104 protein-coding genes and 2 riboswitches (1 of these 106 running past the window's edge) are annotated in these 113,629 nt (G+C 68.9%); of the genes, 57 read left to right on the forward strand and 47 right to left on the reverse strand.

The features are described 5' to 3' along the window. Positions 1–385 precede the first annotated feature (385 nt). Positions 386–1,063, reverse strand: a complete 678-nt coding sequence (gene coq7, locus CAL24_RS19475) for a 2-polyprenyl-3-methyl-6-methoxy-1,4-benzoquinone monooxygenase (RefSeq protein WP_094807649.1) — start codon at positions 1,061–1,063, stop codon at positions 386–388. A 115-nt stretch (positions 1,064–1,178) separates the two neighbouring features. Here coq7 and CAL24_RS19480 point away from each other — a divergent pair, with 115 nt between their 5' ends. From CAL24_RS19480 to CAL24_RS19490, 3 genes are read left to right on the forward strand one after another with little or no spacing between them, the layout of a single operon-like run. After that, a complete protein-coding gene (locus tag CAL24_RS19480; protein ID WP_028352666.1) occupies positions 1,179–1,619 on the forward strand; it encodes an OsmC family protein in 441 nt (146 codons plus the stop codon). Between the two features lie 36 nt (positions 1,620–1,655). After that, positions 1,656–2,627: a thymidylate synthase gene (locus CAL24_RS19485; RefSeq protein ID WP_094807650.1), complete on the forward strand. Its 972-nt coding sequence runs from the start codon at positions 1,656–1,658 to the stop codon at positions 2,625–2,627. 10 nt (positions 2,628–2,637) lie between these two features. Beyond that, a complete protein-coding gene (locus CAL24_RS19490) occupies positions 2,638–3,126 on the forward strand; it encodes a dihydrofolate reductase (RefSeq protein WP_094807651.1) in 489 nt (162 codons plus the stop codon). On the opposite strand, the gene CAL24_RS19495 is transcribed toward CAL24_RS19490, so the two are convergent. Continuing rightward, complete coding sequence (locus CAL24_RS19495; RefSeq protein ID WP_094807855.1) at positions 3,108–4,544, reverse strand: PLP-dependent aminotransferase family protein; 1,437 nt, start codon at positions 4,542–4,544, stop codon at positions 3,108–3,110. The two genes, CAL24_RS19490 and CAL24_RS19495, sit on opposite strands and share 19 nt — an antisense overlap. Before the next feature lie 190 nt (positions 4,545–4,734). Between CAL24_RS19495 and CAL24_RS19500 the strand changes: the two genes are divergently transcribed. The 13 genes from CAL24_RS19500 (at position 4,735) to CAL24_RS24450 (ending at position 21,603) form a co-directional block, all read left to right on the forward strand. Next, on the forward strand, positions 4,735–6,060 hold the full coding sequence (locus CAL24_RS19500; protein WP_170947131.1) for an aspartate aminotransferase family protein: 1,326 nt from the start codon (positions 4,735–4,737) through the stop codon (positions 6,058–6,060). A gap of 4 nt (positions 6,061–6,064) precedes the next feature. Then, complete coding sequence (locus CAL24_RS19505; protein WP_094807652.1) at positions 6,065–7,552, forward strand: CoA-acylating methylmalonate-semialdehyde dehydrogenase; 1,488 nt, start codon at positions 6,065–6,067, stop codon at positions 7,550–7,552. Positions 7,553–7,813: 261 nt separating this feature from the next. Continuing rightward, positions 7,814–9,325: a M81 family metallopeptidase gene (locus CAL24_RS19510; RefSeq protein ID WP_094807653.1), complete on the forward strand. Its 1,512-nt coding sequence runs from the start codon at positions 7,814–7,816 to the stop codon at positions 9,323–9,325. Between the two features lie 76 nt (positions 9,326–9,401). Beyond that, the gene (locus tag CAL24_RS19515; RefSeq protein ID WP_094807654.1) at positions 9,402–10,967 is read left to right on the forward strand and encodes an ABC transporter substrate-binding protein; all 1,566 of its coding nucleotides are present in this window, start codon (positions 9,402–9,404) and stop codon (positions 10,965–10,967) included. Between the two features lie 18 nt (positions 10,968–10,985). Beyond that, complete coding sequence (locus CAL24_RS19520; protein ID WP_028352674.1) at positions 10,986–11,927, forward strand: ABC transporter permease; 942 nt, start codon at positions 10,986–10,988, stop codon at positions 11,925–11,927. 2 nt (positions 11,928–11,929) lie between these two features. Then, on the forward strand, positions 11,930–12,829 hold the full coding sequence (locus CAL24_RS19525) for an ABC transporter permease (protein ID WP_028352675.1): 900 nt from the start codon (positions 11,930–11,932) through the stop codon (positions 12,827–12,829). A gap of 3 nt (positions 12,830–12,832) precedes the next feature. Next, complete coding sequence (locus tag CAL24_RS19530) at positions 12,833–14,491, forward strand: ABC transporter ATP-binding protein (protein ID WP_028352676.1); 1,659 nt, start codon at positions 12,833–12,835, stop codon at positions 14,489–14,491. 79 nt (positions 14,492–14,570) lie between these two features. After that, the gene (locus tag CAL24_RS19535) at positions 14,571–16,046 is read left to right on the forward strand and encodes a M81 family metallopeptidase (RefSeq protein ID WP_094807655.1); all 1,476 of its coding nucleotides are present in this window, start codon (positions 14,571–14,573) and stop codon (positions 16,044–16,046) included. Between the two features lie 156 nt (positions 16,047–16,202). Then, complete coding sequence (locus CAL24_RS19540) at positions 16,203–18,122, forward strand: DUF945 family protein (RefSeq protein WP_094807656.1); 1,920 nt, start codon at positions 16,203–16,205, stop codon at positions 18,120–18,122. 139 nt (positions 18,123–18,261) lie between these two features. Then, positions 18,262–19,554: a glycosyltransferase family 4 protein gene (locus CAL24_RS19545; protein WP_081760318.1), complete on the forward strand. Its 1,293-nt coding sequence runs from the start codon at positions 18,262–18,264 to the stop codon at positions 19,552–19,554. A gap of 129 nt (positions 19,555–19,683) precedes the next feature. Continuing rightward, positions 19,684–20,676, forward strand: coding sequence for an NAD(P)-dependent oxidoreductase (locus CAL24_RS19550; protein ID WP_094807657.1), 993 nt, complete (start codon positions 19,684–19,686; stop codon positions 20,674–20,676). A 40-nt stretch (positions 20,677–20,716) separates the two neighbouring features. Beyond that, positions 20,717–21,397: a Crp/Fnr family transcriptional regulator gene (locus tag CAL24_RS19555; RefSeq protein ID WP_094807658.1), complete on the forward strand. Its 681-nt coding sequence runs from the start codon at positions 20,717–20,719 to the stop codon at positions 21,395–21,397. A gap of 80 nt (positions 21,398–21,477) precedes the next feature. Continuing rightward, complete coding sequence (locus CAL24_RS24450; RefSeq protein WP_283162978.1) at positions 21,478–21,603, forward strand: hypothetical protein; 126 nt, start codon at positions 21,478–21,480, stop codon at positions 21,601–21,603. Between the two features lie 9 nt (positions 21,604–21,612). Here CAL24_RS24450 and CAL24_RS19565 read toward each other — a convergent pair whose 3' ends face one another. The 6 genes from CAL24_RS19565 to CAL24_RS19590 form a co-directional block, all read right to left on the reverse strand. Continuing rightward, the gene (locus tag CAL24_RS19565; RefSeq protein ID WP_094807660.1) at positions 21,613–23,445 is read right to left on the reverse strand and encodes a VWA domain-containing protein; all 1,833 of its coding nucleotides are present in this window, start codon (positions 23,443–23,445) and stop codon (positions 21,613–21,615) included. 103 nt (positions 23,446–23,548) lie between these two features. Further along, entirely contained in the window at positions 23,549–24,970 is a 1,422-nt protein-coding gene (locus CAL24_RS19570; RefSeq protein WP_051439229.1) for a cbb3-type cytochrome c oxidase subunit I, read from the reverse strand. A 3-nt stretch (positions 24,971–24,973) separates the two neighbouring features. Beyond that, the gene (locus tag CAL24_RS19575; RefSeq protein WP_028352682.1) at positions 24,974–25,414 is read right to left on the reverse strand and encodes a c-type cytochrome; all 441 of its coding nucleotides are present in this window, start codon (positions 25,412–25,414) and stop codon (positions 24,974–24,976) included. Between the two features lie 111 nt (positions 25,415–25,525). Next, positions 25,526–25,786: a cytochrome C oxidase subunit IV family protein gene (locus CAL24_RS19580; RefSeq protein WP_028352683.1), complete on the reverse strand. Its 261-nt coding sequence runs from the start codon at positions 25,784–25,786 to the stop codon at positions 25,526–25,528. A gap of 3 nt (positions 25,787–25,789) precedes the next feature. Then, on the reverse strand, positions 25,790–26,374 hold the full coding sequence (locus CAL24_RS19585) for a cytochrome c oxidase subunit 3 (RefSeq protein ID WP_094807661.1): 585 nt from the start codon (positions 26,372–26,374) through the stop codon (positions 25,790–25,792). Next, the gene (locus CAL24_RS19590) at positions 26,358–27,173 is read right to left on the reverse strand and encodes a CbbQ/NirQ/NorQ/GpvN family protein (RefSeq protein ID WP_028352685.1); all 816 of its coding nucleotides are present in this window, start codon (positions 27,171–27,173) and stop codon (positions 26,358–26,360) included. The genes CAL24_RS19585 and CAL24_RS19590 overlap by 17 nt, the downstream gene beginning before the upstream one ends. A gap of 236 nt (positions 27,174–27,409) precedes the next feature. On the opposite strand from CAL24_RS19590, the gene CAL24_RS19595 reads away from it, so the two are divergent. The 21 genes from CAL24_RS19595 to ccmI all read left to right on the forward strand — a co-directional run bounded on the left by CAL24_RS19595 (position 27,410) and on the right by ccmI (position 44,419). Then, on the forward strand, positions 27,410–29,095 hold the full coding sequence (locus CAL24_RS19595; protein WP_028352686.1) for a cytochrome D1 domain-containing protein: 1,686 nt from the start codon (positions 27,410–27,412) through the stop codon (positions 29,093–29,095). 63 nt (positions 29,096–29,158) lie between these two features. Then, the gene (locus CAL24_RS19600; RefSeq protein WP_094807662.1) at positions 29,159–29,752 is read left to right on the forward strand and encodes a NapC/NirT family cytochrome c; all 594 of its coding nucleotides are present in this window, start codon (positions 29,159–29,161) and stop codon (positions 29,750–29,752) included. Positions 29,753–29,794: 42 nt separating this feature from the next. Continuing rightward, positions 29,795–30,670, forward strand: coding sequence for an ethylbenzene dehydrogenase-related protein (locus CAL24_RS19605; protein WP_094807663.1), 876 nt, complete (start codon positions 29,795–29,797; stop codon positions 30,668–30,670). A gap of 29 nt (positions 30,671–30,699) precedes the next feature. Next, positions 30,700–31,038, forward strand: a complete 339-nt coding sequence (locus CAL24_RS19610; protein ID WP_170947132.1) for a c-type cytochrome — start codon at positions 30,700–30,702, stop codon at positions 31,036–31,038. Further along, a complete protein-coding gene (locus CAL24_RS19615; RefSeq protein ID WP_249278607.1) occupies positions 31,038–32,210 on the forward strand; it encodes a cytochrome D1 domain-containing protein in 1,173 nt (390 codons plus the stop codon). The genes CAL24_RS19610 and CAL24_RS19615 overlap by 1 nt, the downstream gene beginning before the upstream one ends. Further along, positions 32,194–32,670 carry an Lrp/AsnC family transcriptional regulator gene (locus tag CAL24_RS19620; protein WP_051439230.1) on the forward strand — a complete coding sequence of 159 codons (477 nt, stop codon included), beginning with the start codon at positions 32,194–32,196 and terminating at the stop codon, positions 32,668–32,670. The genes CAL24_RS19615 and CAL24_RS19620 overlap by 17 nt, the downstream gene beginning before the upstream one ends. Then, positions 32,667–33,176, forward strand: a complete 510-nt coding sequence (gene ahbB, locus CAL24_RS19625) for a siroheme decarboxylase subunit beta (RefSeq protein ID WP_028352692.1) — start codon at positions 32,667–32,669, stop codon at positions 33,174–33,176. Before CAL24_RS19620 ends, ahbB (CAL24_RS19625) begins: the two co-directional genes overlap by 4 nt. Next, positions 33,169–33,612, forward strand: coding sequence for an Lrp/AsnC family transcriptional regulator (locus CAL24_RS19630; protein ID WP_094807857.1), 444 nt, complete (start codon positions 33,169–33,171; stop codon positions 33,610–33,612). Before ahbB (CAL24_RS19625) ends, CAL24_RS19630 begins: the two co-directional genes overlap by 8 nt. Continuing rightward, a complete protein-coding gene (gene ahbB / locus CAL24_RS19635) occupies positions 33,587–34,087 on the forward strand; it encodes a siroheme decarboxylase subunit beta (RefSeq protein ID WP_028352694.1) in 501 nt (166 codons plus the stop codon). The genes CAL24_RS19630 and ahbB (CAL24_RS19635) overlap by 26 nt, the downstream gene beginning before the upstream one ends. Before the next feature lie 120 nt (positions 34,088–34,207). Further along, positions 34,208–35,380, forward strand: coding sequence for a heme d1 biosynthesis radical SAM protein NirJ (nirJ, locus tag CAL24_RS19640; protein ID WP_094807665.1), 1,173 nt, complete (start codon positions 34,208–34,210; stop codon positions 35,378–35,380). Between the two features lie 18 nt (positions 35,381–35,398). Next, entirely contained in the window at positions 35,399–36,289 is an 891-nt protein-coding gene (gene cobA / locus CAL24_RS19645) for a uroporphyrinogen-III C-methyltransferase (RefSeq protein ID WP_249278590.1), read from the forward strand. Next, positions 36,280–37,767 carry a nitrite reductase gene (locus CAL24_RS19650; RefSeq protein WP_094807666.1) on the forward strand — a complete coding sequence of 496 codons (1,488 nt, stop codon included), beginning with the start codon at positions 36,280–36,282 and terminating at the stop codon, positions 37,765–37,767. Before cobA ends, CAL24_RS19650 begins: the two co-directional genes overlap by 10 nt. A 10-nt stretch (positions 37,768–37,777) precedes the next feature. Beyond that, on the forward strand, positions 37,778–38,443 hold the full coding sequence (gene ccmA, locus CAL24_RS19655) for a cytochrome c biogenesis heme-transporting ATPase CcmA (RefSeq protein ID WP_028352698.1): 666 nt from the start codon (positions 37,778–37,780) through the stop codon (positions 38,441–38,443). Further along, complete coding sequence (ccmB, locus tag CAL24_RS19660) at positions 38,440–39,111, forward strand: heme exporter protein CcmB (RefSeq protein ID WP_094807667.1); 672 nt, start codon at positions 38,440–38,442, stop codon at positions 39,109–39,111. Before ccmA ends, ccmB begins: the two co-directional genes overlap by 4 nt. A 67-nt stretch (positions 39,112–39,178) precedes the next feature. Next, positions 39,179–39,934 carry a heme ABC transporter permease gene (locus CAL24_RS19665; RefSeq protein ID WP_094807668.1) on the forward strand — a complete coding sequence of 252 codons (756 nt, stop codon included), beginning with the start codon at positions 39,179–39,181 and terminating at the stop codon, positions 39,932–39,934. Then, complete coding sequence (gene ccmD, locus CAL24_RS19670; RefSeq protein ID WP_094807669.1) at positions 39,931–40,110, forward strand: heme exporter protein CcmD; 180 nt, start codon at positions 39,931–39,933, stop codon at positions 40,108–40,110. Before CAL24_RS19665 ends, ccmD begins: the two co-directional genes overlap by 4 nt. After that, positions 40,107–40,574, forward strand: coding sequence for a cytochrome c maturation protein CcmE (gene ccmE, locus CAL24_RS19675; RefSeq protein WP_094807670.1), 468 nt, complete (start codon positions 40,107–40,109; stop codon positions 40,572–40,574). Before ccmD ends, ccmE begins: the two co-directional genes overlap by 4 nt. Next, entirely contained in the window at positions 40,571–42,544 is a 1,974-nt protein-coding gene (locus tag CAL24_RS19680) for a heme lyase CcmF/NrfE family subunit (RefSeq protein WP_094807671.1), read from the forward strand. Before ccmE ends, CAL24_RS19680 begins: the two co-directional genes overlap by 4 nt. After that, positions 42,541–43,080: a DsbE family thiol:disulfide interchange protein gene (locus tag CAL24_RS19685; protein WP_094807672.1), complete on the forward strand. Its 540-nt coding sequence runs from the start codon at positions 42,541–42,543 to the stop codon at positions 43,078–43,080. Before CAL24_RS19680 ends, CAL24_RS19685 begins: the two co-directional genes overlap by 4 nt. Further along, positions 43,077–43,565 carry a cytochrome c-type biogenesis protein gene (locus CAL24_RS19690; protein WP_094807673.1) on the forward strand — a complete coding sequence of 163 codons (489 nt, stop codon included), beginning with the start codon at positions 43,077–43,079 and terminating at the stop codon, positions 43,563–43,565. The genes CAL24_RS19685 and CAL24_RS19690 overlap by 4 nt, the downstream gene beginning before the upstream one ends. Next, entirely contained in the window at positions 43,562–44,419 is an 858-nt protein-coding gene (gene ccmI / locus CAL24_RS19695) for a c-type cytochrome biogenesis protein CcmI (RefSeq protein ID WP_094807674.1), read from the forward strand. The genes CAL24_RS19690 and ccmI overlap by 4 nt, the downstream gene beginning before the upstream one ends. Before the next feature lie 66 nt (positions 44,420–44,485). Here ccmI and gcvP read toward each other — a convergent pair whose 3' ends face one another. The 3 genes from gcvP to gcvT form a co-directional block, all read right to left on the reverse strand. Then, positions 44,486–47,359, reverse strand: coding sequence for an aminomethyl-transferring glycine dehydrogenase (gene gcvP / locus CAL24_RS19700; protein ID WP_028352706.1), 2,874 nt, complete (start codon positions 47,357–47,359; stop codon positions 44,486–44,488). 65 nt (positions 47,360–47,424) lie between these two features. Further along, positions 47,425–47,802 (reverse strand): glycine cleavage system protein GcvH, encoded by a 378-nt coding sequence (gcvH, locus tag CAL24_RS19705; protein ID WP_028352707.1) that lies wholly within the window; start codon positions 47,800–47,802, stop codon positions 47,425–47,427. A gap of 68 nt (positions 47,803–47,870) precedes the next feature. Next, complete coding sequence (gene gcvT, locus CAL24_RS19710) at positions 47,871–48,971, reverse strand: glycine cleavage system aminomethyltransferase GcvT (RefSeq protein WP_028352708.1); 1,101 nt, start codon at positions 48,969–48,971, stop codon at positions 47,871–47,873. Between the two features lie 81 nt (positions 48,972–49,052). Then, positions 49,053–49,170: riboswitch (glycine riboswitch) on the reverse strand. Positions 49,171–49,206: 36 nt separating this feature from the next. After that, positions 49,207–49,304, reverse strand: a riboswitch (glycine riboswitch). Positions 49,305–49,481: 177 nt separating this feature from the next. Here gcvT and CAL24_RS19715 point away from each other — a divergent pair. The 7 genes from CAL24_RS19715 to CAL24_RS19745 are packed head-to-tail and all read left to right on the forward strand — an operon-like array spanning position 49,482 to position 55,619. Beyond that, the gene (locus CAL24_RS19715) at positions 49,482–49,955 is read left to right on the forward strand and encodes a ferredoxin-type protein NapF (RefSeq protein ID WP_094807675.1); all 474 of its coding nucleotides are present in this window, start codon (positions 49,482–49,484) and stop codon (positions 49,953–49,955) included. Next, positions 49,952–50,254: a chaperone NapD gene (locus CAL24_RS19720; protein WP_028352710.1), complete on the forward strand. Its 303-nt coding sequence runs from the start codon at positions 49,952–49,954 to the stop codon at positions 50,252–50,254. Before CAL24_RS19715 ends, CAL24_RS19720 begins: the two co-directional genes overlap by 4 nt. After that, complete coding sequence (gene napA, locus CAL24_RS19725; RefSeq protein ID WP_094807676.1) at positions 50,245–52,788, forward strand: nitrate reductase catalytic subunit NapA; 2,544 nt, start codon at positions 50,245–50,247, stop codon at positions 52,786–52,788. Before CAL24_RS19720 ends, napA begins: the two co-directional genes overlap by 10 nt. Positions 52,789–52,825: 37 nt before the next feature. Continuing rightward, positions 52,826–53,608 (forward strand): ferredoxin-type protein NapG, encoded by a 783-nt coding sequence (napG, locus tag CAL24_RS19730; RefSeq protein WP_094807677.1) that lies wholly within the window; start codon positions 52,826–52,828, stop codon positions 53,606–53,608. Then, complete coding sequence (gene napH / locus CAL24_RS19735; RefSeq protein ID WP_094807678.1) at positions 53,605–54,537, forward strand: quinol dehydrogenase ferredoxin subunit NapH; 933 nt, start codon at positions 53,605–53,607, stop codon at positions 54,535–54,537. The genes napG and napH overlap by 4 nt, the downstream gene beginning before the upstream one ends. Beyond that, on the forward strand, positions 54,534–54,989 hold the full coding sequence (locus tag CAL24_RS19740; protein WP_094807679.1) for a nitrate reductase cytochrome c-type subunit: 456 nt from the start codon (positions 54,534–54,536) through the stop codon (positions 54,987–54,989). Before napH ends, CAL24_RS19740 begins: the two co-directional genes overlap by 4 nt. A gap of 12 nt (positions 54,990–55,001) precedes the next feature. Continuing rightward, entirely contained in the window at positions 55,002–55,619 is a 618-nt protein-coding gene (locus tag CAL24_RS19745; RefSeq protein ID WP_028352715.1) for a NapC/NirT family cytochrome c, read from the forward strand. Between the two features lie 12 nt (positions 55,620–55,631). Here CAL24_RS19745 and CAL24_RS19750 read toward each other — a convergent pair whose 3' ends face one another. From CAL24_RS19750 to fabG, 12 genes are all read right to left on the reverse strand, one after another. Further along, positions 55,632–56,525, reverse strand: coding sequence for a ZIP family metal transporter (locus CAL24_RS19750; protein ID WP_094807680.1), 894 nt, complete (start codon positions 56,523–56,525; stop codon positions 55,632–55,634). Positions 56,526–56,559: 34 nt separating this feature from the next. After that, positions 56,560–57,174 (reverse strand): superoxide dismutase, encoded by a 615-nt coding sequence (locus CAL24_RS19755; RefSeq protein ID WP_028352717.1) that lies wholly within the window; start codon positions 57,172–57,174, stop codon positions 56,560–56,562. 62 nt (positions 57,175–57,236) lie between these two features. Then, positions 57,237–57,716: a hypothetical protein gene (locus CAL24_RS19760; RefSeq protein ID WP_094807681.1), complete on the reverse strand. Its 480-nt coding sequence runs from the start codon at positions 57,714–57,716 to the stop codon at positions 57,237–57,239. 163 nt (positions 57,717–57,879) lie between these two features. After that, a complete protein-coding gene (locus tag CAL24_RS19765; RefSeq protein WP_094807682.1) occupies positions 57,880–59,085 on the reverse strand; it encodes an NAD(P)/FAD-dependent oxidoreductase in 1,206 nt (401 codons plus the stop codon). A 196-nt stretch (positions 59,086–59,281) separates the two neighbouring features. Continuing rightward, positions 59,282–60,097 (reverse strand): enoyl-CoA hydratase/isomerase family protein, encoded by an 816-nt coding sequence (locus CAL24_RS19770; RefSeq protein ID WP_094807683.1) that lies wholly within the window; start codon positions 60,095–60,097, stop codon positions 59,282–59,284. Positions 60,098–60,133: 36 nt separating this feature from the next. After that, positions 60,134–61,264, reverse strand: a complete 1,131-nt coding sequence (locus tag CAL24_RS19775; RefSeq protein ID WP_094807684.1) for a CaiB/BaiF CoA transferase family protein — start codon at positions 61,262–61,264, stop codon at positions 60,134–60,136. Positions 61,265–61,281: 17 nt separating this feature from the next. Further along, on the reverse strand, positions 61,282–62,019 hold the full coding sequence (locus tag CAL24_RS19780; protein ID WP_028352721.1) for an IclR family transcriptional regulator: 738 nt from the start codon (positions 62,017–62,019) through the stop codon (positions 61,282–61,284). Between the two features lie 63 nt (positions 62,020–62,082). After that, positions 62,083–63,258, reverse strand: coding sequence for an acyl-CoA dehydrogenase family protein (locus CAL24_RS19785; RefSeq protein ID WP_249278591.1), 1,176 nt, complete (start codon positions 63,256–63,258; stop codon positions 62,083–62,085). After that, entirely contained in the window at positions 63,255–64,022 is a 768-nt protein-coding gene (locus tag CAL24_RS19790) for a citryl-CoA lyase (protein WP_094807685.1), read from the reverse strand. Before CAL24_RS19790 ends, CAL24_RS19785 begins: the two co-directional genes overlap by 4 nt. Next, on the reverse strand, positions 64,019–66,169 hold the full coding sequence (locus tag CAL24_RS19795) for an acetate--CoA ligase family protein (RefSeq protein ID WP_094807686.1): 2,151 nt from the start codon (positions 66,167–66,169) through the stop codon (positions 64,019–64,021). The genes CAL24_RS19790 and CAL24_RS19795 overlap by 4 nt, the downstream gene beginning before the upstream one ends. After that, a complete protein-coding gene (locus tag CAL24_RS19800; RefSeq protein ID WP_094807687.1) occupies positions 66,166–66,645 on the reverse strand; it encodes a MaoC/PaaZ C-terminal domain-containing protein in 480 nt (159 codons plus the stop codon). The genes CAL24_RS19795 and CAL24_RS19800 overlap by 4 nt, the downstream gene beginning before the upstream one ends. Before the next feature lie 33 nt (positions 66,646–66,678). Further along, positions 66,679–67,431 carry a 3-oxoacyl-ACP reductase FabG gene (gene fabG, locus CAL24_RS19805; RefSeq protein ID WP_028352725.1) on the reverse strand — a complete coding sequence of 251 codons (753 nt, stop codon included), beginning with the start codon at positions 67,429–67,431 and terminating at the stop codon, positions 66,679–66,681. A gap of 191 nt (positions 67,432–67,622) precedes the next feature. On the opposite strand from fabG, the gene CAL24_RS19810 reads away from it, so the two are divergent. The 7 genes from CAL24_RS19810 to CAL24_RS19840 all read left to right on the forward strand — a co-directional run bounded on the left by CAL24_RS19810 (position 67,623) and on the right by CAL24_RS19840 (position 75,614). Continuing rightward, entirely contained in the window at positions 67,623–68,588 is a 966-nt protein-coding gene (locus tag CAL24_RS19810) for a Bug family tripartite tricarboxylate transporter substrate binding protein (RefSeq protein WP_094807688.1), read from the forward strand. A 25-nt stretch (positions 68,589–68,613) separates the two neighbouring features. Further along, positions 68,614–69,591, forward strand: coding sequence for a Bug family tripartite tricarboxylate transporter substrate binding protein (locus tag CAL24_RS19815; RefSeq protein ID WP_028352727.1), 978 nt, complete (start codon positions 68,614–68,616; stop codon positions 69,589–69,591). A 55-nt stretch (positions 69,592–69,646) separates the two neighbouring features. After that, complete coding sequence (locus tag CAL24_RS19820; RefSeq protein WP_028352728.1) at positions 69,647–70,504, forward strand: MaoC family dehydratase; 858 nt, start codon at positions 69,647–69,649, stop codon at positions 70,502–70,504. A 19-nt stretch (positions 70,505–70,523) separates the two neighbouring features. After that, positions 70,524–72,065, forward strand: a complete 1,542-nt coding sequence (locus CAL24_RS19825; protein ID WP_094807689.1) for an acyl-CoA synthetase — start codon at positions 70,524–70,526, stop codon at positions 72,063–72,065. Positions 72,066–72,850: 785 nt separating this feature from the next. Then, positions 72,851–74,008, forward strand: a complete 1,158-nt coding sequence (locus CAL24_RS19830; protein ID WP_094807690.1) for an acyl-CoA dehydrogenase family protein — start codon at positions 72,851–72,853, stop codon at positions 74,006–74,008. Positions 74,009–74,043: 35 nt separating this feature from the next. After that, positions 74,044–75,201: an acetyl-CoA acetyltransferase gene (locus CAL24_RS19835; RefSeq protein ID WP_094807691.1), complete on the forward strand. Its 1,158-nt coding sequence runs from the start codon at positions 74,044–74,046 to the stop codon at positions 75,199–75,201. Positions 75,202–75,203: 2 nt separating this feature from the next. Then, positions 75,204–75,614 carry a Zn-ribbon domain-containing OB-fold protein gene (locus tag CAL24_RS19840; protein ID WP_094807692.1) on the forward strand — a complete coding sequence of 137 codons (411 nt, stop codon included), beginning with the start codon at positions 75,204–75,206 and terminating at the stop codon, positions 75,612–75,614. 49 nt (positions 75,615–75,663) lie between these two features. Here CAL24_RS19840 and CAL24_RS19845 read toward each other — a convergent pair whose 3' ends face one another. Both CAL24_RS19845 and CAL24_RS19850 read right to left on the reverse strand, forming a co-directional pair. Further along, positions 75,664–77,925: an arginine/lysine/ornithine decarboxylase gene (locus tag CAL24_RS19845; protein WP_028352733.1), complete on the reverse strand. Its 2,262-nt coding sequence runs from the start codon at positions 77,923–77,925 to the stop codon at positions 75,664–75,666. Positions 77,926–78,161: 236 nt separating this feature from the next. Then, on the reverse strand, positions 78,162–78,608 hold the full coding sequence (locus CAL24_RS19850; RefSeq protein ID WP_038852938.1) for a hypothetical protein: 447 nt from the start codon (positions 78,606–78,608) through the stop codon (positions 78,162–78,164). Positions 78,609–78,868: 260 nt separating this feature from the next. On the opposite strand from CAL24_RS19850, the gene CAL24_RS19855 reads away from it, so the two are divergent. Together CAL24_RS19855 and CAL24_RS19860 are read left to right on the forward strand one after the other, a co-directional pair. Next, entirely contained in the window at positions 78,869–79,291 is a 423-nt protein-coding gene (locus tag CAL24_RS19855) for a VOC family protein (protein WP_028352735.1), read from the forward strand. Further along, on the forward strand, positions 79,288–79,740 hold the full coding sequence (locus CAL24_RS19860) for a GNAT family N-acetyltransferase (protein WP_249278592.1): 453 nt from the start codon (positions 79,288–79,290) through the stop codon (positions 79,738–79,740). Before CAL24_RS19855 ends, CAL24_RS19860 begins: the two co-directional genes overlap by 4 nt. Here the strand turns inward: CAL24_RS19860 and dcd are convergent, their stop codons facing one another. The 4 genes from dcd to apbC all read right to left on the reverse strand — a co-directional run bounded on the left by dcd (position 79,741) and on the right by apbC (position 87,028). Next, a complete protein-coding gene (dcd, locus tag CAL24_RS19865) occupies positions 79,741–80,304 on the reverse strand; it encodes a dCTP deaminase (RefSeq protein WP_028352737.1) in 564 nt (187 codons plus the stop codon). It abuts the gene before it with no gap. Positions 80,305–80,395: 91 nt separating this feature from the next. Next, entirely contained in the window at positions 80,396–84,043 is a 3,648-nt protein-coding gene (locus CAL24_RS19870; protein WP_094807693.1) for a translocation/assembly module TamB domain-containing protein, read from the reverse strand. After that, complete coding sequence (locus CAL24_RS19875; RefSeq protein ID WP_028352739.1) at positions 84,040–85,938, reverse strand: autotransporter assembly complex protein TamA; 1,899 nt, start codon at positions 85,936–85,938, stop codon at positions 84,040–84,042. The genes CAL24_RS19870 and CAL24_RS19875 overlap by 4 nt, the downstream gene beginning before the upstream one ends. Before the next feature lies 1 nt (position 85,939). Continuing rightward, positions 85,940–87,028, reverse strand: a complete 1,089-nt coding sequence (gene apbC, locus CAL24_RS19880) for an iron-sulfur cluster carrier protein ApbC (protein ID WP_094807694.1) — start codon at positions 87,026–87,028, stop codon at positions 85,940–85,942. 98 nt (positions 87,029–87,126) lie between these two features. On the opposite strand from apbC, the gene CAL24_RS19885 reads away from it, so the two are divergent. Both CAL24_RS19885 and metG read left to right on the forward strand, forming a co-directional pair. Further along, positions 87,127–87,399, forward strand: a complete 273-nt coding sequence (locus CAL24_RS19885) for a hypothetical protein (protein WP_094807861.1) — start codon at positions 87,127–87,129, stop codon at positions 87,397–87,399. A gap of 137 nt (positions 87,400–87,536) precedes the next feature. Further along, positions 87,537–89,612, forward strand: a complete 2,076-nt coding sequence (metG, locus tag CAL24_RS19890) for a methionine--tRNA ligase (RefSeq protein ID WP_094807695.1) — start codon at positions 87,537–87,539, stop codon at positions 89,610–89,612. A 55-nt stretch (positions 89,613–89,667) separates the two neighbouring features. Here the strand turns inward: metG and CAL24_RS19895 are convergent, their stop codons facing one another. The 3 genes from CAL24_RS19895 to CAL24_RS19905 form a co-directional block, all read right to left on the reverse strand. After that, positions 89,668–91,239, reverse strand: a complete 1,572-nt coding sequence (locus tag CAL24_RS19895; protein ID WP_283162979.1) for a phospholipase D family protein — start codon at positions 91,237–91,239, stop codon at positions 89,668–89,670. After that, entirely contained in the window at positions 91,230–91,982 is a 753-nt protein-coding gene (locus tag CAL24_RS19900) for a sulfurtransferase (protein WP_094807863.1), read from the reverse strand. Before CAL24_RS19900 ends, CAL24_RS19895 begins: the two co-directional genes overlap by 10 nt. Positions 91,983–92,064: 82 nt before the next feature. Further along, positions 92,065–92,592 (reverse strand): META domain-containing protein, encoded by a 528-nt coding sequence (locus CAL24_RS19905; RefSeq protein WP_094807696.1) that lies wholly within the window; start codon positions 92,590–92,592, stop codon positions 92,065–92,067. Between the two features lie 363 nt (positions 92,593–92,955). Between CAL24_RS19905 and CAL24_RS19910 the strand changes: the two genes are divergently transcribed. After that, the gene (locus CAL24_RS19910; protein WP_028352746.1) at positions 92,956–93,747 is read left to right on the forward strand and encodes a response regulator transcription factor; all 792 of its coding nucleotides are present in this window, start codon (positions 92,956–92,958) and stop codon (positions 93,745–93,747) included. Between the two features lie 23 nt (positions 93,748–93,770). Here CAL24_RS19910 and CAL24_RS19915 read toward each other — a convergent pair whose 3' ends face one another. From CAL24_RS19915 to tssJ, 6 genes are all read right to left on the reverse strand, one after another. Further along, on the reverse strand, positions 93,771–95,240 hold the full coding sequence (locus CAL24_RS19915) for a serine/threonine protein kinase (RefSeq protein ID WP_141218101.1): 1,470 nt from the start codon (positions 95,238–95,240) through the stop codon (positions 93,771–93,773). A 29-nt stretch (positions 95,241–95,269) separates the two neighbouring features. After that, entirely contained in the window at positions 95,270–95,980 is a 711-nt protein-coding gene (gene tagF / locus CAL24_RS19920) for a type VI secretion system-associated protein TagF (protein ID WP_028352748.1), read from the reverse strand. 11 nt (positions 95,981–95,991) lie between these two features. Beyond that, complete coding sequence (tssM, locus tag CAL24_RS19925) at positions 95,992–99,603, reverse strand: type VI secretion system membrane subunit TssM (protein WP_028352749.1); 3,612 nt, start codon at positions 99,601–99,603, stop codon at positions 95,992–95,994. After that, positions 99,600–100,883, reverse strand: a complete 1,284-nt coding sequence (locus CAL24_RS19930; RefSeq protein ID WP_028352750.1) for a DotU family type VI secretion system protein — start codon at positions 100,881–100,883, stop codon at positions 99,600–99,602. The genes tssM and CAL24_RS19930 overlap by 4 nt, the downstream gene beginning before the upstream one ends. Before the next feature lie 36 nt (positions 100,884–100,919). Further along, complete coding sequence (gene tssK / locus CAL24_RS19935) at positions 100,920–102,254, reverse strand: type VI secretion system baseplate subunit TssK (RefSeq protein ID WP_094807698.1); 1,335 nt, start codon at positions 102,252–102,254, stop codon at positions 100,920–100,922. A gap of 88 nt (positions 102,255–102,342) precedes the next feature. After that, positions 102,343–102,888, reverse strand: coding sequence for a type VI secretion system lipoprotein TssJ (tssJ, locus tag CAL24_RS19940; RefSeq protein ID WP_028352752.1), 546 nt, complete (start codon positions 102,886–102,888; stop codon positions 102,343–102,345). Between the two features lie 229 nt (positions 102,889–103,117). On the opposite strand from tssJ, the gene CAL24_RS24385 reads away from it, so the two are divergent. Beyond that, positions 103,118–104,437 (forward strand): FHA domain-containing protein, encoded by a 1,320-nt coding sequence (locus CAL24_RS24385; protein ID WP_249278593.1) that lies wholly within the window; start codon positions 103,118–103,120, stop codon positions 104,435–104,437. An 18-nt stretch (positions 104,438–104,455) separates the two neighbouring features. On the opposite strand, the gene tssH is transcribed toward CAL24_RS24385, so the two are convergent. From tssH to CAL24_RS19990, 9 genes are all read right to left on the reverse strand, one after another. Next, entirely contained in the window at positions 104,456–107,134 is a 2,679-nt protein-coding gene (gene tssH / locus CAL24_RS19950) for a type VI secretion system ATPase TssH (protein WP_094807699.1), read from the reverse strand. A gap of 33 nt (positions 107,135–107,167) precedes the next feature. Further along, positions 107,168–107,554, reverse strand: coding sequence for a DUF2195 family protein (locus CAL24_RS19955; protein WP_249278594.1), 387 nt, complete (start codon positions 107,552–107,554; stop codon positions 107,168–107,170). After that, a complete protein-coding gene (locus CAL24_RS19960) occupies positions 107,544–108,065 on the reverse strand; it encodes a DUF2778 domain-containing protein (protein ID WP_028352755.1) in 522 nt (173 codons plus the stop codon). The genes CAL24_RS19955 and CAL24_RS19960 overlap by 11 nt, the downstream gene beginning before the upstream one ends. Then, the gene (gene tssG / locus CAL24_RS19965) at positions 108,062–109,195 is read right to left on the reverse strand and encodes a type VI secretion system baseplate subunit TssG (RefSeq protein WP_028352756.1); all 1,134 of its coding nucleotides are present in this window, start codon (positions 109,193–109,195) and stop codon (positions 108,062–108,064) included. Before tssG ends, CAL24_RS19960 begins: the two co-directional genes overlap by 4 nt. 2 nt (positions 109,196–109,197) lie before the next feature. Beyond that, positions 109,198–109,857: a DUF3540 domain-containing protein gene (locus tag CAL24_RS19970; RefSeq protein ID WP_028352757.1), complete on the reverse strand. Its 660-nt coding sequence runs from the start codon at positions 109,855–109,857 to the stop codon at positions 109,198–109,200. Positions 109,858–109,890: 33 nt separating this feature from the next. After that, a complete protein-coding gene (gene tssF, locus CAL24_RS19975; protein ID WP_028352758.1) occupies positions 109,891–111,795 on the reverse strand; it encodes a type VI secretion system baseplate subunit TssF in 1,905 nt (634 codons plus the stop codon). Continuing rightward, positions 111,795–112,352, reverse strand: coding sequence for a type VI secretion system baseplate subunit TssE (gene tssE / locus CAL24_RS19980; protein WP_028352759.1), 558 nt, complete (start codon positions 112,350–112,352; stop codon positions 111,795–111,797). The genes tssF and tssE overlap by 1 nt, the downstream gene beginning before the upstream one ends. Next, a complete protein-coding gene (locus CAL24_RS19985; RefSeq protein ID WP_028352760.1) occupies positions 112,352–113,167 on the reverse strand; it encodes a type VI secretion system accessory protein TagJ in 816 nt (271 codons plus the stop codon). The genes tssE and CAL24_RS19985 overlap by 1 nt, the downstream gene beginning before the upstream one ends. An 86-nt stretch (positions 113,168–113,253) precedes the next feature. Then, positions 113,254–113,629, reverse strand: the 3' portion of a protein-coding gene (locus CAL24_RS19990) for an Hcp family type VI secretion system effector (protein ID WP_028352761.1). Its footprint extends 110 nt past the window's final position; the window shows 376 of its 486 coding nt (coding positions 111–486); the start codon falls outside the window, past its right edge — the gene reads right to left on this strand; it ends in the stop codon at positions 113,254–113,256.

Consider the following 113,629-nt stretch of genomic DNA (forward strand, 5'->3'; position numbering starts at 1 on the left):
TGGAGGAGACAACCGGGGCATGTTGGGGTGAACACTGCGATATCGCTACCGGGTTCTACCGCTACGCAACCGGGGTTAGGCACCGCGCCGACTGCGTTTCAACATCCATGAACGAATCATAGCCCATCCATTTGTGCGATGCAAGATTTTTTTTGCGGCGAAGCCAGGCGGCCGACGGGTGTTGCGGTTTTGCAGCATCACCCCCACGAAAGCGGCGCGAATACTGGCCTGGGCGCGGCAGAGGGTTTTCTCCGAAAGGGTAAACCCTTGCGGGCTTACCCTATATTTTTCAACCACTTAGCACGCCAGAACCGGGACACCGCGGGCGCTGCGCGGGCCAATATGGTGCAATGCACCATCTTCTGCACCATCCTGGCGCGACGGCTCAGATCCAGTAAGCCGTCGAGGTCATCACCCGCGACATGGCCCGCATCGCGCCGCGCACCGGCGCCGGCAGCGGCACGCCGCCCGCCTCTTCGGCGCTGGTGCGGTGCTGGGCTTCGTCCTCTTTCATCTGGCGCACGATCTGGCGCGAGCGCTCGTCTGTCTCGGGCAGGCTGCGCAGATGGCCGTCCAGGTGCGCCTCGACCTGGCGTTCGGTTTCCGCCATGAAGCCCAGATTGCGCGGCGTACCGGCGCGGCTGGCCAGCACGCCCAGCGCGAACGAACCGGCATACCACAATGGGTTGAGCAAACTCGGGCGGCTGCCCAGTTCCTCCAGGCGCTGTGCGCACCAGGCCAGGTGGTCGACCTCCTCGGCCGCGGCGCGGCGCAGCAGGTCGCGCGCCGGCGCTTCGCGGCAGGCCGCCGCCTGGCCGCGATACAGGGCCTGCGCGCACACTTCGCCCACATGGTTGACGCGCATCAGCCCGGCGGCATGGCGCTTCTGCTGGTCGGTCAAGGGCGGGGCTGGGTCGGCGGCCTGCGCCGGATAAGGCCGCGACGAGGCGGCCGCGCCCGACAACACGCGCAACGCGCGGTCCACTTCGGCGAACAGCGGATCGAGCGGGCCGCGCCGGCGCGCAAACGGCGCCGGGCCGGCAGGTGAGGAAGCGACGGACATGACGGGACTCCTGTAACGGCCCCCACCCTGTCGGCAGGCGGGGCACTCATTCGGGAATTGTACGCAACGGGTATCATCGGTTTTTGTTCGCGCTTTACGTACAAGGAACCCTCTCATGGACTGCACGATCAACTGGGGCGGGCCCGACGGCATGCTCTTCGTGGCCACCACCGGCAGCGGCCACGTCGCCACGATGGACGGCGCGGTGGACGGCGGCGGCCACAACCTGGCGCCGCGTCCCATGGAGCTGCTGCTGGCCGGCACGGGCGGCTGCACCGCCTACGATGTCGTGCTCATCCTCAAGCGCGGCCGCCACGCGGTCAGCGGCTGCAGCGTGAAGCTCTCGGCCGAGCGCGCCGACACCGATCCCAAGGTCTTCACGCGCATCCATTTCGCTTTCACCGTCACCGGCCAGAACCTGCCGCGCGCCGCGGTCGAACGCGCCGTGCAGCTGTCGCACGAGAAATACTGCTCGGCCTCGGCCATGCTCGAAAAAACCGCGCAGCTGAGCTTCTCGGTCGATATCGTCGACACGCAGGCCACGCCGGCCGCCTGATGCCGCCGCGCCGCCGGCCGGCCCGCCCGAACTGACATGAAACAATACCTCTCGCTGATCCAATCCATTCTCGACCACGGCTCGTGGCAGGAGAACCGCACCGGCATACGCACGCTGTCGCTGCCCGGCGCGTCCCTGCGCTTCGACCTGCAGCAGGGCTTCCCGGCGGTCACGACCAAGAAACTGGCCTTCAAGTCCGCCGTCGGCGAGCTGGTGGGCTTCTTGCGCGGCGCGCGCAGCGCGGCCGAGTTCCGCGCGCTGGGCTGCAAGGTATGGGATCAGAACGCCAACGAGAACGCCGCCTGGCTGGCCAACCCGTACCGCGAAGGGCCGGACGACCTCGGCCCGGTGTACGGCGTGCAGTGGCGCCGCTGGCCCGCCTACAAGGTGGTGCCGAGCGCCAACACGGCCCAGGTCCAGGACGCCCTGGGCCGCGGCTACGCCCAGGTGGCCGAGCTCGACGAGGACGGCGTGCCGCACGTGCTGCTCTACAAGGCGGTGGACCAGCTGCGGCAATGCCTGGACGCCATCCACCACACGCCGCAGGACCGCCGCATCCTCTTCCATGGCTGGAACTGGGCGCAGATCGAGGAAATGGCCCTGCCGCCCTGCCACCTGCTGTACCAGTTCCTGCCCAATGCCACGACGCGCGAAATCTCGCTGTGCCTGTACATCCGCTCCAACGACGTGGGGCTGGGCACACCGTTCAACCTGACCGAGGGCGCGGCGCTGCTGCACCTGGTCGGCCGCCTGACCGGCTACACGCCGCGCTGGTTCTCGTACTTCATCGGCGACGCGCACATCTACGAGAACCACCTGCCGATGCTGCGCGAGCAGCTCACCCGCGATCCTTATCCCGCACCGCGCCTGGTGCTGTCGGACCGCATCCCGGACTACGCCGCGACCGGCCGCTACCAGCCGGAATGGCTGGAACAGGTCGAGCCATCGGATTTCACCCTGCAGGACTACCAGCACCACCCGGCGCTGACCGCGCCCATGGCCGTGTAAGGAAGACCCCATGCCGCCTCGCCTGGCCCTCGTGGTCGCCTATTCCGACAACCGCGTCATCGGGCGCGACAACGCATTGCCCTGGAAACTGCCCGGCGACCTGGCGCACTTCAAGCGCACCACGCTGGGCAGCCCGATCATCATGGGACGCAAGACCTGGGAATCGCTGGGCCGCCCGCTGCCGGGCCGCGCCAACATCGTGATCAGCCGCAACCTGCAGTACAGCGCGCCCGGCGCCCAGGTCGTGCCCACGCTGCAGGCCGCCGTGGCCGCCTGCGGGGCAGTCGACGACGCCTACGTGATCGGCGGCGCGCAGATCTACGCGCAGGCGCTGCCGCTGGCCCAGCGCATCATCGCTACCGAAGTGCACGCGCAGGTCGAGGGCGACGCCTTCTTTCCCCTGCTGCCTTCGTTCGCCTGGCGCGAGGCGTCCCGCCAGCCGCAGCCGCCGGAAAACGGCTACGCCTACGACTTCGTCGTCTACGAACGCGCCGCCTGACGCGCCAGCCCGCCGGCGCCAGCCAGGAATCGCCACAATTCGGGCGCCTGCGAATAGGCGACATTGAAGCGTATCCACGGAATGTCCGCCTCGCCCGGGTCGAAGTACGAACCCGGCGCCAGCCAGATGCCGTCCTTCAAGGCCTGCTCGGCCAGGCCGTTGGCGCCCTGCGCATCGGCGCCGGGCAGGCGTGCCCACAGGAACAGGCCGGCCTGCGGCCGCGCCCACACCTGCATGCCCAGCTCGTCCATGCGTTGCCCGGCCATGCCATGGGCCTGGGCCAGGCGCTCGCGGGTGCGCACGATGTGGGCGCGGTAGCGCCCTTCGCGGATGACCTGGTGCACGACCCGCTCCATGATTTCCGGCGAGGTCAGCCCCACCGCCATCTTGGTGCGCGCGATATCGCGCATCAGGTCGCGGTGCGCCACCACGTAGCCCACCCGCACCGACGGACTGATCACTTTCGAATAGCCGCCCAGGTACACCACGCGCTGCGCGCCGTCCAGGGCCGCCAGCAGCGGCGCGATGCCGGGCATGAGTTCGCGCGAGATGTCGTCTTCGATGACCCAGAAATCGTGCTGCTGGGCGGCCTGCAACACGCGGAACGCGTTGGCCATGCTCATCACGGCGCCGGACGGATTCTGCAGCACGGTGTTGACGAACAGCGCGCGCGGCCGGTGCTCGGCCGCCACGCGCCCCAGCACATCGCGATCCAGGCCGTCCGGCGTGCGCGGCACCGTGACCGCGCGCATCCCGGCCAGGCGCAGCAGCGGCAACAGGTTGGCATAGCAGGGCTGCTCGACCGCGACCGTGTCGCCGGGGCGCAGCAGGGTGCGGATCACCAGGTCCAGGCCGTGGGTCACGCCCTGGGTCAGCACCACCTGGTCGGGCGCGACGTCCAGTCCATGGGCCGCCAGGCCGGCCGCCACGCTTTCGCGCAGGGGCGCATACCCGTAGGGATGCCCATAGCCGGCGATGCGCAACGCCGGCACGCGGCCCAGGTGGCGCAGCGCCTGGTGCAGCCCTTCTTCGTTCAGCCATTCGCCGGGCAGCCAGCCGCAGCCCGACTTGATGGGGATGGAATGATCGGCGTAGATATCGGACAGCAGCCAACCCGCGTTCAGGCGCGGCGGCTGCCACGGCGCCATGGCCGGCCCGGCGGCCGGGCGGGCGCGGGCCGCCACGCGGTACCCGGCGCCCGGCCGGGCAACCAGCCACCCTTGCGCCACCAGGCGGCTGTAGGCGCCGGCCACGGTGAAGGTGCTGATCTCGTGACTGCGCGCGAATTCGCGCACGGACGGCACCGCCATGCCCGGCCGCAGCGCTTGCGCCTCGATGGCGCGCACGAAGGCGTCGACCACCTGGTCGACCAGCGAGGGCGCTTGCCTGCGCGAACGGATCGGCTGGAAATCAAGCATGGCGCGGGTGGCGATGGATACCAATACGGTTGTCTCGCGCTCAACTATACAGTTAGCGCCGTTTACGCCAATTGTATATTTTCATCCGCGGCGGGCGCGCTCAGAATGGGCTCCAATCCTGCATTCATGCGCCGCCCCCCCGCCGTACAGGCCGCGGCCCGCCCAGCAGGCTCTTCCTGGAGACCGCACCATGAACGCCCCCACCGGCTTGCCCGACCTGTCCCATCTGTGGATGCCGTTCACCGCCAACCGGCAATTCAAATCCCAGCCGCGCATGCTGGCTGGCGCCAAAGGCATGTATTACACCTCGACGGACGGCCGTCAGATCCTCGACGGCACGTCGGGCCTGTGGTGCGTCAATGCCGGCCACTGCCGCGAAGAAATCGCCCAGGCCATCGCGCGGCAGGCCGCCACGCTCGACTACGCCCCGGGGTTCCAGCTGGGCCATCCGCTCGCCTTCGAGGCGGCGTCCGCCGTGGCCGGCCTGATGCCGCAGGGCATGGACCGGGTGTTCTTCACCAACTCCGGCTCGGAATCGGTCGACACCGCGCTCAAGATCGCGCTGGCCTACCACCGGGCCCGCGGCGAAGCGCAACGCACCCGCCTGATCGGCCGCGAACGCGGCTATCACGGCGTTGGCTTCGGCGGCATCTCGGTGGGCGGCATCTCGCCCAACCGCAAGACCTTCTCCGGCGCCCTGCTGCCCGCGGTGGATCACCTGCCGCACACGCACAGCCTGGAGCACAATGCGTTCTCGAAAGGCCAGCCGGCCTGGGGCGCCCACCTGGCCGACGACCTCGAGCGCATCGTCGCCCTGCACGACCCGTCCACCATCGCGGCCGTCATCGTCGAACCCATGGCCGGCTCGACCGGCGTACTGGTCCCGCCGCAGGGCTACCTCGAACGGCTGCGCGAGATCACCGCGAAATACGGCATCCTGCTGATCTTCGACGAAGTCATCACCGGCTACGGCCGGCTCGGCACCGCCACGGCCAGCGACTACTTCGGCGTGACCCCCGACCTCATCACCATGGCCAAGGGCATCAGCAATGCGGCCGTGCCGGCGGGCGCCGTGGCGGTCAAGCGCGAGGTGCATGACGCCATCGTCAATGGCGCCCAGGGCGGCATCGAGTTCTTCCATGGCTATACGTATTCGGCCCACCCGCTGGCCGCCGCTGCGATCCTCGCCACGCTCGACCTGTACCGGCGCGACGACCTGTTCGCCCGCGCGCGCAAGCTGGCGCCGGCGTTCGAGGCCGCCGCGCACGGGCTCAAGGGCGCGCCCAACGTGATCGACGTCCGCAACATCGGCCTGGTAGCCGGCATCGAGCTGGCGCCGCGCGACGGCGCCCCCGGCGCCCGCGCCGCCGAAGCCTTCCAGAAATGCTTCGACAGCGGCCTGATGGTCCGCTACACCGGCGACACGCTGGCCGTCTCGCCCCCGCTCATCATCGAAGAGGCGCAAATCGCCGAAATGTTTGACTCGATCGGAAAGATCCTGAAGGAAGTTGCCTGACTCCATGAAAACTCTCACCCATTACATCGACGGCCGTCCGCAAGAGGGCCGCAGCGGCCGCTACGCCGAGGGCTTCAATCCGGCCACCGGCGAAGTCGCCACCTCGATCCCGCTGGCGTCGCCGGACGAGGTCGACGCCGCGGTCGCCGCCGCGCGCGCGGCCTTTCCCGCCTGGTCCGAAACGCCCGCGCTCAAGCGCGCGCGCATCCTGTTCAATTTCAAGGCCCTGCTCGACCGCCACCAGGACGAGCTGGCCGAGCTCATCACGCACGAGCACGGCAAGGTGTTCTCCGACGCCAAGGGCGAAGTCGCGCGCGGCATCGAGGTCGTGGAGTTCGCCTGCGGCGCGCCCCAGCTGCTGAAAGGGCAGTACACCGACCAGATCGGCGGCGGCATCGACAACTGGAGCATGCGGCAGCCATTGGGCGTCGTGGCCGGCATCACGCCGTTCAACTTCCCCATGATGGTGCCGTGCTGGATGTTCCCGGTCGCGCTGGCCTGCGGCAACACCTTCGTGCTCAAGCCCTCCGAACGGGACCCGTCGGTTTCGCTGCGCCTGGCCGAGCTGCTCAAGGAAGCCGGCTTGCCCGATGGCGTTTTCAACGTGGTGCACGGCGACAAACAGGCCGTGGACGCGCTGATCGCCCATCCCGACGTCGAGGCCCTGTCGTTCGTCGGCTCCACGCCCATCGCCGAATACATCTACGCCGAAGGCACGCGCCGCGGCAAGCGCGTGCAGGCCCTGGGCGGCGCCAAGAACCACATGGTGGTCATGCCCGACGCCAACCTGGAGCAGGCCACCGACGCCCTGATCGGCGCGGCCTACGGATCGGCCGGCGAACGCTGCATGGCGATCTCCGTGGCGGTCGCGGTCGGCGACGTGGCCGACCAGCTGATCGAACGCCTGGAGCCGCGCGTGCGGGCGCTGGTCATCAAGAACGGCATGGAAGCGGACGCCGAGATGGGCCCGCTGGTCACAGCCCAGCACCGCGCCAAGGTGATCGGCTACATCGAGGACGGCATCGCGGCGGGTGCCCGGGTCGTGGTCGACGGCCGCGAACAGAAAGTGGCCGGCCAGGGTTTCTTCCTGGGCGGCACGCTGTTCGACCAGGTCACGCCGCAGATGAACATCTACCGCGAGGAGATCTTCGGACCGGTGCTGTGCGTGGTGCGCGTGCCCGACTTCGCCGCGGCGGTCGAGCTCATCAATGCCCACGAATTCGGCAACGGCGTGGCCTGCTTCACGTCCGACGGCGGCGTGGCGCGCGCCTTCGCGCGCCAGATCAAGGTCGGCATGGCGGGCATCAACGTGCCCATCCCCGTGCCCATGGCGTGGCATTCATTCGGCGGCTGGAAGCGCTCGCTGTTCGGCGACCACCATGCCTACGGCGAAGAAGGCGTGCGCTTCTACACGCGCTACAAGAGCGTCATGCAGCGCTGGCCCGACAGCATCGCCAAGGGCGCCGAGTTCACCATGCCGGTGGCCAAGTAAAACGGCGTTCGACGCCTTGGGTGCCGGGCCCCGCGTGGCGAGGCCCGGCACCCGCTCCGAAGTAAACCGCGCGGGGCCCGTTGGCATGCCAGGCTCCGCGCAGCGCCTGGCACCTCGTCCGCCGGCCGCTTGGCCCCCCCTGCTTTTCGCGGCCGCCTCACCCACGGGCATCGCCGTATTGCCCAACGCGCATTTCTTCAGCAGAATCTTCCTATCCGGGTTTCTTCAAGTGAACGCACGGCCCTTGGGAGGATCACTCCGATGCGCATCGGAATAGGCGGGTTCCAGCACGAAACCAACACTTTCGCGCCGTCGCGCGCCACCTGGGAAGAATTCGCCGACAAGGGCGGCGGCTGGCCCAGGCTGGTGTCGGGGCCGCCCATGTTCCAGGCGGTGGCCGGCGCCAATATCCCGGTGGCGGGCTTCATCGAAGCCATGCCCGGGCACACCCTCCTGCCCGCCACCTGGGCCGCCGCCAGCCCGTCGGGGCACGTCACGCGCGATGCCTACGAGCGCATCGCCGGCATGATCCTCGACGGCCTGCGCCAGGCGCTGCCGCTCGATGCCGTCTACCTGGACCTGCATGGCGCCATGGTGGCCGAGCACCTCGACGACGGCGAAGGCGAGCTGCTGCGCCGGGTGCGCGCCCTGGTCGGCCCCGCCGTGCCCATCGTGGCCAGCCTCGACCTGCACGCCAACGTCACCCGCGCGATGGTGGCGCACGCCGACAGCCTGGTCTGTTATCGCACTTACCCCCACATCGACATGGCCGACACCGGCCGGCGCGCGGCGCAGCTGCTGGACCGACGCCTGCACGGCATGCCGCGCCCCTACGTGGCGCTGCGCAGCATTCCCTACCTGATCTCGCTGTGCTGGCAATCCACCGATATCGAACCGTCGCGCAGCCTGTACAAGCTGCTCGAGGACCTCGAATCGCGCGACCCGACCATCAGCCTGTCGTTCGCCACCGGGTTCCCGGCGGCCGACTTCCCGGAATGCGCGCCCACGGTATGGGCCTACGGCGACACCCAGGACGACGCCGACGCCGCGGCCGACGCAATGGCGCGCGCGGTGCTCAATGCCGAAGCGGACTTCGGCGGCAAGATCCACACCCCGGACGAGGCCGTGCAGGCCGCCATGGCCATGGCGCGCGACGCCGCCAAGCCGGTCATCATCGCCGACGTGCAGGACAACCCCGGCGCCGGCGGCAGCTCCGACACCACCGGCATCCTGCGCGCGCTGCTGCGCCACCGGGCCGCCAACGCGGCCATCGGCCTGATCGTCGACCCGCGTGCCGCGCTGGCCGCGCACCAGGCTGGTGCGGGCAACACCGTGAAAATCGCGCTGGGCGGACATTCGGGTATTCCCGATGACGCCCCCCTCGAAGCCGAATACCTGGTCGAGACGCTCTCGGACGGGCGCTTCGATACCCACGGGGCGTTCTACCGCGGCTTCCACATGGACCTCGGCCCCAGCGCCTGCCTGCGCCTGGATGGCGTGCGCATCGTGGTGGCGTCCAACAAGGTCCAGATGGCCGACCAGGAAATGTTCCGTTTCGCCGGCATCGAGCCCACCCGCCAGGCCATCCTGGTGGTCAAGAGCTCGGCGCACTTCCGCGCCGACTTCACCGACATCGCGCACTCCATCCTGGTCTGCGCGGCGCCGGGCTCAATGCTCATGGACGCCAGCCGCCAGCCATGGACACGGCTGCGCCACGGCATCAGAATGGCACCTTGCGGACCGGCCTTTTCGGCCAGCGCCGCAAGCGCCTGACCGGCGCGCCACGCCAGACGGCACGCGGCCATCGTGACGGCTCCCGCCGCCCACAATCGACTCTAAGGGGATCTCCATGCTGAAGTTCGTCCGTACGGCCGTCCTGGCCGGCGCAACACTCCTTGCGGGGAGCGGCGCGCACGCAGAATCCGTCATCCGGGCCGTCATGCATTCGCCGCTGCGGCTCACCGACCCGCATGCCACCACGGCATACATCACCACGTGGCATGGCTACATGATCTACGACACGCTGCTGGCCACCGACGCCGACAACAAGGTGCAGCCGCAGATGCTCGAAAAATGGGAAGTCTCGCCCGACGGCAAGACCTACACCATGACCCTGCGCCCCGGCCTCAAGTGGCATGACGGCCAGCCGGTCAAGGCCGAGGACTGCGTCGCCTCCATCAAGCGCTGGGCGGCGGGCGACGGCATGGGCCGCACACTGCTGAAATTCACCTCCAGCATCGACGTGGTCGACGACCAGACCTTCCGCATCGTCATGACCGAGCCCACCGACCTGGCGCTGCGCGCCCTGTCCAAGCCGACCGGCACGGCCGCCTTCATGATGCCCAAGCGCATCGCCGAGATCCCCATCGGCACGCCCATCACCGACATGACCGGCTCGGGGCCCTTCAAAGTCACCGAATTCAAGCCCGGCGTCACCACGGTGTACGTCAAGAACACCGACTACGTGCCGCGCAAGGAGCCCGCCAGCGGCCTGGCCGGCGGCAAGGTGGTCAACGTCGACAAGGTCGTCTGGAACGTCATGCCCGACGCCCTCACCACCGCCAACGCGCTGATGGGCGGCGAGATCGACTACGTCGAGCAGTTCCCGTACGACCTGCTGCCCATGCTGGACGGCAACGCCGACTTCAAGGTCGAATCGCTCAGCCCGGTCGGCTACTTCACGATGTACCGCTTCAACTTCAAGTACCCGCCCTTCGACAACAAGAAGATCCGCCAGGCCGCCATGTACGCCATCGGCCAGGAAGACGTCATGAAGGCGCTGGTGGGCAATCCCAAGTACTACCAGACCTGCGCCTCGCTGTGGGGCTGCGGCACGCCCTTCGAGAGCGACATCGGCAAGGATATCGTGGTGCCGTCCAACATCGAGAAGGCCCGCGAGCTGCTGAAGGAAGCCGGCTACGACAACACGCCCATCCTGGTCATGCACGCCACCGATGTCGGCACGCTCAGCCCGCAGCCGGTCGTCATGGCGCAGGCCCTGCGCAAGGCCGGCTTCAACGTCAACCTGGCCGCCATGGACTGGCAGAGCGTGGTGGCGCGCCGCGCCTCCAAGGCCGCTCCCGACGCCGGCGGCTGGAACATCCACAACACCAACTGGTACGCCACCGACATCATGGACCCGGTCCGCTCCGCGCCCGCCTCGGCCAACGGCGACAAGGCCTGGTTCGGCTGGCCCGACTTCCCGCAGATCGAAGCGCTGCGCACCAAGCTGGCCCTGACCTCCGACCCGGCCGAGCAGAAGAAAATCGCCGACGAAGTGCAGCGCATCGGCATCGACGAGGGCCTGTACGTGCCGCTCGGCCAGATGTCGGTGCCGACGGCCTACTCGATCAAGCTCAGCGGCCTGGTGCACGCCCCCATCATGGCGTTCTGGAACGTCAAGAAAGCGCCCTGATCCTGGCGAGAGGTCCCGATGCTGGCATTCATCCTGCGGCGGCTGCTGGCCACCATCCCCGTGCTGGTGCTGGTGGCCGTGGTCGTCTTCGCGATCCTCCGGCTCAGCCCTGGCGACCCCGCCGTCATCATGGCCGGCGACGGCGCCACGCCGGAGCGCATCGCCCAGATCCGCCAGGTCATGGGCCTGGACCAGCCGCTGGTGAAGCAGTTCTTCCTGTGGGCCGGCCGGCTGCTGCAAGGCGACATCGGCACCTCGCTCATGTCCGGGGTGCCGGTCCGCCAGCTGATCGGCCAGCGTCTCGAACCCTCGCTCAGCCTGGCGGCGCTGACGCTGCTGCTCACGCTGGTCGTCGCCATTCCGCTCGGCATCCTGGCCGCGTGGCGCCAGGGCCGCCTGCTCGACCGCCTGGTGATGGGCTTCTCGGTGCTGGGCTTCTCGGTGCCGGTCTTCGTCACCGCCTACGTGCTCATCTGGGCCTTCGCCATCGAGCTGGACTGGTTCAAGGTGCAGGGCTACGCGCCGCTGTCGGGCGGCTTCTGGCCGTTCCTGCACCGCCTGATCCTGCCGGCCCTGGCGCTGTCTACCATCTATGTGGCGCTGATCGCCCGCATCACGCGCACCAGCGTCATCGAGGTCATGGGCGAGGACTTCATCCGCACCGCGCGCGCCAAGGGGCTCGGCGAAACCGGCGTCCTGCTGGGGCACGCGCTGCGCAACGCCGCCGTGCCGATCGCCACCGTGGTGGGCGTGGGCATCGCGCTGCTGATCAGCGGCGTGGTGGTCACCGAATCGGTGTTCAATATCCCCGGGCTGGGACGGCTGGTGGTCGAAGCCGTGCTGGCGCGCGACTACCCCGTCATACAGGGCCTGACGCTGTTCTTCGCCTTCGTATACGTCTTCATCAATCTGGTCGTCGATTGCGCCTATACGCTGTTCGACCCGCGCATCAGGTATTGACCATGGCCACGCAATCCGACGCCCTGCCCCGCGCCGCCGGCCTGCCCGGCGCCGATCCGCGCGCCTCCGCCTGGCGGCGGGTGCGCCATACCCTGAAGACCTGGCCGGTGCTGCTGGCGCTGGTGGTGCTGTCGCTGGTCGTCCTGGCGGCGCTGCTGGCGCCGTGGCTGGGCACCGTCAGCCCCACCGCCATCGACCCCGGCAACCGGCTCAAGCCGCCATTCGGCGGCTACCTGCTCGGCACCGACGCGTTCGGCCGCGACATCTGGTCGCGCGTCGTCTACGGGGCCCGCGTCTCGCTGATCGCCGGCCTGGGCGCCGCCGTGATCAGCGTCGCCGCCGGCCTGGCGATCGGCCTGGTGGCAGGGTGGTTCCGGTCGCTCGACGGCTTCATCATGCGCGTCATGGACGCGGTCATGGCCATTCCCGGCATTCTGCTGGCCATTGCCCTGGTGTCGGTCACGGGCGCCAGCCTGACCACCGTCCTGGTGGCCATCACCATTCCCGAGATCCCGCGCGTGGTGCGCCTGGTGCGCGGCCAGATACTCAGCGTGCGCGGCGAGCCCTATGTCGAGGCGGCCCTGGCGCTGGGCACGCCGCTGCATTTGCTGCTGTGGCGCCATCTGGTCCCCAGCACGGTGGCGCCGCTGACGGTGCAGGGCACGTACGTGTTCGCCTCCGCCATGCTCACCGAAGCCATCCTCAGCTTCCTGGGCGCCGGCATCCCGCCCGAAATCGCCTCGTGGGGCAACATCATGTCCGAGGGCCGCATGTATTTCCGCATGCTGCCGGGCCTCATCCTGTTCCCCGGCCTGTTCCTGTCGCTGACCGTGCTCAGCGTGAATATCCTGGGCGATGCGCTGCGCGACGCGCTCGACCCCAAGATGGTGCGCAGGATCTGAACCATGTCCTATTCCCCCAATCCGCCCGCCGGCGACACCACTTCCGCGGTACTGGCCATCCGCAACCTGTCGGTCGCGGTGGCGGGCGCCGGCAACCGGGTGGTGCGCAACCTCAGCCTGGACGTGCATGCCGGCGAGACCGTCTGCGTGGTCGGCGAATCCGGTTCCGGCAAATCGGTCAGCTCGCTGGCGGTCATGGGGCTGCTGCCCCCCGGCGTGCTCGAGCCCACCGGCGCCATCCGGGTCGAAGGCGAGGACATCCTCAGCGCCACGCCGCGCCGCCTGCGCGAATTGCGCGCCACGCGCATGGCCATGGTGTTCCAGGAACCCATGACCGCGCTGAACCCGGTGCATACCGTCGGCCGCCAGGTCGACGAAGTGCTGCGCCTGCACCGCCGCATGACGCGCGCCCAGCGGCGCGCCAAGGTGCTCGACATGTTCCGCTCGGTGCATCTGCCCGATCCGGAGCGCATCTATGAGTCCTACCCCCACCAATTGTCGGGCGGCCAGCGCCAGCGCATCGTCATCGCCATGGCGCTCATCCTCGAGCCGCGCCTGCTGATCGCCGACGAGCCCACCACGGCGCTGGACGTCACCACTCAGAAGCAGATCCTCGCCCTCATCAAGGAATTGCAGGTCAAGCACCGCACCGCCGTGCTGTTCATCACGCACGACTTCGGCGTGGTGGCCGAGATCGCCGATCGCATCGTGGTCATGAACCAGGGCGACCTGGTCGAAACCGGCACGCGCGACGATATCCTGGCGCGGCCGCAACAGAGTTACACCCGCCGCCTGGTGTCGTCCGTGCCCAGCCTGGTGCCGCTGCGCCGCGACGCGCCGGACGGCGCCACGGTGCTGAGCGTGCACGGGCTGGGCCGCGTCTACACCGACAAGCGGCCCTTCTGGAGCGGCGGCAAGCGCGCCGTGCTGGCCGCCGACGACGTCAACCTGACGCTGCGCAAGGGCGAGATCCTCGGCATCGTCGGCGAATCAGGCTCAGGCAAGTCCACGGTGGCGCGCTGCATCCTGCGGCTGATCGAGCCCACGGCAGGCAGCATGCGCATCGGCGGCGACGACATCTCGGCGCTCGCCGGCGCGGCGCTGCGGCCGATGCGCCGGCGCATCCAGATCGTCTTCCAGGATCCTTACCGCTCGCTCAACCCGCGTCGCAAGGTGGGCGAGTCCATCATCGAGGGGCTGTTGAATTTCGGCGAACCGCGCCAGCAGGCGCTCGAGCGCGCCGCGGCCACCCTGAAGGTGGTCGGGCTGGACGGCAATGCCATGGAACGCTACCCGCACCAGTTTTCGGGCGGCCAGCGGCAGCGCATCTGCATTGCCCGGGCCCTGGTGATGGAACCGGAAGTCCTGGTGGCGGACGAAGCCGTCTCGGCGCTCGACGTATCCGTCCAGGCCCAGGTACTGGAACTGCTCGAGCAGATCCGCAGCCGCACCGGCGTGGGCGTGCTCTTCATCACGCACGACCTGCGCGTGGCCGCGCAGATCTGCGACACCATCATGGTCATGCAGCACGGCCGCGTGGTCGAGACCGGCGCCGCCGAACTCGTGCTGACCCGGCCGTCGCACGACTACACCCGCGCGCTGATCGACGCCGCGCCCGGGCGCGGCTGGGACTTCCGCAACTTCCGGCCGCTGGCGGCATAAAGTGACATCGATCCCCGAGCGCCACGCGCCCTCCCCCGCGGCCCGGCCACACTCGTAAACCCACTTGGAGCACGACACCATGCGCTGGTTGCTGGCAATGATCAAGCACGAGACCAACACTTTTTCCCCGGTGCCGACGCCGCTCGAACGCTTCTTTCGCGGCAGTCCCGAGATACTCGCCGGCGAACGCGCCATCCGTGCCTACGAACACACCGACAGCGGCCTGGGCGGCTATATCGAAGTCGCGCGCCGCGAAGGCGCGGAGATCGTCGTGCCGGTGGCGGCCGAGTCCTGGCCCAGCGCGCCCGCCGACGCGGACACCTACGAACGCCTGTGCGGGCTGGTGCTCGAGGAAGTGCGGCGCGGCGGCTACGACGCCATCTTGCTCGACCTGCACGGCGCCATGGTCGCCGAGGGAATCGAAGACGCCGAAGGCCACCTGCTGCGCCGCCTGCGCGAAATCGACCCCGACACGCCGGTGGGCGTGACGCTCGACATGCACGCCAATATCTACGACGACATCGTGCGCCACGCCACGGTGGTGTCGGGCTTTCACACCTATCCCCACGTCGACATCCGCGCGGCCGGCGTGCGCGCCGCCGACGTCATCGCCCGCACCCTCAAGGGCGAGATCCGGCCGGTCATGGCCTGGGCCAACAAGCCCATGCTGCCGCACATCATGTGCCAGGGCACCCACGCCGATCCCAACAAATCGCTGCAAGAACGCTGCCGCGCGCTGGAGTCCCAGGGGGTGCTGGCCGCCTCGGTGTTCGTCGGGTTCCCGCACGCCGATATCCGCGAAGCCGGCTTGAGCGCGGTGATCTGCACCGACGGCGACCTGCCCGCCGCGCAGCGTTGGCGCGACGAACTGCTGGAGGCCGCCTGGAACGGCCGCGAACAATGGGTTTTCCACTGCGAACCGCTGGCGCCCGCCATCGCGCGCGCCAAGACCATCGAGCAGGGCCCCGTCATCCTGCTCGACCACTTCGACAACACCGGCTCCGGCGGCACCATGGACACGACCGCCGTGCTGGCCGAGATCCTGCGCCAGGGCCTGGAGAACGTCGCCTTCTACGCCTTGTGCGATCCGCAGGCGGCGCAGCAGGCCGCCGCGGCGGGCGTGGGCGCCGAACTCACCCTGCCGCTGGGCGGCAAGGTGGCCATGCCGGCGCTCAAGCAGCAAAGCGAACCGCTGCCCGTCACCGGCCGGGTCAAGCTGGTGTTCGACGGCGTATACCTGAACCGCGGGCCCATGTACCGCGGCGTACGCAACGACACCGGGCTGACCGTGGTGTTCGATACCGGCAAGGTGCAGATCGTCATCGTCTCGCGCCACCAGGAACCCTTCGATATCAACTGCCTGCTGTCGGCCGGCATCGATCCGCTGCAAAAACGCTACGTGGCGCTCAAGAGCCGCGTGCACTGGCGCGCCGGCTTCGCCGACATGGCCACCGAGATCATTCCCTGCACGGGCGTGGGCGTCACCACCTCGGACTACAGCCAGGTCGAATTCAAGCACGTGCGTCGTCCGATCTATCCGCTGGATCCCCTCTGACCAATCGCTATTTCGTCGCAACCTGATACGCACGGTAACTTCTATGAGAGGCGCCGCACGGTCGCGTCGTTATACTCGCCGCGGGCGATCAGCGCCCTCCGGACGCCGCCCGGCGGCGGTCCGGATCATATCCATTATCGAGTTGGACGAATAACAATGAAGAAGGCTGTAGGGATCACCGCGGGCGTGGTCGTAGTTCTGGCGGCAGGCTGGCTGGGCGCCACCTGGTACACCGGCAAGCGCATCGAAAGCGAGGCGCCGGCCCAATTGGCGGCCGTCAACAAGGAAATGGCCGATGCCCTGGCCGGCATGGGCTTCACCCTGACCATCCAGCAGCTGGACCACGCGCGCGGCTTCTTCACCAGCCGGGCGCGCTACAGCATCGCACTGGCCAAGGCGCCCGGCGGTCCCGAGGACCTGCCCGAGGGCACGGTCGAAGTCGTCTCCGACATCGAGCACGGCCCGTTCCCCAGGCGCGCCATCGCCGGCGGCCACCTGCTGCCCAAGCTGGCGTTCGTGCACTCCGAGCTGGCCGAGACCGAGAACCTGAAGCCGTTGTTCGAGCTGACCAAGGGCGCCACGCCGCTCTGGGGCGATACCGTGGTGTCATACAACGGCGACAGCGTCGGCACCGCCGGCATTGCGCCGATCGAAATCAGCCGCGAAGACGGCAGCCTGAAGTTCAGCGGCGCGCACGCCGAAGGCCGCTTCGTGCGGGCCTCCAAGAATTCCGTCGGCCATATCGCCATCGGCCAGGTGATCCTCGATGCCAGCAAGGCCGAATCGCCGCTCAAGCTGGACATGGCGGGCCTGAACTTCGACTTCGACACCCGCATGGGCCAGTTCGGATTCGGCATCGGCAGCTCCAACGCCAAGATCGACCGCTTCGGCTTCGAAGACATCGAGACCGGCGCCAAGATCGCCTTGCAGGGGCTGGGCTACACCGTCGCGCTGACCGAGAACGACACGAACATCAATCTCGAGGCGGGCTACCAGGTCGGCCAGATCACCGTCAACGGCAACGATTTCGGCAAAGGCCAGGCCACCCTGAAGATGGAGCGGCTCGACGGCAAGGCCGCCGCCGAGCTGTCCAGGCTGTACCGCGAATTGGTCACCAGCATGAGCGACGACGGCGACGACGTCTCGTTGACCGAGGAACAGCGCCAGCAGGCGCTGCAACAGGTCAAGCAGCTGCTGGCCGGCAACCCGTCGTTGCGCCTGGATCCGCTCGTCTGGCAGACCGGCAAGGGCGAAAGCCGCGTGACGCTGGCGGTCGACCTGGCCAAGCCGGCCGAGGCCGACGCCGCGGCGTCGGCCGCCACCCTGCCCGACACCGTGCGCGAAGCGGTCAAGGCCATCGACCTCAAAGTCACGCTGTCCAAGCCCATGCTGCAGGACCTCATCGCGCAGTACATGCAGGGGCAGGGCCTGGAAGCCCAGGAAGCGGCCAGCGAAGCCAGCGACCAGGTCGGTTCCCTGGCCGGCATGGCGGAAATGCTGAACATCGGCAAGAATGACGGCGACAACATCGTCGGCACCTTCCACTACGCCGACGGCACGGCCAACCTGAATGGCCAGGCCATCCCGGCCGACGAACTGTTCGACAACCTGCTGGGCGGACTGGTTGCCGACGACGCCAGCGAGGCGGACGAGCCCGCCGGCCAGATGCTGGGCGCCGTCGACCCAACGATCATCGGCGGCATCCTGGACGAGACCGGCATCAGCTACGAAACCGATGTGTCGGAAACCGGCATGCCCTTCATCAGGATCGATGCGGCGCACACCGGCGCCAGCAGCGTGCGGGTGGACTTCAACGATTGCGACGAAGCTTCCAGCTGCTCCGACCTGATGCTGCGCGCCGTCGTCGCGTCCGCCCGCCCCATCCCGCTGACCCGGATCAACGACTGGAATACGCGCAACCGCTGGACGCGCGCCTACCTGGAAGACAGCAAGAACGCCGTGCTGGAAATGGACGTGAACGCCTACGGCGGAATCGGCGGCAACGGCGCCAGCTACCTGATCAGCACGTTCCTGACCACCCTGCCGGCGTTCGCCGAAGTCATGACCGCCAAGTGACGCCATGCCATCCCACTTGCTGATGGGATGACTTTTCTCAAAACGCCCGCATGCCCAGCGGGCGTTTTTTTGGGCCTCCTATTACACTGCGCAACGCTCGCAGCCGACCATGCCGGTCAGCTGCATTTCCGTACAGCGCATGGCTCTCCTCAACCTCGTCTCGTCCCTGTTTTCCAGGCAGCAGGTCGCGCCCGCCGGCGCGGGCCGGCAAGGCCCGCCCGGCCAAGCCGGGCAGCCGCGGGCGCCGGCCCTCTCCGAATCCCGCGCCGGTGCCCCCCGCCTGCTGTTCGTGGTCAACAACCCGGCCTACTTCCTGTCTCACCGCCTGCCGCTGGCCCTGGCCGCGCGCCATGCCGGCTACGAGGTACACGTCGCCACCATGGCCGGCGACAGCGTCGCCCACATAGAGGCGCTTGGCCTGGCGCACCATGTGCTGCCCATGACCCGCAGCGGCCGGCACCCCGTGCGCGAACTGCACACGCTGTGGTCGCTGTGGCGCCTGTTCCGTCGCCTGCGGCCCGCCGTGGTCCACCTGGTGACGATCAAGCCGGTGCTCTACGGCGGCATCGCGGCCCGGCTGGCCCGGGTGCCGGGGGCGGTATTCGCCATTTCGGGCCTGGGGTTCACTTTCATCGAGCGCGGCGTCAAGGCCGCCCTGCTGCGGCAAGTCGTGGCGCGCCTGTATCGGCGGGCGCTGAAACACCGCAACAGCCGGGTGGTATTCCAGAACGCCAATGATCGCGACCTGCTGCGCCGCCTGGGCGCGCTGCGCGACGGCCAGGCCGTGATGACTCGCGGCTCGGGCGTGGACTTGTCCGCCTATGCCGCGGTGGCCGAACCGGCCGGCCCTCCAGTCATCGTCCTGATGGCCGCCCGTTTGCTGCGGCACAAGGGTGTGCTGGAATTCGTCGAGGCGGCACGCCTGCTGCGCAGCCGCCAAGTCCCGGTGCGCATGGTGCTGGCCGGCGGCATTGACCCGGACAACCCGGCTTCGGTCGCCCAGTCCGACGTCGATGCCTGGCGGCAAGAGGGGTGCGTCGAGGCGCTGGGTGAACGCAACGACGTAGCCATGCTGTACGCGACCTCGCATATCGCGGTGCTGCCGTCCTATCGCGAGGGCCTGCCGCGCTCGCTGATCGAGGCGGCGGCCTGCGGCCGCGCGGTGGTGACCACCGACGTGCCGGGCTGCCGCGACGCGATCGACCCCGGCCGCACCGGCCTGCTGGTGCCGCCGCGCGACGCCCGGGCGCTGGCGGCGGCAATCGAGCAACTGGCCAGCGACAGCGTGCTTCGGCAGCGGCTGGGAATGGCCGGACGCGAGCTGGCCGAACGCGAGTTCAGCATCGTCGACGCATGCCGCCAGCATCTGGATATCTACCAGGCCCTGACGGCCCCGCAACAGCGCCAGACGCTGCTCCAGCCACAAGAATGATTTGCCGCAAGGCGTCCGTGCGGCCGCCTGGCGCGTAGGCCGCAACCCGGCCTTACACTGCCTGGCATTATCTGTCGCGGTCGATTGCACCGGCCCGGTGCATCCGTACGGCGATGCAGGGCCGTCACCATGGATTTCCTCCCCCTGTTCCACCATCTCGAGGGCCGAACCGTCCTGCTCGTCGGCGGCGGGGATATCGCGCTGCGCAAGGCTCGCCTGCTGCATGCCGCGGGCGCGCGCATCCGCGCCGTCGCGCCGTGCGTACACCCGGAACTGCGCACGCTGGCCGCCGAGCTGCACGAGCGCGGCTACGCCGAGCACGACCTGCTCCACGCAGTCCTGGCGGTCGCCGCCACCGACGACGCCACGCTCAACGCGATGGTATCGGCGCAGGCCCAGGCGCGCGCCGTGCCGGTCAACGTGGTCGACGCGCCCGCCCTGTGCACCGTGCTGTTTCCCGCCATCGTCGACCGCTCTCCCCTGGTCGTGGCCGTCGGCAGCGGCGGCCACGCGCCTATCCTCGCGCGCCTGGTCCGCGCCAAGATCGAAACCTGGCTGCCGGCCCGCTACGGCCAGCTCGCCCAGTTCGCCAGGCACTTCCGCAGCCAGGTCAAGGCGCGCTTGCCCAGCGTGCAGCAGCGGCGCATTTTCTGGGAAGAGGCCTTCCAGGGCCCGGCCGCGGAAGCCGTCTTCGCCGGCCGTCCCGACCAGGCCGGCCGCCTGCTCGAAGCCCGGCTGGCCGGCGCCACCGCGCAGGCACCGGGCGAAGTGTATTGGGTCGATGCCGGTCCGGGCGACCCGGACTTGCTGACTTTCCGCGCGCTGCGCCTGATGCAGCAGGCCGACCTGGTCATGCACGACCGCACGGTGCCGGCGGCCATCGTCGATCTGTGCCGCCGCGACGCGGACCGCATCGCCATCGATCCGCAAGCCGATCCGGCAACCGTCGGCCGGCTCGCCGAGCTGGCCCGGCAAGGCAAGCGGGCCTTGCGCCTGGCCGCCGGCAATACCCCGGCCGCCCGCCGCCACGCAGCGCGCGATGCACTGGCCTCCCTGGGCGTGCCCTGCCAGATGGTGCCCGGCATCGAAGCCGCGCCGCCGCCCCGCCCGGCGCCAGCCTAACCTCGCGCCCATCCGGCGTCCGAATCCGCAGCATTCCACCATGCAACTCCACCGCGTACATCACCAGATCCTTCGCAGCCACCACCTGTTCGAGCCGCTCAGCGAGGCGCAGCTCGATACCCTCCTGCAAACCGCGCGGCTGGTCAACGTCGACAAGGGCGCCAAGCTGTTCCACCAGGGCGAGCCCGCCCACGCGTTCTATTTCGTGATCTCCGGCACGGTCAAGATCTACCGCCTGACGCCGGACGGCCAGGAAAAGGTGTTCGAGGTCATAGGCAGCCGCCAGACATTCGCCGAAGCCATGATGCTCATGGACACCCCGGACTACGTCGCCTCCGCGCAGGCCATCGCGCCGTCGCAGCTCTACCGGTTCTCGAACAGCACCTACATGGAACTGCTGCAGAACAACAGCAAGCTCACGTTCGCGCTGCTGGCCAAGCTGTGCATCCGCCTGCACCAGCGCATCAACGAGATCGAAACACTGTCGCTCAAGAACGCCACGCACCGCGTGGTGCGGTATCTGCTGACGCAACTGGCGCGCCGCCCCGGCTCCACCAGCTTCGAACTGCCCATGGCCAAGCGGCTGGTGGCCGGGCATTTGTCCATCCAGCCCGAGACCTTCTCGCGCATCATCCGCCACCTGATCGACGAAGGCATCATCGCCCAGCAAGGCAATCACATCTCGGTCCTCAACAGCCAGCGCCTGGAACAGTTCGAATAGGCCGCCCTCCGCCCATGCCACACTGCCTGTACTGCCAACAGCAAGCGCCCGCCGACGCAACGGCATGCGATCACTGCGGCATGCCGCTGCCCACCCAGGCCGAGCGCGCCCGCCAGCGGCGCCTGCGGCGCTTTCAGGGGTTCTGCGTGGGCCTCACCCTGTTCTGCGTGCTGATGATCTACTGGCTGCCGCGCACGCTTCAATAGCGCGCGGCCTCAGGAACGGGTCAACAGGCGATAGAGCTGCGGCAGGCGAAACGGCAGTTGGCCGGGCTGGCGTATCAGGGTGAAGCCGTTCGCACCGAACATGTAAGGCAGATAATCGCCGGCTTCCCGGTCGATCGTGATGCAGAACGGCAGCAGCCCTTCGCGACGCGCCTCGATGACCGCCTGGCGGGTATCCTCCACCCCGTATCGTCCTTCGTAGCGGTCCAGGTCATTGGGCTTGCCGTCCGTCACCAGCAACAACAGTCGGCGCCGGCGCTTGCTGGCGGCGAGCAGGCGCGTGGCCTGGCGGATCGCCGCGCCCATGCGCGTGTAATAGCCGGGCCGCAGCGACTGGATGCGTCCGCGCGTGGCGTCGTCATAACGCTGCTGGAACGTCTTCAGCTCCAGCATGCGCACCTGCTCGCGGCGCAACGACGAAAACCCATACAGCGCGAACTGGTCGCCCACGGCCGACAGCGCCTCGCCAAACAACAGCAGGCTGTCGCCGATGACATCGATGACCCGATGCGCGTCGTCCAGGTGCGCGTCGGTGGACATGGACAGATCGGCCAGCAGCAGGCAGGCCAGGTCTCGTCGCGCCTGGCGGCGTTCCATATACCAGCCCCGCTCGACGCAGCGCCCGTGCTGGCGCTCGACCTGGAAATCGAGCCAGGCCTGCATATCGAGTTCGGTGCCGGACTGCTGCGCGCGCAGCCAATGGCGGTCGCTGCGCAAGTGTTCGAACTGGCGCCGCAGGCGGCGCGCCAGCGGCCCCAAGTGCTGCGGCAACGGCTGCGGCTCGCAGCGGCGCGGCCGCAGCATGTGCAACTGCACGAAGTTCGGCTGCAGGCGCTGGCGGCGATAATCCCATTCCGGCAGGGCGGCCGCCGCGCCCAGCGGCACGTCGTCGGATTCGGCCGGCGGCAGGTCCAGATCGAGCTTGAGCCCGCCCCCGCGCCGCATCCGCGTGCGCGACAAGGCGAGCTCATCCAGGTCTTGCGCCACCCGGCCCGCGTCCGGGTTGTCGGCGTCGTCGCCGCAGCGGTCCAGGTCGACGTGCTCGGACCAGCTGAACAGGCTCTCGAGCCGGAACAGCAACAGCCCTCCCTTGCCAGTACGATCCTCGACGCGGCCGGCCCGCTTGCGCGCGACCTTGGCGTCCGGGGCGCCGGATTGCGCCGTCTCTTCTTCGTCGGCGAACTGGGCCTTCTGCGGCGCCCCGAGGAATTCCGGCGGGTACAGCCACAGGGGCAGCGGCCATGGCGCCCGCTCGCTGCGCGGGAAGTGCTCGACGCTGCCGGGCATGGCCAATGCCTGGCGCAAGGCCCGCTCCAGCGCCGCTTCGTCGCGCCCCAGGCGGGCCGGATCGGGTCGTTGCCGCAGATGCGCCTCGACCAGGCGCTGGTAGCGCGGCCGCAAGGCCGGATAATGCTGCAACAATGCCACCGTCCAGCGCTGGTTGTCCCGCCCCCAGTGACGCATGCCACGCGATTGGGCGGCAAGCAGCGCCAGCCAGCGGTACAACTCCGCGTTCAGGCCCGCTTCGGGGTACACCGCCAACTGCGGCGGCAGGCGCAGGCTGTCGGCATCGCACCAGGCCACCGACATGCCATGGCCGGCCCCCGCCACCCGTTCCAGCACGCTGCGACGCAGCGGCAGGTTGCGCGTGCCCGCGGCCTCCACGCCAATCCCCCCGCTGCCCCCCATGGCGCGGAACAACACGGCCAGGGAGCGCCGCAGGTCGTCGAGCGCGACCCGCGCATCGGGAAAATCATGGCTGGCCTGGCGGGTAATGAACCGATGCCAGATGCCGCCCACCCATTCTTCTGGTTCGAAAGCCAAGACAGCCTCGTCGTACGCATTGGAAAACGCCCGCGCGGCGGCGCCCGCAAAGCAAGACGGCCCGCTTCGATGCAGCGGGCCGTCCGGGTGCGGGCAGGCCGCGTCAGGCCTGGGCCGTCAGGGCTGGCTGCCCTGCCCCGCCCCGCTGGCGGAAGCTGAGCAGGTAGCAGACCAGGCCGATCAGGAAGAACACGCCGGACCCGAGCCGCAGCCAGAAGAACAGGGACAACTGCTCCATGGTGTTCATGAAGGACATCGCGGTCGCGTCATCAGGCAGACGCTGCAGCCACACCTGCACGATCCCGGCCGCGGTCAACAGCAGGGTGATCGCGAACATCGACAAGGTCATCAGCCAGAACCCCCAGATCTCCACCCGCTGCGCGGCGGGGCTGGGCGCCTCTCCCAGGCCGCGCAGGCGCGGCATGGCGTACGAGATCATGGTCATGACGATCATGGCGTAGGCGCCGTAGAAGGCCAGGTGGCCGTGCGCCGCGGTGAGCTGGGTGCCGTGGGTGTAGTAGTTCACCGGCGCCAGGGTATGGATGAAGCCCCACACGCCGGCCCCAAGGAAGGCGGTGACCGTGGTGCCGACCGCCCAGTACGAGGCCGCCCGGTTCGGATGCTGGCGCCGGCGCCGGTTCACCATGTTCCAGGCGAACAGCACCATGGCAAGGAACGGCAGCGGCTCCAGCGCCGAGAACACCGAACCCAGCCACAGCCAGATGCCGGGCGTGCCGATCCAGAAGTAGTGGTGGCCGGTGCCGAGGATGCCGGTGATCAGCGCCATGCCGATGATGACGTAGAGCCATTTCTCGACCACCTCGCGGTCCACCCCGGTGATCTTGATGAGCACGAAGGCCAGCATGGAACCCATGATGAGTTCCCACACGCCCTCGACCCACAGGTGCACCACCCACCACCAGTAGAACTTGTCGCGCGACAGGTTCTCCGGGTTGTAGAACGAGAACAGGAACAGCACCGCGAGGCCGATCAAGCCGGTCATCATGACCATGCTGATGGCGGTCTTGCGGCCCTTCAGCAGGGTCATGCCGATGTTGTACAGGAAGCCGAGCGCCACCACCACGATACCCGCCTTGGTGATGGTGGGCTGCTCGAGGAACTCGCGCCCCATGGTGGGAAGCAGGTCGTTGCCGGTCATCCGGGCCAGCCCGGCGTAGGGCACCAGCAGGTAGCCGAGGATGGTCAGCACCCCGGCGATGGCGAAGATCCAGAACAGCGCCAGCGCCAGCCTGGGGCTGTGCAGTTCGCGGTCCGCCTCCTCGGGAATCAGGTAGTAGGCCGCGCCCATGAAGCCGAACAGCAGCCAGACGATGAGCAGGTTGGTGTGCACCATGCGGGCGACGTTGAACGGGATCAGCGGAAACAGGAAATCGCCCACCAGGTACTGCACGCCCATGATCAGGCCGAACAGGACCTGGCCCACGAACAGGATCAGGGCGAATATGAAATAGGGTTTCGCCACGGCCTGCGAGGCGAATTTGAGATGCGGATTCACGGTGGTCATGGCTCAGCCCTCACGGTTCGGAGGCCAGTTGAAGTTGTTGATCTTCGAAGTCCATTCGAGGAATTCGGCCACGTCGTCCACTTCCTGCTTGGTGAGGTTGAACTGCGGCATGGCGCGGCGGCCGGGAATGCCCAGCGGCTGCGCGCCCATCCAGGCGTGCAGGAATGAGTTGAAATCCGCCTCGCCGCCGCGGCGCTCGAACACGTTGCCCAGTTCCGGCGCGAAGTACGCGCCTTCGCCGAGCAGCGTGTGACAGCCAACGCAGTTGTTCTGCTCCCAGACCAGCTTGCCGCGCACGACAGCCTCGGTCATCTGGGACTCGTTGGTGAGCTGGGGTATTTGTTTTTCGGTATGGAAGGCCAGGGCCAGGAATATCAGGATGAAGAACACGCTTCCCCCGAAATAGATGTTCCTGGCCATGCCTTTGGTGAAGGTTTCCGGCATGATCGCCCCTCTTGGCTTAAGGTGGGCATCATTCTAGAAAGCCGGCCTACGCGGCCCGCTTGACTGCAATCAAGAAAGAAAAGTTGTCGGCTGCGCCCCCTTGCCGGGGCATCAGCGACCAGCTACGACATTGATCAGCAGCAGGCCGGCGGCCATGGCAACGGGCCAGGCCAGCATCAGCAGCCGCCACGCGCGCGGCGCGTGGCGCAGTTCCATGAAGCCATCGATGATCAGCCAGGCCTTGGCGACGGCCAGCGCGACGACCACGGCGCCGGCGCCCGCGGCCCAGCCCAGCCCTGCCGCCCGCACGGTAGCCACGGACAGTACCGCGAGGCCCAGCCAGAAGCACAGGAGCGCTTTGATTTCGGACATGCTTCAGCCCAGCAGATAGACCACGGGAAACAACAGCACCCAGACCAGGTCGACCATGTGCCAATAGAGCACCCCCGATTCCAGGCCCGCGCACCGGCCTGGCCCGTAGCGGCGCGCCCGGCAGCGCACGGCCATCCAGGCCAGGATCACCATGCCCAGCAGCACGTGCAGGAAGTGAAACCCGGTCAGCACCCAATACAGCGTGAAGAAGGTATCATGCTCCAGGCCCAGGCCCAGCGCCCCCAGGTGGCGATACTCGGCCAGCTTCAGGCCCACATACACGCACGCCGACACCAGGGCGGCCGCCAGCAGGCGCGTCCCGCCGCGCCGGTCTTCTCGCACCCGCGCCAGCGCCATGGCGGCGAACAGCCCGCCGGTCAGCAGGCTGAGCGTCAGCGCCAGCCCCGTGGAAGCGTCCAGCACCGCGCGCCCGGCCTGGAACAGCGCCGGCTGCAAGGCCTGGGCCACGGCGAAGGCGAGGATCAGGATGCCGAACACGGTCAGCTCGGCCAGGATGAAGAACCACATCGCCAGGTCGCCGGCCAGGCGCCGGCCGGCCGCCGCCGGCCCTTCAGCCGAAATGGACATCCACCACTTCCATCAAGGCGGCGACCGTCTGCGGATCGTCGGTCAGCGGTTCGGCCAGGCAGGCCAGGCAGGCGTCGCGCGGCGCCATGCCGCTGCGGATCATGCGCGCGGTGAAGATCAGCAGCCGCGTCGAGGCGACCTCTTCGAGGTCATGGTTCTCGAGCCGGCGCAACGCCTGCCCCAGCCCGACCACGCGAGCCGCCAGCTCGGCATCGACCTGCGCCTCGGCGGCGACGATGCGGCGTTCCTCGGCGGGCGGCGGATAGCCGAACCGCAAGGCCACGAAGCGCTGCCGCGTGCTCGGCTTCATGCCCTTGAGCAGGTTCTGGTAGCCAGGGTTGTAGGACACCACCAGCATGAATCCGGGCGGCGCGCGTAGGGTTTCCCCGGTGCGCTCGATATACAGTTCGCGGCGGTCGTCGGCCAGCGGATGCAGCACCACGGCGGTGTCCTGCCGGGCTTCGACGACCTCGTCCAGATAGCAGACGCCGCCTTCCCGCACGGCGCGTGTCAGCGGCCCGTCCTGCCACCAGGTGCCGGCGGCGCCGATCAGGTGCCGACCCACCAGGTCGGTAGCGCTCAGGTCGTCATGGCAGGCCACGGTGTAGAGCGGCAGCCTGAGGACATGAGCCATGTACTGGACGAAGCGGGTCTTGCCGCAACCCGTCGGCCCCTTTATCAGTACCGGCATGCCGTGCCGCCATGCCTGCTCGAACAGCGCGGCCTCGTTGCCCAGCGGTTGATAGAAGGGTGCGTCGGATGCACCCGGCGCACCCAGGTGGGCCGCAGGCGAATTCATGCCTAGTCCTTGTTCAAACAGATGGTCAGCGGACATTACCTGCAACGATGTAGCGCGCTCAAGCTGCCCATCGAAGCCCATTGACTGCAGTCAACACCACGCCATGCCGCTTGATTGTCGTCAATCACAACGGGAAGGGCCTTTCAGTACGATCCGGCCAGAGATGCGCAACCCAAGACCATCCACAGAGCCGTGACCCGGGGCGGCCAGAAACCGCTCCTTTAGGAGAAGTACCGATGAGAAATCCTCGCAAAACCTTGCTGGCCGGAGCCATCGCCAGTCTCTCGCTGCTAGGCATCGCGGGTGCCTATGCCAACAACGCCCCCGCCATGACGGACGACGAAAAGGAGGTCGCGAAGCAGATCTACTTCGAACGCTGTGCGGGCTGTCATGGCGTCCTGCGCAAGGGCGCCACCGGCAAGAATCTCGAACCCCACTGGACCCAGACCCAGGCCGACGGCTCCAAGCTCGAGGGCGGCACCCTGCAGCTCGGCACCAAGCGGCTGGAAAACATCATCGCCTATGGCACCGAAGGCGGGATGGTCAACTACGACGACATCCTGACCGAACAGGAAGTCAACCTGATGGCGCGCTACATCCAGCAGACGCCCGACGTGCCGCCCGAGTTCTCCCTGCAGGACATGAAAGAAAGCTGGAAGCTGCTCGTTCCGGTTTCCGAGCGTCCGAAGAAGCAGATGAACAAGGTCAACCTGAAGAACGTCTTCGCCATCACGCTGCGCGACGCCGGCAAGCTGGCCCTGGTCGACGGCGACAACCACAAGATCTGGAAGATCCTCGACACCGGCTACGCGGTGCACATCTCGCGCCTGTCCGCCTCCGGCCGCTATGTCTATACCGTGGGCCGCGACGGCCTGACCACCATCATCGACATGTGGTTCGAGGAACCCACCACGGTGGCTACCGTGCGCCTGGGTTCCGATGCCCGTTCGGTGGACGTCTCCAAGTTCAAGGGCTACGAAGACAAGTACCTGATCGGCGGCACCTACTGGCCGCCCCAGTACTCCATCATGGACGGCGAAACGCTCGAACCCATCAAGATCGTCTCGACCCGCGGGCAGACGGTCGACGGCGACTACCATCCCGAGCCGCGCGTGGCCTCCATCGTCGCCTCGCTGCAAAAGCCCGAATGGGTGGTCAACGTGAAGGAAACCGGCCAGATCCTGCTGGTGGACTACACCGACCTGAAGAACCTGAAGACCACCACGATCGAGTCCGCCAAGTTCCTGCACGACGGCGGCTGGGACGCATCCGGACGCTACTTCATGGTGGCCGCCAATGCGTCGAACAAGGTCGCCGTGGCCGACACCAAGACCGGCAAGCTGGCGGCCCTGGTCGACACCGCCAAGATTCCCCACCCCGGCCGCGGCGCCAACTTCGTCCACAAGCAGTTCGGCCCCGTCTGGGCCACCGGCCACCTGGGCGACGACGTGGTATCGCTGATCTCCACCGCGTCCGACAAGCCCGAGCACGCCAAGTTCAAGGAACATAACTGGAAGGTCGTGCAGGAACTGAAGATGCCGGGCGCGGGCAACCTGTTCGTCAAGACCCACCCCAAGTCCAAGCACTTCTGGGCCGACGCTCCCATGAACCCGGAGCGCGAAGTCGCCGAATCCGTCTACGTGTTCAATCTCGACGACCTGTCCAAGCCACCTACCCGCCTGGACGTCGCCAAGGATTCCGGCCTGCCGGAGAGCAAGGCGATCCGCCGCGCCGTCCAGCCGGAGTACAACCAGGCCGGCGACGAGGTCTGGATCTCGCTGTGGGGCGGCAAGGCCGACCAGTCCGCCATCGTCATCTATGACGACAAGACCCTGAAGCTCAAGCGGGTCATCACCGACCCGGCCGTGGTTACCCCCACCGGCAAGTTCAACGTCTTCAACACCATGAACGACGTCTACTAACCCCTGCCGTTCCCCACCACCCGGCGGTTCCCGCGCATCCCTGCGGGAACCGCCAATCAAATCATGACACACCAAGACGGCAAGAAAGGTTTCATCGCCACCCTTCGGCGCCCAAGCGCAAAGTATTCGCTGGGCGCCCTTCTACTGGCGGGCATATTGCTCGGCGTCTTCCTCTGGGGCGGGTTCAATACCGCCCTCGAAGCCACCAACACCGAGGCGTTCTGCCTGTCGTGCCACGAAATGCGCGACAACGTCTATCCGGAGTACCAGGAGACCATCCACTACAAGAACCGCACCGGCGTGCGGGCCACCTGCCCCGATTGCCATGTCCCCAAGGACTGGACCTACAAGATGATACGCAAGGTCCAGGCGTCGCGGGAACTGTGGGGCAAGCTGGTGGGTTCCATCGACACGCGCGAGAAATTCGAAGCCAAGCGGCTGACGCTGGCGCGTAGCGAATGGAAGCGCATGAAAGCCTCCGATTCGCGCGAATGCCGCAATTGCCACAGCCTCGAAAGCATGAAGAGCGAGGCCCAGCAGCAGCGCGCGCGCAAGCAGCATGAAATGGCCCTCGAGGACGACATGACCTGCATCGACTGCCACAAGGGTATCGCGCACCACAAGCCGCAAGGCATGACCGAAGAAGACGAAGAGTAGCGGCGGCGCTGCTCCGTCCGCATCACCCAAAGGAAACCCGACATGAAAAAGACCGTCCTGCTCGGCACTCTTGCCGCCGCGTTCAGCCTGTCCACCGGCGCCGCGCTGGCCGCCGCGCCTTCCGACTGGAACGCCGTCAAGGCAACCGAGATCACCCTGTTCTATCCCGGCGTCTCGCCGGTCGAATGGATCACCAAGGGCACCGAGCACGGCGGCGCCAGGGCGCTCAAGAAGGGCGAGACCTGCCTCGACTGCCATTCCGAGGAAGTCGCCAAGATGGGCCAGTTGCTGGTCAGCGGCGAGAAGATCGAGCCGGCCCCCATTCCCGGCAAGGCGCCCTACATCAACGTGAAAGTGCAGGCGGCCCACGATGGCGAGCATCTCTACCTGCGTTTCAGCTGGACGCAGCCGAAATCTTCCGGCGCGCCCGCAATGGACGCCGACAACCCGGTCAAGCTCACTTATCTGCTCGAAGCAGGGTCCAAGGTCGAGCTCGCCGAGCTGGGCGGCTGCTGGGGCGCCTGCCACGGCGACGCCCGCACCATGCCGGGCGCGAGCGACGGCAGGACCAAGTACGTGAAAGGCGCGTCGCTGGCCGATGGCGTCTACTACGACCTGAATCAATGGCGCAGCGGCGAGAACAAGGGCTACGATGGCCATATCGCCGGCGAACGCGTGATGGAAGGCGGCCAGGCGCTGGTCAGCGCCGCCGGCACGCGCGACGGCGACACCTGGACGGTGCAGTTCGTCCGCAAGCTCACCGGCGGCGAAGGCGACGTCGCGCTCGAAACCGGCAAGACGTACAACTTCGGCGTGGCCCTCCACGACGACAGCAGCATCGGGCGCTTCCATCACGTGTCGCTCGGCTATCACCTGGGTATCGACGCGGCGGCGGACATCACCGCCGCGCGCCAGTAACGGGCAGCCCGCAGGTGTCCCGTCGCGCCATGGCACGAATCCCCCGCATCGCACGGATCCTGTCCGGCGTACTGGCGTGCTGCATGCCATTCGCCATGGTCCAGGCCGACCCGGGCAAGCTGCGCCAGGGGCAACTCGAACACCTGCTGCGGCAGGACTGCGGTTCGTGCCATGGGCTGCGCATGACAGGCGGCCTGGGCCCGCCCCTGACGCGCCAGGCGCTGGCCGGTAAGCCGCGTGAACTGCTGATCGCCACCATCGCCCTGGGCCGCCCGGGCACCGCCATGCCCAATTGGGACGCGTTGCTCGACGAACAGGATATCGCCTGGCTGGCCGACAGGCTTCTGCAAGGATACCCCCCACCATGATGCGTCCGCTGTTGCTGTTGTGTACCGTGCTGCTCGCCGCCTGCGCGCAGCAGCCGCCGCTGCGCGGCGGCGGCGACCTGGGGGTAGTCATCGAACGCGCCGACGGCAGCCTGCAGATCGTCGACACCACGACGCGATCGAGCCTGGCCCGCGTGCAAGGCCTGGGCGACCTCTCGCACGCCTCGGTGGTGTTCTCGCGCGACCAGCGCTATGCGTACGTCTTCGGCCGCGACGGCGGGCTGACCAAGGTCGACCTGCTGGCCCGGCGCATCGACAAGCGCGTCGTCCAGGGAGGCAACAGCATAGGCGGCGCCATCAGCCAGGACGGCACCCTGATCGCCGTGGGCAACTACGAACCCGGCGGCGTGAAAGTATTCGATGCGCGCACCCTGGACCTGGTTGCCGATATTCCCGCCACCCCGCTGGCCGATGGCGAGCGCCGTTCGCGGGTGGTGGGCGTGGTCGACGCCCCGGGGCAGCGGTTCGTGTACAGCCTGTTCGATACGGGCGAGATCTGGGTGGCGGATTTCAGCCAGGGCCCGCAGCCGGTCATCAGCCGCTACACCGGCATCGGCAACCAGCCATACGACGCACTGCTGACGCCGGACGGCCGCTACTACATGGCGGGCCTGTTCGGCGAGGACGGCATGGCCCAGCTCGACCTCTGGCACCCCGAGCGCGGCGTCAAGCGTGTGCTCGATCACTACGGCCGCGGCGGCCGCAAGCTGCCGGTGTACAAGATGCCGCACCTGGAAGGCTGGACGGTGGCCGGCGAACGCACGTTCGTCCCGGCCGTGGGCCGGCACCAGGTGCTGGTCATGGATTCGCGCAGCTGGCGACAAGCCGCCGCCATCGACGTCGCCGGGCAGCCCGTGTTCGTCATGGCGCGCCCCGACACGCGCCAGGTATGGGTGAACTTCGCCTACCCGGACAACCACCTGGTGCAGGTCATCGACACCGAAACCCTGCGGGTCGTGGCCACGCTCGAACCGGGGCCCGCGGTACTGCACATGGAATTCACCGCCCGCGGCGACCAGCTCTGGCTTTCCGTGCGCGACGGCGATGAAGTCCAGGTATGGGACCCCTACCGCCTGGAACGCATCGGCCGCCTGCCGGCGCCCAGCCCGAGCGGCATCTTCTTCAGCAGCCGCGCACATGCAACGGGGCTGTAGCGTGTCGCTCGACGAATTCAGCCTGCGGGTGCTCAACCAGTACCAGCACGGCATGCCGCTGTGCGCGCGCCCGTACCAGGCAATGGCGGAAACCCTGGGCTGCAGCGAAGAGCGGTTGCTGGACTGCCTGCGCGCCCTGCGGCAGCAAGGGGTATTGAACCGGGCCGGGCCGGTTTTCGAACACCGCCGCGCCGGCGCGAGCACCTTGGCGGCGCTGGCGGTCGGCGACGACCAACTCGACAGCGTGGCAGCCGCAATCAGCCGCTATCCGGAGGTCAACCACAACTACGTACGCGATCACCACTACAACTTGTGGTTCGTGCTGACCGCTCCGAACCGCGCCCGGATCGACAGCATCCTGGCCGAGATCACGGCCGATACCGGCCAGGAGCCGCTTGACCTGCCCATGCGCCGCGCGTACCGCATCGATCTCGGCTTCTCGCTCGGCCCGCCAGCATGAACCCCTTCTTGACGCCCGAACAGAAACAGCAGTTGCGCCGGCTGATCGAGCCCGGCCTGCCGCTGACCGAGCGCCCGTATCAGCAGCTGGCCGAACGGCTGGGCGCGAGCGAACACGCCGTGCTGGCCCAGATGCGCCGATGGCACGACGCCGGCCTGTTCCGGCGCGTCGGGCTGGTGGTCAACCACCGTGCGCTGGGTTTTCTCGCCAACGCCATGCTGGTGCTCGATGTGCCCGACGACCGGGTCGACGCGGCCGGGCGGCTGCTGGGCCAGGCGCCCGGCGTGAATCTTTGCTATCAGCGGCCGCGCCGTCCGCCTCGGTGGCGCTACAACCTGTTCTGCATGGTGCACGGCCGCCAGCAGGCCGAGGTGCGGCGGCACATCGAGCGCCTGCTGCGCGACCTGGACCTGGCAGACCTGCCGCACGAGCTGTTGTTCAGCACGCGCGCCTTCAAGCAGTGTGGCGGCCGCTACGCGCCCGCCGGCGGGCACCGCCATGGATGAGCTCGGCCGGCGCCTGCTCGACCGCCTGCAGCACGGCATGCCGCTGGTCCGCCGTCCATGGGAGGCGCTGGCGGCGGAACTCGGCGCCAGGCCAGCCGAGCTGCGGGCGCGCGTAGAGGCCTGGCTGGCGGACGGCACCCTGACGCGGTTCGGCCCCATGTTCGACATCGAACGCCTGGGCGGCGCATTCACCCTGGCGGCCTTGTGCGTGCCGCCCTCGCGGGTCGATGAAGTGGCGGCCATGCTGGCCGCCATGCCGGAAGTCGCGCACAACTACCAGCGCGAGCACGTCTGGAACATGTGGTTCGTGCTGGCCTGCGCCTCGTCGCGCGATGTTGCCGCCACGATCGAACGCATCGAGCGGAGCACGGGGCTGAAAGTCCTCAATCTGCCCAAAGAACAGACTTACCATGTCGGCCTGCATTTCCCCGTCTGACGCCTCGCTGGCCAAGCGGCTGATCCAGCTCACCCAGGCCGGCCTGCCGCTGGTGGACGACCCATGGGCCTGGCTGGGCAGCCGCCTGGGCCTGACGCCGGGCGCCACGCTCGCCCTGTTGCAACGCCTGCAGGCCGACGGCGTCATCCGCCGCATTGCCGCCGTGCCCAACCATTACCGCCTGGGCTATCGTCAGAATGGCATGACCGTCTGGGACGTCGACGACGAAAAGATCGACCGCCTCGGCCCGCAGGTAGGCGCACTGCCGTTCGTCAGCCATTGCTATCGGCGCCCGCGGCGCCACGGCTGGCGCTACAACCTGTTCGCCATGGTGCACGGCCGCAGCGCCAGTGAAATCGAAGATTACCGAGGACGCATCCGGACACTGCTCGGGCGCGCCAGCCTGGCCGACGACATGCTGGTCAGCACCCGCATCCTGAAGAAAACCGGCCTGCGCCTGCCGCATGCGGACTAGCGCGACTTCCGTGAGTCTTATTGTTCCCTGTCAAGGCATCTGTTTCCGCCCTCCGCCATGCTGCCAACGTGACTGGACCAGGCCGCCGCGCAGGTCCGCCATGTCTAGAGAAACTCCCCAATGTTGAGAATCAGCCACTACCTGCGCGCCCTTGCCCACCCGGACCGCGAGCCGGCGGCCGGCGCCCGCGGCACGCCCGGCCAGCGCCCTCCCGTCGTCATCTGGAACCTGCTGCGGCGCTGCAATCTCACCTGCAAGCACTGCTACGCCACGTCGGCCGACAGCCCGTTCCGCAACGAACTCGGCACCACCGAGGCGCTGCGGGTCATCGACGACCTGCGCGACGCCGGCGTGTGCGTGCTGATCCTCTCCGGCGGCGAGCCTCTGCTGCGGCACGATCTTTTCGAGCTTGCCGCCTACGCGCGCGAACAGGGGTTCTTCGTGGCGCTGTCCAGCAACGGCACCCTGATCGACGCAGACACGATCGAACGCGTCGCGGCAGCCCGGTTCGACTACGTCGGCATCAGCATCGACGGCCTGCAGGACGTCCACGACGCCTGGCGCCAGATGCCCGGAAGCTTCGCCAAGGCGATGCATGCCGTCCAGCTGTGCCGGCAGCACGGCATCCGCGTCGGCCTGCGCACCACGCTGACGCGCGACAACCATCCCCAGCTGCCCGCCATCCTGGATCTCATGCGCGAGCACGACGTGCACAAGTTCTACTTGTCGCACCTGAACTACAGCGGCCGCGGCAGGCGCAGCAGCAAGTTCGACGCCCAGCACCAGATGACGCGGGACGCCATGCACCTGCTGTTCGAACGCGCCTGGGAAGACATACGCGCCGGGCGGGACAGCGATTTCGTCACGGGCAACAACGACGCGGACGCCATACTGCTGCTGCACTGGGTGGAGCGACGCCTGCCGCAGCATCGCGAACAACTCGAGCGCATGCTGCGCGCCTGGGGCGGCAACGCCTCGGGGTGTGGCATCGCGAACATCGACAACACCGGCGACGTGCACCCCGACACCTACTGGTGGCAGCAGCAGGTCGGCAACGTGCGCCGCCAGTCGTTCCGGCAGCTCTGGACCGACCAGCCCGATCCGCTCCTGCGGCAGTTGCGCCGGCACCCCCGGCCGGTGGGCGGCCGCTGCGCCGAATGCCGCTGGCTGCCGATCTGCAACGGCAACACCCGTACCCGCGCCTGGGCCGCGGGCAACCTGTGGGGCGAAGATCCCGGCTGCTATCTCAGCGACGCGGAGATCGGCCGGCAGCCGTCCGCCGTCGCTTCCTAGGCGGCACTGTCCCGCTCCATGGCGCAACACAATGTCCCGGCCTACATGACCATGCCTCACGCCTCCATTACCCCCATCACGCTTCCCATCGCCCTGCAGCGGGTCTTCCGGCCCGGCGAAGTGGCGCTGGTCGGCGCCGGCCCGGGAGATCCTGGCCTGCTTACCATCGCCGCCTGGAGCCTGCTGGTCCAGGCGGACGCGCTGGTCTATGACCGTCTGGTCAGCCAGGCGCTGCTCGACCTGCTGCCGGATACCTGTCGCCCCTACTACGTCGGCAAAGCCAGCGGGCGCCACAGCCTGCCGCAGGGCGAAATCAACCGCCTGCTGCTGCGGCTGGCGCGCCAGGGCATGCGTGTGGTGCGCCTGAAGGGCGGCGACCCGTTCATTTTCGGCCGCGGAGGCGAAGAGCTCGAGTTCCTGCTGCAGCACGGGGTCGACTGCCAGCTGGTGCCGGGCATCACTGCGGCGTCCGGGTGCACGGCCTATGCCGGCATCCCCCTGACGCACCGCGACCTGGCGCACTCGTGCCAGTTCATCACCGGCCACCTGCAGCAGAACGGCGAGCTCGCTCTGCCCTGGCACACCATGACGGACCCGGCCTGTACGCTGGTGTTCTACATGGGCCTGGCCAGCCTGGGTGAAATATCGCGTCACCTGACGGCCGCCGGCCTGCCGCCCGGCACACCCGCCATGCTGGTCGGCAACGGCACGCGGCAGGACCAGCAGATCGTGCGCGGCACGCTTGCCAGCCTGCCCGAACTGGCGCGCAGCCACCGCCTGGGCACGCCGACCCTGACCGTGATCGGCCGGGTGGTCGGGCTGCTGGCCGAACGGGAAACGGGGCATCCCGCCAGGCTGCGCGCCAACCCCATGCCGGTGCGCCCGGCGTCGGAGCCCCTATGCGGTTGAGCCTGGGCATCGTATTGGCCACGGCCCTGTTGGCCCAGGGTACGGCCCTGGCCGCCGGAACGGCCGCCGAGCTTTACCGGCAGCATTGCGAAACGTGTCACGGCGCGGGCCGCCTGGGCGGGACGGGGCCCGCGCTGCTGCCGGAAAGCCTGATGCGCATCAAGCGCGACGAAGTCCGCCAGACCATACGCGACGGCCGCCCGGCCAGCCAGATGGCCGCATTCTCCGGCGTGCTGGACGACACGCAAATCGCCGGCCTGGTCGACTACCTGTACCAGCCGCCGCTCCAGCCCCCCACCTGGACGGAAGCGGATATCCGGGCCAGCCACAGGCTGCTGGCCGACCCCGCCACGCTGCCCGCGACGCCGCAGCATGGGGCCGATCCGCTCAACCTGTTCGTCGTGGTCGAGGCCGGCGATCACCATGTGGTCATCCTCGACGGCGACCGCTTCGAGCCGCTGACGCGCTTCCCATCGCATTTTGCGCTGCACGGCGGCCCGAAATTCTCCCCGGACGGCCGGTACGTGTACTTTGCGTCGCGGGACGGCTGGATCAGCCTCTACGACCTGCACAACCTGACGATGCTCGCCGAGATCCGCGCCGGGCTCAACACGCGCAACCTCGCGGTGAGCGGCGACGGCAAATGGGTGCTGGTGGGCAACTACCTGCCCGGCGGCCTGGTCGTGCTGAACGCGCGCGATCTGTCGCTGGTGGGCCACCTGGCCACGCCCACCGTCCAGGGCGTGCCGTCGCGGGTCAGCGCGGTGTACACGGCGCCGCCGCGGCAAAGCTTCGTGGTCGCCCTGAAGGATGCCCAGGAGATCTGGGAACTCTCCTATGCGGGCCAGCCGGATTTTCTTCCGCGCCGCATCCCGGCCCAGGACTTCCTCGACGACTTCTCCTTCACCCCCGAGTACCGCTACCTGCTGGCGACATCGCGCAAGGCCAAGGGCGGCCAGGTCATCGACCTGGACACCGGCGCCGCGGTCACCGACATCCCTTTGCCGGGCATGCCGCATCTGGGGTCCGGCATTTACTGGCAACGCAAGCAGGGCTGGGTATTCGCCACCCCCAACATCAGCCAGGGGCTGATATCGGTGCTCGACCTGGAAACCTGGAGACTGGTGAAGGAAATCCCCACCGAAGGACCGGGGTTCTTCATGCGCAGCCACCGCAACTCGAAGTACGCCTGGACCGACGTTTTCTTCGGCCCCAACAACGACGCGGCGCACCTCATCGACAAGCAGACCCTCGAAATCGCCCATACGCTGCGGCCCATGCCCGGCAAGAACGCCGCGCACGTCGAGTTCACCCGCGACGGCCGCCACTTGCTCCTGAGCGTCTGGGACACCGAGGGCGCCCTGATCGTCTACGACAGCCAGACCCTGCAGGAACTCAAGCGCATTCCCATGAACAAGCCGTCCGGCAAGTACAACGTCGGCAACAAGATCGAGTTTGCCGAAGGCACTTCCCACTGAGCGGCACGCCATGCACGAACGCCCCGCACCAACAGATGCCGGCCCCGTGCTCAGCGCGGCGGACCTCGGCTGCGAACGGGACCAACGCCGCCTTTTCTCGGACGTGAGCTTCCAGCTTTGGCCTGGCGACATGCTGCGCGTGCGCGGCCCTAACGGCTGCGGCAAGAGCAGCCTGCTGCGCCTGCTGTGCGGGCTGGCCCGGCCGGCGACGGGCCGCGTGCAGGTGTTCGGCCGGGATCCGGCCCGGCCGCGGGGTGGCGCGCTGGCGGCCAGGCTGCTGTGGATCGGCCATGCCGCCGGCATCAAGGCGCTGTTGACCAGCGAGGAAAACCTGGCCTGGCTGGGCGCCCTGCAGGCTGGAGCCGCCGGCGCGGCCATCGGGCCGGCATTGGCCGCAGTGGGCCTGCGCGGTTTCGAGGACACCCCTTGCCATGCGCTGTCGGCCGGCCAGCAGCGCCGCGTCGCGCTGGCGCGCCTGTACCTGCCGGACCCGCCGCCGCTGTGGATCCTGGACGAACCGTTCACCGCGCTGGATACGCAAGGCACGGCGCAACTGGAACGGCACCTGGCGGCGCATTGCGTGCTTGGCGGCACGGTCGTGCTGACGACGCACCACGAACTGGTGCAGCGGCCGCCGGCCTGCCACGATCTTGATCTTGGACAGTACGCCGCATGAGCAAGGCCTTTATCCTGCTATTCACTAGTGAGCTACGTCTGCTATGCCGCCGTCCCGCGGAACTTGCCAATCCTCTGGTGTTCTTCTCTGTCGTCGTCGCCTTGTTCCCCCTAGCGCTGGGGCCGCAATCGCAGTTTCTGCAAGAAGCCGCGCCGGGGCTGCTGTGGGTGGCGGCGCTGCTGGCTGTGCTGCTTTCGCTCGACGGCCTGTTCCGCACCGACTTCGAAGACGGCTCGCTGGAACAATGGGCACTCTCGTCGCATGCCCTCGTAACGCTGGTGCTGGCCAAGGTAGCGGCGCACTGGCTGTGCAGCGGCCTCGCGCTGGTGGTGCTGGCGCCGCTGCTGGCGCTGATGCTCGGCCTGCCGGCGCACTGTCTGCCGGTGCTGCTGTTGTCGTTGCTGCTGGGCACGCCGGTGCTCAGCCTGCTGGGCGCGGTCGGGGCGGCGCTGACCGTGGGCCTGCGACGCGGCGGGCTGTTGCTGGCGCTGCTGATCCTGCCGCTGTACATCCCGGTGCTCATCCTGGGCACCGGCGCCTTGCAGGCCGCGCTGCAGGGCCTGCCCGCGACGGGGCACCTGCTGTGGCTGGCCAGCCTGGCGGCGCTGGCCATCACCGTGGCCCCCCTTGCCGTTGCGGCGGGTCTCTCCATCAGCGTCGCCGAATGATGCGCGGCGCCCGCACCGGTCCGTCCGCCGGCCGCACCGGTCCGGCGCCCACTGACGAGCGACCCGAATGATCCGGACCTGGCTGCACAAGTGGGGCTCGCCCAAGTGGTTCTACGACATGAGCGGCAAATGCCTGCCCTGGCTGGCCGGCGCCAGCGCGCTGCTGATTGCCATCGGCCTGGGATGGGGCCTGGCGTTCGCGCCGCCCGATTACCAGCAGGGCAACAGCTTCCGCATCATCTACATCCATGTGCCGGCCGCCTTGCTGGCCCAGTCCATTTATCTCGTGCTGGCGGCGGCGGGCGTGGCGGGCCTGGTCTGGAAAATGAAGCTGGCCGATGTGGCCCTGCGGCAGGCCGCCCCCATCGGCGCCTGGATGACCGTCATCGCGCTGGCCTCCGGCGCCATCTGGGGCAAGCCCACGTGGGGCGCCTATTGGGTCTGGGACGCGCGCCTCACATCGATGCTGATCCTGCTGTTCCTGTACCTGGGCGTGATCGCGCTGGGCCAGGCAATCACCAACCGCGACAGCGCGGCCCGCGCGTGCGCGGTGCTGGCCTTGGTCGGCGTGGTCAACATTCCCATCATCAAGTACTCGGTCGAATGGTGGAACACGCTCCACCAGCCCGCCAGCTTCTCGCTCGCGCAGAAGCCGGCCATGCCGGCGCAGATGTGGTTGCCGCTGCTGCTGGCGGTGGCGGGCTTCTATTGCTTCTTCGGCGCGGTGCTGTTCGCGCGCATGCGCCTGGAAGTGCTGCGGCGCGAGGCCGGCAGCCGCTGGGCCGGCAGCGAAATCGCCCGGCTGCTCGAGGAGCGCAGATGAGCGCGTTCGCGTCGTTTGCCGAATTCCTGGCCATGGACGGCCATGGCGTTTACGTCTGGGGCGCCTACGGCCTGTGCGCGATGCTGATGGCATTGAACGTCGCGCTGCCGGTGCTGGCGCGGCGCCGCTACCTGAACGACCTGGCGCGGCGCCGGCGCCGGGAGGCACTGCGATGACCCCTGCCCGCAAGAAGCGCCTGTACTGGATCGTGGCCCTGGTCTGCGGCGCCGGCGCGGCCGTCGCGCTGGCTCTGGCCGCCCTGCAGGAAAACATCAACCTGTTCTATACGCCCAGCCAGATCGTCGCCGGTGAAGCGCCGCGCGACACACGCATCCGGGCCGGCGGCCTGGTCGAAACCGGTTCGCTGCAACGCTCGCCGGATTCGCTGGCGCTGCGCTTCGGCGTGACCGACGGCGCGAACAGCATCCTGGTGCGCTACCAGGGCATCCTGCCCGACCTGTTCCGCGAGGGCCAGGGCATTGTCGCGCTGGGTCGGCTCGACCAGCACGGCGTGCTGCACGCCGACGAGGTGCTGGCCAAGCACGATCAGAACTACATGCCGCCCGAGGCCATGCATGCGCTGGAACAGGGTGGCGCGGCCGGTCCCGGCCCGCAGGGCGGACGGGAGCCGGCCCGATGATTCCCGAGCTCGGCCTGCTGGCCCTGATCCTGGCGCTCTGCCTCGCCGCGGTGCAGGCAAGCTTGCCGCTGGCCGGCGCCTGGCGCGGCGATCGCCGCTGGATGGAACTGGCGGCGCCGGCCGCCTGGGGGCAGTTCGCCTTCCTGTTGTTTTCCTTCGGCTGTCTTGCGCATGCCTTCCTGGCAGACGATTTCTCGGTCGCCTATGTGGCCCACAACTCCAACAGCATGCTGCCCTGGTACTACAAGCTCAGCGCGATATGGGGCGCGCACGAGGGTTCCCTGCTGCTGTGGGCCCTGATGCTGGCCGGCTGGACCTTCGCCGTTTCCGTCGGCGCCCGCCAGTTGCCCGCCACCATGCTGGCGCGCGTGCTGGCTGTGATGGGCATGATCAGCATCGGCTTCCTGCTGTTCCTGATCGCCACCTCGAACCCGTTCGAGCGCCTGTTGCCCGACGCGCCCGCCGACGGCCGCGACCTCAATCCGCTGCTGCAGGACTTCGGGCTGATCGTCCACCCGCCCATGCTGTATATGGGCTATGTCGGCTTCTCGGTGGCGTTCGCCTTCGCCATCGCGGCGCTGCTGGACGGCAAGCTGGACGCCGCCTGGGCGCGCTGGTCGCGTCCCTGGACGACCGTCGCGTGGGCGTTCCTCGGCCTGGGCATCGCCCTGGGATCGTGGTGGGCCTACTACGAACTGGGCTGGGGCAGCTGGTGGTTCTGGGACCCGGTCGAGAATGCCTCGTTCATGCCGTGGCTGGTGGGCACGGCGCTGATGCACTCGCTGGCGGCGACCGAGAAACGCGGCGTGTTCAAGAGCTGGACCGTGCTGCTCGCCATCGCGGCGTTCTCGCTCAGCCTGCTGGGCACGTTCCTGGTCCGCTCGGGCGTGCTGACCTCGGTGCATGCCTTCGCCACCGACCCGGCGCGCGGGGTGTTCATCCTGGTATTCCTGCTGGTGGTGGTGGGCGGCTCCCTTGCGCTGTTCGCGCTGCGGGCGCCGGTCGTCAACAGCCAGGTCGGGTTCGGCATCTGGTCGCGCGAGACGCTGCTGCTGGTCAACAACCTGCTCTTGTCAGTGGCGGCCGCGATGATCCTGCTCGGCACGCTCTATCCGCTCATCCTCGACGCGCTGACCGGCGCCAAGCTGTCGGTCGGGCCGCCCTATTTCAACGCCCTGTTCGTGCCGCTGATGGCATTGCTGATGATCGCGACCGCCATCGGCGTGCTGACCCGCTGGAAAGACACGCCGGCCGGCTGGCTGGCGCGCCGGCTCGCTCCGGCGCTGGCGGGCTGCGTGGTGGCCGCGCTGGCCGGCACCATGCTGCACGGCCGGTTCGATTGGGCCGTGGCGGCCGTCTGCTTGCTGGCGGCCTGGATCGTGCTCGCGGGCCTGCGCGATGTCTACGACAAGACGCGCCACCGGGGCCTGGCCAAGGGCCTGCCATTGCTGGGACGCAGCTACTGGGGCATGCATCTCGCCCACCTGGGCTTCGCCATGTGCGCGCTGGGCGCCGTGCTGACCAGCATCGGCAATCTCGAGCGTGACCTGCGCATGGCGCCCGGCGACGTGGTCGAGCTGGGCGGCTATCGCTTCGTGTTCGAGGGCACGACCAAGATACAGGGCCCCAACTACACTGCCGACCGGGGCGGCATGAGCGTCATGCGCAACGGTCGCGAAGTCGCCCGGCTGCACCCGGAAAAGCGGGTCTACCAGGTCCAGCAGGCAACCATGACGGAAGCCGGCATCCAGGGCGGCTTCACGCGCGACCTGTTCGTGGCCCTGGGCGAACCGCTGGCCGACGGCGCCTGGGCGGTACGCGTGCACATCAAGCCGTTCGTGCGCTGGATCTGGCTGGGCGCGCTGCTGATGGCCCTGGGCGGTTTCCTGGCAGCGGCCGACCGGCGCTATCGCCCGCGGCCGGCTGTCCGGCCCGCGCAGGCCGCCTCGATCGCCGGGATGCAATCATGAAACGTGCCTTGTTGCTGCTGCCGCTGGCATTGTTCCTGGTCATTGCGATACTGCTGTACCGCGGCTTGTTCCTCGACCCCTCCAGGCTGCCCTCCGCCCTGATCGGCAAGCCGTTTCCCGCCTTCGCGCTGCCATCCCTCGACGATCCGGCCCGCACGCTGACGCGCGACCACATCCAGGGCCGGCCGGCGCTGGTGAATGTCTGGGCGACCTGGTGTCCGTCGTGCCGGCAGGAGCACCCCGTACTGAATCAGCTGGCCAAGCAAGGCGTGGTCATCTACGGCGTCAACTACAAGGACGACCGCGACGCGGCGCAGCGCTGGCTGCGCACGCTGCACAACCCGTACCGGCTGAACATCGAAGATGCCGCCGGCGCCCTGGGGCTGGACCTCGGCGTATACGGCGCGCCCGAGACATTCTTCATCGACGCTCGCGGCATCATTCGCGAGAAGTATGTCGGCGTCATCGACGAACGCGTCTGGCGAGAGAAACTCGCTCCCGTCTATGACGCACTGCTGCAGGAGGCCGCGCCATGAAACGCCTGATCGCCGCCATCGTGCTGGGCGCGGGCTTGCACGGGCAAGGCCTGGCGGCCATCGACACCCACGAGTTCGCCGACGACGGCCAGCGCCAGCGCTATCGCGACCTGGCCGCGGTGCTGCGCTGCCCCAAGTGCCAGAACCAGAACATCGCCGAATCGAACTCGCCTATCGCCAACGACTTGCGCGGCGAGATCCACCGCATGCTGGGCGAAGGCCGGAGCGATGACCAGATCATCGACTTCATGGTCTCGCGTTACGGCGATTTCGTGTTGTACGACCCGCCATTGGCGACTCGTACCGCGCTGCTGTGGTTCGGCCCCGTCGCGCTGCTGCTGGCGGGAGGCACCGCGCTGGCGGCGATCGTCGCCAGGAGGCGCCGCGCATCGGCGGCGGCCGCGCTCCCCTTGTCCGACACCGAGCGGCGGCGCCTGGCCAGCCTGCTGGACGCCTCCGGCCCTCCCCCCGGGCAAGACTCATGACTGCTTTCTGGCTCTATGCGGCGCTGTTGCTCCTGGCGGCCCTGGCCTTCATCCTGGGGCCGCAGTTGCGGGCGCCGCGCGCGCGCGCCGATGCCGACCGCGCCGGCCTGAACGTCGGCCTTTACCGGGAACGGGTGCGCGAACTGGAAATGCAGCATGGCGCCGGCGCCCTCACCGCGGCGCAGCTCGAAGCCGCCCGGATCGAGGCGGCCCGCGAACTGCTCGACGCTGCGCACGGCAGCCCCGGCCGCGCCGCCGATGCGCCGCTGGGCCGGGCCGTTCCCCTGGCGATGGCCGTATTGGCGCCGCTGCTGGGGCTGGCCCTGTACCTGCACTGGGGCTCGCTCGACCGCGTCATGCTGGCGCGACAATACGCCGGCCACCCCGCGCAGGGCATCGAGGAAATGACGGCGCGCCTGGAGGCGTCGCTGGCGGCCGCGCCCGATTCGGCAGAAGGCTGGTTCTTCCTGGGCCGCACGTACATGGCGCAAGACCGCATGGCGGACGCGGCGCGCGCCTTCGAGCGCGCCGCCGCGCTGGCGGGAAGGCCGCCGGAACTGCTGGGCCATTGGGCCCAGGCCTTGTATTTCGCCGGGGACCAGCAATGGACGCCGCAGTTGCAGGCGCTGACCGACGAAGCGCTGGCCGGCGACCCGCAGGAAGCGGCCAGCCTGGGGCTGGCCGGCATGGCCGCGTTCCAGGCGGAGCGCTACGCCGAAGCCGCCGCGTACTGGGAACGCCTGGCGGCTGCCCTGCCCGAAGCGGACCCAAGCCGCGCCGCCATCGCCGACGGCATTGCCCGCGCGCGCGAACTGGACCAGGCGCGCAAGGCGACAGCCCCGCCGGCGCCATGACACTGCGCGCCGGGCAAGTTTGCCCGGCGCCGCTGCCCGAGCCTATCGAAACCGGCCCGGACGGCTTCAGGCGTAGGCTTCGACCGGCAGGCAGGCGCAGACCAGGTTGCGATCGCCGTAGGCGTTGTCGACCCGCGCCACCGGCGGCCAGTACTTGGCCTCGCGCAGCGAGGCCACGGGATACGCGGCCTGCTGGCGCGGGTAATCGTGGTGCCACTCTTCGGCCAGCAGCATCTGCGCAGTATGCGGGGCGTTCTTCAGCACGTTGTCGTCGCGGTCACGTTCACCGCGCTCGATCTGCGCGATCTCTTCGCGAATGGCGATCATCGCCTCGATGAAGCGATCCAGCTCGGCCAGGCCTTCGGATTCCGTGGGCTCGACCATCAGCGTGCCGGCCACCGGGAAGCTCATGGTGGGCGCATGGAAACCGTAGTCCATCAGGCGCTTGGCGATGTCCTCGGCGCTGACGCCGCTGCTGTCCTTGAGCGGCCGCACGTCCAGGATGCACTCGTGCGCCACGCGGCCATTGCGGCCGGCATACAGCACCGGATAGTGATCGCGCAGGCGGGCCGCCACATAATTGGCGTTCAGGATGGCGACCTCGGTGGCGCGGCGCAGGCCGTCGGCGCCCATCAGGGCGATATACGCGTACGAGATGGGCAGGATGCCGGCCGAGCCGAACGGCGCGGCCGCGACCGGCCCCACGCCGGCTTCGGCGCCAAGCTTGCCCTGCGCGTTCAGCACGCCAGGCAGGTACGGCGCCAGGTGCGAACGCACCGCCACCGGACCGACGCCCGGCCCGCCACCGCCGTGCGGAATGCAGAAGGTCTTGTGCAGGTTCAGGTGCGAGACGTCCGAGCCGAAGTGTCCCGGCTTGGCCACGCCCACCATGGCGTTCATGTTGGCGCCGTCCAGGTAGACCTGGCCGCCCGCCTGGTGCACCAGGTCGCAGATCTGCGTGATCGCTTCCTCGAACACGCCGTGGGTCGACGGATAGGTGATCATCAAGGCGGCCAGGCGATCGCCGACCTGTTCCAGCTTGGCGCGCAGGTCGTCGATGTCGACGTTGCCCTGGGCGTCGGACGCCACCACCACCACATCCATGCCGGCCAGTTGCGCCGAGGCCGGGTTGGTGCCGTGCGCCGAGGCGGGGATCAGGCAGACATTGCGCTGGGCCTGGCCGTTGGCGCGGTGATAGCCGCGGATGGCAAGCAGGCCGGCATATTCGCCCTGGGCGCCCGAATTGGGCTGCAGGCTGATGCCGTCGTAGCCTGTGATCTCGCACAGGGCCGCCGACAGGCGCTCGATCAGTTCGCGATAGCCGGCGCTCTGGTCGGCCGGGGCGTACGGGTGGATCAGGGCGAACTCCGGCCAAGTGATCGGAATCATCTCGGCCGTGGCGTTCAGCTTCATGGTGCACGAACCCAGCGGGATCATGCTGCGGTCCAGCGCCAGGTCCTTGTCGGACAGCTTGCGCAAGTAGCGCAGCATGTCGGTCTCGGACTGCACGCTGGAAAACACCGGGTGAGCCAGGATGGCGCCCTGGCGCTGCAACGCGGCGGGGATGCCGCCGCCGGCGGCGGCGTCGCGCGTGGCGATGTCCAGCGCCAGGTCATCTTTCTGCAGCCCTGCCGCGAACACATTGACGAGCGCCTGCAGGTCGGCGGCGGTCACGGTTTCGTCCAGCGAGACCGCCAGGCGCGCGCCATCCACCCGGCGCAGGTTGATGCGCTCGCATTCGGCGGCCACGGCAATGGCCGGCGTGGCCGTGCCGGTTTCCAGCAGCAAGGTGTCGAAGAACGTGTCATTGACCACCTTGACGCCCAGCTCGAGCAGCGCGCCGCGCAGGATGGCGGTGTAGCGCTGCACGCGCGTGGCGATGCGGCGGATGCCTTCAGGGCCATGCCACACGGCATACAGGCCCGCCATGACGGCCAGCAGCACCTGGGCCGTGCAGATGTTCGAGGTGGCCTTCTCGCGGCGGATGTGCTGTTCGCGCGTCTGCAGGGCCAGGCGCAGGGCCGTGTTGCCTTGCGCATCCTTGGACACGCCGACCAGGCGGCCCGGCATATTGCGCTTGTAGGCGTCCTTGCAGGCCATGAAACCGGCATGCGGGCCGCCGAATCCGAACGGCACGCCGAAGCGCTGCGACGAACCGACCGCGATGTCGGCGCCCCACTCGCCCGGCGGCGTCAACAGGGCCAGGGCCAGCAGGTCGGTCGCGCACGTGACCACCGCGCCCTGTGCGTGGGCCGCCTCGGCCAGCGCCCGATAGTCGACCACGGCGCCCAGGCTGTGGGGATACTGCAGCAGCACGCCGAAACAAGCCGGCAGGCCCTGGGCCTCGTCGCCGACGACGACCTCGATACCCAGGCCTTCGGCGCGCGTGCGCACCACTTCGATGGTCTGCGGATGGCAGTGCGCCGACACGAAGAACACCTGGCTGGAGGACTTCGAGCCACGCCGCGCCAGCGTCATCGCTTCGGCGGCGGCCGTGCCCTCGTCCAGCAACGAGGCGTTGGAGATGTCCAGCCCGGTGAGATCCGCCACCATGGTCTGGTAGTTCAGCAGGGCTTCCAGGCGGCCTTGCGAAATCTCGGGCTGGTATGGCGTATAGGCCGTATACCAGGCCGGATTCTCGAGCACGTTGCGCAGCACCACATTGGGCGTATGCGTGCCGTAGTAACCCTGGCCGATGTAATTGCGGTAGACGCGATTGCGGCCGGCGATGGCCTTGAGCTCGGCCAGCACGTCCGGCTCGCTGCGCGAAGCGGGCAGCGCCAGCGGCGCCTGGCTGCGGATCTTCGGCGGCACCACTTCCTGGAGCAGTTCGTCCAGGCTGGAGCAACCCACGGCGGCCAGCATTTGCTGCTGCTCGTCCGCGGTCGGGCCGATGTGGCGGGGGATGAAATCGGTATGGGTGTCTAGGGCGCGCGACATGGAATATCTCGGGGTGGCGGGAAAAGCGCCGCGCGGCCCGCTGGGCGGCCGCGCGGCATGCCGTATCAGCTGTTGGCCACGGCTTCGTAGCCGGCGGCGTCCAGCAGGTTGTCGAGGTCGGCCGCGTTGTCCGGCTTGATCTTGAAGATCCAGGCGGTGTAGGCCGATTCGTTGATCAGGTTCGGCGTGCTTTCGAGCTCGTCGTTGAAAGCCACGATCTCGCCGGTGACCGGCGCGTAGATGTCAGACGCGGCCTTGACCGACTCGACCACGCCGGCGGTATCGCCGGCCTTCAGCTTGGCGCCGACGTTCACGTCGCCGACGAAGACGAGGTCGCCGAGCTGGTCCTGAGCGTTATCGGTAATGCCGACGACGAAGACGTCGCCCTCGGCTTTGACCCATTCGTGGGATTTGGTGTACTTGCGGTCAGTGGGCAGGCTCATGAATGAAAACTCCTGGATATGGGAAATGCGCGCCTGCGCCGGCACCCCTGCCGGCGCATGCTGGCAGTTTACGGGTGTTCGACCGCCTTGCCATGGCGTACGAACGGCAATTTGCATACCAGGGCCGGAACCCATTTGCCGCGGATATCGACCTCGACCGTCTGGCCGGGCTGGACATCGCCGGGAACCCGGGCCAGGCCGATCGACACGCCCAGCGTCGGCGACATCGTGCCGCTGGTGACCTCCCCGGCGCCGGACGGCGTGCGCACCGCCATATGGGCGCGCATGACGCCGCGTTCCTGCAGCTTCAGGCCGACGAAGCCGCAGGGCGCGGCGAACTGCTCGAGCGCGTCGCGGCCGACGAAGCGCCGCGCCGCATCCTTGAGCGAGACCGTCCAGGACAACCCGGCCTGGTCCGGCTGGGTCAGTTCGTCCATGTCCTGGCCGTACAGGTTCATGCCGGCCTCCAGGCGCAGCGTGTCGCGCGCGCCCAGCCCGCAGGGCCGCACGCCCTGGGCGGCCAGGTCGTTCCACAGGGCCTCCGCCTGTGCGGCAGGCACGACGATCTCGAACCCGTCCTCGCCCGTGTAGCCGGTGCGGGCCACCAGCGCGTCGTCGTCGACCTGGGCCGCCACGAACGGCGTGAGCGGCTCGGTCGCGCCCTGCCAGCCCGGCCGCGCGGCCCAGACCTTGGCGCGGGCATTGGGCCCTTGAACGGCGATCATGGCCAGGTCGCGGCGCGGGGCGATGGCCACGTCGAAACGGCCGGCCGCGGCGACGCGCTGCATCCAGGCGATGTCCTTGTCGGCCGTGGCGGCGTTGACCACCAGGCGCCATTCCTCGTCGGCGAAGAAATAGACGATCAGGTCGTCGATGATGCCGCCTTCGGGATTCAGCATGCAGGTATACAGCGCCTTGCCGGGGGCCGCGAGCCTGGCGACGTCGTTGGCCACCAGGCGGCGCAGGAACGCGCGGGCATCCGGGCCGGTGACGTCGGCATTCAGCATGTGGGAAACGTCGAACATGCCCGCATCGCGGCGCACCGCATGATGCTCCTCGAGCTGCGAGCCATAGGCCAGCGGCATCTCCCAGCCACCGAAATCGACCATGCGGGCGCCTGCCGCGACGTGCGCAGCGGCCAGGGGAGTGCGTTTGAGGGGGGCGGACATGGACGGGCTCCGGTGCGGCGGCATCGCCAGGGTTACGGAATGCCGGCCCGGAAGCGGAAAACGCCCGGAACCGGCTGGATTTTCCGCCCCTCTGTCCTTTTGCCTGAGAGTTGCCCCGCACCAGCGGGTTTGCACCTTCGGCGCCTGGGCTGCGCGCATGCCGATGGCCGCGGCGCCAGGTCTCTCCAGAGTGCTGTTTCGGCCATGCAGGCCCGGCACGGCCGGGCGGGATGGCTGATGCAGCGCGGTATGGGTTACCTGAGCGATTCCGGGCGAATTGCGCCTTCGGCGGCAGCCATGTAACAAATGGCCGCTCTCTCCCGCGACATGCGTGACAGCGCGTGAAGCATACATCGAAAGCCAGCCGCGGAAAAGTTCGCGCTGTCAGGCCGCTGGCCCGGCCGGCAGCTTGACCCGTGTCAACCCTGGGTCTGGCCCCTTGACCACAGTCAAGGTGGCCCCGGCAGGGCCATAACCATAATTCCTTACAGGTTTTATGGAATTACTTACATGGACTTCACCCGGCGCCGCCTGCTGACAGGCTCGAAGCCTCCGGTACGCCCTCCCTGGGCCATGCCCGAGGCCCGGTTCCTGGATCTCTGCACTGCCTGCGGCGACTGCATCCGGGCCTGTCCGCACGGCCTGCTGCGCCATGGCGCCGGCCGCTATCCCGTCATCGAGCCGGCCCGCGGCGGCTGCGATTTCTGCGGCAACTGCGCCGCGCGCTGCCGGCCCGGCGCGTTGCGGGCGGGCCTGGCGGCCGCCGACGCCTTCGCCTGGCGCGCCCGGCCCGGCACGGCCTGCCTGGCGCATCGCGCGGTCGAATGCCGGGTGTGCGGCGAAGCCTGCGCGGCCGGCGCCATCCGCTTCGCCCGGCAAGCCGGCGGCCCGGCCCGCCCGCGCGTCGAGCCGGCCGAATGCACCGGGTGCGGGCAATGCCTGGCCAGTTGCCCGGCCAACGCCATCGAACTGGAGGCGGCATGAGAATCGCCAGCCTCGTCATGCGGGTACCGCCCCCTCACCTGGACGCGGCCGCCGGCGCGCTGGGCGCCATCCCCGGCGTGCAGGTCCATGCGCGCGACAGCGCCACCGGCAAGCTGATCATCACCGTGGAAGACGGCCCGGGCTACAGCACCGCCGACTCCATCCTCGCCGCCCACAAGGTTCCACACGTACTGTCGGCAACGCTGGCCTACGAATACAGCGAAGACGATGCGCCGCCCGCCGGCGAACCTTCATCCCTCCACCGACCCCCGGCCCTGGGAGCTCCATCATGTCATTGAACAGACGCGAATTCATCAAGACCAACGCGGTCGCCGCAGCGGCGGCCACCGCAGGCATTGCCCTGCCTGGCGCGGCCACGGCGCAGGCCGGCGGCGCGCCGCTGCAGGTGCGCTGGGACAAGGCGCCCTGCCGCTTCTGCGGCACGGGCTGTTCCGTGCTGGTCGGCGTCCAGGGCGGACGCGTGGTGGCCACCCAGGGCGATCCGGAAGCCCCGGTGAATCGCGGCCTGAACTGCATCAAGGGCTACTTCCTGTCGAAGATCATGTACGGCGCCGACCGCCTGACCCGCCCCATGCTGCGCAAGAAAGGCGGGGTCTACGACAAGGACGGCGAATTCACGCCGGTCAGCTGGGACGAGGCCTTCGACATCATGGCCAGCAAATGGAAAGAGGCCCTCAAGACCAGCGGCCCGGAATCCATCGCCATGTTCGGCTCCGGCCAATGGACCATCTGGGAAGGCTATGCCGCCTCCAAGCTGTACAAGGCGGGCTTCCGCAGCAACAACCTGGACCCCAACGCGCGCCACTGCATGGCCAGCGCCGTGGTCGGCTTCATGCGAACCTTCGGCATCGACGAACCGATGGGCTGCTACGACGACATCGAGCACGCCGATGCCTTCGTGCTGTGGGGCTCGAACATGGCCGAAATGCATCCCATCCTGTGGAGCCGCATCACCGACCGCCGCCTGACGCACCCCGGCTGCGAAGTGCACGTCCTGTCCACCTTCGAGCACCGCAGCTTCGAGCTGGCCGACAACGGCATGATCTTCACGCCGCAGACCGACCTGGCCATCCTGAACTACCTGTGCAATTACCTGATCCAGAACGGCAAGGTCAACCAGCAGTTCGTCGAGCAGCACGTCAACTTCAAGACCGGCGTCACCGACATCGGCTATGGCCTGCGCCCCAACGATCCGCGCGAACAGGGCGCCAGCGCCAACGGCTATCCCGGCGCCGACGGCGCGCCGAAGGGCGACCCCGGCGGCGCCGCCGCCAGCAGCTTCGAGGAATTCGCGGAGTTCGTCTCGACCTACACCCTCGAGTACACGGCCAGGCTCTCCGGCGTTCCGGCCGCGCACCTGCAGCGCATGGCCGAACTGTATGCCGACCCCGACAAGAAGGTGGTCTCGTTCTGGACCATGGGCTTCAACCAGCATACGCGCGGCACGTGGGTCAACAACATGATCTACAACGTGCACCTGCTGACCGGCAAGATCTCGCAGCCGGGCTGCGGCCCGTTCTCGCTCACCGGCCAGCCCTCGGCCTGCGGCACCGCCCGCGAGGTCGGCACCTTCGCGCATCGCCTGCCCGCCGACATGGTGGTCGGCAACCCGGCGCATCGCAAGCTGGCCGAGGAGCTGTGGCAGCTGCCGGACGGCACCATCCCGCCCAAGGTCGGCCTGCACGCCGTGGCGCAGAGCCGCGCCCTGAAGGACGGCAAGCTCAAGTGCTACTGGACCTCCACCACCAACAACATGCAGGCCGGGCCCAACATCAACGATGAAATCTACCCCGGCTGGCGCAACCCCGCCGCCTTCGTCGTGGTATCCGACCCGTATCCGACCGTATCCGCCCTGTCGGCCGACCTGATCCTGCCCACCGCCATGTGGGTCGAGAAAGAAGGCGCCTACGGCAATGCCGAACGCCGCACCCAGTTCTGGCGCCAGCAGGTCAAGGCGCCCGGCGAGTCGCGTTCCGACCTCTGGCAGTACCTGGAGTTCGCCAAGCGCTTCGCCATGGAGGAAGTCTGGCCCGCCGAACTGCTCGACAAGAAGCCCGAGTACCGCGGCAAGACACTCTACGACGTGCTGTTCGCCAACGGCGTGGCGGACCGCTACCCCGTGGACGACGTGCCGCGCGTCAACGCCCACGCCATCGACGGCTACATGAACGACGAGTCCGAGCACTTCGGTTTCTACGTGCAGAAGGGGCTCTTCGAGGAATACGCCAAGTTCGGCCGCGGCCACGCCCACGACCTGGCCGATTTCGACCTGTACCACCGGTCGCGCGGCCTGCGCTGGCCCGTGGTCGATGGCAAGGAAACCCTGTGGCGCTTCCGCGAAGGCTACGACCCCTACGTCAAGGCCGGCGAGGACATCAAGTTCTACGGCAACAAGGATGGCCGCGCCAACATCTTCGCGCTGCCCTACCAGCCGCCGGCCGAGAGCCCCGACCAGGACTACGACCTCTGGCTGTGCACCGGGCGCGTGCTGGAACACTGGCATACCGGGTCGATGACCCGCCGCGTGCCCGAGCTGCACCGCGCCGCGCCGGAGGCGGTGCTGTTCATGCACCCGGACGACGCCAAGAGCCGCGGCCTGCAGCGCGGCATGCAATGCAAGATCGTCTCGCGGCGCGGCGAGGTGCTGGCCAGCGTCGAGACGCGCGGACGCAACAAGCCGCCGCGGGGCCTGGTGTTCATGCCGTTCTTCGACGAAGGCCGCCTGACCAACAAGCTGACGCTGGACGCGACCTGCCCGCTCTCGAAGGAAACCGACTTCAAGAAATGCGCGGTCAAGGTGCTCAAGGCCTGACGCGGCGCAGCCGGTCCACGCCACCGCGAGCCATGCCATGACGGATCAAGCCCCCGCTACCCCGGCCAGCCGCCGCCAGTTCCTGCAGCAGTCGGCCGCCGCCATCGGCGGCGCCTGCGCCGTGACCCTGGGGCTGGGCCTGTACGCCCGGCAAGCCGGCTCGCTGCCGGCCACCACCCTGCGCCCGCCCGGCGCCCTGCCGGAAGCCGACTTCCTGGCCGCCTGCGTGCGCTGCGGGCTGTGCGTGCGCGCCTGCCCCTACGACACCCTGAAGCTGGCGACCCTGGGGCGCGCCGTTCCCACCGGCACGCCTTATTTCGACGCGCGCGCGGTGCCATGCGAAATGTGCGAGGACATCCCGTGCGTGCCGGCCTGTCCCACCGGCGCGCTGGACCACGGGCTGACCGACATCGAGGACGCCCGCATGGGGCTGGCGGTGCTGATCGACCAGGAAACCTGCCTGAACTATCTCGGCCTGCGCTGCGACGTGTGCTATCGCGTCTGTCCGCTGATCGACGAGGCCATCACCCTGGAACTGCACCACAATCCGCGCTCCGACCGCCACGCCATGCTGCTGCCCACGGTCCACTCCGACCGTTGCACCGGCTGCGGCAAATGCGAGCAAAGCTGCGTGCTGCCCGGCGCGGCGGCCATCAAGGTGCTGCCGCACGCGATCGCCCAGGGCTCCGCCGCGGGCCACTATCGCAAGGGCTGGGAAGAGGCCGAGAAAGCCGGCGGCTCGCTGATCGGCGAACAGGTCCAGTTGCCGGTGCGCGGCCTGGATGATCCCGTGCCCGCCACGTCCGGAGGCCAGCCATGAACCCCGCGCCTCCCAAGCCCAAGCGTCCCAACGTCGCCGGGCGCAACCCCACGGCGGCCGCCACCGCCAGCAAGGGCTGGCTGCGCGCCAACCGCTGGCTGCTGCTCAGGCGCGCCACCCAGGTCGGGCTGCTGGCCCTGTTCCTGATCGGGCCGGCCACCGTATGGCTGATGCAGCGCGGCATCCTCGACCAGCCGTGGCGGCCGGTCAAAGGCAACCTGGCGTCGAGCCTCACGCTCGACCTCCTGCCCCTGACCGACCCCTACCAGCTGGCGCAGAGCCTGGCCGCCCTGCACCTGCCGCACCGCACGGCCATCATCGGCGCCGCCATCGTGCTGGGTTTCTATCTGCTGTTCGGCGGACGCCTGTACTGTTCGTGGGTATGTCCCATGAACCCGGTCACCGATGCCGCCGCCTGGCTGCGCCGCAAGCTGAAGATCCGCGCCAGCGGCCGCACGCCGCCCAAGCACCTGCGCGTCTGGCTGCTGGCGGCCACCCTGGTCGCCTCGACGGTCACCGGCACCATCGCCTGGGAATGGGTCAATCCCGTGTCCATGTTCCATCGCGCGCTGGTGTTCGGCTTCGGGGCGGTGTGGGCGCTGGTGCTGGGCGTGTTCCTGTACGACCTGCTGGTCGCCCCGCGCGGCTGGTGCGGCCATGTCTGCCCGGTCGGCGCCTTCTACGGGCTGCTGGGGAAGACCGCCCTGCTGCGGGTCAATGCCGCCGGGCGCGAGGCCTGCGACGACTGCATGGACTGCTACAACGTCTGCCCCGAACCCCAGGTCATCCGTCCGGCGCTCAAGTCCGCCGGCCAGGACCACCCCGTCATCCTCGCCTCCGACTGCACGACGTGCGGCCGCTGCATCGACGTCTGCAGCAAGGATGTATTCCACATGAGCCACCGGTTCTCCCACAGGAGTCAACAATGAAAAGCGCCATCCACAGGATCGCCCTCGGCCTGCTCGCGGGCCTGCTGATCGGTACCCCTCCGGTTTCTGCCGACGATGCGGCCACGGTCAAGAGCCTGCGCCAGAACTCGGTGGCCGAATCCGAGCACCATGCGAACATCTACCGGCAGGAGCTCGACGTGGGCGCCACCCTGCCCCGCGACTTCGTCCAGCAGCCGCCCCTGGTGCCGCACGCCAGCAGCAATTACCCGGTGACGCTCAAGTTCAACAAGTGCCTGGACTGCCACGCGTGGGGGCGCGCGCAGGCCACCAATTCGCCGAAGATCTCCATCACCCATTTCCGCGACGCCACGGGGCGCGAACTGTCGTCGGTCAGCCCCAGCCGCTATTTCTGCATGCAGTGCCATGTCACCCAGAGCGATGCCAAGCCGTTGGTGGAAAACATCTTCCAGCGCGTCCCCAGCCTGAACTAGAGAGCGTGCAGCATGAAACCGATCAACTGGATCAAGGGCCTGCCGCGACGGGCGTGGGGCATCGTGTTCAGCTCGATGGGCCTGGCGTTCGTGCTGGGCATCGTATTCTGGGGCGGCTTCAACACGGTCATGGAATGGACCAACACCGAGAGCTTCTGCATCTCGTGCCATGAAATGAACGATAACGTCTACCAGGAATACCGCAATACCGTCCATTACTCGAACCCCACCGGCGTGCGCGCGGTCTGCTCGGACTGCCATGTGCCCAAGGAATGGGGGCCGAAGATGGTGCGCAAGATATATGCGTCCAACGAGCTGCTGCATCATTTCCTGGGCACCATCGACACGCGCGAGAAGTTCGAGGCCAAGCGCGCGCAGCTGGCCCAGAACGAGTGGCGCCGCATGAAGGCCAACAACTCGCAGGAATGCCGCAACTGCCACGACTACAGCTACTTCGATTATGCCGGGCAGAGCCCCCGGTCGGCGCGCATGCACCAGCAAGGGTTCGACGAAGGCCAGACCTGCATCGATTGCCACAAGGGCATCGCCCACAGCCTGCCGGCCATCGAGCAGTCCATCGGCCAGCCCAAGCCCGACGGCCTGCCGGCCGGCGTGCTGCATCCCAATTGAGCGGCCGCGCCGCTACGCCAGCGCCGTATCCAGCAGCATCATCAGCACGAAGCCGAGCATCAAGCCGCAAGTGGCATAGACCTCATGCCCCTTGCGGTGCGACTCGGGGATGATCTCGTGGCTGATGACGAACAACATCGCGCCCGCGGCGAACCCCAGGCCCCACGGCAGCAGCGCCGCCGACCACCCCACCACGACGGCGCCCAGCACCGCGCCGGCCGGCTCGACCAGCCCGGACAGCATGCCGAGCGCCACGGCGAAACTGCGCCGATAGCCGGCCGACAACAAGGCCAGCGCCACCACCAGCCCCTCGGGCACGTCCTGGATGGCAATGCCGGTTGCCAGGGCGCTGCCGCGCACCGGGTCATTGCCGACATAGCCCACGCCGATCGCCAGCCCCTCGGGCAGGTTGTGCAGCGCGATGGCGAACACGAACAGCCAGGTGCGCCGCAGCCGGTGTACCTCGATGCCTTCCTTGCCCTTGATGAAATGCTCGTGAGGCAGCAGCCGGTCCATGGCCAACAGCACCGCCGCCCCGAGCAGCACGGCGCCGCCGACGATCAGCCCGGCGCTCCACGGCCCGTGGCCCAGCTCGCCGGCAGCGTCGATGCCCGGCGCGACCAGGGAGAAAGCGCACGCCGCCAGCATCACGCCGGCGCCGAACCCGAACATCGCGTCCTGCACCTTCTCGGACAGCGCCTGCGAGAACATGACCGGCACCGTCCCCAGCGCCGTGGCGCCGGCGGCCAGCAGGCCGCCCGCCAGCGCATCGGCCACATGCGGGGCGCGCGGCGCCAGGTACTGCCAGAGGGAGTGCGCGCCCAGGCAGGCCACCAGCACGGCCAGCGTCCAGACGCTGATGCTGGTGGCCTGCGGGCGGATCCGGTGGCGGCTGAAGGTATTCATGCAGGGCTTTCGCTGGCGGCGCGAGCGGCGGGCCTCAGCCCTTGGCGGCCTCGTAACGGCGCGCCACTTCGTTCCAGTCGATCACGTTGAAGAACGCGCCGATGTATTCCGGACGGCGATTCTGGTACTTCAGGTAGTACGCGTGTTCCCACACATCCAGGCCCAGCACCGGCGTGTTGCCGTGCATCAGCGGGCTGTCCTGGTTGGCCGAACTCTCCACCACCAGTTTGCCTTCAGGCGTGACGCTGAGCCAGGCCCAGCCGCTGCCGAAGCGTGTCAGCGCGGCTTTGGTGAAAGCGTCGCGGAACGCGTCCATGCCGCCCAGCTCGGCATCGATGGCCTGGGCCAGCCGGCCTTGCGGCTGGCCGCCGCCCTGCGGCGACATCACGGTCCAGAACAGGCTGTGGTTGGCGTGGCCGCCGCCGTTGTTGCGCACGGCCGTGCGCACCGATTCGGGCAGGGTATCGATCCGCCCCACCAGTTGCTCCACGGGCTGGTCGGCCGGCAGCCCCGCCCCTTCGAGCGCGGCGTTGAGATTGTTGATGTAGGTCTGGTGATGCTTGGTGTAGTGGATTTCCATCGTCAGCGCATCGATGTGCGGCTCCAGCGCATCGTAGGCGTATGGCAAATCGGGCAAGGTATAGGCCATGCAAGACTCCTTCTCGGGCTTCCGGGACGGAAGCGGTTCATCGCGCCGGCGGGCCGACGCGCTCAATGCTGCGGTTCGGCGCCGTCGCGCCAGGGCAGCGCGGCGGCGCGGGCGGCTCGCGGGTGACCCGGGTGGCGCCGCAGGAACTGCAGCAGTTCGGCATAGGTCACGCGGCCGTGGCGCCAGGCGGCCTCGCGCCAGCGCGGCTCCAACGCGACATCCAGCCCCATTTCATGCAGCAACTCGTGTGCCTGGCCGAAGTGCGCGGCCGCCTGGTCGAACCGACCGGCGCGCTCGTGCAGCTCGGCCAGGTTGTGGTGCGACACCACCAGCGCCGCGACAGCCGCATCCGCGTCCAGGGCCCGGCCGGGCAAAGTGTCGGCCAGGCTGAGCGCGGCGCGGTATTGCAGCAGGGCCGCCGCGGCATCGCCGCGCGCCAGCGCCCGGTTGCCGCGCAGCGTGGCACGCTGCCAGGCGCCCACGCAGGGCTCCTCGGCGGCGAACTGCGGCATGGATACGGGCAGCGGTGCCATCTGGACCATGACGTCTCCCTCAGGCTGGCGAATTTCCGTTAAAGATAATTCAAATGATAGTCATTTTTATTTAATATAACAACGCCGGCAAGAAGACCTGGCCGCAGCGCCCCGGCGCCGCACCGTACCCCCCGGCACCGCGCCAGCGCCGGGCTGCCTCTGCGTGAATCGACTAGAGGGCGCGGCCGCAGGCCACGCCGGAGGCCCAGGCCCACTGGAAGTTATAGCCGCCCAGCCAGCCGGTGACATCCACCGCCTCGCCGATGAAGTAAAGCCCAGGCACGCCGCGCGCCTGCATGGATTTCTGGTCCAGGCCGCGGGTATCGACCCCGCCCCGCATGACTTCGGCCTTCTTGTAGCCCGCCGTGCCGCTGGGCACCAGGCGCCACTGGTGGATATCGGCGGCCAGCGCGCGCAAGACCTTGTCGGGCGTGTCGGCCAGCCGCGCGGCGGCCAGCTTGCTGCCGCCGCCCTGCTCTGCCTGCAGCCACTGGTCGGCCAGCCGCCGCGGCCAGAGCCCGGCCAGCACCGTGTGCAATTGCTGGCGGCTGCCGGGCTTGGCGGCGATCAGCTCGGCCGCCAGGTCGCGGCCGGGCGCGAGGTCCAGCACGATGGGTTCGCCGGGCTGCCAGTAACTGGATATCTGCAGGATGGCCGGCCCGGACAGCCCGCGATGCGTGAACAGCAAGTCTTCCAGGAACTCGCCGCGCGCGCGTCCGGCGCCGGTGCTGAGCGAAACTTCCAGCGCCACTCCCGAGAGTTCGGCGTAGGGCCGCCAATGCGCCGGGTCGAACGTCAGCGGAACCAGGGCCGGCCGGGGCTCGATCACCTTCAGGCCGAACTGCCGCGCCACCTTCAGGGCGAAATCGGTGGCGCCCAGTTGCGGGATCGCCATGCCGCCGGTGGCCATGACCAGCTTGGCGGCGCGAATCTCGTCCTGGCTGGTGCGCAGCACGTAGCCCGCCTCCTCGCGGCCGATCTCCGCCACGCGGCACGGCATGCGCCAATGCACGCCGCCGGACTGGCACTCGGCGCGCAGCATCTCGATGATGGCTTCGCTGCTGTCGTCGCAGAACAGCTGGCCGCGATGCTTCTCGTGCCAGGCGATGCGGTGGCGCCGCACCAGCGCCAGGAAATCCTGCGGCGTATAGCCCGCCAGCGCCGAGCGGCAGAAATGCGGGTTGTCGGACAGGAAGTTGGCCGGGCCGGCGCCGATGTTGGTGAAATTGCAGCGGCCGCCGCCGGAAATGCGGATTTTCTCGGCCAGCCGCTCGGCGTGGTCGACCAGTACGACCCGCAGGCCGCGCTGGCCGGCCACGGCGGCGCACATCATGCCGGCCGCGCCGGCGCCGATGACGGCAACGTCGTAGGCGCTCATGGCGCGGCGGTCCGGCAGCCGGGCTGGCCACGCACGACGACGGCGGCGCGCACGGCGATCCGGCGCAGGCCGGCGATGGGGCAATGGGGGCGGGGCGGCAAGGGCATAGCCCGCTATTTGACCAGATCGCCGGCCATTGCGCGGGCGGCCCCGCCGGACGCCGGCGCATGCGGGACGCCAGCCGGGCGATCGAACCCTAGGCCTGCTCCTCGTCCGCGCCCCAGCGATAGACCGGCGGGCGCTTGTCGATGAAGCGGGCGGCGGCCTCCCGGTGGAAGGCCGTGGAGCGCGCAATGCCCTGGCCGGCGGCCTCCAGGTCCAGCATGGTGTTCAGGTCGCTGTTCAGCGAGGCGTTGAACAGCCGCTTGGTCAGGCTCAGGGCGGTCAGCGGCAGTTTGCTCATGCTGGCGGCCAGCGCCTGGGCGCGCGAGTGCACCTGCGATTCGGCGACCACCTCGAACACCATGCCCATGTCGCGGGCCTCCTCAGCGCCGAACTCGCGGGTGGAGAACGCCAGCTCCTTGGCCCGCTGCAGGCCGACGATGCGGGGCAGCGTATAGAACACGCCGCAATCCGGCACGGCGCCCAGCCGCAGGAACGACAGGCAGAAACGGGCGCGGGGCGAGGCCAGGACCAGGTCGGCGGTCAGCGCCAGCCCGACCCCGGCGCCGTAGGCCGGCCCGTCCACCACGGCGATGATGGGCCGGTCCAGGTTGAGCAGGTCGGCGATGACGATCTGCAGGTTCAGCATCCGGTCGCGCGCCGCATCGGCCGCCGTGTCGGCGGTCATCGTGCTGATGTCGCCGCCTGCGCAGAAGGCGCCGCCCGCCCCCTGCAGGATCAACACCTTGATGGCGCGGTCGCGGCGCACGGCGGCCACGGCCTCGCCCAGTTCGGCGCGCATGGTCTGGTCCAGCGCGTTGCGCCGCTCGGGCCGGTTCAGCGTCAGCGTAGCGACGTGATCGGCGATCGCGAACTGGATCGCCTGGTATGTCCGGCGGGGTTCCTGCATGATGTCTCCTTGAATGCAACGGCGGTTGCGGCGCGGTCAGGCAATGACGCCCCGCTGCCTGAGCCGGGCGATATCGTCGGCCGAATGCCCCAGTTCGGCCAGCAGGGCATCGGTGTGCTGCCCCGCCCGGGTGACCGGCCCGGGCGCGCCCTGGGTGCGGCTGAAGCGCGGCGCCGGGGCCGGATGGACGATGCCGTCGGTCTCCTGGAAGCTGTTGCGCGCCCGGTGATGCGGGTGGGCGCGGGCTTCTTCGAAATCCAGCACGGGCGCGAAGCAGGCATCGGTGCCTTCGAGCAGCTCGCACCATTGCTGGCGCGTGCGGGTCGCGAACAGGCGCTCCAGCTTGCCGCGCAGCGCCGGCCACGCGGCCCGGTCCCATTGCGCCTGGAAGTCGGGGTCATCCAGGCCGCAGCGTTCCAGCAGCAACGCGTAGAACTGCGGCTCGATCGCCCCGACGGAAATGAACTTGCCGTCGGCGCAGGCATAGCACCCATAGAACGGCGCGCCGCCATCCAGCATGTTCGCCTGCCGGTCCAGCGTCCATTTGCCGCTGGCCAGCATGCCATGGTAGGCGGTGGCCAGGGTGGACACGCCATCGCAGATCGCGGCGTCCACCACCTGGCCCTGGCCGCTCTGGCGCGCCTCGAACACCGCGCTGACGATGCCCAGCGCCAGCATCATGCCGCCGCCGCCGATATCGCCCAGCAGATGCAGGGGCGGGGTGGGCGGCCGGTCGGCATGCCCCATGGCGCACAGCGCGCCGGTGATGGCGATGTAGTTCAGGTCATGCCCCGCGGCCTGGGCCAGCGGACCGGTCTGCCCCCAGCCGGTCATGCGGCCGTACACCAGCCGGGGATTGCGCGCCAGGCAGACATCCGGCCCCAGCCCCAGGCGCTCCATGACGCCGGGACGAAACCCTTCTATCAATGCGTCCGACGACTCCACCAGATCCAGCACGATGGCGGTCGCGTCGGGCTGCTTGATATCCAGCGCCAGGGAGCGCCGCCCCCGGTCCACGATGGTGCCGCCCCCGCCCAGGAAACCCGGGGCCTTGCGGTCGATCCTGATGACTTCGGCCCCCAGGTCGGCGAGCATCATGGCGCAGAACGGCCCCGGCCCGATTCCAGCCAGTTCCAGTATCCGCAGCCCGTTCAGTGGTCCTGGCATGTCTCCCCCAGCATTGCCTATGATTCGAAAAACTCGGCGCGCGCCTTGAGCATGATCGCCACATTGGCGTCGAAGTTCTTTTCCATGCGCGAGGTGGGCCCCACCACCGACATGGCGGTCAGCTGGCCGCCGACGTATCCCGCGATGCCGATGGCGAACACGCCTTCGTTGCCCTCGTCCTTGGTGAAATAGTATTTTTTCTCGCGGCCTTCGATGATCTGCTTGCGGAACGCCTCCTTGTCCACGATGCTCTTGCTGGTGACGGCGGCCATGGGCAGGGTTTCGATCAGCGCATCGCGGGCCTTGGCGTCCATGGTGCCCAGCAGGGCCTTGCCCAGCGCGGAGGTGTGCAGGTCCACCATCGTGCCGGGCTTGAGCACGTACCGCAGCGCCCGCGGGCTTTCCTGGCAGGCGAATATCTGCACGCGGTTGCCGTCCAGGTGCGCGCACATGGACGACTCGCCCGACTGCCGGCTGAGGATCTCCAGCGCTTCCGCCGCGAAGATCTGCATGGGGTCGGCGGCCGCGATGCCCTTCGCCACGTCCAGCAGGCGCGCGGTCGGATGGAAGAAGCGGGTCTTGGGCGCGCGCAGCAGATAGCCCGCCTGCCGCAGGGTATACAACAGGTCGGAACAGCTGCTGTCCGCCAGGCCGAGCAGCCGGGCCATTTCCGAGTTGCTCAGCGGCCGGCGCTCTCTGGCGTAGACCTCGAACACTTGAAGTACACGTTGTGCGGTCGGGAGAATCTGGGGCATGGGCTTCGATGGTTGGCGGTGAAGGTCGCTATGAGGATGACGGGCGGTCCATTGCGCTGCCGATCACTTCAAGGCCGAAACGCCCAAGACGCTCTGCGCGATCAGCAGCGACTGGATCTGGTTGGTTCCCTCGGCAATGCTCAGGTGCCGTGCGTCGCGATAATAACGCTCGACCGGGAACAAGGCCGTATAGCCCGCGCCGCCGTGCACCTGCAATGCCTGCTCGGCCACGCGCAGCACGGCGTCGGTGGCATGGCGCTTGGCCATCGAGCAGAGCATGTGACTGTCGGGCGCGTCGCGATCGAGCGCGTCGGCGGCCCTGTAGCACAGCAGGCGCGAGGTCTCCACCAGCGTCAACATGTCTGCAATCATATGCTGGACCAACTGGAACCCGGCAATCGGCCGGCCGAACTGGACTCGCTCGCCGGCATAGCGCACCGCGGCCTCGCAGGCGGCCTCGGCAATGCCGAGCGCCGAGAACGCCACCACACAGCGGCCGATATTCAGGTACTTCTTGGCGAGCGCGAAACCGGCGCCTTCCGCGCCGACAAGATGCTCGCGCGGGATCTCGACATCGTCGAACAGCAGTTCGCCCAGCGGGCAGCTGTGCATGCCCATCTTGGGAATCGCGCTGACCGAGAACCCCGGCATCTTGCTCTCGAACAACAGGCAGGACACTTGGCGGCGGCCCGCCTCGCCGGTCCGGACGAACACCACGCCGAGCTCGCATACGGGCCCCAGGCTGATGTAGAGCTTGCGGCCGCTGACCTTCCAGCCCTGCCCGGTGGGCACCGCCCGCGTTTCGATGTTGGCGGCGTCCGAGCCGATGTTGGGTTCGCTCAGGGCGAAGCTGGCGATCGCCTCGCCGCTGAGTATGCGCGGCAGGTACTTTTGCTTCAGTTCCGGCGAACCGCCATCTGCCAGCACGGAAGCCGCCAGGTTGCTGGTGCTGACGATGCTGCGCAGCGACGGCCACACGCGCGCGACTTCGGCGATCAGCATGCCGTAGGTGGTCATGGGCAATGCGAAACCGCCGCTGGCTTCGGGCAACAGGCCGCCCAGCAGGCCGAAGTCGTGCATGGCGCGCACGACCTGCGCCGGCACCATGCGCGATTGGGCCTCATATTCGTCGACGATGGGCGCGACCTCGCTCTGCAGGTAGCGCCGCAGGGCATCCTGCAGTTCCACCTGGTCCGCGGACAACTGGAAATTCATGGGCAGATCCGGCATGGCGTTCATGGCTCGCACTGCTCCGCCTGCAGTACCAGCTTCCACATCTGCGGCGCCGTGGGCGCGCCCGCTTCCTCGATGATGTGCGCGATCAGGCCGGCGGTGCGGCCCACCAACGCCAGGCCGCGCGCCGCCTTCGGGTCCAGCCCCATGTCCGCGGCGATGGCGCCCATGGCGCCGGCGCCGTTGATGGGCAGGAACTTGCCGAATTCGGCCTGGTGGACGTCGGCGATGGCGTCCAGCAGGTGCCAGCATTTGCCGTAGTAGCCGTTCTCTTGCGACACCGTGCGCAGCGCGCCGACGCGCGGATCGCCGTCGACGTGGATGGGATGCCCGACGCCGGCGATCTTTCTCTTCTGCGCGGTGTAGCGCGTCAGCAGGTCGCGCGCGCGGTCCCGGAACTGGCCGGCCGGGCTGTCGGCCGCCAGGCCGTGGGTTTCTTCCGTGAGCATCTGGGCCACGTTCTGGGTCACGCCCAGGTAGCGGTCGCCCGCGCCCAGCAGCCCCGCGGCCACCGCGCCCTGGAGCGATTCGGGCGCGCCCAGGTACGTCAGGCGGGCCGCCATGGAGATAGGCGTGAAGCCATGGTCGCAGGACGTCACCAGGATGACGTTCATCATGCGCTTGAACCTGGGCTCTGGATAATGGCCCAGAATGCACAGGCACGCCATGTCGACGAAATCGGCATTCGGGATGATGTCGGTGGACAGGTTCTTGCCCCGCACGAAGATGTCTTCCGTGGTGGCATAGCCGATGCTGGTGCGTAGGGTCATGCGGTCTGCTCCGGTTCGATGGCGTTCTGCTCGAGTTCGCCGGACGCGATGATGAGCGCGTCCAGCGCGATGGCTCCCTGCTCCGGCGCCCCGACCCATACCGGGTTGAGCTCCAGCTCGACCAGCCGGCCGGCGTGGCGGGAAGCGAATTCCGAGACTTGCAGTATCAGCGCGGTCAGTGCGTCGAGGTCGGCGGGCGGCTGCCCGCGCACGCCGTCCAGGATGGCGACGTTGCGGATCTCCCGGACCATCGCCTGCGCATCGGCCGGCGCCAGGGGGATCATGCGGTGCGTGGTGTCGCGCAGGGTTTCCACCAAGATGCCGCCCAGGCCGAACGTCAGCACCTGGCCATAGGCGGCATCGCGATGCACGCCGATCAGGATCTCGCGGCCGCCGGCCGGCAGCATGGCTTCCACCAGCACGCCTTCGATGCGCGCCGCGGGCGCGGCCTGGGCGACGGCTGCGAGAATGCTGTCATAGGCCTGCGCGGCGGCGGCGGCGGAATCGATGTTCAGCCGCACGCCGCCGCATTCGGTCTTGTGGGCAATATCGGGACTGGCGACCTTCATCACCACCGGGAAGCCGATACGCGCGGCGATCTCGGCGGCCTGGCGCGCCGTGCCGGCCACTTCGTTGCGGGGCAGCGGAAAACCGGCGCGGCGCAGCACAGCCTTGGCCTGCGCCTCGCTGAATTGGCGCGGCGCGGCCGTGCCATCGGCGGCGGCGCCGACGGAATGGCCAGGCACCGCCGGCGCGGCGAGCGGCGCCGAGCCCTCGCGGGGCCAGACGCGCGACAGCGCGCCGATGGCGCCCGATATCGACAAGAAGGGCTGCAACCCATGCCGCTCCAGCAACTCGAACCCACCGCCCATGCGTCGGCTCATCCATACGGGGATGATGGGCGTGGCGGTAGATTGCGAGACCTCGATGATCGACCGCGCAATGCCGTCGGTGACCTCGCCGTAGTCCATCGGGATGGGGAACAGCACGGCGCCGACATTGGGGTCGTCGCACACCACGCGCAGGCAGGTGTTGGCGGCTTCGGGATCGCGCAGGATGTCGGCGGTGGTATCGACCGGGTTGGCGATATTGGCGAACGCCGGCAGCAGGCTGCGCAGCCGCGTATTCGTCTGCTCGGTGAAGACGGCCATGGGCAGCCCGGCGGTGCCGGCGATATCGGTGGCCAGGGCGGCGGTGCCGCCGGAGAAGGTATAGATGCACAAGCCGCTGCCGGGCCGGGGCGCCGCCACCGCCAGCAGCCGCGTGACGGCCAGCAACTGGTCCAAGTCCTCGACCTCGATGGCGCCGAACTGGCGGAATACCGCGCTGTTGACCGCCGCGCTGCCGGCGATGGAGGCCGTATGCGACTGCGCCGCCCGAGCCCCGGCTTCGGAGTGCCCGACCTTGAGCACCACGACGGGCTTGCCGCGCTGGCGCGCGAGGTCCAGCGCCGCCGTCAGGCGCCGCCCGTCCTTGATGCCTTCCATCAGCAGGCCGATGACCTTGATGGCGGGGTCCTGCGCCATCCACGCGATGAAATCGGGAATTTCCAGGTCGACTTCGTTGCCCGCGGAGAACCACAGCCCGACCCCTTCGCCGTGGCTGAGGCCCTGCAGCAGGTTGCGGCCCAGCCCGCCGCCCTGGGTGGCCAGCCCGATGCCGCCGCCATTCAGGTCGTGCTGGAACGCGGGCGAGAACGTCATGCCGATGCGATCGCGCACATTGACGAAACCGGGGCAGTTGGGACCATACACGTGCAGGCCGGTGTCCTGGCACAGGCGGGCGATGGCCCGCTCCAGTTCCTGGCCGGCCTCGCCCGCCTCGGAAAACCCGGAGGACATGACGATGGCGTAGGGAATCTTGCGCTCGACGCACTGGCGCAAGGCATCCAGCACGCGGCCGGCGTTGACGATGACCAGCGCCACGTCGATGGGCGCATCGGGCAATTCGCGGATCGACGGCCAGCATGGCGCGCCGTCGATCTCGTTGTACGCCGGGTTGACCGCGTACACCTGGCCAGGCAGGCGCGAGTGGCGCACCAGGTTCGCATACAGGCGCCCGCCCTGGCTGGCGGGCCGGGGCGAGGCCCCCACCACCACGACATTGACCGGGTTGATGAAGCGCGCGAGATCGGCGAAGGGCTTCATGCGGCGGCCTCCGGCGCGCGCATCAGCATGGCGAAATCCGCCTGCACCACGACCTCGCCGCGCTGGTTGACCGCCTCGCGCCGGAACACGACCTTGACGCGGCCGGGCCGGGCATCCGGCACGCACTCCGTGACGGTGACGCGCGCATGGACGGTATCGCCGATGAACGTGGGCTTGGGAAAACGGCAGTTCAGGTCGATCAGGGCCAGCACGCTGGGCTCGAGGCCGCGGTAGGCGACCGTCTGGGTGGTCAGCCCGGACAGCACCGACAGGACCAGCAGACCGTGGGCGATGCGCTGCCCGAAGCGGGTCGATTTGGCGTATTCGGCGTCGACGTGCAGCCGGTTGAAATCGCCCGACAGGCAGGCGAACTGCACTATGTCGGCTTCCGAGATGGTGCGGCCGGCCGATTCGAACGTATAGCCCACGTCCGGAAGCGCGGCTTGCCGGCCCGCCGGGCTGTCAGGGGTATGCATGTTGTGGTGTCTCCTGTTCTTGTGGGCGGCGGGTCAGCTCGAGTAGCGGCCCCCGGTGACGTGCAGGGTTTCGCCGGTGATGAAGCCGGCCCGCTCGGACGCCAGGAACGCGACGGCGTCGGCGATGTCTTCCACCGCGCCGAGCCGCTGCACGGGCTGGCGGGCCAGCGCGTTGGCGCGCAGCGTTTCATAGGTGGACAGCGCGCGGATCAGGTCGGTCTCGACAAAGCCGGGCGCAATGGCATTGGCCGTAATGTTGAACTTGCCCTGCTCGTAGGCCAGCGAGCGCGTGAAGCCGATCAGCCCCGCCTTGGCCGCTGAATAATTGGTTTGCCCGGGGTTGCCCAGATGGGCGCGCGAGGCAATGTTGATGACCCGGCCCCAGCGCTTTTCCATCATGGACGGCAGCGCCGCCTTGGTGCAGTAGTACGCGCCCTTCAGGATGGTGTCCACCACCGCGTCCCAATCGGCTTCGGGCATTTTGGTCAAGTACTTGTCGCGGGTAAAGCCGGCGTTGTTGACCAGGATATCGATCGAGCCGAACTCGCTGACGGCGCGCTCGGCCAATGCCTGGACCTGCTGCGCATCGCAGACATCGGCGACCACCCCGATGGCCTGGTGGCCGGCGTCCGCCAGTTGGCGCGTGGCCGCGTCGACCGCTTGCGGATTGATATCGGTAATGACAATGCGCGCGCCCTCGCGCGCCATGGCGAGCGCGGACGCGAAACCGATGCCTCGGCCCGACCCGGTGACCAGCGCGACTTTTCCCGTGAGTTGCAAATCCATTGTTTCCCCTTGGAGGCTGAGCTGCGGCGGCGGAGCCTGACGGCCCTGCCAACCTGGACATTTTCTACGACATACGGGAGAAGTATACGGATACCCGGATTTCATTGCAATTAATTCCGGTACATCGTTATACTCTTCGACATGTCGTATTAAGTACGGCATGAGACCTATAACAAATCCGGAGGTGACAAATGTCTGTTGTGAAGTTGCTGTGCGCGGCGGTCCTGGGCGTGGCGACCGCCGGCGCGCTGCCGGCGCGCGCCGACTACCCCGACAAGCCCGTCAAGGTGTATGTCGGCTTCGCCCCTGGCGGGGCCACCGACCTGCTGGCGCGCTTCTACGCCGAACAGTTGTCCCGCAAGCTGGGGCAGCCCTTCATCGTCGAGAACCGACCGGGCGCCGGCGGCAATGTGGCGATCCAGTCGCTGGCCCAGACCAAGCCGGACGGCTACACCATCGCCATGGGGGCCAACTACATTGCGTCGAATGCGGCCCTGAAGCGCAATTCATATGACTGGGACAAGGACCTGACGCCCATCGCCCTGATAGCGTCCACGCCCAACATGCTGGTGGTGCCGCCCAATTCGCCGTTCAACAGCGTGGACGACATCATCCGGGCCGGCACCCGATCCGATTCGTTCCTGACGTTCGGTTCGGCCGGCGTGGGGTCCTCCATCCACCTGTCGGGCGAGCTCTTCAAGGCCATGACGGGCGCCAAGCTCACGCATGTGCCGTACAAGGGCGTATCGCCCGCCGAAGTGGCCCTGATGGCCGGCGACATCGACATGATGTTCGGCAGCGTCTCCACCGAAGTGCCCCTGGTGCAGGCCGGCAAGCTGAAGATCCTGGCCGTCACCGGCCTGGAACGCATGAAAGTGTTTCCCGACACGCCCACGCTGGACGAGGCGGGCCTGAAAGGCTTCAACGTCGGGGCGTCCTACATGCTGGTGGCGCCCGCCAACGTGCCCGACCACATCGTGCGCCGGCTCAGCGAGGCGGTCGCCGAGATCAACGCCGGCGCCGAGGCCCCGGCCTACACCGAACGCCTGTACGCCACGCCGATGAAAGGCGGCCCGGCCGAAGCCAAGGCTTTCCTGCGCTCGGAATACGAAAAATGGAACAAGCTGGTGGCGGAGAACGCCCTCAAGCTGGACTGAGCCGCCCGCGCCAAAGGAGACAACCATGAGACAAGCCAAGACGGCCATTCTGGCCGCAGCCGCCAGCCTGGCGGCGATGCTGGCGGCGCCGGCGCCGGCCGCCTCCGCCTTCCCGTCCAAGCCGGTGCGCATCATCGCGCCCAGTTCGGCGGGCGGCATCCTGGACCTGACCAGCCGCCTGGTGGGGGAAAAGCTATCCCAGCAGCTCGGTTCGCCGGTCGTGGTGGAGAACATGGCCGGCGGCGGCGGCATCATCGGCATGCAGGGCATGCTGAATGCCGCCCCGGACGGCCATACGCTGGTCATGGGCAGCCTGGGCCCGAATGCCGCGAACTACTCGCTGTATTCCAAGCTGCCATACCAGATGTCGGACTTCGCGCCCGTCATCGGTGTCATCTCGATGCCGAGCGTGCTGGTAGTGAACCCCAAGCTGCCGGTCAAGGACCTGGCGTCGCTGCAGTCTTACGCCAAGTCGAAGAATGGCGATATCGCGATGGCCATCTCCACGATGGGCGCCTCCAGCCACCTGATCGGCGAAGTCCTGAAAGGCGAGCTGGGCATATCGGCCATCAACGTCGTCTACAAGGGCGCGGCGCCCGCCATTACCGACCTGGTCGGCGGGCAGGTGGATTTCATGGTCGACAACATGATCACCGCCAAGCCGATGATCGAGGCCGGCCGGCTGCGCGCCATCGCCGTGTTCAGCAAGGAACGCAGTCCGCTGATGCCCGACGTGCCCACGGTGACCGAGCTCGGCTATCCGCAGTTGACGGGCGGCACCTGGCTGGGGCTGTTCGTGTCGGCCAAGACGCCGCCGGACCGCGTCGAGCGGCTGAACGCGGAACTCAACAAGGTGCTGGCCGACCCGGGCGTGCGCGACGCCCTGGTCAAGCAAGGCGGCAACCCGGTCGGCGGCAGCAGCGCCGAATTCGACCAATTCGTGCGCGCGGAGACCGAGCGCTGGCGCAAGGTGATCCAGGCCGCGGGCATCAAAGTGGAATAAGTCGCGCCGGCCCCGCGCGGACCGGCGGCACGCCCCCAAGGAGGATCTCGACCCCATGGCTATTCAATATGAACGTCTGCGGAACTGGCATTTCGACGACCGCACCGACCGCTACACCACCCGCGACAGCATGCTCTATGCCCTGACCCTGGGCTACGGCCAGCGGCCGGACGATGAACACGACCTGCGCTATGTATACGAGCAGGACACGCTGGCGGTGCCGACGCTGCTGGCGGTGGTGGGCGCGCCCGGCTCATGGACCGCCGACCCGGGGACCGGCATCGACTGGCTGCGCCTGTTGCATGGCGAGCATCGCATGACCTTTCACGCCCCGGTGCCGGCCGAGGCCGCCGTCACCAGCCGCACGCGCGTCACGCACGTGGTGGACAAAGGCGCGCAGAAAGGCGCGCTGGTGGTCACCGCGCGCGAGGTTTGCGACGCCGATAGCGGCGCCCCGCTGGCGACCATCGAGCATGTGTCGTTCTGCCGCGCCGACGGCGGATTCGGCCGGGGCGACGAGCCGCCCGAACCCTTGCCGCCGACCCCCGCCACGCCCGCGCACGACACGGTGCTGATTCCGAGCCTGCCGCAGGCGGCCCTGCTGTACCGGTTGAACGGCGACCTGAACCCGATCCACGCGCTGCCCGCCATGGCGGCCCAGGCGGGTTTCGAGCGCCCCATCCTGCATGGCCTGTGCACCTTCGGCATGGCGGCGCGCGCCCTGCTGCGCACCTATTGTCCCGGCGAGCCGGCCCGGCTGCGCCAGTTCGCCGTGCGCTTTTCCGCGCCGATGTACCCCGGCGAGACCCTGCGCGTCGAAGCCTGGCGCGACGGCGGCAAGGTGCAGTTCCGCGCCTGGGCGCACGAGCGCAATGTGGCGGTCCTGAGCAACGGCGTGGCCGGCATCGATTGAACCCACGAGGAGCTTGCGCATGAAACCCATAGAACGCCATGCGATCGACACGCCCGACCGCATCGCCTATTGCATGATCCCTTCCGGCTATGCGGTGACCTGGGCCGAACTGGAACGCCGCAGCCGCAAGTGCGCGGCCGCGCTGCTGGCGGCCGGCCTGAAGACGGGCGATTCGATCGCCGTATTCCTGGAGAATCATCCCTACTACTTCGAGATCCTCTGCGCCGCGCACCGCATCGGCCTGTACTACGTGACCGTCAGCCGGCACCTAAAGCGCGAGGAGGTGCAGTACATCGTGGACGACTCCGACGCGAAAGTGCTGTTCTGCTCGCGCCACACTCTGCAGGAAGTGTCGGTGGAGGCTTGCCACGCGCGCGGCACCACCTGCGTCATCATGGACGATGTCCTGGAGGGTTTCGAGTCCTACGATGACTGGACCGGCGGGCACGCCGACGACGTCCGCCTGCCCGACACGCCCGAAGGCACAGATTTCTGCTATTCGTCGGGCACCACGGGCGTGCCCAAGGGCATCAAGCGGCCGCTGGAGACCGCCAACCGCTTCTTCCGCGCCGACGAATCCGAGCGCAGCGCGTGGAAGGCGTTCGACCGCGACACGGTGTATTTGTCGACCGCGCCGTTCTATCACACCGCGCCGGTGCGCTGGAACATGGCCGTGCTGCGCGGCGGCGGGCGCTGCGTCATGATGGAGAAGTTCGATCCCGAGCAGGCCCTGCGCGCCATCCAGGACCACCGCGTCACGCATTCGCAATGGGTGCCGACGATGTTCATCCGCATGCTGCGCCTGCCCGACGCGCAGCGCGCCCGCTACGACCTGTCGAGCCTGCGCTACGCGGTGCACGCCGCGGCGCCGTGCCCGGTCGAAGTCAAGGAGGCCATGATCGCCTGGTGGGGACCGATCCTGTACGAGTACTACAGCGGCACCGAGCTGGTGGGCCGCACCTCGCTCAGTTCGCAGGAATGGCTGCGGCACAAGGGCTCGGTGGGCATACCGGAGTTCGGCCGCGTGCATATCGTGGGCGACGACGGCAACGAGCTGGGGCCGCGCCAGCCGGGGGTGATCTATTTTTCCGGCGGCGGCAGCTTCCAGTATCACAACGACCCGGAGAAGACGCGCAATGCCTATAACAAGCGGGGCTGGGCGACCTACGGCGATGTGGGATACGTGGACGAGGACGGCTATGTGTACCTGACGGACCGGCTGTCCAACACGATTGTGTCCGGCGGCGTGAACATCTACCCCCAGGAAGCGGAGAACCGCCTGTCCCTGCACCCGGCCGTGCGCGACGTGGCCGTGATCGGCGTGCCCAACCAGGAGTTCGGCGAGGAGGTCAAGGCGGTGGTGCAGCTGGTCGATCCCGACGCGGCCAGCGATGCGCTGGCCGCCGAACTGATCGCCTTCTGCCGGGAGCATATCTCGCACGTCAAATGCCCGCGCAGCGTCGACTTCGTGACCGACATGCCGCGCACGGAATCGGGCAAGCTGCTCAAGCGCCTGGTCAAGCAGCGCTACTGGCCGGACAACATGGGGATTGCCCATTAGTGCCAGGGAGGCTTTGTCCGTGGGCAAGAGGGAGGATGGGATGGGGGGTGTTGTGGGGTGCAGGGCCGTGGGTGCCTGGGGCGTCCTGGGCGGGGCTGGGGGGCGGGCCGGCCACGTCGCTCGGCTCGGGCGCGCCACCAGGCGCCCTCGGCCCCCTGCGGGGGCTACCCTCGCTCCAACTGGCCGGCCCGCCCCCCAGCCCCGCCCAGGACTCGCGACAGCGACATGCGCCGGTCCGACAACGCCGTCGATGAACGTGGCGGCGCGACCGTGGCACGACGGTGTCAGACACCCCTGGCGCACCATCCTGCTTGTGCAGGCCATGTGCGCGGGGTGTCTGACACCTGCAGCGAGGACCGCCCGTGAACGTGGCGGTGCGACCGTGGCACGACGCTGTCAGACACCCCTGGCGCACCGTCTTGCTTGTGCAGGCCGTGTGCGAGGGGTGTCTGACACCTGCAGCAAGGACCGCCCGCGAATATGGCGACGCGACTGGGGCACGACGGTGTCAGACACCTATGCATCGACATATGCATCACGCCCGGTGCAAGGCATCGGGAGTTCCAACTGGAGATATTGCGAGCCCGGGCCTGCCGGCGGGGCCGGGGCGACCAGTTGGAGGGAGGGGAGCCCCCGTAGGGGGCCGAGGGCGCCTGGTGGCGCGCCCGAGCCGAGCGACGTGGCCGCCGCGGCCCCGCCGGCAGGCCCGGGCGCCTCAAGAACCCAACCTCCCAACGCCCCGAAGCAATCATCGACACCCATCAACGCAACCCTGAGGAACCCCCATGGCGAACATCCAGGCCGGCCCGCGCCGGCGGCAAGGTTTTAGCGCGGAACACGACGAGTTCCGCAGGACCATCGCGCGCTTCATCCAGGACGAGGTGAGCCCCTTCCACGCGCAATGGGAAGCCGACGGGCACGTCCCCCGCGACCTGTGGCGCAAGGCGGGCCGGGTCGGCATGCTGCTCACCAACATCCCCGACGAATACGGCGGCGCCGGCGGCGACTTTCTCTATACCGTGGTAGTGCTGGAAGAGATCGCCCGCTCGCTGTCGAGCGGCATCACCGGCTTCACCACGCACTCGGACATCGTCGCCCCGTACCTGCTCAACTTCGGCACCGAGGCCCAGAAACACGCCTCCCTGCCGGGCATGGCGCAAGGCGACATCGTCGGCGCCGTCGCCATGACCGAACCGGGCGCCGGCAGCGACCTGAAAGCCATCCGCACCACGGCGCAGAAAACCGCCCACGGCTACCTGGTCAACGGCCAGAAGACCTTCATTACCAACGGCCTGCATGCCGATCGCGTGATGGTGGTGGCCAAGACCGACCCGGCCGCGGGCGCGCGCGGCATCAGCCTGTTCTGGGTCGACACGGCCACGCCCGGATTCAAGCGCGGCCGCCTGCTGGACAAGGTCGGGCAAAAGGCGCAGGACACTTGCGAACTGTTCTTCCAGGACATGGAAGTGCCGGCCGACACGCTGCTGGGCGAGCCCGGCCAGGGATTCGGCTACCTGATGAAAGAACTGGTCCGGGAACGCCTGATGATCGCCGTGCGCTGCGCCGCGGCGCTGGAGGCCGCGCTGGACTGGACTATCGACTATACCAAGGAGCGGCGCGCCTTCGACAAGGCGCTGATCGACAACCAGCATATCCGCTTCAAGCTGGCCGACATCAAGGCCCTGGCCGCCGCCACCCGCGCCTTCGTGGACGACTGCATCGGGCGCTACATGGCCGGCGAGCTGGATGCCGCCGGCGCGGCCATGGCGAAGCTCTGGGCGACCGAAGCCACGCGCGCCATCGACGACCTGATGCAGTTCTACGGCGGCTACGGCTACATGCGCGAATACCCCATCGGGCGGGCCTATACCGACGTGCGCCCCAACCGCATCTACGGCGGGTCCTCGGAGATCATGCGCGAACTCATCGCGCGATCCCTGTAGGCGCCTGCCGGCACAACCAAGGACGGGAATTATCCATGACCAAACACTTATCGGGATCCGTCGCCATCGTCGGCGCGGCCGAATCGGACCTGGGCAAAGTGCCCGGACTGAGCGCGCTGGAACTGCAGGGCCAGGCCGCCCAGCGGGCACTGCGCGACGCCGGGCTGACCCTGCGCGACGTCGACGGCGTCTTCGCCCATACCGACGACCGGTTCTCGGGCCTGCAGGTGGCGGAATACCTCGGCGTCCGCCCCCGCTACGTCGACTCCACCAACGTGGGCGGCATGTCCAACGTGCTGCACATCCGCCACGCCATGGCCGCCATCCAGGCCGGCATGTGCGACGTGGCGCTGATCACCTACGGCAGCACCCAGCTGTCGGACGGCTCGCGCAAACTGGGCGTGACGGCCGAAGACGCGCGCAGCCCGCGCGGGCAGTTCATCACCCCCTACGGGCAGCTCAGCCCTATCGGCTACTACGCCATGGTGGCCCGCCTGCACATGCACCGCTACGGCACCACGCCGCAAGCCCTCGCGGAGGTGGCGGTGGCCGCGCGCCAGTGGGCCATGCTCAACCCCAAGGCGTACAAGCGCGACCCGCTGACCATCGACGACGTGCTCGCGTCGGCCTATATCGCCGAGCCGCTGCGGCAGCGCGACTGCTGCCTGGTCACCGACGCGGGCGGCGCGCTGGTCGTCACCGCCGCCGGGCGCGCCCGCGACCTGGCGCGGCCGCCGGTGTACGTGCGCGGCATCGCGGAGGCGTTCTCGCACCACTACACGCCGTTCAACACCAGCGACTGGCTCGACACGCGCGTGGCCGAAACGGCGGAACAGGCCCTGGCGATGGCCGGCGTGTCGCGCGACGACATCGATGTCGTGCAGATCTATGACCACTTCACCATCGGCGTGATCCAGTCGCTCGAAGAACTGGGATTCTGCAAGCGCGGCGAAGGCAAGGACTTCGTGGCGGGCGGGCGCCTGGCGCCCGGCGGCGCGTTTCCCATCAATACCTCGGGCGGCGGGCTGTCGTATAACCACCCCGGCATGTTCGGCATGCTGCTGGTGATCGAGGCCGTGAAGCAGTTGCGGGGCGAATGCTGCGAGCGGCAGCTGCCCGATGCCAGGCTGGCGCTGGTGCACGCGCCGGGGCTGGTGTTCTCCGCCAATACCACCATGATCCTGGGAGTCTGACCATGAACACCGCACAGCGTCCCGTCCCGCAACCCACCGACGTCACCCGCCCCTACTGGGAAGCCGCCGCCGCCGGCCGGCTGGTCATCCAGGAATGCCGGGCCTGCGGCGCGCGCCAGTTCTACCCGCGCGGCTTCTGCGTCGCCTGCCTGTCGGACGAGCTGCACTGGCTGCCGTGCAGCGGCAAGGGCACCATCTACACCTACACCATCAACCACCGCGCCCCCAACGCCCACATGAAGGAACGCCTGCCTTACATCGTGGCCGCCATCGACCTGGACGAAGGCACCCGCATGATCGCCAATATCGTCGATTCCCCGCCGCAGGCGGTGGCGATCGGCGCGCGCGTCGAAGTGGTGTTCGAAGCGCTGGCGGACGGCATGGCGCTGCCGCAGTTCCGCGTCGGCGGCTGAAAAAAACCGCGCCCCGGCGGGGCGCGGCTTCTGCCTCGGCGCCTCTGCTTCAGTCTTCGATGAGGCAATCCACGTAGTAGCGCTTGGTGCCGTCCGGGCCGGTGTCCTCGGCCAGGCCGTGGATGTACGTCTCGAAACCGGGGAAGCGCTCGTTGAACTCGCGGGCGAACTGCAGGTACTGCACGATGGTGCGGTTGAAGCGTTCGCCCGGGATCAGCAGCGGGATGCCGGGAGGATACGGCGTGAGCAGCACGCCGGTGACGCGGCCCTCGAGCTGGTCGATCTCGACCCGCTCGACCTCGCGGTGCGCCATGCGGGCGAACGCGTCCGACGGCTTGAGCGCCGGAACCATGTCGCTCAGGTACATCTCGGTGGTCAGGCGCGCCACGTTGCGCTCGCGGTAGGCTTCGTGGATCTGCTGGCACAGGTCGCGCAGGCCCATGCGCTCGTAGCGGCGGTGGCCGCGGCAGAACTCCGGCAGGATGCGCCACAGCGGCTGGTTGCGGTCGTAGTCGTCCTTGAACTGCTGCAAGGCGGTCAAGAGCGTATTCCAGCGTCCCTTGGTGATGCCGATGGTGAACAGGATGAAGAACGAGTACAGGCCCGTCTTCTCGACCACCACGCCGTGCTCGGCCAGGTACTTCGAGACCAGCGCGGCGGGGATGCCGGTTTCGCCGAAGCTGCCCGACATGTCCAGGCCCGGGGTGATGATGGTGGCCTTGATCGGGTCGAGCATGTTGAAGCCGTCGGCCAGCTCGCCGAAGCCGTGCCAGTGATCGTTGGCTTCCAGCACCCAGTCGTCGCGGTTGCCGATGCCTTCCGAAACCAGCCGGTTGGGGCCCCAGACCTTGAACCACCAGTCGTTCTTGCCGAATTCCGACTCGACCTTGCGCATGGCGCGGCGGAAGTCCATGGCCTCGCGGATGCTTTCCTCCACCAGCGCGGTGCCGCCGGGCGGCTCCATCATGGCGGCGGCCACGTCGCACGACGCGATGATCGCGTACTGCGGCGACGTGGAGGTGTGCATCAGGTAGGCTTCATTGAACACGTTGCGGTCGAGCTTGCGCGACTCGGATTCCTGCACGATGATCTGCGACGCCTGCGAAATGCCCGCCAGCAGCTTGTGGGTCGAGTGCGTGGCGAACACCATGGGCTCTTGCGGGCGCGGGCGGCCCTGGCCGATGGCGTGCATGTCCTGGTAGTACTCGTGGAAGGCGGCGTGCGGCAGCCATGCTTCGTCGAAGTGCAGCGTATCGACATAGTCGCCCAGCTGCTTCTTGATCATCTCGACGTTGTAGATGACGCCATCGTAGGTGCTCTGGGTGAGCGTCAGGATGCGCGGCTTCTTGTTGGCGGCTTCGCGCGCGAACGGGTTGGCCTCGATCTTCTTCTTGATGTTCTCGGGGTCGAATTCCTCCAACGGGATCGGCCCGATGATGCCCAGGTGGTTGCGGGTGGGCCGCAGGAACACCGGGATCGCGCCCGTCATGGTGATGGCGTGCAGGATCGACTTGTGGCAGTTGCGGTCCACCACCACCACGTCGCCGGCAGCCACGTTGGCATGCCAGACGACCTTGTTGGACGTGGACGTGCCGTTGGTCACGAAGAAGCAGTGATCGGCATGGAAGATGCGCGCGGCGTTCAGCTCGGACTCGGCGACCGGGCCGGTATGGTCCAGCAGCTGGCCCAGCTCGTCCACGGCGTTGCAGACGTCGGCGCGCAGCATGTTCTCGCCGAAGAACTGGTGGAACATCTGCCCCACCGGGCTCTTCAGGAACGCCACGCCGCCGGAGTGGCCGGGGCAGTGCCACGAATACGAGCCGTCCTGCGCGTAGTTCACCAGCTCGCGGAAGAACGGCGGCGGCAGGCCGTCGACATAGCTGCGGGCCTCGCGGATGATGTGGCGCGCCACGAACTCGGGCGTGTCCTCGAACATGTGGATGAAGCCATGCAGCTCGCGCAGGATGTCGTTGGGAATGTGCTCCGAGGTGCGCGTTTCGCCGTACAGGTAGATGGGGATGTCGGCATTGCGGAAGCGCAGCTCGCCGATGAAGGCCCGCAGGTTCTTGATGGCGCTGGCCACGTCCTCCGGCGAGTCGACGTCGAACTCTTCATCGTCGATTGACAGGATGAAGGCGCTGGCCCGGCTTTGCTGCTGGGCGAACGAACTGAGGTCGCCATAGCTGGTGACGCCGATCACCTCGACGCCCTCGGCCTCGATCGCGGAGGCCAGCGCGCGAATCCCCAGGCCCGAGGCGTTCTCGGAACGATAGTCTTCGTCGATGATGAAAATGGGGAAGCGGAATTTCATGCGGGCGCTCCTGGGGGCGAGGCAAAACGGAGGCGAGTGTACTGCCAGTCGGGGACGGCAGGGTGACAGAGCGGCGAACCGGCGCGGACGGCGGTTTCGCACGGAGGGGAATTGTAGGACGCTTTGCCACCGGCCGCAGGCGGGCGCAGCACGCGGCATGCCCGGCGCCGCCGGGCGCGGCGGCGCCGGGCCGGCGGCGTGGCGCGCCGCCCGTCGACAGGAACGCCCGCGGGGCGTCAGCGGATGGTGATGGAGGCGCGGTCCATGACCGCGCGCACGTAGTGCTGGAAGAATTCCGGCAGCGACTCGGCTGTGCCGCCACGGATGCGCCGCTCTACCTTGGAGATGGCGCACAGGCAGACGTCGAAGTCGGGTTCGCCGGTGACCAGCACGACCGGATCGTCGTCGTCGCAGACCTCGTAGAGGCCGCCATAATGGCGCCGCGCCACTTCGTACAGGTAGGCGGCCGCGCCCACCGACTGGATCGGCGTCAGGGCCAGGGCGCCTTGGTGCGCCTGTTCGAGCACGCCATCCAGGGCGGTCACGCTGGCGACCGAATAATCGAATGACGAGGTGTCCGGCACGGCGGCCAGGAAGGCCTGGGCCGCGCCATTGACGCGCTCGATGAACTCGTCCTGCACCTCTTCGTCGACTTCCTGCGTCTTCTTCAGAAAACCTAGCATCATTGCCTCCCGCGCCGGCAACCGGCGACAAGGTAAGTTCATTATATTTGCCGGGTTTGGCGGGCAACAGCGCGTACGGGGCCGCTGTTCGAGCCTCGTTACGAACCCCAACGACATGTCACGCGCGCGCCCGCCGCGGCGAAGCGCGGCATGGCCGCGGCCATAGCGCCTTGAAGCGGCAACGCCGCCGCGCGATACTGACACCAAGCGACACGCCTTTTTGTTGCGCATGCGCAACGTCACACGGGTCCGGAGGCCGCATGCAAGTCCTGATCAATATCGACGTCGATGACCTGGATCGCGCCATCCAGTTTTATCGCGACGCTTTCGGATTCGAAGTGACGCGCCGTTTCGGCGCCGACGGCGCCGAATTGACGGGCGCGGGAGCGCCCATCTACCTGCTGCGCAAGGCGCAGGGGTCCCGCCCGGCCGGCACCGTGGCGGGCGGCCGCGACTATGCGCGCCACTGGACGCCGGTGCACCTGGATTTCGTGGTGGACGACGTCGACGCCGCGGTCGGCACGGCGGTGGCGGCCGGCGCGGTACTGGAGGACCCGCCGCAGACCCATGCGTGGGGCCGCATCGCCCACCTGTGCGACCCGTTCGGCCATGGCCTGTGCATCCTGCAGTTCCTGGGGCAAGGCTACGACGCGATCTCGACCGTGGAAAACAGCCCGCCGTGACCTCCGCCAGCCTCATCTACCGGCCCGTCGCCGCAGCCGATTTCGACGCCCTGGCCGAACTGCGCGCCGCCGCGATGCGGGCCAGCCTGGAACAGCTCGGCCGCTACGACCCGCAGCGCTCGCGGCAACGGCTGCGCGACAACTTCGACCCCGTCCGCACCTATGGCATCGAACTCGACGGGCGCCGCATCGGCTTCTATGCCGTGGGCCCCGCCGACGGCGCGCTGCGGCTCGACCATTTGTATTTGCTGCCGGCGGAGTGCGGCCAGGGCCTGGGCAGCCAGGTGATGCGGCATATCATCGCGCAGGCCGACGCGGCGGGACTGGCGCTGCGGGTAGGCGCCCTGCGCGGCAGCGACGCGAACCGCTTTTATCGCCGCCACGGCTTCGTGCAGGTAGCCGAAACCGAATGGGACATCGACTACCTGCGGCCGGCCGCGGCCGGATGATCAGGTGCGCGGCAGGGTGACGCCGCGCTGGCCCTGGTACTTGCCGCCGCGATCGCGGTAGGACGTTTCGCAGACCTCGTCGCTTTCCAGGAACAGCATCTGGGCGCAGCCTTCGCCGGCGTAGATCTTGGCGGGCAGCGGCGTGGTGTTGGAGAACTCGAGCGTGACGTGGCCTTCCCATTCGGGTTCGAGCGGCGTCACGTTGACGATGATGCCGCAGCGCGCGTAGGTGCTCTTGCCCAGGCAGATGGTGAGCACGCTGCGCGGAATGCGGAAGTATTCCACCGTGCGCGCCAGCGCGAACGAGTTGGGCGGGATGATGCACACGTCGCCCTTGAAGTCGACGAACGACTTTTCGTCGAACTGCTTGGGGTCGACGATGGTTGAGTTGATGTTGGTGAAGATCTTGAACTCGTCGGCGCAGCGGACGTCGTAGCCGTAGCTGCTGGTGCCATAGCTGACGATGCGGTCGCCGTTGGCGGTGCGCACCTGTCCGGGCTCGTACGGTTCGATCATGCCGGCCTCGGCCGCGCGTCGGATCCAGCGGTCGCTTTTGATGCTCATGGTGGGGTGCCCAGGTTGATTGTCCGCTATTTTATCGTTTCGGCGGGCCGGGCCCGGCGGGGCGGGATCAACTCCGGCCCGCCGCCCCGGTTCAGTCGGCGAAGAAGGTGCGGTACACCAGGGCGATGCCGTTGACCGCGCCGCCCTTGATGTCCAGCGACAGCCCGCGCGCCAGCCGGTAGCTGGCGCGGCCGACCGTCTCGGAACCGGCCATGGCCTGCTCCACGCTGAGCGTGATGCCATTGGAGAAATGCTTGCTGGCCACCAGGAACTGGGTCGCCAGGTCGCTGTCGCTGTCCAGGTTGACCTGGCTGGCGACGGTCCGGTCGGGCAGCAGGCTGCCCGAACTGCCGATGGCGCCCGAGCGGATGCTGACGTCGTCCAGCCCGAACTGCCGGTAGAACGGCTGGCCGCCGCCCAGCAGCGCGGTGCCCACCGACAGCAGCAAGGCCGCGTCGCTGCCGCTTTCGTCGGGCCCGCGGCCCAGCACCAGCCACGACAGCTTTTCCACGTCGCTGACGTCGGGATAGGACACCAGGTCGATGCGCGGGCGCTGCGCCGTGCCGGTGACCTTGACGCCGGCCTCGACCTGGTCGCCGGTGCGCAGCGCCTCGATGTCCAGCAGCGGGTTGTCGAGCCGGCCCTGGAAGGTCAGCGTGCCGCGGCGCAGGCGCAGTTTCTGGCCATACGCCTCGATGCCGCCGCCGCGGGTGCGCAGCGCCCCCATGCCGGTCAACCGGCCGTCGGCCATCTGGATCTCAATGGCGCCCAGCAGCCCGGCGTCCAGCCCCATGCCGGTGATATAGAAGCGCGGCCCCATGTCGAACTTGAGGTTCATGTGCATCTGGATGGGGGATTCGCGCGCCTGCTCGTCCTCGCCGGCCCGGATGACCCGGACGTCGTCGTCGAGCGCCGGCACGCCTTGCAGGATTTCCAGGCTGAACCAGCCGGCATCCGCCTTCAGGTCGCCGGTGATGGAGATCCGCGGCAACTGGGCGTCGATGGCGACGTTGCCGGACACCATCGCGTAGCGGTCGGAGCGCTGCAGCGCGGGAAACCGATGCAGCTTCACGTTCACCACGCCCTGGGAGGCCAGCAGGTCCCAATGGCCGGTGGCCTCGACGTAGCCGTTCTTCGCATCGGGATTCTCGGTGACCCATTCGCGGGTGCGCCATTCGTCGGGCATGACCCGCAGCGACGCCGGGAACCGCAGCGAATCCAGCACCAGGCGGGTGCCGTCCAGGCGCGCCGCCAGCGTGCCGTCGATCAAGCGCACGCCATCGTCGATGCGGACCACGCGCAGCGCCTGTCCGCTGATGGTGCCCGAGGCATTCCACTTGCCGCCCGGCGTGCCCTGGGCGCTGAGCCTGGCCTGCAGCTTGCCGCGCACCTCCATCGTGTCGCCCACGAACAGGTCGACCCAGGTGAGATCGGCGATATCCGCGTCGAGATCGACGCGCAGGGGCCGCTGCATATTCAGGCCGAGCCCCGCCATGACGCCGGAGGCCGAACCCGAGATCGTGCCCATTTTCGCGGTCCGCACATCGAGCTTGGCGTCGAGCCGGCTGGCGCGCCCGCCGGTGGGCGTGGCGGACAGGTCCACCACCAGGTTCGTCAGCCCCAGCGGGATGGGCGGATCGCCGGGGATGCGCAGGTCGCCGTCGCGGCGGGCGATGCGCGCCTTGCCCGCCAGCGCGCCGGCAAAACGCAGGTCCCACGAGGCGTCCAGGGCGATGCGGCGCTCGCCGTCGGACGGATGCGCATTGACGCGCCGCTGCCCGGCCTGGGCGGCGCGCGCGGCGGCCTGCGGATCGAGCGCGCGCATGATCTGCCGCAGCATCGAGGCGGTGATGACAAGATTGTCGGCGCGGCCAGCGGTCTCCCAGCGCCCGCCGCCGCCGCGCGAGCCCTGGTGCGAGATCAGGGCGCGCTGCTTGTCGGGCAGGGTCAGGCTCAGCTCGGTGGCGCCGGCCTGCCATTGCCATAGCGGCGCCGCCGCCTGGGGCAGGAATGACACAGCCACCGGCCGCAAGGCGGCGGCGAAGCCCATCGAGTCGGCGGTCAGGTGTTCGATGGAGCCGCGCCAGCCGACCTGCCCGGCATCGGGCTGGCCGGCCGGGCCCGGGCCCCAGCCGCCCGCGAAGCGGATCTCGGCGCGCATCGGGGCGCGGCCGAGGGTATCGGCGCGCGCGCCCTCGGGGGTGTAGCGCGCCGTCAAATTGCCCTGGTGCTGCTCCATGCGCCCCCGTAGTTCGCCCTTGAGCGCGGCCCCGCCCGGCAGGCCCGGCCAGAACGCGTCCAGCGCCGGCGCATCGGCATCCACGGTCAGGTTGGCGTCGCCCTGGCTGAACCCGCCCTGTGCCCGTACGCGGTTGCGCCCCAGGGCCAGGTCCAGTTGCAGGTCGTGCAGCGCGTAGCCGGCCAGCGGGTCGGTCGATGCGTTGGCGGGCGCGGCGGCGGCCGGGGCCGGCGCCGCGCCGGACGCGGGCGCCGCTTCGAGGCGCCCCTTCAAGGTGCCGGACAAGGATTGCTTGTTCCAGCGGCTACCCTTGGCCAGGGTGGCCTCGACGTAGGCCTGCTGCAAGTCCAGCGCGCCGGTCACCCGGGCGTCCACCGCCATGCGCGCGCTGAGCAGCGCGGGCGGAATCGCATCGCCCAGGAAGCGCCCGAGATCCAGGCGGTCGGCATCCACGGTGGCCACCATGCGATCGACGCCGGGTTGCAGCGGCAGCGGCTGGCGATCGAGCGTGGCCACCACGCCGGACTGGTCGGCCAGGCGCAGGTTCAGGTTGGCGGTGCGCACCGGGAACGGCTGCCCGAACGCCAGGCCGGCCTGCGCCAGCAGCGTCAGGGCGCCGTCGGCGGTCGCGCCGTTCAGGTAGACATCCAGTTGCGCCAGCGAGCCTTCCGCCTCGGCGCTCAAGGTGGCCGCACACGCGGCCGCGCCAGCCTCCGGCGCGGCCGCGGATTGCGGCGGCTGCGCTTGCCGGGCCGGCTTGGCCTGCTTCGTCCGGACCGGGCGCGCCGGCTTGCCGGACGGCGCATCGCGGGCCGCCAGCATGCGGCTGGCGCACAGCGGAGAATCCGCGCCGACGCCGCGCGCGGCGATGTCGAGGCGGCCCCGCAGGGGCCAGGGTTCGGCCATCTGCAGCAGTTCGACCTGGCCCCGCAGGTCGGCCTCGGCCTGGGCGTGCCCGAGATGGAGACTGGCCAGCTGCAAGCGGGCGTTCCGCGCGCCGGCGGCCAGCGATGCCGCCAGGCCGCTCACCGTCACCGGCAAGGGCGCGCCATCGGCGGCGAGATCCAGCGACCCCAGCGCCAGGCGGTCGACCACTACTTCGACCGGCAGGGCCGGCATCACCAGCGGCTCGTCCGGGGGCGGCGCCTCGTCCGTGGGCGTCAGCGCCACCCGCGCCGCGCCGGCCGACAATTCGCGCACATGCAGCTGCCGCCGGCCCAGCGCGCGCCAGTGCACGTCGAGCCGCAGGTCGGCGATATCGACCTCGGCGCCGGGCAGGGCCAGCTGCAGCCGTCCGACCTGCAGGCCCCCGAGGATGCTGCCGCGCACGTGTTCGGCGCGGCCGTCGAATTGCTGCGCCACCGCGCCCAGCAGCATGCGCGTGCCCGGCTGCGTGCCGGTCAGCCACAGGGCGAACGCGCACAGCAGCACCACCAGCGCGATGGGCAATGGCAGCCACCACACCAGCAGGTGGCGCAGGATGGCGCGCAGGCGGTTCAAAACGCGATCCCCAGCGAAAAGTGCAGGCGCAGGTCGCGCTCGCGCTGCCCGTATGCCAGGTCCAGGAACAAGGGGCCGGCCGGCGTGCGCACCCGCGCGCCGAGGCCGTAGCCCACGTGCATGCGCATCTCGCCGAACGACTCGGCCGCGTCGCCGGCATCGACGAAGGCGGCCATGCCCCAGGTTTCGTTGAAATAGTGGTCGTACTCGATGCTGGCCACCGCCAGCGTGGGCGCGCCGACCACGGCGTCGTCCTTGTCGAGGCCGATGCTCTGGTAGCGATAGCCGCGAATGGACCGCGCCCCCCCGGTGCGGAAGCCGAAGTCATCGGGCACGCGGGTCTTCGAGTCGGACCACACCCGCCCGACTTCGCCGCGTATCGTCAACACGTCGCGCTCGCCCACCGGCCACCACTGCTGGCCGCGCAGGCGCGCGCGGAAATAGGGCTTGCCGGTGTCGAGCACGACGCCCACGCCGCCCCCGACCGCGATCAGGTTGCCTTCGCGGGGATCGTATTTGTTGTTGACGTCGCGGCGCAGCCATTCCGAGGTCAGCGTGGCGGTGGGCAGGTCGTATTCGTCGCCGCCGTCGATCTTGACGTGATCGTGCGCCAGCAGCACGCCCCAGCGGTTCTCGTATTCGACCCGGCTGTCGCCCGCGCCCTTGCGCTCGCGCAAACGCGTGGCGCCCAGCGCGAAGCGCCGCACGTCCAGCCCCTGGATGTCGGAATGGTCGGCCAGCACGCCGATGGAATCCTTCTGGCCCTTCTCGTCCGGCGGCAGATACAGGTCGGCGTAGGCGCGCTGGCGCAGGCGGTCGACGCTGACCCCGCTCTCGAGCGTCACGGGATGGCCGAATACGACGTTCTGGCGGTAGGTGACCTCGGCCCGCACCCCGGCCTCGTCGTCCACCCCCAGCGACGTGGCGACCCGCCGCGCCGGGGCCTCGACCACGCGCACATCGACCGGCAGGGTGACCTCGCCGTCCGAATCGCGCGGCGCCGGCGCCGCGCTGGCCGGGCCGCCCGCCACGGCGGGATCGCCGCTGGGCGTGGCGGCGGCCAGGCCGGTGGAGCCCGGCGCCCGGGCTTCTTCGGTATGCGTGGCGGCCGGCTGGGCCGCGCCCCCCGCCGGACTGCCCAGCGTCACGAAGGCGCCCCGGAAGAACGAGGTCGCCTGCAGCTTCTGCTGCCAGTCGTCGAGCTTTTCCTGGTTGTAAGTATCGCCTTCCCGGTAGCGCACGTAGCGACGCGCGAAGGAATCGGGCACGCGCCGGAAGCCCTCCGTATTGAGCGGCCCCATGCGCACCAGCGGCCCGCTGTCGATGGTGACCGACAGGCGCACTTCGGCGGTGTCGGCATGGACGACCGCATCCGAATCGGCCATGTAGGCGAGCATGAAGTCGCGCGAGGCCACCGCGTCGAGCAAGGCCGCCTTGGCGCGGTTCCATTCGCTGTTGACGAACGGGCGGCCGGCCGGCAGCGACCAGCCCTTGCGCAGCGCGTCGATGCGCTCGGCGTATTCGGGACGCGTCACGCGGCCGGTGAACTTCAGGTCCACCGCGGCCACCATCGCCCGCTCGCCGGGCTGGATGGCGATGTCCCAGGTTTCCCGGCCCATGGCGGTGCCGGTCTCGAGCGTGACGACGGGCGTGAAATAGCCTTGCGTGGCCAGCGCGGCCACCGTGGCGTCGCGCGCGCGCCGCCGCAGGCGGTTGATTTCGCCGCCGTCCTGGTCTTCGGCCAGCCGCGTGATGGCGGCCACGGCCTCGGTGATGGACTGCAGGGCTTCCGGCGGCACGCCGCCGGGGTCGATGATGACCTCGGGCCCCTGCGCACGCGCGCCGCCCGCCGCAAGCAGGCCGACCAGGAGGAGCAGCGCAGCCCGGGCCCGCATGTCAGGCGGGCGGCTGGACGACCACGGGCGGCAGCTTGCCGGCCATGTCGCGCGGCAACGCGGCGATGCCGGCGGCCAGTTTGCGGGCGATGTCGCGGTAGCGGCGCGCGGCCTCGCCGGCGGGATCGGCCACCACCGTGGGCCGGCCCGAGTCGGTCTGGGCCCGGATGTCCAGCGCCAGGGGCAGGCTGCCCAGCCAGGGCGCCTGGTACTGCGCCGCCATGCGCTGCCCGCCGCCCTCGCCGAAGATGTGCTCGGCGTGGCCGCACTGCGAGCAGATGTGCACCGCCATGTTCTCGACGATGCCGAGGATCGGCACATCGACCTTGTGGAACATGCGCAGGCCCTTGCGGGCGTCCTGCAGGGCCAGGTCCTGGGGCGTGGTGACGATCACCGCGCCCACCACCGGGACCTTCTGCGCCAGGGTCAGCGCCAGGTCGCCCGTGCCGGGCGGCATGTCGATGATGAGATAGTCCAGGTCGCGCCAGTTGGTCTGGCGCAGCAGTTGCTCGAACGCCTGGGTCGCCATCGGGCCGCGCCAGATGGCCGGCGCGTCCGCGTCGATGAGGAAACCGATGGAATTGGCCTGCAGGCCGTGGGCCTCAAGGGGCTCCATGGTCTTGTTGTCGTGGCTGACGGGGCGCCCCGTGATGCCCAGCATGGTCGGCACGCTGGGCCCGTAGATGTCGGCGTCCAGGATGCCGGCCGCGGCGCCGTCGGCCGCCAGGGCCAGCGCCAGGTTGACCGCCGTGGTGCTCTTGCCCACGCCGCCCTTGCCCGAGGCCACGGCGATGATATTGCGCACGTTCGGCAGCGGCTTGAGGCCGCGCTGCACGGCATGCGTGGCCACCGCCCAGCCGACCGTGACGCGGGCCTGCGGCGCGCCCGCGGCCGCCAGGGCCTGGCGGGCCGTGCGTTCGATCTCGGCGGCCGCGAACCCCGCCGGGTACCCCGCTGTAATTGTGACCGACGGCGTGTCGCCGCCCAGGTCGATGTCACTGTCCCTTACAAACGAGGCCAGATCCTGACCGGAAAACGCATCTGTTACTGCCCGCAACGCTGCACGGATTTGCGCTGTCGTTATACTCATTACTCAGATTCCCTAGGCAGGACGGCTTTTCGCCGGCCGCTACCCCCAAGGATAGCGGATACGCGGGAACCTTTTGTCCTGTTTTGCATCCGACCATCATGATCGACACTATTTCCCGACTTCTCCGCGCCGTCGCGTTCGCCGTCCTGGCCCTGGCCGGCATGCTGATGGCGCTGGTATTCATGATCTCGACCGCGATCGCGGTGGGCATCCTGTACATCGTGGCCAAGGTGCGCGGCAAGCCGTTCGGCGTGCGCGCCTACTGGAGCCAGCGCCAGACCTCGCGTCCCAGCCCGTTCGGCTCCGGCGCGGCGCCGTTCACCCCGCCGCGCGGCGACGTGATCGACGTCGAGGCCCGCGAAGTCCGCTAGGCCTGTCCCGCCCCCTCTCGCGCCCCTGCGCCGGCCCCGCCCGGCGCAGGGGCTTGTTGTTGCCGCCGTCCGGCGCGCCGCCCCGGCCAGGCCGCTAAAATAGCGGGCTCACCCCTCCCTTCTACCCCGTTCACGATATGTCCCGTACCCTGTTCGTCACCACCGCGCTGCCCTACGCCAACGGATCTTTCCATATCGGCCACATCATGGAATACATCCAGGCCGACATCTGGGTCCGCTCCATGCGCATGGCGGGCCACACGGTACATTTCGTGGGGGCCGATGACGCGCATGGCGCGCCCATCATGCTGAAGGCCGAAAAGGAAGGCATTTCGCCGCAGGAACTGGTGGCCCGCTATGCCGCCGAGCGCCCGCGCTACCTGGACGGGTTCCACATCCGCTTCGACCACTGGCATTCGACCGACTCGGCCGAGAACGTCGCGCTGTCGCAGGACATCTATCGCGCGCTGAAAGCCGCCGACCTGATCGAAACCCGCTCGATCGAGCAGTTCTACGATCCGGTCAAGGGCATGTTCCTGGCCGACCGCTACATCAAGGGCGAATGCCCCAAGTGCCACGCCAAGGACCAATACGGCGACTCCTGCGAGGTCTGCGGGGCGGTGTACGCCCCCACCGAACTGATCAATCCCTATTCCGCCCTGACCGGCGCCACGCCGGTGCTGAAGTCGTCCGAGCACTTCTTCTTCAAGCTGTCCGACCCGCGCTGCGTGGAATTCCTGCAAGGCTGGACCACCGGCGCCAACGCCGCCGGCAACAAGCACCTGCAGCCGGAAGTCCAGGCCAAGACCCGCGAATGGCTGGGCGGCGACGACGGCCAGGCCAAGCTGGGCGACTGGGACATCTCGCGCGATGCGCCCTACTTCGGCATCGAGATCCCGGACGCGCCGGGCAAGTACTTCTATGTCTGGCTGGACGCCCCGGTGGGGTACCTGGCCTCGCTGAAATCGTACTGCGCCAAGGAAGGGCTGGATTTCGACGCCCTGCTCGACCCGCAGGGCGACACCGAGCAAGTGCACTTCATCGGCAAGGACATCATCTACTTCCACGCCCTGTTCTGGCCCGCCATGCTGAAATTCGCCGGCCGCAAGACGCCGGACGCCCTCAATGTGCACGGCTTCATCACGGTCAGCGGCGAGAAAATGTCCAAGAGCCGCGGCACCGGCATCTCGCCCTTGCGCTACCTGGAGCTCGGCATGAATGCCGAATGGCTGCGCTATTACATCGCCGCCAAGCTGAACGCGCGGGTCGAGGACATCGATTTCAACCCCGACGACTTCGTCGCGCGCGTCAACAGCGACCTGGTCGGCAAGTACGTGAACATCGCCAGCCGCGCCGCCAATTTCATCACCAAGCACTTCGACGGCGCGCTGGCCTACGAGGGCGACACCGCGGCCCTGGCGGCCGGGTTCGCGGCCCAGGCGGAATCGATCCGCGCGGCCTTCGAGGCGCGCGAATACAACCGCGCCATCCGCGAGATCATGGCCTATGCCGACGCCATCAACCAGGCCTTCGACACCGCCCAGCCGTGGGTGCTGGCCAAGGGCATCGGCAGCGCCGACGCGGCCCAGAAAGCCCGCCTGCAGGACATCTGCTCGCGCTCGCTGGCCGGCTTCAAGGCCTTGTCGGTGATGCTGGCGCCGGTCCTGCCGGCGCTGTCCGACCGCGTGGCGCGCGAGCTGTTCGGCGCCGACCGGCCGTTCAACTGGGCCGATGCCGCGGTGCTGCCGCAACGTGTGGCGCCGTTCAAGCACCTGATGCAGCGGGTCGACCCGGCCCTGCTCGACCAGCTGTTTGAACCGCCCGTGGCGCCCGCGCCGGCCGCCCCCATGCCGGGCGGCGAGGCGCTGGCCGACACCATCACCATCGACGATTTCGCCAAGATCGACTTGCGCATCGCCAAGATCGTCGACTGCCAGCACGTCGAGGGCTCGACCAAGCTGCTGCAGCTCACGCTCGATGTCGGCGAGGGCCGCCATCGCAATGTGTTCTCCGGCATCAAGTCGGCCTACCGGCCCGAAGACCTGGTGGGCAAGCTCACCGTCATGGTCGCCAACCTGGCGCCGCGCAAGATGAAGTTCGGCGTATCCGAAGGCATGGTGCTGGCCGCCAGCCACGCCGACGAGGCGGTCGATGCCGGCATCTACGTGCTGGAGCCCTGGCCCGGCGCCCAGCCCGGCATGCGCGTGCGCTGAGCCGGCGGCGGCGCCTGCCGCCCGCTTCCCGGCCAGCCCGAAGGGTGAGCAGGCCCTAGAGCAGCCAGTCGATGGGCAACAGCGACAGCAGCCACATCAGGGCGCGCTGCCACCAGCGGGTGCCCGGTTCGGTGTCGTAGCGCCGCTGCCCGTCCGCGTCCTGCGCCAGCCAATACAGCCGGTCGTCCGCCGCCAGGCGGACCTGGTAGGCGTGGCTGGAAAGCTGCCGGTCGAACACGGCCTCGACCCGCGCGGCCAGCGCCGGACTGTCGATGACGAACCCCAGTTCGGTATTCAGCTCCAGCGAGCGCGGATCGAAGTTGAACGAGCCGACGAATACGCGCTGGCCGTCCACCGCGAAGGTCTTGGCATGCAGGCTCGAGCCCGAGCTGCCGAACGGTCCCAGCCCGGGCGCGCGCTCGCCGGACTGGCTGCGCATTTCGTACAGTTCCACGCCCGCCCGCAACAACGGCTTGCGCCATTTGGCGTAGCCCGAATGCACCACCGCCACATCGGTGGCCTCGAAAGCATTGGTCAGCACGCGCACCTTGACGCCACGCCGCACCATCTGGGCGAAGGCCTCCGTGCCGGCGGCGGTGGGCACGAAATAAGGAGACACCAGCTCGAGGTGGCGGGCCGGCTGGCCGATCGCGGCCTGCAACTGCTGCGCCAGGGTGGCGTCGTCGCGCGTGCGGCCCAGGGCCTTGGCGGGATCGTCGCTGACCATGCGGGTCGGCGCCCATTCCATGGGGAGCTGCTGCGCCAGCAATTGGCGGATGAACGGCAGCTCGCCCAGCGCCCGCACATACGCGCGGGCGGCCGGATCGCTTTCCACCCGCGAGGCCGACCGGTGCAGCGCCTCCAGTTGCGCGGCGTCCGGGCGCCGCACGACCGATGCCACCGGATAGGCCGAGTCGCTGGCCCAGTAGCGGTCGAAATCGGCCGAAACGTCGCGCACCACATCGCCGACGGCCAGCACGTCGAGATCGGCGAACAGGACGCCGTCGGTGGCGCCGAAGTATTCGTCGCCGACATTGCGGCCGCCGATGATGGTGGCCGAGCTGTCGGCCGTGAACGACTTGTTGTGCATGCGCCGGTTCAGGCGCGTGAAGTCGGTCAGGTAGCCCAGCATCTTGGGCTGGCGCAGGACGAATGGATTGAACAGCCGCACTTCGATGTTGGGATGCAGGTCCAGTGCGGCGAGCACGGCGTCCAGGCCGGCGGTGCCGTTGTCGTCCAGCAGCAGGCGCACCCGTACGCCCCGCTCGGCCGCGTCGAACAGGGCCTCCAGCAACAGCGTGCCGGTCATGTCGTCGCGCCAGATGTAATACTGCACGTCCAGCGTCTTCTGCGCGGCACGGGCCAGCAGGGCGCGCGCGGCGAAAGCGTCGTGCGCGTCATACAGGGGATGGAGGCCGGACCGGCCCGGATGGGCATCCGCCATGGGCGCGATGGCCCGGCCCAGCGCGGTGGCCCTGGCCTGCTCGGGCGCCAGCGCGCTGGAGGCGGGACGGTTCTCGAGCGGCGGCAAGCTGCATCCTCCCAGCACGCCCGCGCACAGCGCCAGCATCGCCAGGCCCGGCCGGCGGGCGGCGCGGCAGCGGGCGCGCAGCGGATTCAGGGACATTGGGGATCCGCCCCATGGGGAGCGAGGCCCCGGTCGAGCGCGATCCGTTCGTCGAATACGAAGCACTGGCCTTCAAAGCCCCGCCCGTCGGTTTCCTCGAAATACTTGAGGATTCCGCCGTCGAGCTGGTAGACGTGCTCGACCCCTGCATCGGCCATGTACAGCGCGGCCTTTTCGCAGCGGATACCGCCGGTGCAGAAGCTGACCACGGTCTTGCCGCGCAGGCTGTCCCGGTTGGCCTGCAGCGCGGCGGGAAACTGCGTGAAGCGCTCGATGCGCCAGTCGATCGCGCCGGCGAAGGTGCCGGCATCGACCTCGAAGGCATTGCGCGTATCCAGCATGACCACCGGCCGCCCGGCGTCGTCGGCCCCCTGCTCCAGCCAGCGCGCCAGGGTGGCGGGGGCCACGGCCGGCGCACGTCCGGCCTGCGGACGAATGGCCGGGTGGTCCATGCGGATGATCTCGCGCTTGACCTTTGCTCGCAGCCGGCGAAACGGTACGATTGCCGAATGACTGCGCTTGACCTCGAGATCAGCGAAGCGCGTATCGGCGCGCAGCCAATCGAGGAATTCCTCGATGCCGGCCGCCGTACCGGCCAGGAACAGGTTGATGCCCTCCTCGGCCAGCAGGATCGTGCCCTTCAGCGCCGCGGCCTCGGCGCGCGCCAGGGCCCGGGCCTGCAGCTCGGGAAGGCCGTCCAGGAACACGAACTTGTAGGCGGCAATATTGACGACTGAGGACATGGAAGGCAGCATGGCGGCAACGGGATGAAGCGCATAATAGTAGTAAACAACCAGAGCAGAGGGGCAGGCGCCGTCACCGGTGTCATTGCGGTGTGGGGGGGTCCTGGCGGCGTGCGAATTCGAGCACGTCGCCGTTATGCACGTTGAACGTCAGGTGGCGCGGCGCGCCGCCGCTGTCCAGGGTAAAAGAACGGATATCAGCCAGCGCTTTCAGATAGGCAGCCTCGAGCTGCGCGCGTTCAGGGGATGGGCAGGCCATGCGGGTGCTGGCGGGAGCGGAAATCGACAATTTCCCGCCTTGTAGCTTGTAACTGCCCATGTATCGGTTGCAACCGGAGAACCCGCTCACCCGGTATTGGCTATCGTGGGCCAGGAAGGTAAGGCGGATGGGCTCGCCGTTGTCGCCGTGGGAAATGGGCCGGGCTGCGCCATCGGCGGCGACCCAGCGCGTCAGCTCCCAGCTGGTCTGGGCCAGTGAATCGGCGCTGGTGGCCGCATTGGCGGCGGCCGCCCCCTGAGCGGTGGCGTGGCCGGTGGTTTCGGCGCAGCCGGCCAGCCCCCATGCCAGGCTGGCCAGCAGCAGGCCTCGGGCGAGCGTAGAAATCGGCATGACAATGCTCCGCAATACAGTACGAACCTTCTACTGTAACGCGGGGCGGGCCGGGCATTTATGAGCAGTTGGCGCGGACAATCCGCGCAGATGGGCGGAATTGTATCAATCCGAGAGTCATATTCACATATATACACATTTGAGGTTAAATGACACACAGCGTCACACAACAACAGCAGCCAGACCTCGCCCCTGCCGATAACCCCGATTTATTCTTGATCCCCGCGAATCAGGCGCCCGGCCGTGCCTTGCTACAGCCTATCCCGCGCCGCCACCCTTATCCAATTTATAAGCACATCGCGCGCCGCGGAGTTTCTGACGCGGCGGCCAGGCCGACTCTGGATCCTCCATCGGAAGGGAATCATGAATAGAACGTTGGATGTCCTCTTTCTTGCTGGAGATGACACCGCACACCCGCAGCAGATCGCCGATCTGTCGCACCTCGGTTTTCAGGTCCATCGGTATGCCGAACTGGCCGACCTCTATACGCACGTCGCACGGCATGCCGTGTCCTTGATCGTGCTGACCGGCTCCCTGCCGAAGATCCATATTGCCGCGGCCCAGCTGCGCGCCATGCGGCAAACCCTGGGCATCATCGCCCTGTCGGCCTTCGCCGACAGCGAAGCGCGCATCCGTACGCTGCTATGCGGCGCCGATGCCTGCCTGGACACCAGCGCCAGCGGCCTGGAACTGGCGGCGGTATTCCAGTCGCTGCTGCGGCGCGTCGCCGACGTGGCGCCCACCGCCGTCGCGGAGCCCGCGGCGGCGCCCAAGAGCGTGCCGCTGGAAGCCGCCAGCCTGGTCGAACCCGGGGAACCCGCCTCGCCGGGCTGGCGCCTGGTCAGCAAGGGCTGGACCCTGATCGGTCCGGCCGGGCAGGAACTGGCATTGACCACCGCCGAGCGCGGCTTCCTGCTGCGGCTGGTGCGGGCGCCCGACAAGAAGGTCAGCCGCGATACGCTCATCGCCGATGGCGTACAGTCCGGCGAAGCAGCCGAGGGTGAACGCCGCGGGCGCTTCGTCGACGTCATGATCAGCCGCATGCGCCGCAAGGCGGCGGCCAACCATATGCGCCTGCCGATCAAGGCCGTGCACGGCTGGGGCTACATGTTCACGGCCGACGTGGTGGAAGAAGCGGGCTCATCCGAGGAATGACGCCGCGCCGGAATGGCGCGGGCTCATTCGAATACGTGGGACACGGACGCCGAGCCGCCGGACGGCACATTGACCGTGGTGTGGTAATCGGACGCGGCCGGGTTGCGGATCGTGATCTGGTGGCGGCCCGGCGACAGGGTCAGGCGATTCAGCGGCGGGCTGATGCCGCGCGGACGGCCGTCAACCAGCACTTCACCCCACGGCTGCACATGAATACGGATTTCGCCTGACGCCGGCGGCGCCGGCTCGGGAGGCTTCGGCGCGTCGGCGGCTTGGCCGGCCGGGTCGGTGGGTTCAGTGGAATCAGCCGCGCCGGCCGGCCCGGGCTGGCCGGGGACCGCGCCAGGCAACGCGCCCGCGGGCGCGTCGGCCGCCGGATCGGCGGCGTCCGGCGGCGCGGTCGGCGGCGCCGGCTGGTCCGGGGAGGCAGGGAGCTGCCCGGCCGTGCCGGGCAGCTCGCCTGGCGGGGCGGCAGGCGCGTCGGCGGGCGGGGGCGCGGCCCCTTCGGGCGCGGGAACGGCGACGGCGGGTGGCTGCTCGGGCGCCGGGGCCGGGGCCGGGGCCGGGACAGTCGCGGGTGCGGCCGGCCCGTCCGGGGCGGTTTCCGGGCTTGGGGCCGGCGCCGTGTTGTCGGCAGGCGCCGGCCGGTTGTTCAGGTCCGACAAGGCCGGCGGCGTGGGTACCGGCGCCTCGACCGCCGGCGGCGGCGCCGTGTCGCGCGCGGCTTGCTGTACCGGCGGTTGCATGCCGGGACGCAGCCACAGATAAGCCGCCAGGGCCACGGCGGCCAACACACCCAGCATGACGAGCAAGGGCACGCGCGGGCCCGGCGCGCTGCGCGGCGGCGGCAGGGCGGGCGGCGGCGCCGGCTCGGCCGCGGCGGCCGCGGCGGGTGCCTCGGGCGCTTCCGGCCGGGCGACCGCCACGCCGAACGCCGCGGCCAGCGCCTCCATGCTCTGCGGGCGCGCCTGCTGGTTCATCGACAGGCCCTGGTCCACCGCGCGCAGGAAATCGGCGTCATAGCCGCCCAGCTCGCGCCCGGCCAGCGGCACATAGGTGTCCTTGACGCAACGCGCCAGCGCGGCCGGGGGCGGCGCGCCTACCACCATGGTGTGCGCCACGGCGCTCAGCGCGTAGACGTCCGTCCAGGGCCCGCACGGGTGTTCCGGGTCGTCCGTATATTGCTCGAAAGCGGCATAGCCGCCGATGCGCAAGGTGCCCTCCGCATCGGGCGCCGGCTCCAGGGGCGGCACCAGCAGATGGGCCTTGCCGGACGTATCCAGGCCGATCGTGCTCATGGCGATGGCCCCATGCACCTGGCCCTGCGCGTGCAGCCGCGCCAGCGGCTCGAGCAGGTCCTGCAGCACGCGGCGGATGCGCGCCTGCGGCACGCCGCCGCCCGCGGCGGCGGCGATCGCGCTCAACGGCCGATGGCCGGACCAGTTCGCACTGGCGGCGGCGCGGGTCGACGAGGTTGCGGGAGAGGCACTCATACGGGGACTCCGGGGCTCTTGCGTCGCCACTAGCTCCAGGCGGGCAGCGACGCGAACAGTCGGGTGAACAGGGCGGCGTTCAGCGAACCGCCGTGCACATAGGTTTGCAGCGCGGCGCCGTCGACCTGGTTGGTCCACCAATAGCTGGTGTGCGAGCTGGGATTGAAGCAGAACGGCAGGTCGGGCCAGGCGGCCAGGGTGCGCTTGGCCACCGGCTCGGCGTCGCCCTCCAGGCCCGCATTGAGGATGTCCATGATGTCGCTGCCGCTGGAACGCTCGGCCGGCTGCACGGGCCCGGGCACGCGGATCTCCATCAGCTCGCGGTCGAACTGCTCGGCCGCGCAGCCGTGCCGCACCGCCGACAGCATGCTGATGCCGATCTGCCGGTAGTAGTCGGAGGCGCCATCGAGCATGCTGCTGTGATACTTGTCTTCCGGAATGGCCATGATGACGCACAGCGGGTAGCCGCGCCCGACCCGGTCGCGGCTGGGGGCGATGCAGCCCATCTGTGCCACGCTGCCGCTGGGGCCGGAGGGAATGGCGAAATTCCAGATCGGTGCGGCCGCGAAACTGCGCGCCGCGCTGTCGTCAGGCGCCTGCTTGAGCGCCGCCAGCCCGTACTGCAGCCAGCGGTCCCACCAGGCGATCAGGTCGCGCGGCAGGCGCCGGTGCATGAAGTCGCCCGCGGCGGGAATCTTGCCGTACCACCCCAGTTGCCCCCTCGAGTCGTCTGGTCCCATGGCTGAACACCCTAGCGGCCGGGGCAGGAGAACCCCTGCATCTCGGCAAGATGGAAAGGACTTTTCACGCTGCTGGCCGTGATCTCCAGCACGACTTTACGGCCATTGATGTCGAATGTGGCGATCGTCACCTCCGGCGACGGGCCGCGCCGCAACTGCGCCTTGTCCAGCAGGCGATTCAGGGCCCACGGCCCCGAGGCCGACAGGCCGGCCGCGCCGGTCTGCGGCGTCAGCTCGATGCGCGCCTGGTTGCTGCCGCGCGGGCCGGGCCACTGCACCGTGGTGGCCACCTGCGGGCCGTGCGCGTAGCGCACCGTCTGGCCGTCCACGTCCATGAGGAACTGGGTGATCTGCGCGTCCATCTCGATGGGGCGGATCGCCACGCGGTACGACGGCAGCGGGTTGCCGGCCGTGAAATACACGTCGCGGATGACTCCGGCGCGCTGGAACGCGTCCAGGTAGCCGGCCTTGTCGCCCTGCTTGCCGTCGATGCCCGGCTTGAAGCGCCAGCGCGACCCGGATACGTCGATCTGGGTGGCGAGATGCTTCTGGAAGAAGTCGTCCATCATGCCGTTGGGGCCGAACAGCCGCGCCATGTCGTTGGGCGCCACGTCGCGCGAGGAGCCGGAGGCGAACGGATAGCGCCCGGCAATGGACTGGCGGCAGAACAGCCCGATGGTAGCCGACACCGTCTCGCCCATGCGCGCGCGCGTGGCGTCGGAAATCTCGCCGGACGCCTTGACCGACAGCGTGTTGAGCAGATCGCGCAAGGGCTCGGGCAGGCGGCCCGCCTCGGCGCGCAGCTTGGTCACGACATCCGAGCCGGGGGCCGGGCTGGCGCTGCGCAGGGCGGCGTCGGCGGCGGTCAGGTAGGTGTAGAGCTCGTTGATGAGGCCGGTGGTTGCCGTGATGGCGGGCGGCGAGCCCTGCGCCTCGCTGTGCGCCAGGCGGCGGTACGGCTCGAAATGCAGGTCGACGATGCGCTCGAGCTTTTCATCCGAGGCGTCGGCCCGCACGGCCGCGCTGGGCCCGGTGGGCCCGAACATCTGCTCGAGCGCCTCGCGCGTGCTGCTGACGCGGTCGCGCGCCTGGTCCATCAGGGACCGCGCGTCGCCCGTGTCGCGCAGCAGCGTGGTCTCGCGCGCCACGCCCTGCACCAGCTGCACCAGCGGCGATTCCGGCGCCGACAGCGTGCGCGCCATCTGGATGTTCTGCAGCAGCGAAGTGGTGGGGGCCAGTTCCAGGTCGTTGAGGTACGCGTCCCACTGCTCGACGTAGTCGTTCATGTACAGCCGCTTGATGTCGACGATCAACTGCTGCTGCGCGCGCTGGTCGAGCACGCCGGGGGCGGCGATGTTCAGCACCCAGGCATCGTCCTGCCGCAGCAGTTCCGCCACCTGGGTCACGCGCTTGTTGAAGACGTTCCAGTAGCCGTTGTAGCTGTACAGCGAAGGGATGCCCTGCGTCAGGGGCTTGCCGCTCTTGCGCACGAACACCGCGCTGGCCTGCGGCCCGCCCAGCGTGATGGCGGTCTGCTCCGGCGCCTGCTCGCTATTGGCCAGCATGCGGCGCAGGCGGCTGTAGGCGCGCTGCGCCAGCGTGAAACGCGCCAGCCGGTCGCGCGCCTCGGTCACCAGTTCGTCGTCGCGGGGGAATGGCGACGCCAGCACGCGCCCCTGGACCAGGTTGCGCAGGTGCAGCGACATATGCTCGTACTGGCTGCGCGTATAGCCTTCCGGCAAGGTTTTCTGCATGTCCGACAGCAGCCAGGCATGCATGAACTCGGCGTCGTAGTGGTCGGCCTCGTACAGCATCAGGTAGGCCCGCAGCGCCTCGTAGGAAAACTCCAGGTCGTTGGGCGCGGCCTGGCGCAGGGCGGTCTCGATGCGCCGCGCCACCTGGGGCAGCAGCACGTCCTCGAGCGTATCGCGGTATACGCCCTGCGCGGCCGACTGCATCTTGCGGCCCTGGTACAGGCCCAGCTGGTATGTCAGGGGGGGTTCGTCCAGCTCGAAATTGGCGTGGCGCGGCAAGTACCACAGGCTGTCCAGGAACGGCATCAGGCCCAGCACGTCGCCGGCGCGCGTGATCTTGATGTCGCGGCCGAGCTTCTCGACCGTCGGCACGCGGCGCGCCACCTCATCGACATAGGCGGCATTGTTGCGGTAACTGATGGCCCAGCCGACCAGCAGCGCCACGAACAACACCGTGATCAGACCGTAGCCGGCCCAGTGCAGGCGGCGATAGCGGCGCTCCCAGCGCAGGTTGCGCCCGGCCAGGCCCGCTTCGCGGAAGATGACGTCCTGCAGCAGGCCCTTGAGGAAATAGCTGCGCCCCTCGCCTTCGCCCGGTACGGTCGGCGCGGGGGCGGGCCCGCCGTCGATGCGCAGATAGCGCTTGAGGTGGCCGGTCACCTGGTCGAAGGTCTCGCCGCCCTGGGTGCCGCTGGTGAAGTACACCCCGCGCGGCACCAGCCGGGCCTCGAACTTCGAGGTGGCGAACACGTCGCTCAGGAAATGGCCCAGCACGGCCTGCAGGCCGGCGAACTGCTGCGGCAGCATATAGGCCAGCGCGCGCCGCGACGGGTCGGTCTCGGCCGCCAGCACTTCCGGCAGCGCGTCGTCCAGGCGCCGCTGCAGCAGCCGGTACTCGGCGTGGAAGGCCTCGTACAGGTCGAAATCGGCCTCCTGCGTGCGCGTGTACGGCAGCGTGAAACCCCACACCTGCGACAGGTCCTCGCGGTTGAACGAGGCGAAGTACTCTTCGAACCCGGACAGCAGGTCGGCCTTGGTCACCAGCACATAGACCGGGAACTGGATGCCCAGCTGCTCGCGCAGTTCCTGCAGGCGCCGGCGCAGCACCGCGGCGTGCTGCACGCGCTCGGCATCCGAGGCCGCCAGCAGGTCCTCCACGCTGATGGTCAGCATGGCGCCGTTGATGGGCTGGCGGCCGCGGTACTTCGAGAGCAGGCGCAGGAAGCCCTTCCATTCCTCTTCGTCGCCGGTGGCGTCGCTTTCGTGCGTGGTATAGCGGCCGGCCGTGTCCAGCAGCACCGCGTCGTCAGTGAACCACCAGTCGCAATTGCGCGTGCCGCCGACGCCGCGCAGCGCCACCTTGCCGAAGCGGTCGGCCAGCGGGAAATTCAGCCCGGAGTTCACCAGGGCGGTGGTCTTGCCCGCGCCCGGCGCCCCGATGATCACGTACCACGGCAGCTGGTACAAGTACTGCTTGGAGAAGCGGTCGAGCGACAGGCGCCGCTTGCCGCCTTCGAAACGGGTCTTGCGCAGCAGTTCGACCGCTTCATTGAAGCGCTCTTCCAGCTGGCGGATCTCCGGGTTGCCGGGTTCGGGCTCGACCTTTTTCTTGGCCGCCGGCTTGCGCAGTTGCCCGAGCAACTGCGCGTTGAGCCGGCCCTCGCGCCACTTGCGCCAGATGATGCGCAGCAGCCACAGCGCGAACAGCGCCACGATGACGATGATGCGCGTGGTCTCGCTTTCCAGCGGCCGCGTGGTGCCGATGGCCAGCAGCGGCCCCGCGATCCAGATCAGCAGCGCCAGCGCGACCAGGCCCAGGAAGTTCCACAACCCCCGGCTGAACAGAAAACCAAATACGTTGTGGATCATTGCTGCGCACCCTCGACCGTCTCTGCCCTGGGCACCGGCGGCACCATCAGCGTGATTTCGACGCGGCGGTTGCGCGAACGGCCGGCCGCCGTATCGTTGGGCGCCACCGGATCGGCGTCGCCGCGCCCTTCCGCGCGCACCCGGCTCGGGTTGTCCAGGCGGCCCTCCAGCAGTTCCTTGACCGCGTCGGCGCGCGCCTGCGACAGGTGCCAGTTCGACGGGTAGCGCGCGCCGCGCATGGGAATGTTGTCGGTGTAGCCGCGCACCAGGATGTTGCCCTCGGTCTCGCGCAGCGCGTCGGCCACCCGCGACAGCACGGGCAGGTACTGTTCGCGTACATCGGCCGAGCCGGATTCGAACAGGCCGTCGCCGCGCAGCACCACCACGCTGCGGTCGACCTCGTCGCGCACCGTGACCAGGTCGTCGCGGATCTCGGGCGCCAGGAACACCGCCAGGCGCGGCGACGGCGCCGGCCGGCGCGTCGGCGCGATCTGCACGGTGGGCGGCTTCAGGGCGCTGACCGCCGTGAACACCTCATCGGACTGGCCGCTCAGGCGCCACGCCAGGCCCCAGTAGACCGCCAGCGCCAATACGCCGGCCAGCACGCCGAACACCCACAGCGGCACCGGCAGGCGGCGCAGTTGCGTCTGGGCCGGCACGTCCTGCCAGTGCGGCGAAAGGGCGCGCGGGTAGTCGCCGCGGGCGCCGCGCAGGATGCGCAACAGCCGCTGGCGCAAGGTCTCGAGCTGCGACCGGCCGTTGTCGGCGACCCGGTAGCGGCCCTCGAAGCCCAGCACCAGGCAGTAGTACAGCAGCTCGAGCAGATCCAGGTGCTGGCTGGGATTCTGCGACAGCTTGGCCAGCAGCTGGAAGAACTTCTCGCCGCCCCAGGTCTCGTTGTGGAAAGTCACCAGCAGGCTGTGCGCCGACCAGACGCCGTTGCCGCCCCAGGGGGTCAGCGCGGCCGCCTCGTCCAGCGCCGTGCACAGGCAGTAGCGCGCCCCCAGGATGGTTTCGTTGGGAATGCCGGCCTGCTGGGCGCGCAGTTCGAACTGCCGGATCTCGTCGAGCAAGTGTTCGCGCAGCATGGCCGGCGACGGGTGCGAGACGGTCGCGCGGATCTGCGGGATGAGGTCGAGCAGCGGGTTGGCTGCCGCCACCAGCGGGTTGGAACCGCTGATGACGTATTCGTGCGGCCGGAGCCGGCTCGAGGCCGACGCGGCGCCTTCGGGAATGCCCCCGCCCAGCGGTCCGGGCAAGGCGGTATCGGAAGCATGCATGAGTCTCTCCGGGCCGTTTTCAGTATGGACAGGCCCTTAATCGCGCAAAGCCCAGAACTCCATGGACAATCCGGGGAACTCGCCGGCCAGGTGCAGCGCCAGGGCGCCGGTGCGCTCCAGCTGTTTCCAGAAATCGCCGCCCTTGTCGAGCTCGAAATAAACGTGGCCCGCGCTGTAGGGAATCTGCCGCGGCGCCACCGGCAACGCGCGCACGGTCACGCCCGGCAGCTGCAGGTGCACCAGGTCGCGGATGCGCTCCACCGGCCCGATCTTGACCTGGGCGGGGAAGCGCGAACGGACCGTATCCGACGGCATGTCGGCGTGCACGGCCAGCACGAAGCCGGCGGTGCGCAGCAGCTCCAGGTCGGGGATCTGCGCCACGCGCACGCCCTGGCCGCGATCCTGCAGCGGTATCTGCAGGGCGTGCTGTTCCAGCACGGCCGACAGCGAGCGGCGCAGTTCGTCCATCAGCGCGCCGAAAGTCGCCTGCAGGTCGTCGTGCGCGTATTCCGGCAGCACCTCGGGACGGCGCGAGGCCGCTGTATAGGTGGACAGGTCGCAGGCCAGCATCAGCCAGTCGTGGAACAGGCGCTCGGGATGCAGCCACTCGGCCTGGCGGGCATGCCAGAGCGCGCCGATGTAGCGGTTGACCGTTTCGAGCAGCATGAAATCGGAGACCTCGGACACCCCGCCGCGCCCGGGCTGGGACAGGCGCGCGGCCAGCGCCTCGCTGCGCGCGTTGAGCAGCCCGTACAGCTCCTGGGTGAAGCCGAGCAGCAGCGGATGGCTGCCGGCCGCCAGCCACGGCGCGATATAGCGGTCGTCGAGCACGACGCGATTGTCGGCGCGGCGCTCGACCACCCGGACGACGCCCAGCCCCAGCCACTCCTCGCCCAGGTCGGTTTCCAGCATCAGGCGCAGGCGCAGGCGCCCCAGCTGCAGCAGCGCCGGCTCCAGGCCCATCGAGCCGGAATCCTCGACCTCGGCTTCCCGTACCAGGTAGCGCGCCAGCGAATCGGGCTCGTCTTCGTACTGCACGTCGGTGGCGCCCGGCCGCACCCGCGGCAGGGCCAGCATGACCCGCACGTCCTGCGCCTGCTCGGGCACGTCGAGCGCGGCCGGCGCGTCGTCGGGATGCGAGAAATCGAACGGCGTGCCGTCCGGCAGCACGCCGCGGGCCTCGGTCAGCACCAGCTTGCCCACCGCCAGTGCGTCGCGGTCGATGGCCAGGTGGCTGAAACCCCAGTAGAACCCATGCAAGGCCCCGGCGCGCTGTTGCAGCGCGCCTTCCAGATAGCGTTCGAACTGCTGAAAGTGCTGGGGACGCAGGAACATCCCCTCTGACCATATGACCTTGCTCTTCTGTGCCATGGCTATGCTTGCGATGAAGTTGCGGGCGGGGACTGCGGACACATGCGGGCGTGCGACGGGATGCGGGGTTCCTTTGCCTGGGCGGGGCCTAGAATGGCCACCACGAACGCTCCCGGTCGGTCACCGCCAGCCCGTTGTCCTTCACCGAAACCTTGATGGTCTCTTCGTTCGGAGAGAACTGCCAGATCTTGTAGATATTGGTGTTCTGCGCCTCGGGCAGCGGCACGACCAGCCGCCAATGGCTTTTCTCGAGCTCGCGATAGGCGGCCACGATGCCCACCATGCGCGCCTCGGCGCTGCCCGTGTACTGCAGGATCTTGGTTTCCCCCGGCCGCAGGATGGCCTGGTCGGTGTTGAGCAGTTCCTTGCCCAGCGCGGCCTGCGGATCGGACTGCAGCGAGAAGAAATCGCGCGACTCGAAGCCGCTGGACGAGCTGAGCTCGTAGATGGTGACCTGGATCGGCGAGGGCCGCCCGTTCGCGTCGGGGTTGACCTTCGGGTCGACCGCCAGTTCGATCGCGTAGGGGACCGGCACGCGCCGCGCGGTGGACGAACAGCCGGCCAGCACCACCAGCGCGGCGATTCCCGCGCAGAGCGCCCTCAGGGCAACGGTAGCAGTCTTGCGGAACACCATACGCGCGGTCAGCCCCCTGGGATGATGGAGAAAGCGTGTATGACAAGGGAAAAACAAGTAGCTGTCGTGTAAATACAGAAATAGTTACCACTGTTACGGAACTTGGGGAAGATTTCCGCGCTTCGATATATTTTCATAACGCTCCGACATCTGTTCGGTCATGACGGCTGGCTATCATCGAGATGTCCGCGCCTGTCGATCGCGCGCCAGCGCACCGGAGATTCTCCGCATGAAGCTAACCGTTCTTCAACGCCACGACGATCCGGGTTTTTCCCCGATATCGGCAATATTCCACGCGCCCGGCGGCACGCTGGGCCGCTCGGCCGACAACCACCTGACGCTGCCGGACGCCGAACGCGCCATCTGCCGCGTCCAGGCCGCGGTGCGCATCAGCGGCGATGCCTGCTACCTGGTCAACCTGAGCGGCATGAGCCAGGTCAGCATCAACGGCCGCGCCGTGTCGCGCGACCAGGAAGTGCCCCTGTCGCCCGGCGACGAACTCGCCATCGGCCCCTACCGGCTGCGGGCCGACGACCCGGCGGCGCCGGCCGAGGCCATTGCCGCCGTTGGCGCGGCAGCCGCGGCAGCCGCGCCAACCGACGTGCTGGCCGAGCCCGACCCCCTGCTGGAGAGCCCGCTGCTGGACGATGTCGACCTGACGCCGCCCGCCACGCGCCCGGCGCCGCCCGAAGCGCCGCCGGCCGCCATGGCCGCCGCCGCGCCGCAAGCGCCGGTCGCCGACACGGCCGGCCTGCCGCCGGTGGACATCCCCGCCGCGCACCTGCCGGCCGCCGACCTGCCGCCGCTCGAACTGCGGCCGGAACACCACGACGCGCCGCGCGCGCGCGATGCCGCGTACGACGATCTCGATACCGCGGCGGCGCCCGCGCAGGCGAGCGGCGGCGCTGCCGACCGCCAGCCGCCCGCGCCGCGCCTGCCGGACCTGCCGGACCTGCCGTCGCTGGACCTGGAATCCGACGACGACGCGCCGCCGGCCACGTCCCGCGCCGCCGCGCGGCCGCCGGTCCAGCCCGCCGCCCCGGGTCCGCTCGATGCGCCCTTCGGCGACATGGAGCCGTTGGCCGCGGAACCCGCCGCGCCGCAATCCGACCCGTCGGACGTCTTCAGCGACCTGTTCGGCCCCGGCACGCTGCCGGTGGGCAGCGTGCCCGATGTCTCGGCGCACCCGTTCGACCTGGACTCGGCCCAGTCGCGCAATCCGGAGGACCCGCTGCGCCAGCTGCCGCGCGGCGACGCCAACGTAGCCGGCCCGCTGCGCGATCCGCTCGATGCGCTGGCTTCCCCCGACAGCGACGATGCGCACAACGTATTCTCGGACCAGACGCCCTCCACCCTGCCCGCGCACGACCCGCTGGCTCCGCACCGTTCGGACCCGGTCAGCGACACGCTGAACCGGCCGCGCGACGAAGCCGGCGACGGCCGCGCCGCGCGCGACCACCTGCGCGAATACGGCGGCTACCTGCGGCCGGCGCACGTCAAGCCGAGCGACGAGCCGGAGCGGCCCGCGCAGCCGCCGCGCCGCAAATAGCGGCCGGCGCGCGCCCGCCTACTCGTAGCGGTACTGGAACTCGCCGCCGTCCGCCGACAGCGTCACGGCGGCCACCGCGCGCCCTTCCATGGACGCAGTCAACAATTCGCGGCTGATCTGCGGCAGCACCCTATTGGTCAGGATCGCGTCCACCATGCGCCCGCCCGATTCCACCTCGGTGCAGCGGGCCACCACCAGCGCCGTCGCCGCCGGGCTGACCGTCAGGACGATGCCGTGGTTGTCGAGCAGGCGCCGGCGCACGCGGTCGAATTGCAAATCGACGATGCGGGCCAGCATCTCGTCCGACAGCGGCAGGTACGGCACCGCCACCAGGCGGCCCAGCAGGGCGGCCGGGAAGGCCTTGAGCAGCGGTTCGCGCAAGGCCGCGGCCAGGCCGTCGGCGTCGGGCATGAGCTGCGGGTCGCGGCACAGGCTGGCGATCAGGTCGGTGCCGACGTTGGACGTGAGGATGATGACCGTATTGCGGAAGTCGATATAGCGCCCCTCGCCGTCCTCCATCCAGCCTTTGTCGAACACCTGGAAAAAGATCTCGTGCACGTCGGCATGGGCCTTCTCGACCTCGTCGAGCAGCACCACGCTGTAGGGGCGCCGCCGCACCGCTTCGGTCAGGACCCCGCCCTCGCCGTAGCCGACGTATCCGGGCGGCGCGCCCTTCAGGGTCGATACCGTGTGCGACTCCTGGAACTCGCTCATGTTGATGGAGATGAGATTCTGCTCGCCGCCGTACAGCGCCTCGGCCAGCGCCAGCGCCGTCTCGGTCTTGCCGACCCCGCTCGGGCCGCACAGCAGGAACACGCCGACCGGCTTGTTGGGATCGGTCAGGCGCGCCCGCGAGGTCTGGATGCGGCGCGCGATGGCTTCCAGGCCATGCCGCTGGCCGATGACGCGCTGCTCCAGCGTGTCGGCCAGGCGCAGCACCGACTGCGCCTCGTCGCGCACCATGCGGCCCACCGGGATGCCGGTCCAGTCGGCCACCACCGATGCCACGGCGGCGGCGTCCACCGCCGGGTAGATGAGCGGGAGCTCGCCCTGGCGCTGCGCCAGTTCGGCCTGCGCCTGGGCCAGCTCGGCGCGCAACCGCGCCGGATCGGGCGGCGCGGCGGCCGCGTCGGGCGCGCCGGCGCCGGGCGTAGCGGGCGCGGCCGGCGTGGCGGCGGCGTCCTGGTCGAGCGCGCGGCGCAACTCGAACACCCGCGCCGCCAAGGCGCGCTCGGCCTCCCAGCGGGCGGCCAGGTCCTGCTCCTGCGCGCGCGCCTGCGCCAGGTCCTGTTCCAGGCGCGCGACGCGGGCTGCGTCGGCCGCGCCCAGGCGGGCTTCGCGCGCGGCGATGCGCTGCTCGGTTTCGAGCGCCTCGATGCGCCGGCGCGCGTCCTCGAGCGCCGCCGGCACGGCGTGCTGGCTGACGGCCACCCGCGCGCAGGCGGTATCCAGCAACGCCACGGCCTTGTCGGGCAGCTGGCGGGCCGGAATGTAGCGATGCGACAGCGACACTGCGGCCGCGATGGCCTCGTCCAGCAGCAGCACCTGGTGGTGGCTTTCCAGCGTGGCCGCCAGGCCGCGCAGCATGCCCAGGGCGCGCGGCTCGGCCGGCTCATGGATCTGCACCACCTGGAAGCGCCGCGTCAGCGCGGGGTCTTTCTCGATGTATTTCTTGTACTCGGACCAGGTGGTGGCGCCGATGGTGCGCAACTGGCCGCGCGCCAGCGCGGGCTTGAGCAGGTTGGCCGCATCGCCGGTGCCGGCCGCGCCGCCCGCGCCCACCAGCGTATGGATTTCGTCGATGAACAGCACGATCGGGCTGGGGCTGGCCTGCACTTCGTCGATCACGCCGCGCAGCCGCTGCTCGAACTCGCCCTTCACCCCCGCGCCGGCCTGCAGCAGGCCGATATCCAGCAGGTACAGCGACACATCGCGCAGCGGCGGCGGCACGTCGCCGCTGGCCAGGCGCAGGGCCAGCCCCTCGACCACGGCGGTCTTGCCCACGCCGGCCTCGCCGGCCAGCAGCGGATTGTTCTGGCGCCGCCGCATGAGAATGTCGACGATCTGGCGGATTTCCTCGTCGCGGCCCGACACCGGGTCGATCTCGCCGGCGCGCGCCCGCGCGGTCAAGTCCACCGCGTACTTGGCCAGGGCCCCCGCTCCTTCGCCCGGCGCCGCGCCGGCGGCCGTGGCCGGCTCGGCCGGCTGCGCCGTGGCGTCTTCCGGCGAACCCCGCACGATATCTTCAAGTTGCTCGAGCAGCACGTCCGGCACGATGCGCGAGAACTGGTCCGACATGCCCAGCAGCACATTGCGCAGCGCGTACGTCTTGACCAGCCCGGCCATCAAGTGCCCGCCGCGGATGCGCGCCGCGCCATAGCGCAGGGAACCCAGCACCCAGGCCCGCTCCACCGCATGGTCGATGTGCTCGGACAGGTCGGACACCGAGCCGGCCCCGCGCGGCAACTGGTCCAGCGCGCCGGTCAGGTCCGCCTGCAGGCGCCCCAGGTCCAGGTCGAAGCGGCGGGCGATGCGATGCAGGTCGCTGTCCTGCGTGTGGACGATCTGGTGGATCCAGTGCACCAGCTCGACATAGGGGTTGCCCCGCAACTTGCAGAACGAGGTGGCCCCTTCCAGCGCCTGGTAGAGCAGCGGGTCGAGCTTGCCGAAGAGATCGATGCGGCCAATGTCGGACATATCGTTGTTATGTTGAGCTTATGGGAAATGGAATCAGTCGGGCGCGGCGCAACCCAGCGACAGCACGATGCCGCCCTCGCCCGCCAGGCCGGCGTCGCTGGCCAGCGTCAGCGTGCGCGCGCCAGACTCGCGCACGCGCAGGCTGCCGCGTTGCAGGAGACTGCGGTGGCCGCCTTCCAGCACGGCCTGCGAGGTATACGTGGCAATGGCCGACTTGCAGCCGCAGCGGCCGATCGATTGCTTGAGCCGCAGGTCGGCGCGCAGCAGCAACTGGCCGTCGGCCGTGCTGCGCAGGCCGGGCCGGACATCCACGCAGGCCGCCAGCGCGTTCTCGACCGTGACCGGCCCGGCCGCCTGCGCCGCCGGGACACACAGCGCGGCCGCCAGCAGGGCCGCCAGGCGCAGGGGATTATTCGACAAGCGTGCCTCCATTGGTGGCACGGTCGCCCACATAATCGACCTTGATGATCATGGTCGCGCGCCCGTTGCCGCGCGCATAGGTGCGCAGCAGCGGGAAGATGCGGCCCTCGACTTCGATGCAGCCGTGGCTGTAGCCCTTGGTGGAATCGTGCAGGTAGAACCCGCCGCGGATCGGCGCGCAGCGGTTGCGCGTGGCCGCGTCGGCCGGCTCCATGCGCGCGCGGTTGCTACCCCAGTTGACCCAGAACTCTTCGCAGTCGCCGGCGTCCGCGCCGCGCGGGATCGACTGGATGCCCCAGGCCGGCTTCAGGTTGCACGCGCCGCGGCCGTCGTCCTGCGCCACGCCCTGGTCGGCCAGGAATACCTTGTAGTAGCCCGGCGGCACGGGGCCGCTTTCCGGCGTGCAGAACTCGGCGGGCGTCTGGAAGCCGGGCAGGCCGCTGGTGGCGCGGAAACTGCCATGGCCGGCCCAGTTCAGTCTCTGGCCGTCGTAGATCATGTCGTGCTTCACGGGTACCCCCCCTGTGGTTGCGGATTCGATAAGACCTTGCGCCGCGCCGCGCGCTCGCGGCCCTCGTAGTCGAGCAGCAGGTCGCGGGCGTCGCCCTGCTCCGGCCGGCGCTTGCCCAGCCACGACGCCAGCCCCAGCGGCTGGCGGCCGCCCAGCGTGACGCCGCGCACCTCCTGCCGCCTGAGCACCGGCCGCACATCCCAGGCCAGCTCGACGCCGATATAGTCGCGCACCCAGTGCGTCAGTTGCCGCGCGCGCTTGCCGCCCGGCAGGAAACTGGCGTAGTCGTCGCCGGCCAGCGGCCCCACCTCAATGCGGAACTTGTGCTGCGCGTCGCGCACGGCGGCGCCCAGGATGGTGTCGCGGCCGAGCGCCTGGTTGCCGCCCAGCCCCAGGCGCTGCGACGGCGGCAGGCGGATCCATTGCGGCACGAACTCGCGGATGCGCACCGGCAGCGCGAAGAACGTCTGCAGGATCTGCTTCAGCCCTTCCGGATTGCGGGTCTGGCGCAGCAGGTGGCCGGCCATGAAGAACTTGGCGTGGTCCATCACCGTGTCGCGACGCAGCATGGACGGCACGCCCATGTGCAGCAGGCTGGCGATGTAACGCGTGAAGCGCTCTTCCTTGCGGTCCAGGCTCACGGTGCTTTGCGCATCCGCCCAGGCACGGTAGAACAGCAGGATGAGCCGGTGATGGAAGATATCGGCGAACGCGGACAGGGTGTGGTCGCCGTAGTGGTGGATGCGCTCGCGCGCGTATTCGGTCAGGTGCAGCGGCAGCGGGCCATTCGGCCCGAACAGGCCGAAGCTGTAGATGGACAGCTCCGGCGGCCGGCCGTCGCGCGCGCCGCGCGCCGCCGCCAGGGTCGAAGGCGCGAATGCCATCGAGGGCTCCTGGCGCAGCCGCACGGGCTCGCTGCGCGCGACCGTGTCGCGCCCCAGCGGCGCGCGCGCGCCGGCCCGCGCGTCGATCCAGCGCAGCACGTTGAACAGGTCGTAGGCGTAGGGCTCGCGCTCCAGGTCGCGCCAGAATTGCGGCGGCAGCGTGCCCGCCGCGGGGCGCGGGGCGTCCCCGGACGCCGCGGCCGCCTCGGGCGCGGAATCGGCCGCTTCGGTCAGGACGCTGGCCACGGCTACCCCATGTGGATCTGCTTGGCGTCCACTTTGACCAGGTTCTCGCCCGTGACCATGGTGTACGAGGCGTGCAGGCGGGCGCTCTTGTCGGCCCGGTAGTCGAGCGACCCGGCGCGCACGTGCTCGACTTCCTCCGCGGCGCGGAACGTCACGCGCGACAGGAACGACAGGCGGTCCATGACCGCCTCGTAGGTCTTGCCGATCAGGCGCGTGGCGCCCACCGTGGCGCTCACCTCGGCGGCCGTGTACTTGGCCTTCTCGGCGACGAAATGCGCGTCCGTGGCCTGCAGCCTGAACGCGCCGGTCTCGACCTGGACCGCGTCCCGCCCCGCCAGCCGCACTGCGCCCGCGGCCTCCAGCGCCACGTTGCCGCTATGCGAGCGCAGCACCATGTCGCCGGCGGTCTCCAGGCTGGCCTGGCGCGGATCGGCCTGCCGAGTCACGGCGATCAGGTACACGCGCGCGGCGTCGGGACCGCTGATCAGCACCTCGTCGCCTTCCCGCGGCGCCAGCAGGCAGCTGGCGGCCTGGCGGGCATGCCAGGTGCGGCCGTCGCAATCGACCGTGAAAATGCCGTCCTCGTCGCGATGGGTAACGGTGCCGATCAGGTGGACCGGGTCATAAACGGGGTATTGGCGCTTCGCCGCGGCGGTTTTCATGGCGCATTCCTTTCAATCTAATGGGCCGGCCGCCTAGACGGCCGGCCGGGCTCCCATACGGGGCTTCCAGCGGGCGATCTCGCCGCGCTGCAGCGTGGACAACACCAGCTCCGACATCATGTTGATGGATACGTGGCGCGCGAAGAACTGCTCCAGGACCGCGCCGAACAAGTACGGGCTGATGCCCGAGAATGCCGCCTCGTCGACCTGCAGGCCGATGCGCACGCCGCGGCCGTAGACGATCGGCCCCGGCACCGGCAGGCGGTGGTGCATGGGTTCGGCCAGCACATGGCGCACGCCGGAGATATGCTTGCGCACCACCGGATCGGCCAGGTTGCCGTACACGTGCAGCATCTCGCGCAGGGTCTGCGCCCCCTGCTCGGCGTCCAGGTCGATCAGGCTCAGGTAATTGAGCCCCAGGTGGCTGATCAGGTGCCAGGTGGCGGCGTTCTCGGCCAGGGCCGTGTGCGGCCGCGTCGGCCCGTGCAGCACCTTGATGGCGCCCACCGGCGCCGATACCCGCAACGTCAGGTCGGTGTCGGTGCCCAGCGGCAGCAGCATCGCCAGGTCGCGGTTGGTGCACAGGGTCTCGAGCGTCAGGTGGCGCAACTGGCCGGAAAACGGCGCTTCATGGCGATCCACCAGCGACACGAACACCTCGCTGCCCGTATAGCCAGTGCGCGTGCCGTTGCGCTGGGCCTGGTCCGACAGCAGGCGGGGCTCGCGACGCAGCGAGTAGTACGCGCCGTAGTCGTCCGGGTCGGCGCCCAGCGTGCCGTAGAACGGCCGGAACTCCTGCTCCGGCCGCTCCGCCGACGCATGCCCCAGCACGCGCGTCACGCCGAAGACTTCATAGTCCAGCGGACGGGTGCGGTCCACCACCAAGTGGTATTCGTTGGTGCGCGGCGTCACGGCGATGCGGTCGGCGCGCTTGGGGAACAGGTTGATCACCGGCGCGCAGTGCAGCGCCAGGTGCTCGGCGGCGATGGCGCCCTCCAGTTCGGGCGCGGCGGTCGAGAACAGCAGGGTCAGGTCGAAGCGGCGCGTTTCGCGCCGCGCGGCCCCGGGCAGGGGCGGCGTGCGCAATCCCTGCTTCAGGCCGTTCAGGCTGAAGAACAGGTAGCGGCGCGGAAAGGCGAAATACTCCTGCAGCAGCCGGTAGCCCTGGAACACCCGCGAATCGGCCGGCAGCAGCGCCTGGTCGTCATCGAAGCCTTCATGCCGCACCGCGCTGGCGGGCAGCTTGTTGATCCAGCTGACGGGGCGGGCGGTGTCGTGGCCCAGCACGGCCACGGTATGCCCCATGATCACTTCCAGCAGCCGCTGCATCTGCAGGTCCTGCCCGGCCAGGTGGAACACCAGCTGGTCCAGGTCCATGTCCTCCAGGCGCACGCCGCCGCACACTTCGATGCGGATGCGCAGGGCGCTCAGCACCCGGCCGTTGCGGCCGCCGAAACCCAGGCGGGTCAATGGCAGGTCGGGCGGCGTGCCGGTGAATTCGGCCTCGGTCACGCGCAGCGGCCACAGGCGCACGGCATGCCCGGTCATGAATTCGCACGGGGTCTGCTCGCCGCGCGGCAGCCTGCCGCGCAGCAGCGTGCCGCGCGGCAGGTCGAAGCCGCGCGCCAGCGTGCCCTCGTTCATGCTGGGCGACAACTGCACCACCGCCATGGCCGGCGTGGGCGCCAGGTAATTGGGGTACACCACTTCCAGCAGCCGCTGCGAGAAGCGCGGGAATTCCGCGTCCATCTTCAAGTGGATGCGCGCGGTCAGGAAACTGAAACCCTCGAGCAGGCGCTCGACATACGGGTCGGCCACCTCGGTGCCGTGCATGCCGAGCCGGCCGGCCACCTTGGGGTACATCTGGGCGAACTCCGCGCCCATCTCGCGCATGTACACCAGCTCGCGGTTGTAATAGTCGAGCAGGCGCGCGTCCATCAGGTCGCTCCTCCGAGGTCGCGCAGGTCCATGTGGCCGCTTTCCAGGTCGATATCGGTGCGGAACAGGAATTCCATCGGATGCGGCACGCACCACAGCATGCCCTTGATCTCCAGGCTCAGCACGTTGTGGTGTTCCAGCGTGCCGGTGTCGGTCACGCAGCGGACCTCCACCGACGAATCCAGGATGCGCGGCTCGAACGAGGCGATGGCGTTGCGGATCGAGTCCTCGACGTCGACCCAGTCGATTTCCGACATGCGCTTGCCGGCCATCGCCCGCACGCCGAAGTTCAGCGTGGAGTCGGGCACATAGCGATAAGGCGACAAGTCATCCGTGGTCTGCAGGTTGACGGTATTGAGCAGCCAGCGCAGGTCGCGCAGCACCGCCGTGCGCAGCTCGGCATGCGTCAGCATGGCCGCCTCGCGCGGCTCCTGGCGCCTGGAAGGATCGTCGTCCATCAGCCGGTCGAGCAGCGACGGCTGCAGGCGGTCGCGCGCCACCCGCTCGCTGCGCGGCAACTGTTCCCAGGGACGAAGGGCCGCGTCGAACTGCCCCATCAGGTCATCTCCAGCACGCGCACATCCAGCAGCGCGTGCTCGCCTTTATCGGTCATCCACATTTTCTGGCCCAGCCCGGCATAGGTGTCGCCGGCAAGCGGCAGCCAGTCAGTCATGCGACCCAGTTTGACGCCGTCGGCCAGGTCGGCCAGGCGCTGCCCGGGCGGCGCCGGATAGCGCGCCGGCACCAGGCCATGCAGGGTGCGTCCGTCCTCCAGCGCGATCTCGGCCTGCGCCCACACCATGTCGCTCAGGCCCTCGGGCGCCAGCAGGCGCACGCTGCGCAAGCCGCTGAAGGGCAGCCAGCCGTAGCGGCCGCCCGCGATCACTTCGAATACCGGCCCCAGGCGACTGTCGCCGTCGCTGATCCAGTCGAACGACGCGGGGGCGTCCTGGCCGGCGCATTCCAGGCGGCCGGCGCGCGCCTGCGCGGCCTCGTAGGCGCGCGCGCGCAGGTCGGCCGCTTCCTGCGGCGCATCGGCATCGCGGCGCAGCGCCTGCAGCAGGTCGCCGAACCATTCCGGCGGCGCGCCGAAATAGGCCGGCTCGCCCTGCCCGGCCAATACGCCCTCGCGCTGCCGCTCGGCCACGATGGCCTGCTCGTACAGCACCGCCATGGGCTGTGCCTGGGAATTCAATTGGGCGCAGAGCGCGAGCTGCTCGGACGCGCGCGCCCAGTCGCCCTGCACGGCCATCAGCTGGAACAGCTGCGCGCGCAGGTCGGCGTCGGCCGGCTGGCGGCGGATCTGCGCCTGGACGGTCTCCAGGTGTTGGGACAAGCTGCTTTCGCGCAGCGCGACAGCGGGTTTGGTCATGGACTAGGCACCGCGCAAAGAGACGGGAAGCCGGCGCGCGGCCCGAAAGCCGCGCGCCGGCCGGAGAGAGGGCGCGCGCTAGCGCGTCAGCCCACTTCCTTGTTCTGCTTGATATCCCAGGCGACCAGGCTTTCCGCGCCCTTGCCGCCCTGCTCGGTCTGCTCCCAGTATTGCTGCTTGACCTTGGCAGCCTGGAAAGCGTAGTTGACCACCACGGCTTCCGACTTGGGTTCGGCCGACAGCTGCACCGACGACACCAGCACGTCCTCCAGCGTGATCTTCGTGTATTCGATCTGCTGGCCGCCGGCCTTGCAGACCGACAACTCGATCTTGCTCAGGTGCTTGCCGCTGGCGCAGTGCTTCATGACGGCCGGGGCCGCCTTGTCGATGCGCGCAACGACGTGCAGGTCGTTGAAGCTGGCCTTGCCGGCGCCCAGGCCGCCGCCGCTTGCCATGTTGCCC

The sequence above is a fragment of the Bordetella genomosp. 2 genome, assembly GCF_002261345.1.
Taxonomy (GTDB): domain Bacteria; phylum Pseudomonadota; class Gammaproteobacteria; order Burkholderiales; family Burkholderiaceae_B; genus Bordetella_A.

Bases quoted from the DNA above. Each gene is read 5' to 3' on its own strand.
- coq7 (WP_094807649.1), bottom strand. From the start codon at position 1,063: ATGTCCGTCGCTTCCTCACCTGCCGGCCCGGCGCCGTTTGCGCGCCGG.
- CAL24_RS19480 (WP_028352666.1), top strand. From the start codon at position 1,179: ATGGACTGCACGATCAACTGGGGCGGGCCCGACGGCATGCTCTTCGTG.
- CAL24_RS19485 (WP_094807650.1), top strand. From the start codon at position 1,656: ATGAAACAATACCTCTCGCTGATCCAATCCATTCTCGACCACGGCTCG.
- CAL24_RS19490 (WP_094807651.1), top strand. From the start codon at position 2,638: ATGCCGCCTCGCCTGGCCCTCGTGGTCGCCTATTCCGACAACCGCGTC.
- CAL24_RS19495 (WP_094807855.1), bottom strand. From the start codon at position 4,544: ATGCTTGATTTCCAGCCGATCCGTTCGCGCAGGCAAGCGCCCTCGCTG.
- CAL24_RS19500 (WP_170947131.1), top strand. From the start codon at position 4,735: ATGAACGCCCCCACCGGCTTGCCCGACCTGTCCCATCTGTGGATGCCG.
- CAL24_RS19505 (WP_094807652.1), top strand. From the start codon at position 6,065: ATGAAAACTCTCACCCATTACATCGACGGCCGTCCGCAAGAGGGCCGC.
- CAL24_RS19510 (WP_094807653.1), top strand. From the start codon at position 7,814: ATGCGCATCGGAATAGGCGGGTTCCAGCACGAAACCAACACTTTCGCG.
- CAL24_RS19515 (WP_094807654.1), top strand. From the start codon at position 9,402: ATGCTGAAGTTCGTCCGTACGGCCGTCCTGGCCGGCGCAACACTCCTT.
- CAL24_RS19520 (WP_028352674.1), top strand. From the start codon at position 10,986: ATGCTGGCATTCATCCTGCGGCGGCTGCTGGCCACCATCCCCGTGCTG.
- CAL24_RS19525 (WP_028352675.1), top strand. From the start codon at position 11,930: ATGGCCACGCAATCCGACGCCCTGCCCCGCGCCGCCGGCCTGCCCGGC.
- CAL24_RS19530 (WP_028352676.1), top strand. From the start codon at position 12,833: ATGTCCTATTCCCCCAATCCGCCCGCCGGCGACACCACTTCCGCGGTA.
- CAL24_RS19535 (WP_094807655.1), top strand. From the start codon at position 14,571: ATGCGCTGGTTGCTGGCAATGATCAAGCACGAGACCAACACTTTTTCC.
- CAL24_RS19540 (WP_094807656.1), top strand. From the start codon at position 16,203: ATGAAGAAGGCTGTAGGGATCACCGCGGGCGTGGTCGTAGTTCTGGCG.
- CAL24_RS19545 (WP_081760318.1), top strand. From the start codon at position 18,262: ATGGCTCTCCTCAACCTCGTCTCGTCCCTGTTTTCCAGGCAGCAGGTC.
- CAL24_RS19550 (WP_094807657.1), top strand. From the start codon at position 19,684: ATGGATTTCCTCCCCCTGTTCCACCATCTCGAGGGCCGAACCGTCCTG.
- CAL24_RS19555 (WP_094807658.1), top strand. From the start codon at position 20,717: ATGCAACTCCACCGCGTACATCACCAGATCCTTCGCAGCCACCACCTG.
- CAL24_RS24450 (WP_283162978.1), top strand. From the start codon at position 21,478: ATGCCGCTGCCCACCCAGGCCGAGCGCGCCCGCCAGCGGCGCCTGCGG.
- CAL24_RS19570 (WP_051439229.1), bottom strand. From the start codon at position 24,970: ATGACCACCGTGAATCCGCATCTCAAATTCGCCTCGCAGGCCGTGGCG.
- CAL24_RS19575 (WP_028352682.1), bottom strand. From the start codon at position 25,414: ATGCCGGAAACCTTCACCAAAGGCATGGCCAGGAACATCTATTTCGGG.
- CAL24_RS19580 (WP_028352683.1), bottom strand. From the start codon at position 25,786: ATGTCCGAAATCAAAGCGCTCCTGTGCTTCTGGCTGGGCCTCGCGGTA.
- CAL24_RS19585 (WP_094807661.1), bottom strand. From the start codon at position 26,374: ATGTCCATTTCGGCTGAAGGGCCGGCGGCGGCCGGCCGGCGCCTGGCC.
- CAL24_RS19590 (WP_028352685.1), bottom strand. From the start codon at position 27,173: ATGAATTCGCCTGCGGCCCACCTGGGTGCGCCGGGTGCATCCGACGCA.
- CAL24_RS19595 (WP_028352686.1), top strand. From the start codon at position 27,410: ATGAGAAATCCTCGCAAAACCTTGCTGGCCGGAGCCATCGCCAGTCTC.
- CAL24_RS19600 (WP_094807662.1), top strand. From the start codon at position 29,159: ATGACACACCAAGACGGCAAGAAAGGTTTCATCGCCACCCTTCGGCGC.
- CAL24_RS19605 (WP_094807663.1), top strand. From the start codon at position 29,795: ATGAAAAAGACCGTCCTGCTCGGCACTCTTGCCGCCGCGTTCAGCCTG.
- CAL24_RS19610 (WP_170947132.1), top strand. From the start codon at position 30,700: ATGGCACGAATCCCCCGCATCGCACGGATCCTGTCCGGCGTACTGGCG.
- CAL24_RS19615 (WP_249278607.1), top strand. From the start codon at position 31,038: ATGCGTCCGCTGTTGCTGTTGTGTACCGTGCTGCTCGCCGCCTGCGCG.
- CAL24_RS19620 (WP_051439230.1), top strand. From the start codon at position 32,194: ATGCAACGGGGCTGTAGCGTGTCGCTCGACGAATTCAGCCTGCGGGTG.
- ahbB (WP_028352692.1), top strand. From the start codon at position 32,667: ATGAACCCCTTCTTGACGCCCGAACAGAAACAGCAGTTGCGCCGGCTG.
- CAL24_RS19630 (WP_094807857.1), top strand. From the start codon at position 33,169: ATGGATGAGCTCGGCCGGCGCCTGCTCGACCGCCTGCAGCACGGCATG.
- ahbB (WP_028352694.1), top strand. From the start codon at position 33,587: ATGTCGGCCTGCATTTCCCCGTCTGACGCCTCGCTGGCCAAGCGGCTG.
- nirJ (WP_094807665.1), top strand. From the start codon at position 34,208: ATGTTGAGAATCAGCCACTACCTGCGCGCCCTTGCCCACCCGGACCGC.
- cobA (WP_249278590.1), top strand. From the start codon at position 35,399: ATGGCGCAACACAATGTCCCGGCCTACATGACCATGCCTCACGCCTCC.
- CAL24_RS19650 (WP_094807666.1), top strand. From the start codon at position 36,280: ATGCGGTTGAGCCTGGGCATCGTATTGGCCACGGCCCTGTTGGCCCAG.
- ccmA (WP_028352698.1), top strand. From the start codon at position 37,778: ATGCACGAACGCCCCGCACCAACAGATGCCGGCCCCGTGCTCAGCGCG.
- ccmB (WP_094807667.1), top strand. From the start codon at position 38,440: ATGAGCAAGGCCTTTATCCTGCTATTCACTAGTGAGCTACGTCTGCTA.
- CAL24_RS19665 (WP_094807668.1), top strand. From the start codon at position 39,179: ATGATCCGGACCTGGCTGCACAAGTGGGGCTCGCCCAAGTGGTTCTAC.
- ccmD (WP_094807669.1), top strand. From the start codon at position 39,931: ATGAGCGCGTTCGCGTCGTTTGCCGAATTCCTGGCCATGGACGGCCAT.
- ccmE (WP_094807670.1), top strand. From the start codon at position 40,107: ATGACCCCTGCCCGCAAGAAGCGCCTGTACTGGATCGTGGCCCTGGTC.
- CAL24_RS19680 (WP_094807671.1), top strand. From the start codon at position 40,571: ATGATTCCCGAGCTCGGCCTGCTGGCCCTGATCCTGGCGCTCTGCCTC.
- CAL24_RS19685 (WP_094807672.1), top strand. From the start codon at position 42,541: ATGAAACGTGCCTTGTTGCTGCTGCCGCTGGCATTGTTCCTGGTCATT.
- CAL24_RS19690 (WP_094807673.1), top strand. From the start codon at position 43,077: ATGAAACGCCTGATCGCCGCCATCGTGCTGGGCGCGGGCTTGCACGGG.
- ccmI (WP_094807674.1), top strand. From the start codon at position 43,562: ATGACTGCTTTCTGGCTCTATGCGGCGCTGTTGCTCCTGGCGGCCCTG.
- gcvP (WP_028352706.1), bottom strand. From the start codon at position 47,359: ATGTCGCGCGCCCTAGACACCCATACCGATTTCATCCCCCGCCACATC.
- gcvH (WP_028352707.1), bottom strand. From the start codon at position 47,802: ATGAGCCTGCCCACTGACCGCAAGTACACCAAATCCCACGAATGGGTC.
- gcvT (WP_028352708.1), bottom strand. From the start codon at position 48,971: ATGTCCGCCCCCCTCAAACGCACTCCCCTGGCCGCTGCGCACGTCGCG.
- CAL24_RS19715 (WP_094807675.1), top strand. From the start codon at position 49,482: ATGGACTTCACCCGGCGCCGCCTGCTGACAGGCTCGAAGCCTCCGGTA.
- CAL24_RS19720 (WP_028352710.1), top strand. From the start codon at position 49,952: ATGAGAATCGCCAGCCTCGTCATGCGGGTACCGCCCCCTCACCTGGAC.
- napA (WP_094807676.1), top strand. From the start codon at position 50,245: ATGTCATTGAACAGACGCGAATTCATCAAGACCAACGCGGTCGCCGCA.
- napG (WP_094807677.1), top strand. From the start codon at position 52,826: ATGACGGATCAAGCCCCCGCTACCCCGGCCAGCCGCCGCCAGTTCCTG.
- napH (WP_094807678.1), top strand. From the start codon at position 53,605: ATGAACCCCGCGCCTCCCAAGCCCAAGCGTCCCAACGTCGCCGGGCGC.
- CAL24_RS19740 (WP_094807679.1), top strand. From the start codon at position 54,534: ATGAAAAGCGCCATCCACAGGATCGCCCTCGGCCTGCTCGCGGGCCTG.
- CAL24_RS19745 (WP_028352715.1), top strand. From the start codon at position 55,002: ATGAAACCGATCAACTGGATCAAGGGCCTGCCGCGACGGGCGTGGGGC.
- CAL24_RS19750 (WP_094807680.1), bottom strand. From the start codon at position 56,525: ATGAATACCTTCAGCCGCCACCGGATCCGCCCGCAGGCCACCAGCATC.
- CAL24_RS19755 (WP_028352717.1), bottom strand. From the start codon at position 57,174: ATGGCCTATACCTTGCCCGATTTGCCATACGCCTACGATGCGCTGGAG.
- CAL24_RS19760 (WP_094807681.1), bottom strand. From the start codon at position 57,716: ATGGTCCAGATGGCACCGCTGCCCGTATCCATGCCGCAGTTCGCCGCC.
- CAL24_RS19765 (WP_094807682.1), bottom strand. From the start codon at position 59,085: ATGAGCGCCTACGACGTTGCCGTCATCGGCGCCGGCGCGGCCGGCATG.
- CAL24_RS19770 (WP_094807683.1), bottom strand. From the start codon at position 60,097: ATGCAGGAACCCCGCCGGACATACCAGGCGATCCAGTTCGCGATCGCC.
- CAL24_RS19775 (WP_094807684.1), bottom strand. From the start codon at position 61,264: ATGCCAGGACCACTGAACGGGCTGCGGATACTGGAACTGGCTGGAATC.
- CAL24_RS19780 (WP_028352721.1), bottom strand. From the start codon at position 62,019: ATGCCCCAGATTCTCCCGACCGCACAACGTGTACTTCAAGTGTTCGAG.
- CAL24_RS19785 (WP_249278591.1), bottom strand. From the start codon at position 63,258: ATGAACGCCATGCCGGATCTGCCCATGAATTTCCAGTTGTCCGCGGAC.
- CAL24_RS19790 (WP_094807685.1), bottom strand. From the start codon at position 64,022: ATGACCCTACGCACCAGCATCGGCTATGCCACCACGGAAGACATCTTC.
- CAL24_RS19795 (WP_094807686.1), bottom strand. From the start codon at position 66,169: ATGAAGCCCTTCGCCGATCTCGCGCGCTTCATCAACCCGGTCAATGTC.
- CAL24_RS19800 (WP_094807687.1), bottom strand. From the start codon at position 66,645: ATGCATACCCCTGACAGCCCGGCGGGCCGGCAAGCCGCGCTTCCGGAC.
- fabG (WP_028352725.1), bottom strand. From the start codon at position 67,431: ATGGATTTGCAACTCACGGGAAAAGTCGCGCTGGTCACCGGGTCGGGC.
- CAL24_RS19810 (WP_094807688.1), top strand. From the start codon at position 67,623: ATGTCTGTTGTGAAGTTGCTGTGCGCGGCGGTCCTGGGCGTGGCGACC.
- CAL24_RS19815 (WP_028352727.1), top strand. From the start codon at position 68,614: ATGAGACAAGCCAAGACGGCCATTCTGGCCGCAGCCGCCAGCCTGGCG.
- CAL24_RS19820 (WP_028352728.1), top strand. From the start codon at position 69,647: ATGGCTATTCAATATGAACGTCTGCGGAACTGGCATTTCGACGACCGC.
- CAL24_RS19825 (WP_094807689.1), top strand. From the start codon at position 70,524: ATGAAACCCATAGAACGCCATGCGATCGACACGCCCGACCGCATCGCC.
- CAL24_RS19830 (WP_094807690.1), top strand. From the start codon at position 72,851: ATGGCGAACATCCAGGCCGGCCCGCGCCGGCGGCAAGGTTTTAGCGCG.
- CAL24_RS19835 (WP_094807691.1), top strand. From the start codon at position 74,044: ATGACCAAACACTTATCGGGATCCGTCGCCATCGTCGGCGCGGCCGAA.
- CAL24_RS19840 (WP_094807692.1), top strand. From the start codon at position 75,204: ATGAACACCGCACAGCGTCCCGTCCCGCAACCCACCGACGTCACCCGC.
- CAL24_RS19845 (WP_028352733.1), bottom strand. From the start codon at position 77,925: ATGAAATTCCGCTTCCCCATTTTCATCATCGACGAAGACTATCGTTCC.
- CAL24_RS19850 (WP_038852938.1), bottom strand. From the start codon at position 78,608: ATGCTAGGTTTTCTGAAGAAGACGCAGGAAGTCGACGAAGAGGTGCAG.
- CAL24_RS19855 (WP_028352735.1), top strand. From the start codon at position 78,869: ATGCAAGTCCTGATCAATATCGACGTCGATGACCTGGATCGCGCCATC.
- dcd (WP_028352737.1), bottom strand. From the start codon at position 80,304: ATGAGCATCAAAAGCGACCGCTGGATCCGACGCGCGGCCGAGGCCGGC.
- CAL24_RS19875 (WP_028352739.1), bottom strand. From the start codon at position 85,938: ATGCGGGCCCGGGCTGCGCTGCTCCTCCTGGTCGGCCTGCTTGCGGCG.
- apbC (WP_094807694.1), bottom strand. From the start codon at position 87,028: ATGAGTATAACGACAGCGCAAATCCGTGCAGCGTTGCGGGCAGTAACA.
- CAL24_RS19885 (WP_094807861.1), top strand. From the start codon at position 87,127: ATGATCGACACTATTTCCCGACTTCTCCGCGCCGTCGCGTTCGCCGTC.
- metG (WP_094807695.1), top strand. From the start codon at position 87,537: ATGTCCCGTACCCTGTTCGTCACCACCGCGCTGCCCTACGCCAACGGA.
- CAL24_RS19895 (WP_283162979.1), bottom strand. From the start codon at position 91,239: ATGTCCCTGAATCCGCTGCGCGCCCGCTGCCGCGCCGCCCGCCGGCCG.
- CAL24_RS19900 (WP_094807863.1), bottom strand. From the start codon at position 91,982: ATGTCCTCAGTCGTCAATATTGCCGCCTACAAGTTCGTGTTCCTGGAC.
- CAL24_RS19905 (WP_094807696.1), bottom strand. From the start codon at position 92,592: ATGCCGATTTCTACGCTCGCCCGAGGCCTGCTGCTGGCCAGCCTGGCA.
- CAL24_RS19910 (WP_028352746.1), top strand. From the start codon at position 92,956: ATGAATAGAACGTTGGATGTCCTCTTTCTTGCTGGAGATGACACCGCA.
- CAL24_RS19915 (WP_141218101.1), bottom strand. From the start codon at position 95,240: ATGAGTGCCTCTCCCGCAACCTCGTCGACCCGCGCCGCCGCCAGTGCG.
- tagF (WP_028352748.1), bottom strand. From the start codon at position 95,980: ATGGGACCAGACGACTCGAGGGGGCAACTGGGGTGGTACGGCAAGATT.
- tssM (WP_028352749.1), bottom strand. From the start codon at position 99,603: ATGATCCACAACGTATTTGGTTTTCTGTTCAGCCGGGGGTTGTGGAAC.
- CAL24_RS19930 (WP_028352750.1), bottom strand. From the start codon at position 100,883: ATGCATGCTTCCGATACCGCCTTGCCCGGACCGCTGGGCGGGGGCATT.
- tssK (WP_094807698.1), bottom strand. From the start codon at position 102,254: ATGGCACAGAAGAGCAAGGTCATATGGTCAGAGGGGATGTTCCTGCGT.
- tssJ (WP_028352752.1), bottom strand. From the start codon at position 102,888: ATGGTGTTCCGCAAGACTGCTACCGTTGCCCTGAGGGCGCTCTGCGCG.
- CAL24_RS24385 (WP_249278593.1), top strand. From the start codon at position 103,118: ATGAAGCTAACCGTTCTTCAACGCCACGACGATCCGGGTTTTTCCCCG.
- tssH (WP_094807699.1), bottom strand. From the start codon at position 107,134: ATGTCCGACATTGGCCGCATCGATCTCTTCGGCAAGCTCGACCCGCTG.
- CAL24_RS19970 (WP_028352757.1), bottom strand. From the start codon at position 109,857: ATGAAAACCGCCGCGGCGAAGCGCCAATACCCCGTTTATGACCCGGTC.
- tssF (WP_028352758.1), bottom strand. From the start codon at position 111,795: ATGGACGCGCGCCTGCTCGACTATTACAACCGCGAGCTGGTGTACATG.
- tssE (WP_028352759.1), bottom strand. From the start codon at position 112,352: ATGGGGCAGTTCGACGCGGCCCTTCGTCCCTGGGAACAGTTGCCGCGC.
- CAL24_RS19985 (WP_028352760.1), bottom strand. From the start codon at position 113,167: ATGACCAAACCCGCTGTCGCGCTGCGCGAAAGCAGCTTGTCCCAACAC.